Origin of the sequence: Streptomyces sp. CB01580 (assembly GCF_001905795.1) — a bacterium.
Taxonomy (GTDB): Bacteria; Actinomycetota; Actinomycetes; order Streptomycetales; family Streptomycetaceae; genus Streptomyces.
Genome location: NZ_LIXJ01000004.1, coordinates 173,015 through 288,357 on the forward strand (window position 1 = coordinate 173,015; position 115,343 = coordinate 288,357).

88 protein-coding genes and 1 pseudogene (2 of these 89 running past the window's edge) are annotated in these 115,343 nt (G+C 71.4%); 45 read left to right on the forward strand and 44 right to left on the reverse strand.

Going from position 1 to position 115,343, the window contains the following annotated elements; all coding sequences use genetic code 11:
* From AMK22_RS08850 to AMK22_RS08865, 4 genes are all read right to left on the reverse strand, one after another.
* On the reverse strand, nucleotides 1-990 hold the 5' portion of the coding sequence (locus AMK22_RS08850; RefSeq protein WP_073783107.1) for an FG-GAP-like repeat-containing protein. Its footprint begins 516 nt before the window's first position; only the first 990 of its 1,506 coding nucleotides appear in the window; the start codon lies at nucleotides 988-990; its stop codon lies beyond the left edge, outside the window.
* A gap of 193 nt (nucleotides 991-1,183) precedes the next feature.
* Nucleotides 1,184-1,657 carry a DUF1772 domain-containing protein gene (locus tag AMK22_RS08855; RefSeq protein ID WP_073783545.1) on the reverse strand — a complete coding sequence of 158 codons (474 nt, stop codon included), beginning with the start codon at nucleotides 1,655-1,657 and terminating at the stop codon, nucleotides 1,184-1,186.
* Between the two features lie 167 nt (nucleotides 1,658-1,824).
* Entirely contained in the window at nucleotides 1,825-2,784 is a 960-nt protein-coding gene (locus AMK22_RS08860) for an ABC transporter permease (protein WP_079185995.1), read from the reverse strand.
* A complete protein-coding gene (locus AMK22_RS08865) occupies nucleotides 2,781-5,507 on the reverse strand; it encodes an alpha/beta fold hydrolase (RefSeq protein WP_073783109.1) in 2,727 nt (908 codons plus the stop codon). The genes AMK22_RS08860 and AMK22_RS08865 overlap by 4 nt, the downstream gene beginning before the upstream one ends.
* A 230-nt stretch (nucleotides 5,508-5,737) precedes the next feature.
* Here AMK22_RS08865 and AMK22_RS08870 point away from each other — a divergent pair, with 230 nt between their 5' ends.
* Complete coding sequence (locus AMK22_RS08870; RefSeq protein WP_073783549.1) at nucleotides 5,738-6,274, forward strand: hypothetical protein; 537 nt, start codon at nucleotides 5,738-5,740, stop codon at nucleotides 6,272-6,274.
* A gap of 31 nt (nucleotides 6,275-6,305) precedes the next feature.
* Here AMK22_RS08870 and AMK22_RS08875 read toward each other — a convergent pair whose 3' ends face one another.
* The 3 genes from AMK22_RS08875 to AMK22_RS08885 all read right to left on the reverse strand — a co-directional run bounded on the left by AMK22_RS08875 (nucleotide 6,306) and on the right by AMK22_RS08885 (nucleotide 8,320).
* Nucleotides 6,306-7,028: a DUF981 domain-containing protein gene (locus AMK22_RS08875; RefSeq protein ID WP_073783111.1), complete on the reverse strand. Its 723-nt coding sequence runs from the start codon at nucleotides 7,026-7,028 to the stop codon at nucleotides 6,306-6,308.
* A 28-nt stretch (nucleotides 7,029-7,056) separates the two neighbouring features.
* On the reverse strand, nucleotides 7,057-7,698 hold the full coding sequence (locus AMK22_RS08880) for a DUF4291 domain-containing protein (RefSeq protein ID WP_073783112.1): 642 nt from the start codon (nucleotides 7,696-7,698) through the stop codon (nucleotides 7,057-7,059).
* Nucleotides 7,699-7,828: 130 nt separating this feature from the next.
* Nucleotides 7,829-8,320, reverse strand: a complete 492-nt coding sequence (locus tag AMK22_RS08885) for a transglycosylase SLT domain-containing protein (RefSeq protein ID WP_079185996.1) — start codon at nucleotides 8,318-8,320, stop codon at nucleotides 7,829-7,831.
* Nucleotides 8,321-8,765: 445 nt separating this feature from the next.
* Between AMK22_RS08885 and AMK22_RS08890 the strand changes: the two genes are divergently transcribed.
* Nucleotides 8,766-9,212, forward strand: coding sequence for a hypothetical protein (locus tag AMK22_RS08890; protein ID WP_242433886.1), 447 nt, complete (start codon nucleotides 8,766-8,768; stop codon nucleotides 9,210-9,212).
* A gap of 176 nt (nucleotides 9,213-9,388) precedes the next feature.
* On the opposite strand, the gene mmsA is transcribed toward AMK22_RS08890, so the two are convergent.
* The 4 genes from mmsA to iolC all read right to left on the reverse strand — a co-directional run bounded on the left by mmsA (nucleotide 9,389) and on the right by iolC (nucleotide 15,013).
* Nucleotides 9,389-10,888, reverse strand: coding sequence for a CoA-acylating methylmalonate-semialdehyde dehydrogenase (mmsA, locus tag AMK22_RS08895; RefSeq protein WP_073783114.1), 1,500 nt, complete (start codon nucleotides 10,886-10,888; stop codon nucleotides 9,389-9,391).
* A 108-nt stretch (nucleotides 10,889-10,996) separates the two neighbouring features.
* Nucleotides 10,997-12,886: a 3D-(3,5/4)-trihydroxycyclohexane-1,2-dione acylhydrolase (decyclizing) gene (gene iolD / locus AMK22_RS08900; RefSeq protein WP_073783116.1), complete on the reverse strand. Its 1,890-nt coding sequence runs from the start codon at nucleotides 12,884-12,886 to the stop codon at nucleotides 10,997-10,999.
* On the reverse strand, nucleotides 12,883-13,767 hold the full coding sequence (gene iolB / locus AMK22_RS08905) for a 5-deoxy-glucuronate isomerase (protein ID WP_073783118.1): 885 nt from the start codon (nucleotides 13,765-13,767) through the stop codon (nucleotides 12,883-12,885). The genes iolD and iolB overlap by 4 nt, the downstream gene beginning before the upstream one ends.
* Nucleotides 13,768-13,876: 109 nt before the next feature.
* Complete coding sequence (iolC, locus tag AMK22_RS08910; RefSeq protein WP_073783120.1) at nucleotides 13,877-15,013, reverse strand: 5-dehydro-2-deoxygluconokinase; 1,137 nt, start codon at nucleotides 15,011-15,013, stop codon at nucleotides 13,877-13,879.
* A gap of 137 nt (nucleotides 15,014-15,150) precedes the next feature.
* Between iolC and AMK22_RS08915 the strand changes: the two genes are divergently transcribed.
* From AMK22_RS08915 to AMK22_RS08930, 4 genes are all read left to right on the forward strand, one after another.
* The gene (locus tag AMK22_RS08915) at nucleotides 15,151-16,164 is read left to right on the forward strand and encodes a sugar phosphate isomerase/epimerase family protein (RefSeq protein ID WP_242433887.1); all 1,014 of its coding nucleotides are present in this window, start codon (nucleotides 15,151-15,153) and stop codon (nucleotides 16,162-16,164) included.
* A 119-nt stretch (nucleotides 16,165-16,283) separates the two neighbouring features.
* On the forward strand, nucleotides 16,284-16,763 hold the full coding sequence (locus tag AMK22_RS08920) for a peptidoglycan-binding domain-containing protein (protein ID WP_079185997.1): 480 nt from the start codon (nucleotides 16,284-16,286) through the stop codon (nucleotides 16,761-16,763).
* Between the two features lie 205 nt (nucleotides 16,764-16,968).
* Complete coding sequence (locus AMK22_RS08925) at nucleotides 16,969-17,280, forward strand: heavy-metal-associated domain-containing protein (protein ID WP_073783122.1); 312 nt, start codon at nucleotides 16,969-16,971, stop codon at nucleotides 17,278-17,280.
* Between the two features lie 123 nt (nucleotides 17,281-17,403).
* Nucleotides 17,404-19,818 carry a heavy metal translocating P-type ATPase gene (locus AMK22_RS08930; RefSeq protein WP_073783124.1) on the forward strand — a complete coding sequence of 805 codons (2,415 nt, stop codon included), beginning with the start codon at nucleotides 17,404-17,406 and terminating at the stop codon, nucleotides 19,816-19,818.
* Nucleotides 19,819-20,397: 579 nt separating this feature from the next.
* Here the strand turns inward: AMK22_RS08930 and AMK22_RS08935 are convergent.
* Together AMK22_RS08935 and recD2 are read right to left on the reverse strand one after the other, a co-directional pair.
* Nucleotides 20,398-21,696, reverse strand: a complete 1,299-nt coding sequence (locus tag AMK22_RS08935) for a citrate synthase (RefSeq protein WP_073783126.1) — start codon at nucleotides 21,694-21,696, stop codon at nucleotides 20,398-20,400.
* A gap of 129 nt (nucleotides 21,697-21,825) precedes the next feature.
* Nucleotides 21,826-24,126, reverse strand: coding sequence for an SF1B family DNA helicase RecD2 (recD2, locus tag AMK22_RS08940; RefSeq protein WP_073783128.1), 2,301 nt, complete (start codon nucleotides 24,124-24,126; stop codon nucleotides 21,826-21,828).
* A gap of 270 nt (nucleotides 24,127-24,396) precedes the next feature.
* Between recD2 and AMK22_RS08945 the strand changes: the two genes are divergently transcribed.
* Both AMK22_RS08945 and AMK22_RS08950 read left to right on the forward strand, forming a co-directional pair.
* Complete coding sequence (locus AMK22_RS08945) at nucleotides 24,397-24,915, forward strand: SRPBCC family protein (protein ID WP_242433888.1); 519 nt, start codon at nucleotides 24,397-24,399, stop codon at nucleotides 24,913-24,915.
* A gap of 626 nt (nucleotides 24,916-25,541) precedes the next feature.
* A complete protein-coding gene (locus AMK22_RS08950; RefSeq protein ID WP_073783132.1) occupies nucleotides 25,542-25,943 on the forward strand; it encodes a hypothetical protein in 402 nt (133 codons plus the stop codon).
* Nucleotides 25,944-25,955: 12 nt separating this feature from the next.
* Here the strand turns inward: AMK22_RS08950 and AMK22_RS08955 are convergent, their stop codons facing one another.
* Together AMK22_RS08955 and AMK22_RS39450 are read right to left on the reverse strand one after the other, a co-directional pair.
* The gene (locus AMK22_RS08955) at nucleotides 25,956-26,279 is read right to left on the reverse strand and encodes a hypothetical protein (RefSeq protein ID WP_199883166.1); all 324 of its coding nucleotides are present in this window, start codon (nucleotides 26,277-26,279) and stop codon (nucleotides 25,956-25,958) included.
* Entirely contained in the window at nucleotides 26,276-26,413 is a 138-nt protein-coding gene (locus AMK22_RS39450; RefSeq protein WP_158072033.1) for a hypothetical protein, read from the reverse strand. The genes AMK22_RS08955 and AMK22_RS39450 overlap by 4 nt, the downstream gene beginning before the upstream one ends.
* 138 nt (nucleotides 26,414-26,551) lie before the next feature.
* Here AMK22_RS39450 and AMK22_RS08960 point away from each other — a divergent pair, with 138 nt between their 5' ends.
* Nucleotides 26,552-27,388: a helix-turn-helix domain-containing protein gene (locus tag AMK22_RS08960; protein WP_073783134.1), complete on the forward strand. Its 837-nt coding sequence runs from the start codon at nucleotides 26,552-26,554 to the stop codon at nucleotides 27,386-27,388.
* Nucleotides 27,363-27,584, forward strand: coding sequence for a DUF397 domain-containing protein (locus tag AMK22_RS08965; protein ID WP_073783135.1), 222 nt, complete (start codon nucleotides 27,363-27,365; stop codon nucleotides 27,582-27,584). The genes AMK22_RS08960 and AMK22_RS08965 overlap by 26 nt, the downstream gene beginning before the upstream one ends.
* A gap of 1,364 nt (nucleotides 27,585-28,948) precedes the next feature.
* Here the strand turns inward: AMK22_RS08965 and AMK22_RS08975 are convergent.
* From AMK22_RS08975 to AMK22_RS08995, 4 genes are read right to left on the reverse strand one after another with little or no spacing between them, the layout of a single operon-like run.
* A complete protein-coding gene (locus AMK22_RS08975; protein ID WP_242433889.1) occupies nucleotides 28,949-29,395 on the reverse strand; it encodes a contact-dependent growth inhibition system immunity protein in 447 nt (148 codons plus the stop codon).
* Nucleotides 29,396-29,419: 24 nt separating this feature from the next.
* Nucleotides 29,420-34,075 (reverse strand): putative T7SS-secreted protein, encoded by a 4,656-nt coding sequence (locus AMK22_RS08985; protein ID WP_079185998.1) that lies wholly within the window; start codon nucleotides 34,073-34,075, stop codon nucleotides 29,420-29,422.
* 3 nt (nucleotides 34,076-34,078) lie between these two features.
* Entirely contained in the window at nucleotides 34,079-34,723 is a 645-nt protein-coding gene (locus AMK22_RS08990) for a hypothetical protein (RefSeq protein ID WP_073783139.1), read from the reverse strand.
* Nucleotides 34,720-35,226 (reverse strand): SseB family protein, encoded by a 507-nt coding sequence (locus tag AMK22_RS08995; RefSeq protein ID WP_199883167.1) that lies wholly within the window; start codon nucleotides 35,224-35,226, stop codon nucleotides 34,720-34,722. The genes AMK22_RS08990 and AMK22_RS08995 overlap by 4 nt, the downstream gene beginning before the upstream one ends.
* Nucleotides 35,227-35,645: 419 nt before the next feature.
* Here AMK22_RS08995 and AMK22_RS09000 point away from each other — a divergent pair, with 419 nt between their 5' ends.
* Entirely contained in the window at nucleotides 35,646-36,809 is a 1,164-nt protein-coding gene (locus tag AMK22_RS09000; RefSeq protein WP_073783143.1) for a serine hydrolase domain-containing protein, read from the forward strand.
* Between the two features lie 346 nt (nucleotides 36,810-37,155).
* On the opposite strand, the gene AMK22_RS09005 is transcribed toward AMK22_RS09000, so the two are convergent.
* From AMK22_RS09005 to AMK22_RS09015, 3 genes are all read right to left on the reverse strand, one after another.
* Nucleotides 37,156-37,983 carry a sugar phosphate isomerase/epimerase family protein gene (locus AMK22_RS09005; RefSeq protein WP_073783145.1) on the reverse strand — a complete coding sequence of 276 codons (828 nt, stop codon included), beginning with the start codon at nucleotides 37,981-37,983 and terminating at the stop codon, nucleotides 37,156-37,158.
* A complete protein-coding gene (locus AMK22_RS09010; RefSeq protein WP_073783147.1) occupies nucleotides 37,980-39,161 on the reverse strand; it encodes a dihydrodipicolinate synthase family protein in 1,182 nt (393 codons plus the stop codon). Before AMK22_RS09010 ends, AMK22_RS09005 begins: the two co-directional genes overlap by 4 nt.
* 80 nt (nucleotides 39,162-39,241) lie before the next feature.
* A complete protein-coding gene (locus AMK22_RS09015; RefSeq protein WP_073783149.1) occupies nucleotides 39,242-40,393 on the reverse strand; it encodes a Gfo/Idh/MocA family protein in 1,152 nt (383 codons plus the stop codon).
* Nucleotides 40,394-40,601: 208 nt separating this feature from the next.
* Here AMK22_RS09015 and AMK22_RS09020 point away from each other — a divergent pair, with 208 nt between their 5' ends.
* The 5 genes from AMK22_RS09020 (at nucleotide 40,602) to AMK22_RS37355 (ending at nucleotide 51,263) form a co-directional block, all read left to right on the forward strand.
* Complete coding sequence (locus tag AMK22_RS09020; RefSeq protein WP_073783151.1) at nucleotides 40,602-41,867, forward strand: LacI family DNA-binding transcriptional regulator; 1,266 nt, start codon at nucleotides 40,602-40,604, stop codon at nucleotides 41,865-41,867.
* 267 nt (nucleotides 41,868-42,134) lie between these two features.
* A complete protein-coding gene (locus tag AMK22_RS09025; protein WP_073783153.1) occupies nucleotides 42,135-45,212 on the forward strand; it encodes a type 2 lanthipeptide synthetase LanM family protein in 3,078 nt (1,025 codons plus the stop codon).
* Between the two features lie 219 nt (nucleotides 45,213-45,431).
* Nucleotides 45,432-45,623: a hypothetical protein gene (locus tag AMK22_RS09030; protein ID WP_073783155.1), complete on the forward strand. Its 192-nt coding sequence runs from the start codon at nucleotides 45,432-45,434 to the stop codon at nucleotides 45,621-45,623.
* Between the two features lie 76 nt (nucleotides 45,624-45,699).
* Entirely contained in the window at nucleotides 45,700-48,705 is a 3,006-nt protein-coding gene (locus AMK22_RS09035; RefSeq protein WP_073783157.1) for a helix-turn-helix transcriptional regulator, read from the forward strand.
* 452 nt (nucleotides 48,706-49,157) lie between these two features.
* Nucleotides 49,158-51,263 (forward strand): AfsR/SARP family transcriptional regulator, encoded by a 2,106-nt coding sequence (locus AMK22_RS37355; protein ID WP_079186000.1) that lies wholly within the window; start codon nucleotides 49,158-49,160, stop codon nucleotides 51,261-51,263.
* Nucleotides 51,264-51,381: 118 nt separating this feature from the next.
* On the opposite strand, the gene lanKC is transcribed toward AMK22_RS37355, so the two are convergent.
* From lanKC to AMK22_RS39975, 3 genes are all read right to left on the reverse strand, one after another.
* Nucleotides 51,382-53,988, reverse strand: a complete 2,607-nt coding sequence (gene lanKC, locus AMK22_RS09050; protein WP_073783159.1) for a class III lanthionine synthetase LanKC — start codon at nucleotides 53,986-53,988, stop codon at nucleotides 51,382-51,384.
* 35 nt (nucleotides 53,989-54,023) lie between these two features.
* Nucleotides 54,024-55,487 carry an MFS transporter gene (locus AMK22_RS09055; protein ID WP_079186001.1) on the reverse strand — a complete coding sequence of 488 codons (1,464 nt, stop codon included), beginning with the start codon at nucleotides 55,485-55,487 and terminating at the stop codon, nucleotides 54,024-54,026.
* 219 nt (nucleotides 55,488-55,706) lie between these two features.
* Complete coding sequence (locus tag AMK22_RS39975; RefSeq protein ID WP_199883168.1) at nucleotides 55,707-55,865, reverse strand: hypothetical protein; 159 nt, start codon at nucleotides 55,863-55,865, stop codon at nucleotides 55,707-55,709.
* A 454-nt stretch (nucleotides 55,866-56,319) separates the two neighbouring features.
* Here AMK22_RS39975 and AMK22_RS09060 point away from each other — a divergent pair, with 454 nt between their 5' ends.
* The 8 genes and pseudogenes from AMK22_RS09060 (at nucleotide 56,320) to AMK22_RS09095 (ending at nucleotide 65,984) form a co-directional block, all read left to right on the forward strand.
* The gene (locus AMK22_RS09060) at nucleotides 56,320-57,492 is read left to right on the forward strand and encodes a radical SAM/SPASM domain-containing protein (RefSeq protein WP_073783160.1); all 1,173 of its coding nucleotides are present in this window, start codon (nucleotides 56,320-56,322) and stop codon (nucleotides 57,490-57,492) included.
* Nucleotides 57,489-58,286, forward strand: a complete 798-nt coding sequence (locus tag AMK22_RS09065) for an iron-containing redox enzyme family protein (RefSeq protein ID WP_079186002.1) — start codon at nucleotides 57,489-57,491, stop codon at nucleotides 58,284-58,286. The genes AMK22_RS09060 and AMK22_RS09065 overlap by 4 nt, the downstream gene beginning before the upstream one ends.
* A complete protein-coding gene (locus tag AMK22_RS09070; protein ID WP_073783162.1) occupies nucleotides 58,283-58,483 on the forward strand; it encodes an aroma-sacti cluster domain-containing protein in 201 nt (66 codons plus the stop codon). Before AMK22_RS09065 ends, AMK22_RS09070 begins: the two co-directional genes overlap by 4 nt.
* Nucleotides 58,484-58,725: 242 nt before the next feature.
* Nucleotides 58,726-62,175 (forward strand): adenylate/guanylate cyclase domain-containing protein, encoded by a 3,450-nt coding sequence (locus AMK22_RS09075; RefSeq protein WP_073783164.1) that lies wholly within the window; start codon nucleotides 58,726-58,728, stop codon nucleotides 62,173-62,175.
* A 2-nt stretch (nucleotides 62,176-62,177) separates the two neighbouring features.
* Nucleotides 62,178-63,138 (forward strand): annotated as a pseudogene (locus AMK22_RS09080) (S8 family peptidase); the annotation flags it as partial.
* Nucleotides 63,125-63,754 carry a GAF domain-containing protein gene (locus AMK22_RS09085; RefSeq protein ID WP_073783166.1) on the forward strand — a complete coding sequence of 210 codons (630 nt, stop codon included), beginning with the start codon at nucleotides 63,125-63,127 and terminating at the stop codon, nucleotides 63,752-63,754. The pseudogene AMK22_RS09080 and the gene AMK22_RS09085, both read left to right, overlap by 14 nt.
* A gap of 71 nt (nucleotides 63,755-63,825) precedes the next feature.
* The gene (locus AMK22_RS09090) at nucleotides 63,826-64,623 is read left to right on the forward strand and encodes a sugar phosphate isomerase/epimerase family protein (protein ID WP_073783565.1); all 798 of its coding nucleotides are present in this window, start codon (nucleotides 63,826-63,828) and stop codon (nucleotides 64,621-64,623) included.
* Between the two features lie 608 nt (nucleotides 64,624-65,231).
* Nucleotides 65,232-65,984: an MIP/aquaporin family protein gene (locus AMK22_RS09095; protein ID WP_073783168.1), complete on the forward strand. Its 753-nt coding sequence runs from the start codon at nucleotides 65,232-65,234 to the stop codon at nucleotides 65,982-65,984.
* A gap of 21 nt (nucleotides 65,985-66,005) precedes the next feature.
* Here AMK22_RS09095 and AMK22_RS09100 read toward each other — a convergent pair whose 3' ends face one another.
* On the reverse strand, nucleotides 66,006-66,479 hold the full coding sequence (locus tag AMK22_RS09100) for a hypothetical protein (RefSeq protein ID WP_199883169.1): 474 nt from the start codon (nucleotides 66,477-66,479) through the stop codon (nucleotides 66,006-66,008).
* A 631-nt stretch (nucleotides 66,480-67,110) separates the two neighbouring features.
* On the opposite strand from AMK22_RS09100, the gene AMK22_RS09105 reads away from it, so the two are divergent.
* Nucleotides 67,111-67,398: a DUF6415 family natural product biosynthesis protein gene (locus AMK22_RS09105; protein ID WP_143203531.1), complete on the forward strand. Its 288-nt coding sequence runs from the start codon at nucleotides 67,111-67,113 to the stop codon at nucleotides 67,396-67,398.
* Between the two features lie 320 nt (nucleotides 67,399-67,718).
* On the opposite strand, the gene AMK22_RS09110 is transcribed toward AMK22_RS09105, so the two are convergent.
* Nucleotides 67,719-67,913, reverse strand: coding sequence for a hypothetical protein (locus tag AMK22_RS09110; protein WP_073783172.1), 195 nt, complete (start codon nucleotides 67,911-67,913; stop codon nucleotides 67,719-67,721).
* 272 nt (nucleotides 67,914-68,185) lie between these two features.
* On the opposite strand from AMK22_RS09110, the gene AMK22_RS09115 reads away from it, so the two are divergent.
* Both AMK22_RS09115 and AMK22_RS09120 read left to right on the forward strand, forming a co-directional pair.
* Nucleotides 68,186-69,412 (forward strand): helix-turn-helix domain-containing protein, encoded by a 1,227-nt coding sequence (locus AMK22_RS09115; RefSeq protein WP_073783569.1) that lies wholly within the window; start codon nucleotides 68,186-68,188, stop codon nucleotides 69,410-69,412.
* Nucleotides 69,409-69,954, forward strand: a complete 546-nt coding sequence (locus tag AMK22_RS09120; protein WP_073783174.1) for a flavoprotein — start codon at nucleotides 69,409-69,411, stop codon at nucleotides 69,952-69,954. Before AMK22_RS09115 ends, AMK22_RS09120 begins: the two co-directional genes overlap by 4 nt.
* A gap of 267 nt (nucleotides 69,955-70,221) precedes the next feature.
* Here the strand turns inward: AMK22_RS09120 and AMK22_RS09125 are convergent, their stop codons facing one another.
* Complete coding sequence (locus AMK22_RS09125) at nucleotides 70,222-71,223, reverse strand: EamA family transporter (RefSeq protein WP_079186004.1); 1,002 nt, start codon at nucleotides 71,221-71,223, stop codon at nucleotides 70,222-70,224.
* Nucleotides 71,224-71,373: 150 nt separating this feature from the next.
* On the opposite strand from AMK22_RS09125, the gene AMK22_RS09130 reads away from it, so the two are divergent.
* Nucleotides 71,374-72,282, forward strand: coding sequence for a LysR family transcriptional regulator (locus AMK22_RS09130; RefSeq protein ID WP_073783571.1), 909 nt, complete (start codon nucleotides 71,374-71,376; stop codon nucleotides 72,280-72,282).
* 98 nt (nucleotides 72,283-72,380) lie between these two features.
* On the opposite strand, the gene AMK22_RS09135 is transcribed toward AMK22_RS09130, so the two are convergent.
* Nucleotides 72,381-72,749, reverse strand: a complete 369-nt coding sequence (locus AMK22_RS09135; protein ID WP_073783176.1) for a hypothetical protein — start codon at nucleotides 72,747-72,749, stop codon at nucleotides 72,381-72,383.
* A 788-nt stretch (nucleotides 72,750-73,537) separates the two neighbouring features.
* Between AMK22_RS09135 and AMK22_RS09145 the strand changes: the two genes are divergently transcribed.
* Nucleotides 73,538-75,418, forward strand: a complete 1,881-nt coding sequence (locus AMK22_RS09145; RefSeq protein WP_073783180.1) for a glycoside hydrolase family 3 protein — start codon at nucleotides 73,538-73,540, stop codon at nucleotides 75,416-75,418.
* A gap of 170 nt (nucleotides 75,419-75,588) precedes the next feature.
* On the opposite strand, the gene AMK22_RS09150 is transcribed toward AMK22_RS09145, so the two are convergent.
* From AMK22_RS09150 to AMK22_RS09160, 3 genes are all read right to left on the reverse strand, one after another.
* The gene (locus AMK22_RS09150) at nucleotides 75,589-77,070 is read right to left on the reverse strand and encodes a S28 family serine protease (protein ID WP_073783182.1); all 1,482 of its coding nucleotides are present in this window, start codon (nucleotides 77,068-77,070) and stop codon (nucleotides 75,589-75,591) included.
* Between the two features lie 98 nt (nucleotides 77,071-77,168).
* Nucleotides 77,169-77,540 (reverse strand): hypothetical protein, encoded by a 372-nt coding sequence (locus AMK22_RS09155; protein WP_073783184.1) that lies wholly within the window; start codon nucleotides 77,538-77,540, stop codon nucleotides 77,169-77,171.
* 288 nt (nucleotides 77,541-77,828) lie between these two features.
* A complete protein-coding gene (locus AMK22_RS09160) occupies nucleotides 77,829-81,662 on the reverse strand; it encodes an ABC transporter ATP-binding protein (RefSeq protein WP_073783573.1) in 3,834 nt (1,277 codons plus the stop codon).
* A gap of 396 nt (nucleotides 81,663-82,058) precedes the next feature.
* Between AMK22_RS09160 and AMK22_RS09165 the strand changes: the two genes are divergently transcribed.
* Complete coding sequence (locus AMK22_RS09165) at nucleotides 82,059-82,427, forward strand: type II toxin-antitoxin system RelE/ParE family toxin (RefSeq protein WP_073783186.1); 369 nt, start codon at nucleotides 82,059-82,061, stop codon at nucleotides 82,425-82,427.
* A gap of 28 nt (nucleotides 82,428-82,455) precedes the next feature.
* Entirely contained in the window at nucleotides 82,456-82,872 is a 417-nt protein-coding gene (locus AMK22_RS09170) for a helix-turn-helix domain-containing protein (protein ID WP_073783188.1), read from the forward strand.
* A gap of 41 nt (nucleotides 82,873-82,913) precedes the next feature.
* Here AMK22_RS09170 and AMK22_RS09175 read toward each other — a convergent pair whose 3' ends face one another.
* Nucleotides 82,914-83,885, reverse strand: coding sequence for a serine hydrolase (locus AMK22_RS09175; RefSeq protein WP_443333283.1), 972 nt, complete (start codon nucleotides 83,883-83,885; stop codon nucleotides 82,914-82,916).
* Nucleotides 83,886-84,037: 152 nt separating this feature from the next.
* Here AMK22_RS09175 and AMK22_RS09180 point away from each other — a divergent pair, with 152 nt between their 5' ends.
* Nucleotides 84,038-84,418 carry a hypothetical protein gene (locus AMK22_RS09180; protein WP_073783190.1) on the forward strand — a complete coding sequence of 127 codons (381 nt, stop codon included), beginning with the start codon at nucleotides 84,038-84,040 and terminating at the stop codon, nucleotides 84,416-84,418.
* 101 nt (nucleotides 84,419-84,519) lie between these two features.
* Here AMK22_RS09180 and AMK22_RS09185 read toward each other — a convergent pair whose 3' ends face one another.
* Together AMK22_RS09185 and speB are read right to left on the reverse strand one after the other, a co-directional pair.
* Entirely contained in the window at nucleotides 84,520-86,205 is a 1,686-nt protein-coding gene (locus tag AMK22_RS09185; RefSeq protein ID WP_073783192.1) for a thiamine pyrophosphate-binding protein, read from the reverse strand.
* Nucleotides 86,202-87,170 carry an agmatinase gene (gene speB / locus AMK22_RS09190; RefSeq protein ID WP_073783194.1) on the reverse strand — a complete coding sequence of 323 codons (969 nt, stop codon included), beginning with the start codon at nucleotides 87,168-87,170 and terminating at the stop codon, nucleotides 86,202-86,204. Before speB ends, AMK22_RS09185 begins: the two co-directional genes overlap by 4 nt.
* Before the next feature lie 339 nt (nucleotides 87,171-87,509).
* Between speB and AMK22_RS09195 the strand changes: the two genes are divergently transcribed.
* Entirely contained in the window at nucleotides 87,510-88,976 is a 1,467-nt protein-coding gene (locus tag AMK22_RS09195; RefSeq protein ID WP_073783577.1) for a PucR family transcriptional regulator, read from the forward strand.
* A gap of 118 nt (nucleotides 88,977-89,094) precedes the next feature.
* Here AMK22_RS09195 and AMK22_RS09200 read toward each other — a convergent pair whose 3' ends face one another.
* Entirely contained in the window at nucleotides 89,095-90,456 is a 1,362-nt protein-coding gene (locus tag AMK22_RS09200; RefSeq protein WP_079186005.1) for a lanthionine synthetase LanC family protein, read from the reverse strand.
* Nucleotides 90,457-90,992: 536 nt separating this feature from the next.
* On the opposite strand from AMK22_RS09200, the gene AMK22_RS09205 reads away from it, so the two are divergent.
* From AMK22_RS09205 to AMK22_RS09215, 3 genes are all read left to right on the forward strand, one after another.
* On the forward strand, nucleotides 90,993-91,388 hold the full coding sequence (locus AMK22_RS09205; protein WP_073783196.1) for a peptidase inhibitor family I36 protein: 396 nt from the start codon (nucleotides 90,993-90,995) through the stop codon (nucleotides 91,386-91,388).
* Between the two features lie 433 nt (nucleotides 91,389-91,821).
* Nucleotides 91,822-92,979 (forward strand): acyl-CoA dehydrogenase family protein, encoded by a 1,158-nt coding sequence (locus AMK22_RS09210; protein ID WP_073783198.1) that lies wholly within the window; start codon nucleotides 91,822-91,824, stop codon nucleotides 92,977-92,979.
* A gap of 19 nt (nucleotides 92,980-92,998) precedes the next feature.
* Nucleotides 92,999-93,916, forward strand: a complete 918-nt coding sequence (locus AMK22_RS09215; RefSeq protein WP_073783200.1) for an acyl-CoA thioesterase — start codon at nucleotides 92,999-93,001, stop codon at nucleotides 93,914-93,916.
* A gap of 43 nt (nucleotides 93,917-93,959) precedes the next feature.
* Here the strand turns inward: AMK22_RS09215 and AMK22_RS09220 are convergent, their stop codons facing one another.
* The 4 genes from AMK22_RS09220 to AMK22_RS09235 form a co-directional block, all read right to left on the reverse strand.
* Entirely contained in the window at nucleotides 93,960-94,739 is a 780-nt protein-coding gene (locus AMK22_RS09220) for a phosphatase (protein ID WP_073783202.1), read from the reverse strand.
* Between the two features lie 152 nt (nucleotides 94,740-94,891).
* The gene (locus AMK22_RS09225) at nucleotides 94,892-96,589 is read right to left on the reverse strand and encodes a DUF6056 family protein (protein WP_107430500.1); all 1,698 of its coding nucleotides are present in this window, start codon (nucleotides 96,587-96,589) and stop codon (nucleotides 94,892-94,894) included.
* Between the two features lie 112 nt (nucleotides 96,590-96,701).
* Complete coding sequence (locus AMK22_RS09230; RefSeq protein WP_073783204.1) at nucleotides 96,702-98,183, reverse strand: glycosyltransferase; 1,482 nt, start codon at nucleotides 98,181-98,183, stop codon at nucleotides 96,702-96,704.
* Nucleotides 98,184-98,519: 336 nt separating this feature from the next.
* Complete coding sequence (locus tag AMK22_RS09235; protein ID WP_073783206.1) at nucleotides 98,520-99,137, reverse strand: SACE_7040 family transcriptional regulator; 618 nt, start codon at nucleotides 99,135-99,137, stop codon at nucleotides 98,520-98,522.
* 175 nt (nucleotides 99,138-99,312) lie between these two features.
* Here AMK22_RS09235 and AMK22_RS09240 point away from each other — a divergent pair, with 175 nt between their 5' ends.
* The 4 genes from AMK22_RS09240 to AMK22_RS09255 all read left to right on the forward strand — a co-directional run bounded on the left by AMK22_RS09240 (nucleotide 99,313) and on the right by AMK22_RS09255 (nucleotide 105,469).
* Nucleotides 99,313-100,935 (forward strand): carboxyl transferase domain-containing protein, encoded by a 1,623-nt coding sequence (locus AMK22_RS09240; RefSeq protein ID WP_073783208.1) that lies wholly within the window; start codon nucleotides 99,313-99,315, stop codon nucleotides 100,933-100,935.
* 168 nt (nucleotides 100,936-101,103) lie between these two features.
* Nucleotides 101,104-103,275: an acetyl-CoA carboxylase biotin carboxylase subunit gene (locus tag AMK22_RS09245; protein ID WP_073783581.1), complete on the forward strand. Its 2,172-nt coding sequence runs from the start codon at nucleotides 101,104-101,106 to the stop codon at nucleotides 103,273-103,275.
* A gap of 23 nt (nucleotides 103,276-103,298) precedes the next feature.
* Nucleotides 103,299-104,237: a hydroxymethylglutaryl-CoA lyase gene (locus AMK22_RS09250; RefSeq protein ID WP_073783583.1), complete on the forward strand. Its 939-nt coding sequence runs from the start codon at nucleotides 103,299-103,301 to the stop codon at nucleotides 104,235-104,237.
* 65 nt (nucleotides 104,238-104,302) lie between these two features.
* Nucleotides 104,303-105,469 (forward strand): acyl-CoA dehydrogenase family protein, encoded by a 1,167-nt coding sequence (locus AMK22_RS09255; RefSeq protein WP_073783210.1) that lies wholly within the window; start codon nucleotides 104,303-104,305, stop codon nucleotides 105,467-105,469.
* 237 nt (nucleotides 105,470-105,706) lie between these two features.
* Here AMK22_RS09255 and AMK22_RS09260 read toward each other — a convergent pair whose 3' ends face one another.
* The 3 genes from AMK22_RS09260 to AMK22_RS09270 all read right to left on the reverse strand — a co-directional run bounded on the left by AMK22_RS09260 (nucleotide 105,707) and on the right by AMK22_RS09270 (nucleotide 108,330).
* A complete protein-coding gene (locus AMK22_RS09260; RefSeq protein ID WP_073783212.1) occupies nucleotides 105,707-106,258 on the reverse strand; it encodes a GNAT family N-acetyltransferase in 552 nt (183 codons plus the stop codon).
* A 93-nt stretch (nucleotides 106,259-106,351) separates the two neighbouring features.
* Nucleotides 106,352-106,645, reverse strand: coding sequence for an imine reductase family protein (locus tag AMK22_RS42000; protein ID WP_338014145.1), 294 nt, complete (start codon nucleotides 106,643-106,645; stop codon nucleotides 106,352-106,354).
* Between the two features lie 23 nt (nucleotides 106,646-106,668).
* Nucleotides 106,669-108,330: a beta-N-acetylhexosaminidase gene (locus AMK22_RS09270; RefSeq protein WP_443333284.1), complete on the reverse strand. Its 1,662-nt coding sequence runs from the start codon at nucleotides 108,328-108,330 to the stop codon at nucleotides 106,669-106,671.
* A gap of 131 nt (nucleotides 108,331-108,461) precedes the next feature.
* On the opposite strand from AMK22_RS09270, the gene AMK22_RS09275 reads away from it, so the two are divergent.
* From AMK22_RS09275 to glmS, 3 genes are all read left to right on the forward strand, one after another.
* A complete protein-coding gene (locus tag AMK22_RS09275) occupies nucleotides 108,462-109,529 on the forward strand; it encodes a DUF4429 domain-containing protein (protein ID WP_079186006.1) in 1,068 nt (355 codons plus the stop codon).
* 109 nt (nucleotides 109,530-109,638) lie between these two features.
* Complete coding sequence (locus AMK22_RS09285) at nucleotides 109,639-109,914, forward strand: hypothetical protein (protein ID WP_073783215.1); 276 nt, start codon at nucleotides 109,639-109,641, stop codon at nucleotides 109,912-109,914.
* 110 nt (nucleotides 109,915-110,024) lie between these two features.
* The gene (glmS, locus tag AMK22_RS09290; protein ID WP_073783217.1) at nucleotides 110,025-111,854 is read left to right on the forward strand and encodes a glutamine--fructose-6-phosphate transaminase (isomerizing); all 1,830 of its coding nucleotides are present in this window, start codon (nucleotides 110,025-110,027) and stop codon (nucleotides 111,852-111,854) included.
* A gap of 684 nt (nucleotides 111,855-112,538) precedes the next feature.
* Here the strand turns inward: glmS and AMK22_RS09295 are convergent.
* On the reverse strand, nucleotides 112,539-113,060 hold the full coding sequence (locus tag AMK22_RS09295) for a universal stress protein (RefSeq protein WP_073783219.1): 522 nt from the start codon (nucleotides 113,058-113,060) through the stop codon (nucleotides 112,539-112,541).
* 993 nt (nucleotides 113,061-114,053) lie between these two features.
* On the opposite strand from AMK22_RS09295, the gene AMK22_RS09300 reads away from it, so the two are divergent.
* Together AMK22_RS09300 and orn are read left to right on the forward strand one after the other, a co-directional pair.
* Nucleotides 114,054-115,283 (forward strand): helix-turn-helix domain-containing protein, encoded by a 1,230-nt coding sequence (locus AMK22_RS09300; RefSeq protein WP_073783221.1) that lies wholly within the window; start codon nucleotides 114,054-114,056, stop codon nucleotides 115,281-115,283.
* 9 nt (nucleotides 115,284-115,292) lie between these two features.
* Nucleotides 115,293-115,343: the 5' end (the start) of an oligoribonuclease gene (gene orn, locus AMK22_RS09305; RefSeq protein WP_073783223.1), read on the forward strand. Its footprint extends 552 nt past the window's final position; 51 of the gene's 603 nt are visible here — the first part of the coding sequence; it begins with the start codon at nucleotides 115,293-115,295; the stop codon falls past the right edge of the window.

A 115,343-nucleotide genomic window follows, 5' to 3' on the forward strand; every position in this document is an offset into this window, starting at 1 on the left:
CACGTAGGTGATCATGCCGCCCTTGGCGAGCGGGAGGTCCACGTCGCTGTCGTAGCCGTCGACCGGGCGGCCCACGACGAGGTCGGCGTACGTGTCGCCGTTCACGTGGCCCGCAGCGATGGTCTCGCCGCCCTGGAGACGGGAACCGTCCGCGCGGTTGACGACGGTGTACTTCTCGCTCGGGCCGGTGGCACCGCCCTTGCGGATCAGGATGCGCCGGGCGTCGTACTCGTCGCCGTCGTGGACCACGGCGGCCAGGTCGTCGCGGCCGTCGCCGTCGAAGTCGCCCGCGGTGATGTCGAGGTAGCGCAGGTCGTCCATGTCGCGGATCACCCTGACGGGGGCCGCCGGACTGCCGTCGCGCCCGAACGGGCCGGACAGGACGTGCGTGTCGCCGCGTCCGCGTCCGAGGGCGACGATGTCGACGGCCCCGTCGCCGTCGAAGTCGCCCACGGCGGTCCTGGTGCCGATCCCCCAATACTGCTCGTCACCGGTCAGCAGCGTGGCACCGCCGGACAGACCCTGCGGGCCGCCCCAGATCACGGTGAGCGAGCCGGCCTTCTCGGTGGTGCCGGCCGACTCCCCCGGCGCGCCGATCACGAGGTCGTCGTACCCGTCCCGGTCCAGGTCGGCGGAGACCAGCGAGCTGCCGAACGCGTCACCGGCCTCGGCCCCGTCCGGGACGCCGGGCGAGTTCTGGGTGAGGACCTGCTTGGTGGAGGTCCTCGGACCGCTCGCGGATCCGTACACGACGCCCACGTAACCGGCCCCGGCCTTGCCGTCGACGGTGGCACCGGGCGCGGTGAACGCCACGTCCGGGTAGCCGTCCCCGTTGAAGTCGTTCCGCCCCGGCGGCTGGGCGGGGGCGGACGCGCCGGGCGGGGATGCGACGGTCTCGACGGGCACGGCGGATGCGGCGGTCGCGGCCGTGACGGCGAGGACGACAGTGGTTCCGAGAACGGCAGCGGTTCCGAGGACGCGGGATGTCACGTGGATTCCTTTGTTCGGGCGTGAATATCGGATGTGAATACCGGCACTCCACTGACTCGGACCGGCGGCCGGACGCGTTGGTTGCGCGCCCTCCGTGACCGTCACAGCTCCTCCACGCGGACGCCCCTCCGTCCTGCGGGGCACCACATCCGACGCCGCGCGCCGATCCGCCACGGATCACGGGGCGGCGCCCTCAGACGACGGCCATCGCGGTCAGCAGGACGAACGCCACGAGGGAGAGCGCGGTCCGGATGCGGTGGAGGCCGTTCCAGCGGGCCTCGAACGCCGCGCGGGCCGCCCCGTCGTCGCCGTCGTCCTCGGATTCCGCGAGCGCCTTGTTCAGCGGGATGTTCCCGGCGATCGTGACGAGGTGGCTGCCGAGTGCGCAGGCCAGGGCCGCCACCGCGCACGCCCGTTCCGCGTGGCCGGTCCCGGCGCCGCTCCCGAAGGCGGTGACGACCACGGCCGCCGGGAGGACGACCACCCCGACGAAAAGGACCAGGAAGAGTGGGCCGGGCACCTTCTCGTTGAAGCGGCGCATCGCGTCCGCGAACCGCTCGTCCGGCAGCAGCGCGATGCCCGGCATGATCGCGACCAGGAACGTCAGCAGGAATCCGGCGTAGATACCGGTCGTGATCACCGCGAGTATCAGGAAGAGGGAGGGCATGGCCTCCATCATGGCCACGGCGGGCGGCGCGCACAGCCGGTTTCCGCGGGAGCGGCCCGCGCAGCCGGCTCCCGTACGAACGGCCCGCACCGCCGGTTCCCGGCTCCCGATCGCGAGTTCCGGCTTCCGGTCCGGCTACCGAACCCGGCCGCGGTGCGGGCGAGGGCTCAGGACACCACGTCCTTGCGGCCGAACCCCCTGAACGCGAGCGCGAACAGGACCAGCGCGTACGCCACCGAGACCGACGCCCCCTTCAGCATGCCGCCCCATTCGAGTTCGGGCTGGAGCGCGTCCGCCCACGCGAACTGCCAGTGCGCGGGCAGGAATTCGCGCCAGGAACCGAGCGCGGTGACGGCGTCCAGCACATTGCCGACGATCGTCAGCCCGACCGCCCCGCCGACGGCGCCCAGCGGGGCGTCGGTCCTCGTCGACAGCCAGAACGCCAGCCCGGCGGTGACCAGTTGGGACACGAAGACGAACGCGACGGCGAGCGCCAGCCGCGACATCGCCGTCGTGGCGTCGAGCGCGCCGCCGGTGGGGAGCTGGAGCGGTCCCCACCCGTACGCGACGGTCCCCGCGGCCAGGGCGACGAGCGGCAGCAGCAGCATCGCGGCCAGGCTGAAGCCGAGGGCCACGACGAGCTTGCTCCACAGCAGCCTGGCCCGGGGCACGGGCGCCGCCAGCAGGTAGCGCAGCGAGGACCAACTGGCCTCGGACGCCACCGTGTCGCCGCAGAACAGTGCCACCGGGATCACGAGCAGGAACCCCGCGGACACGAACAGGCAGGTCGCGGCGAAATTCGCGCCGGACGCGGTCGCGGTGTCCATCAGGGTGATCCGTCCGCCACCGCCGCCCCGCGAGGACGGCGTGCCGCCGATCGCGAACGCGGCGATCAGGACGAACGGCAGCAGGGCCAGCACCGCGCCCATGAACAGCGTGCGGCGTCTGCGCAGTTGGCGCACCGCCTCGACACGCAGCGGCAGGGTGCGCCGGGCGCGGTAGCCGGGCGCACCCGCCCCGTCCCCGGCATCGCGCGCACCGGACACACCGGATGCACCGGACGCTTCGGATGCGTCCGGCACGTCGATCGTCGCGCCGGTCTCTGTGGCATCGCCTGTGGCACTCATGCGGAGCCTCCGGAAATCAGGGTCAGGAACGCGTCCTCCAGGCGGCGGTGCGGCCCGACGCCGGTCAACGGCACGTCGAGCCGGACCAGTTCGGCGATCAGATCGGACGTCGTGGTGCTGGTCCCGTCGAGGCGTACCAGCAGTCCCCGCCCGTCGTCCGTACGCGTGGCCGAGCCGATCCCCGGCAGCGCGGCGACCTTCTCCACGAGGGGGTCGGGCAGTTCGCGTGCGGCGGTGACCAGCAGCACGTCGCCGGAGCCGGTGATCTCGGCGACCGGGCCCGCCTGGACGAGCCGGCCCCGGTCCATGACCACGAGATGGGTGCAGGACTGTTCGACCTCGGAGAGGAGATGGCTGGAGACGATGACGGTACGGCCCCCGGCCGCGTACCGGATCATCACGTCGCGCATCTCGCGGATCTGGGGCGGGTCGAGCCCGTTCGTCGGTTCGTCGAGGATGAGCAGGTCCGGCATTCCGAGCATGGCCTGGGCGATGGCCAGCCGCTGCCGCATGCCCTGCGAGTACGTGCGGACGGCGCGGGCGAGGGCGTCACCGAGCCCGGCGATCTCCAGGGCCTCGTCGATGCGGGAGTCCTCGGCGGGGCGGCCGGTGGCCGCCCAGTACAGCTCCAGATTGGCGCGGCCGGACAGGTGCGGCAGGAATCCGGCTCCCTCGACGAACGCCCCGACGCGCGACAGCACGGGCGCGCCCGGCCGGACGGTCTGCCCGAACACGCGGATCTCGCCGTCGTCCGGTGTGATCAGGCCCATGAGCATGCGCAGGGTGGTGGTCTTGCCCGCGCCGTTGGGGCCGAGGAGTCCGAGCACCTGCCCCTTCTCGACCTGGAAGGACAGGTCCTTCACCGCATACCTGGCGGCCGACTTGGCGTACCTCTTCGACAGGCCGGTGATGCGGAGGGGGACGGCGGCGAGTGCCGGGTCGGGTGCGGTGCCGGGCGCCGGGCGCGTGGTGCGCCGGGTGCCGGAGCCAGGGGTGCGGCGGGCGATGGACAGCAGCAGGGCGGCGATCACCGCGGCGGCTGCCGGGAGCCCCCAGGTCCACCGGGGCAGCGCGGCCGCCGCCGTCCTCAGGGCGGGGGTGGTGGGGACGGTGAGCGGTCCGGTGGCGGTCGCGGTGTACGTCGCAGGTTCGGCCGGTGAGGCGTAGCCGAGATCGGTCGCGGAGAGGACCAGCCGGAGCCGGTGCCCCGCGTCGAACCGGTGGTCGATGGCGGGGAGGGTCAGCTCCACGTCCCGGCCCTGCCGGTCCGGGGTGATGCGGAAGGGGGCGACGAGCTGCGCGGGCAGCACCTGCTGCCTGCCGTCCGGCGATACGTCGTACACCTTGCCGAACAGCACGGCGTCGCCGTGGTCCGCCCTCACGTTCATCCGCACGGTCGGGGAGCCGGTGACGCGCACGGGCCCGTCCAGCGGCGCGGAGTCGAAGCGCGCGTACTGTCCGGGGAAGTCCATGGAGAGGCCGACACCGAGCGAGGACAGCCGGGTCAGCCCGCCGCCGACGCCCGGTACGACGGAGATGCCGGGCGGGTTGGCCCCGGCCGGGTTGCGGAATGTCTGCGTCCGCCGTTCGAGGCCGATCGTCCTCGCCCCGTCGCCGGCCAGTCCCGGGTACGTGGCACTGCTCGCCCCGCGCGTGCGGGCGGCGCCGTCGGTGGAGTCGACGCCTCCGGTCCTGGTGACGCGGAAGGCGGGGCCGGTGTCGGCGTTCGTGTCGTTCTTGAGGTAGCGGTCGAACCAGTCGGTGATCCGGCCGTGGATCCGGTCGGCCTCCAGGTCGCCGCCGTCGTGCCCGCCCGCGATCCAGTCGACGGCGACCGGTGCGCCGTTGGCGCGGATCGCACGGGCCATGGCGTCCGCCTGGCCGAGCGGGAAGAGGGAGTCGGACTGGCCCTGCACGATGAGCGCGGGCACTGCGATCCGGTCGGCGACGGCGCTCGGGGACCGTTCGGTGAGCAGTGCGCGCGCGGCGGCGTCGGGTTTCCCGGTGACGGCGACCCGTTCGTACATCGCGCAGATCCGCTCCTCGAACTTCTGGCAGCCGCCGCCCGTGGTGACGAAGATCCCGGCCCACAGCCTCTTGAAGACCCCGTCGGGGAAGAGCGCGTCGGCCAGGTTCCAGTACGTGATCTGCGGAGCGACGGCGTCGACGCGCCGGTCGTACCCGGCGGCGAGCAGCGAGACGGCACCGCCGTAGGAGGCGCCGGTGACGCCGACACGCGGGTCGCCCTCGGCGTCGAGCCGCACCTCGGGCCGGTCCGCGAGCCAGTCGATCAGCCGGGAGACGTCCTTGACCTCGCGGTCGGGGGCGTTGAGCGAGATCTCCCCGCCGGACTTCCCGAACCCCCGGGCGGACCAGGTCAGCACGGCGTACCCGGCACCGGCCAGCCGCTCGGCCTGCGCCCGTACATCGTCCTTGCTGCCGCCGAACCCGTGCCCGATCAGTACGGCCGGGCGGCGTTCCGTGCCGCCCGTGGTGAAGTACGAGGTGTCCAGGGACACCCCGTCGACACGCATCGTCCGGTCCTGGCGGTGCACGGCGGGGGTGCCGTCGTCGGCCACGGCGTTCCACGTCCCGGCGGCGGCCAGTACGGCGAGCGCCGCGAGGCCCGCGGCCCACCGGCCGCGCACGCCCCCGCGCCCTCGCCGGCGGGCCCGGGACAGCAGAAGCCGCCATCGTGACGTACGCGCTTGAGGGGTCTCCATGCTTCCCGACCCTAAGCGGACGGCCGCCGTGCGCGGGCAGCCGTCAGGGGGAAGTCTCCGGCCGCCGCCCGGTGTACGGCCGCCGCCCGGCGTACTCCGTAGGCGGTACGCCGGGGCGATACGCGGTGCGCGCCGGGAATGCGCGGCAGGTGCCGGTGCGAGGAATCGAAGGGACGCCCGACACGGGCGGGCGTCTGGCGGCGGCCTTCGCGGGCTGGCACCCTGCCGACATGAATCAGGCGGAGGTATTGCTCATCGGCGGGCGCGCGGGCGTGGGGAAGTCGACCGTGGCCTGGGAGGTGTCGGCGCTGTTGCGGGCGGCGGAGGTGGCGCACGCGGTGCTGGAGGGCGATCTGATGGGGCAGGTCCATCCGGCTCCGCCCGGCGATCCGCACCGGGCGGGGATCACCGAGCGCAATCTGGCGGCGGTCTGGTCGAACTTCGCGGAACTCGGGTACCGGCGGCTCGTCTACACCAACACGGTGAGCGTGCTGCCGGAGTCGGCGGCGATGTTCGAGCACGCGATGGGCTCGCACGTACGGATCGTCCGCGTTCTGCTCACCGCCACCGACACCACGACGTACGGCCGGCTCCTGGGCCGGGAGATCGGCTCGGAACTGGACCGCGAGGTGGCGAACAGCATGCGCCGGGCCCGTTTCCTGGACGAACACGCACCGACGGACACGGTGCGTGTGGCGACGGACGGCCGGAAGGTCACGGATCTCGCGCGCGAGGTGGTGGCCGTGACGGGATGGGGGCCCCAGTAGCCCCGGACCGGTTCCACCGTGTACCCGGTGATCACATGGTGTTGACGATGAGTCCGATGTGGGTGAAGTAGTTCAGACCGCCGAAGAGCAGGAAGGCGATTCCGGCCAGTCCCCAGACGACTCCGACGACCGGGCTCATCCATCCCCTGGGGCGCCGCAGTGCGAACGGGAAGAGGACCGCGCCGATGCCGACCAGTACGTACAGCCCGGACATGAAGCTCGCCTCCAGGATCGGCCACTGCGCGAACTCCCCGGAGATGGGCTCCTCGGGCGGGGCGGCAAAAAGGGTGTACGTCCAGCCCGCGGCGGCGATTCCGAAACAGGCGAGCCCCATGCCGAAGACGAATACGGAGATGGGTGACGCCACGCGGGCCGTACGGACGACGCCGTCGTCACCGAGGAGTTCGGCACCGCGCTTCCAGAGGTAGAAGGCGGCGGCGAGCAGGAACACGCCGAAGGCCAGCGCGGGTTCGCCGAAGATCACGTTGTCGAACGGAAAGCCCTGTCCGGCGAGCGGCCAGGTCAGGGTCATGTGGAGGCCGGTGGTGACGAGGGTGAAGCCGAGGGCGCCGAACGCCAGTGCCCAGCCGTCGGGCGTGATGGTGCGCCGGGAGGTGAGCAACTGACGCCCCAGCGCCACCACGAGCAACAGTCCGGCGCCGGCCGCCACCGACATGATCGTGTTGTACGTCGGCATTCTGGTCCAGTCGATCTTCAGACCGGTCGCGGCGAGGGGCATGGCGTGCTGGATCATTCACACAGCATAACCACCCCTATGTACCCTATGGGCGTTTTGCACTTTCTTGCTCCAGGGGCGCCCGGTCCGCCGGAAGCGGCACCCCGCCCAGCGGATACGGCACCTCCCGCGGCAGGAGGCCGGCCGCCTCGTCGAGCCGCCCCGCCGTCACGTGTTCGTGGATGCGCCGGGCCAGCGGCGTGACGTCACGGATCGCGACGGTCCACTCGTCCGCGTACCGTCGCGACGCCTCGCCGGACAGGCCGAGTTGCAGCGAACGGTACGGGAGCCGGTCCAGGCGCAGATCGCGTTCCGGGTCCCACTGGACGCGGGCCGGGCTCCGGCGCAGGCTGTCCTGCCAGGCGGCACGGTCGGCGTGAACTCCGCGCACGTAGTGGGAGAGTTCGGAGCGGGCCAGCGCCCAGTCGAATCCCTCGCGGGCGATCTCGACGGCCAGAACGGTCTCCTGGCCCTCCTTCACGGCCCAGCCGCAGCGGTACATCATCCACAGGAAGCTCGGCTTGATCCATGTCATGCGGTCGCGCTTCCACGCCTCCGGGAACCGCCCGTCGCGCGCCGCCGGCTGCCCGATGAACGGGGCGTACGCCTGATAGACGGTGATCGTCGTGTCCGTGTACAGGGCGCGGATCTCGTGCTGCGGCCTGACCGGAGCGGTCGCGGTGTTCATGGCCCCATCACAGCATCGGCGAGGCGTACGCCGCGAGCGAATTGCACCGCGCCGACGGCGTCGACGCCGAAAACCGGGGCAGGGGAGCCATGACGGCTCCCCTGCCCCGGTCGTTCTTCGGCTTCCCCGCTCAGTAGGCGGAGTTGACGTTGTCGATGGAGCCGTAGCGGTGGGCGGCGTAGTTCGCGGCGGCGGTGATGTTGGCCACCGGGTCGTAGACGTTCTTGGCCGTCCCGCTGACGTGGTAGGCGTTGAACGTCGGGTCGATGACCTGCAGCAGCCCCTTGGACGGAATGCCCTTGGCGGCGTTGGAGTCCCAGTTGTTGATGGCGTTCGGATTGCCGCCGGACTCACGCATCAGGTTGCGGTGGATCCCGTCGTACGAGCCCGGGATGCCCTTCGCCCGCATGACCTCCAGCGCCTGCTTGATCCAGGCGTCGACGTTGCCGCCACTCGCCCGGGTGGGGGCGGCGGGAGCCTGGGCCGGGGTGGCGGCCGAGGCGGCCGGGGCTCCGGCGACGGCACCGGCGACAACCGCCGCGCCTGCCGCGAGCATGCCCAGAGAAGTCTTCTTGGTGCGGGTCATACGAGCGAAATTCTTGGGCATCGCAGTGATCTGCATTCAGCAATTCCTCTTCGATCGGGGGGTGATGTCAAAAATTGTTATGCGAGGAGGAAATCCAAGTCAACGAGGGCCTTTTACTAAAACGAACCGTAGGTGCCCGAGGAAATGATCCGAGATTTCCGCGCAGAGCGGCGAAACGCAGGGAAGACGGGTCCGGAGCCGGCCTACTATCCGCCCTCATAGTGACCGCCGCCACATGACCCACCCCACACGCCAAACGCCCCAAATCGGGATAAGAGTGGCACATATCACGTGGCCTGCGTCACACGAGAAGCCTTCTTTTCACTCGCGGTCATAAGAGAAATGCGCGGCGCGTTCACGCGCATGACCTCCGAGGTAATTGAGCGGGTGCCGCGTGCGTCCGTACCTTCCTCATGTGGCACGTGCCTTCGCCGAAGGCCCGACACGACAGACCGCGTGACAACGACAGGAGGACCCAGTGATGGCGTACCGAAACGCGAGTACGGCCCCAACACCGGGCACGAAGGACACGGTGGGCACGACGGGCGCCGCCCGCACCGACGGACTGCTCCGGACGGCCCTCATGGCGGACGTGGTCCTCACCGGCGCCAACGGCATCGGCTATCTCGCGCTCGCCACGGTCCTGGACTCGTTCCTCGGCGTGCCGCGTCCGGTGGAGTACGCGGTGGGCGTGTTCCTCACGGTGTACGCGGCGTGGCTGCTGTCCGTCTCCCGCCGGGCCGAGCTCCACCGGGGCGCGGTCGCCGTCGTCATCGCCCTGAACACCGCCTGGGCCGTGGCGAGTGTCGTCACCGTGCTCGTGGACGCGCTGACGGCGACGGGGATCGGCAATGGCTGGATCGTGTTCCAGGGGCTGACCGTGGCGGGCATGGGGGCGCTGCAGTACCTGGGGCTGCGGCGCATGTGAGCCGCTGGGACGCACACGCGGTCCGCCCGGAGCACGTGGCCCGCCCGACCGCGGAACAGAACGACGGCCCGCCCGGCCCCCGGAACGCGGCGACGGCCCGCCCGGACACGGAGGGGGTGTGTCCGGGCGGGCCGTCGGGTCGGGGGGATCGGGGCCCGCGGTCGGGGCAGTGGGGATCAGTGGTTGCGGGGGAAGCCCAGGTCCACACCGGCCGGTGCGTCGGCCGGGTCCGGCCAGCGGGTGGTGACGACCTTGCCGCGGGTGTAGAAGTGCACGCCGTCGTTGCCGTAGATGTGGTGGTCGCCGAAGAGGGAGTCCTTCCAGCCACCGAAGGAGTGGTAGCCCACCGGAACCGGGATCGGCACGTTGACGCCGACCATGCCGGCCTCGACCTCCAGCTGGAAGCGGCGGGCGGCACCGCCGTCACGGGTGAAGATCGCGGTGCCGTTGCCGAACGGCGAGGCGTTCATGAGGGCCACGCCCTCCTCGTACGTCTCCGCGCGCAGCACGCACAGCACCGGGCCGAAGATCTCGTCCTTGTACGCGTCCGAGTCGGTGGACACGTGGTCGAGGAGGGAGAGGCCGATCCAGTGGCCGTTCTCGAAGCCCTCGACGGTGAAGCCGCTGCCGTCCAGGACGACCTCGGCGCCCTGGGCCGCCGCGCCCGTGACGTAGGAGGCGACCTTGTCGCGGTGGGCGGCGGTGATCAGCGGGCCCATCTCGGAGGACGGGTCGTTGCCCGGGCCGATCTTGATCTTCTCAGCGCGCTCCTTGATCTTGGCGACGAGTTCGTCGCCGATGGAGCCGACCGCGACGACCGCGGAGATCGCCATGCAGCGCTCACCGGCGGAGCCGTAGGCGGCGGAGACGGCGGCGTCGGCGGCGGCGTCGAGGTCCGCGTCCGGCAGCACCAGCATGTGGTTCTTCGCCCCGCCGAGCGCCTGGACGCGCTTGCCGTTGGCGGAGGCGGTGGCGTGGATGTAGCGGGCGATCGGGGTGGAGCCCACGAAGGAGACCGCGGCCACGTCCGGGTGGTTCAGCAGACCGTCGACGGCGACCTTGTCACCGTGCAGGACGTTCAGCACACCGTCCGGCAGACCGGCCTCGGCGGCCAGCTCGGCCAGCAGCATGGCGGCCGACGGGTCCTTCTCGCTGGGCTTGAGCACGAACGTGTTGCCGCACGCGACGGCGAGCGGGAACATCCACATCGGCACCATGGCCGGGAAGTTGAACGGGGTGATTCCGGCGACGACGCCGAGCGACTGGCGGATCGCGGCGACGTCGACCCGGCTGGACACCTGGGTGGACAGCTCGCCCTTGAGCTGGGTGGTGATGCCGCAGGCCAGCTCGACGATCTCCAGACCGCGGGCCACCTCGCCCAGGGCGTCCGAGTGCACCTTGCCGTGCTCGGCGGTGATCAGGCGGGCGATGTCCTCGCGGTGGGCGTCGAGCAGCGCGCGGTAACGGAAGAGGATCGCGGTGCGGGTCGCCAGCGAGGAGGTGCCCCAGGTGGCGTAGGCCTCCTTCGCGGCGGCGACCGCGGCGTCCACCTCGTCGGGGGAGGCGAGGGCGACCCGGGTGGTGACCTCGCCCGTGGCCGGGTCGGTGACCGGGCCGTAGTTGCCCGACGCACCCTCGACGGTCTTGCCACCGATCCAGTGGTTGACGGTCTTCATGACAGAGCTCCTTCGATGGCATTCGGTGGGGGTTCGGTGGCGTCTTCGGATGGCTGGACGGGGCCGGCGGGAAGGGCGGGCTCCGGGCACCCCGCGGCGGTCGTCGCTTCAGAGGTGATGGCGTCGGTCGGCGGCATTCCGGTCGTACGTCTCGCGGGCTTTCACGGCCGACGGCCGGGTGGCCGTCTCAGCCACGGGAACATCCCACCACGCCTGTGCCGGAGGAGGGCCCGACACTGTGTCTGCCGTTTCGGTCTCGACGTAGACACAAGTGGGAACGTCCGAGGCCCGTGCCTCGGCGAGGGCTTCGCGCAGGTCGCGCACGGTCCTGGCGCGCAGCACCCGCATGCCGAGCGAGCCCGCGTTGGCCGCGAGGTCGACGGGCAGCGGCGGGCCGGTGAAGGTGCCGTCGGTGGCGCGGTGACGGTAGGCGGTGCCGAAGCGCTCGGCGCCGACCGTCTCGGAGAGGCCGCCGATGGACGCGTAGCCGTGGTTCTGGAGCACGACGAGCTTCACGGGCAGCTCCTGCTGCACGGCGGTGACGATCTCGGTGGGGTTCATCAGGTACGTGCCGTCGCCGACGAGCGCCCAGACGGGGCGGTCGGGGGCGGCCAGCCGGACCCCGATCGCGGCCGGGATCTCGTAGCCCATGCAGGAGTAGCCGTACTCGACGTGGTACTGGTGCGGGGAACGGGCCCGCCAGAGCTTGTGCAGGTCGCCGGGGAGCGAACCGGCCGCGTTGATCAGTACGTCGTCCTCGGTGACGAGCGCGTCGAGGAGGCCGAGGACCTGGGCCTGGGTGGGGCGGGCGTGCGGGTCGTCGGCGGTGAACGCGGCCGTCACCCGCCGTTCCCACTCCTTCTTGGCCTCGGTGTACTCGGTCTCGTAGGCCGGGTCGACGCGATGGTGGTGCGCGGCGAGCTCCGCGTCGAGCGCCTTCAGCGCGGTACGGGCGTCGGCGACGAGCGTGAGGGCGCCGAGCTTGTGCGCGTCGAAGCCGGTGATGTTGACGTTGAGGAAGCGGACCGCCGGGTTCTGGAACAGGGTGGCGGAGGCGGTGGTGAAGTCGGAGTAGCGGGTTCCGACGCCGATCACCAGGTCCGCGTGCCGGGCCAGCGCGTCGGCGGTCGCGGTGCCGGTGTGGCCGATGCCGCCGACGTCGGCGGGGTGGTCGTGGCGCAGGGAGCCCTTGCCCGCCTGGGTGGAGGCGACGGGGATGCGGGTGGCGGCGGCGAACGCGGCGAGGGCCTCCCCGGCCCCGCTGTGGCGCACACCGCCGCCCGCCACGATCAGCGGCCTGCGGGCGACGCGCACGGCCCGTACCGCCCGCTGGAGTTCGTACGGGTCGGGGGCGGGGCGGCGCACGTACCAGACGCGCTCGGCGAAGAACTCCTCCGGCCAGTCGTGCGCCTGGGCCTGCACGTCCTGCGGCAGCGCCAGCGTGACCGCGCCGGTCTCCGCCGGGTCGGCGAGGGTCCGCATGGCCTGGAGGGCGGCCGGGATCAGGGCCTCGGGGCGGGTGATCCGGTCGAAGTAGCGGGAGACGGGGCGCAGGCAGTCGTTGACGGAGACATCGCCCGCGTACGGGACCTCGAGCTGCTGGAGCACGGGGTCGGCGGGCCGGGTCGCGAAGATGTCGCCGGGCAGGAGCAGGACGGGGAGGTGGTTGACGGTGGCGAGGGCGGCTCCGGTGACGAGGTTGGTGGCGCCGGGGCCGATGGACGTGGTGACGGCATGCGCGGAGAGCCGGTCGGACTGGCGGGCGTAACCGACGGCGGCATGCACCATGGCCTGTTCGTTGCGGCCCTGGAAGTACGGCATGGACCGGCCGGACTCGACGAGCGCCTGACCGATCCCGGCGACGTTGCCGTGGCCGAAGATGCCCCAGGTGGCACTGATCAGCCGCTGCCGGCGGCCGTCGCGCTCGGTGTACTGACGGGTCAGGAAGGTCACCAGGGCCTGGGCGGTGGTGAGCCGTCGGGTGGCTGACGCGCTCACGAGACTGCCTCCGGTCCGTACAACGGAAGTCTCGGGTCCACGGGTTGTGAGGACCAGGTGTCGCGGATCCACGCGTGGTCGGGGTGGTCGGTGATGAGCCACTCCCGCTCCCCCGGGCCCGCCATGACGTTGAGGTAGTACAGCGTGCGGCCGGGCGGGGCGATGGACGGGCCGTGCCAGCCGTCGGGGATCAGGACCGCGTCGCCGCTGCGGACCTCGGCGAGGACGTCCGTACCGCCGGGACGGGACGGCGACACCCGGTGGTAGCCGAGGCCGTCGCGCTCCACCTCGAAGTAGTAGATCTCCTCCAGCACGGACTCGGCGCCGGGGCGGTGCTCGTCGTGCTTGTGCGGCGGGTACGACGACCAGTTGCCGCCGGGCGTGAGGACCTCGACGGCGATCAGCCGGTCGCACTCGAACGTGTCGGCGGCGGCGAAGTTGTTGACCTGCCGGGAGCAGTTCCCGGAGCCGCGCAGCTCCACGGGGACCTCCGGCGCGGGGCCGTAGCGAGCGGGGAGTCGTCGCTCGCACTTCGCTCCTGCCAGGGCGAAGCGGCCTCCTGCGCCGGAGGCGATCTGTGCGTGGGCGTCGCGCGGTAGGTAGGCGAAGTCGGATACCCCGCTGAACACGCTTTCCCGGCCCAGCAGTTCAAAGATCTCACCTGAGGTATGCACCGTACAGCCACCGGTCAGCGGCAGGACGATCCACTCGCTCTCCCCGGTGACGAGCGTGTGAATTCCACCCGGCTCCAATGCGAGCACGCGCAGGCGGGACCGGTCCCAGCCGGCGCGTTCCGGGGAGATGTCGAGGGTGTAGGAGCCGCTCGCCGTGCTGCCCGCGCCGAGGTGGCGGCGCGGTTCGTCGTCGTCATCCGTCGTCATGTCTCTTCCCTGCTCGTCCCTGCCCGTCGCTCGCCGACGTGCTGCCCGATGCCCGGGCCGGTGCGCGACCCGATGCCTGGCCCGACGCACGGGGTGGTGCGTGGCCGCGTCATGGTGCGGCTCCGGTGCGGTGGGCGGTGACGGCCCCCTCGGTCAGGACCGCCTCGACCTCGTGCGGGAACGGCATGGCGGACGAGCAGGAGAGCCGGGAGGCGACGATGGCCCCGGCCGCGTTGGCGTACCGCATGATGCGTGCGGTCTCCCAGCCCTTGAGCAGCCCGTGGCAGAGCGCCCCGCCGAACGCGTCGCCCGCGCCGAGGCCGTTGACCACCTCGACGGGCAACGGGGGCACGTCGGTGACCGTGCCGTCGCGGTGGACGGCGAGCACGCCCGCGGGGCCCCGTTTGACGACGGCCAGTTCGACACCGGCGGCGATCAGGGCGCGGGCGGCGGCGTACGGTTCGCTCTCCCCGGTCGCGATCGCGCACTCGTCGGGGTTGCCGACGGCGACGGTGGCGAGTGCGAGGGCCTCGCGGTAGCGGGTGGCGGCATGCGCCACCCGGCCGGAGGTGTCCGGCACCCGAGCGGAGGCGCCCGGCACCTGGTCGGAGGCATCCGACAACCGACCGTGAGGGTCCGGCGCCCGGCCGATTCCGTTCGGCGCGACGGCCGCGCCCGGTGGAGTGGCCGCGTCCGCCGTGGCCTCGCCCCAGAACATCGGGCGCCAGTCGAGGTCGAAGACGGTGATGCCGGACCGGCCGCGGGCGCGCAGCGCGGCAAGGGTCGAGGTGCGGCTCGGCTCGGCGCACAGACCGGTGCCCGTCGCCCAGAAGACCCGCGCGGACCGGATCGCGTCGAGATCCAGTTCCTCGGTCCGGATCTCCAGGTCCGGGGCCTTGGGGTGGCGGTAGAAGTAGAGGGGGAAGTCGTCGGGCGGGAAGACCTCGCAGAACGTGATCGGCGTCGGGTACGCGTCGACGGGCGTCGCCCACCGGTCGTCCACCCCGAACTCCCGCAACTGGTGGCGCAGATAGTCCCCGAAGGCGTCCCGCCCGGTGCGCGTCACCACCGCGGTCCGCCGGCCGAGCCGTGCCGCCGCGACGGCGACGTTGGAGGGCGAGCCGCCGAGGAACTTGCCGAACGTCTCGACCCGGGCCAGCGGCACACCGATCTGCAGGGGGTAGAGATCGACACCGATCCGGCCCATGGTGATCACGTCGTACGGCTCGGGCTTCGGCTCGGGCATGGGCGTGCACATCCCTTCGACCGGCGGCGCTGACGGCTGTTCAAGGTCTAACGGCCCTCCGACCCCCTGTCAACGCTATGTCCGGACATAAGGACGAATGATTGACAGAGGTTCCGGGGCCCGGAAGCCTGGACCGCATGGTCTCTCCCTCCCGAGCACCTGCTCCGTCGCGCATCCGCATCGGTTCGGCACCCGACTCGTGGGGGGTCTGGTTCCCCGACGATCCGCGGCAAGTGCCCTGGCAGCGCTTCCTCGACGAGGTCTCCGAGGCGGGTTACGAGTGGATCGAGCTGGGCCCGTACGGCTATCTCCCGACCGATCCGGCCCGGCTCGCCGACGAGACCGGCCGCCGGGGGCTCAGGGTGTCGGCCGGGACGGTCTTCACCGGATTGCACCACGGGCCGGGCGTCTGGGACCGGACCTGGTCGCATGTCGCCGGCATCGCGGCACTCACGCGGGCGATGGGCGCCGGGCATCTGGTGGTCATCCCGGCGTTCTGGCGCGACGACCGGACGGGCGAGGTCCTGGAGGACCGGGACCTGACCGCGGAGCAGTGGCGCGATCTCACCACCCAGACGGAACGGCTGGCCCGGGAGGTACGGGACCGGTACGGGCTGCGCGTCGTCGTCCACCCGCACGCCGACACCCACATCGACGGGGCGGAGAACGTCGGCCGCTTCCTCGACGCCACCGATCCCGACCTGGTCTCGCTCTGCCTCGACACCGGTCATTACGCGTACTGCGGCGGCGACAGCGTCGAACTGATCAAGACCTACGGCGAGCGGATCGGCTATCTGCACCTCAAGCAGGTCGATCCGGAGGTCCTGGCCCGGGTGGTGGCGGACGAGGTGCCGTTCGGGCCCGCCGTGGCGCGGGGCGTGATGTGCGAACCGCCGGGCGGGGTGCCCGCGCTGGAACCCGTGCTCGCCGCGGCCCGCGCCCTGAACGTCGACCTCTTCGCCATCGTCGAGCAGGACATGTACCCGTGCCCGCCCGACAAGCCGTTCCCCATTGCCCGCCGCACCCGGGACTACCTCCGCTCCTGCGGCGGCCCGCGGGGGAACGACGCACCGGCCGACCCGTCCGGGAACGACGCACCGGCCGACCCGTCCGGGAACGACGCGCCGACCGGACCGCACCGGGCCGGCTGACACGCCGAACGGTTCCGGGAAGTGACATCGTGGTGCTACGCGGTGTTGTCCTCGACAAGAGGGCGGTGCGCGGCCCCGGTCGCGCACCCCACCGCACCGTACGAGGAGCACGACCGACCATGACCCGGAAGACGCTGCTGTCCCGCAGGACCCACTGGACACACAGGCCGGACAGGACACGCGGGACGGACAGGACGCGCAGGGCGGCGGGGGCCGTCACCCTGGCCGTGGCCGCGCTGACCGCATCCCTGGCCGCTTCCCTCACGATCGCCCCGGCCGCATCGGCCCACCCGCAGAACCCGGTGCCGCCGCCCGGTTCCAGCCCGGTCTGTGCCTTCTACGACGGCGACGCGCCGACCGTGTACGGAGAACGGGGCGACCGGGTCTCCCAGGTCCAGTGCATGCTCGCCAACCGTCACTATCTGCCGTGGTCCGCTCTCGACGGACGGTTCGGGCCGCAGACCTTCCTGGCCGTGCAGCGCTTCCAGGCGGACCATCCGCCGCTCGCGCCGAACGGCCTGGTCACCGAGGCCACCTGGTCGGCGCTCTGGCACGCGGGACCGAGCCGTACGAACCCGCTCCCCCACCCCCCGATGTGAGACGACACGTCCACCGTGGAACTCGCCCGTCGACGGGGGCACTCGCATTCATACCCCCTAGGGGTATAGAGTGCGAGTATCGGAGCCCACCGGACCCGCCGGGTTCCCGATGCCATGCCGTTTCGCGCCCGCCGCGACCGGGAGGCCGTGGCCGGAGCGTCGCGGCTGACGAGTGGCAGTCGAAGAGTCGAAGAGGAGAACACCCATGACCGCCGAGACCCAGCTTCCCCAGGCCACCGGCTCCTGCTGCTCGCCGAGCGGCTCCTGCCACGACAGCGCTGGCGGCGACTCCGCGGCGGGCGCGGTGACCACCGTCTACCAGGTGTCCGGCATGACCTGCGGACACTGCGAGGGGGCGGTCTCCGAGGAGATCTCCGGCATCAAGGGCGTCACCTCGGTGAAGGCGGTGGCCTCCACCGGCCAGGTGACCGTCGTCTCCGACGCCCCGCTGTCAGAGGAGGACGTGCGCGCCGCGGTCGACGAGGCGGGCTACGAGCTCGTCGGCGCCACGGCCTGACCCACGGGCCCGGGACGAAGCCGCTCCCCGGGCCGACCCGCATCACCCGCGTTGTCGCCGGGCCGGACCTGCCAGCAGATACTGGTGGGGTACGGCCCGGTCGGCGTTTCAGGAGTTTCGGACATGCACAGCGCGACGGAAGCCGGGGCACCGGCGACCGAGAACTTCCGGGCCGAACTCGCGATCGGCGGGATGACCTGCGCCTCCTGCGCGGCCCGGGTCGAGAAGAAGCTCAACCGCATGAACGGCGTCACCGCCACGGTCAACTACGCGACCGAGAAGGCCCGGGTGTCGTTCGGTCCGGGCACCGGGATCGCCGATCTGATCGCCACGGTCGAGAAGACCGGTTACACGGCACGACCCGTACCCTCCCCCGCCCCGGCACGGGCCCCCGCACCACCTCCCACGCCCCGGACCGGCACCGAAGCCGACCGGTCCGCCGACGTCACCGGGCGGCCCCATGTCCCGGAACGGGCCGCTGTCCCCCCTGGCCGGCCCACCGCCACCGCCGTCCGATCGGCCGACATCGCCGAGCGGCCCGCCGACGCCGCCGAACGGGAAGCCGCCGCCGCGCTCGCCGCGCTGCGGCAGCGCCTGACCGTGTCGGCGGTCCTCGCCGCCCCCGTCGTCCTGCTCTCGATGATCCCGGCCTTCCAGTTCGACAACTGGCAGTGGCTCTCCCTCGCTCTCGCCGCGCCCGTCGTCGTCTGGGGCGGGCTGCCCTTCCACCGCGCCACCTGGACCAATCTGCGGCACGGCGTGGCCACCATGGACACCCTGGTCTCGGTCGGCACCCTCGCCGCCTTCGGCTGGTCCCTGTGGGCCCTGTTCCTCGGTGACGCGGGCGTGACCGGGATGCGGCACGGCTTCGACCTCATCGCCTCGCGCCACGGGGCCTCCTCCACCATCTATCTGGAGGTCGCGGCGGGCGTCATCACCTTCATCCTGCTCGGCCGGTACCTGGAGGCCCGCTCCAAGCGGAAGGCCGGTTCCGCCCTGCGTGCGCTGATGCACCTGGGTGCGAAGGACGTCTCCCTCCTTCGCGACGGTACGGAGGTGCGCGTTCCCGTGAGCCGTCTCGTCGTCGGCGACCGCTTCGTCGTACGGCCCGGCGAGAAGATCGCCACCGACGGCACGGTCGTCGAGGGTGCGTCGGCCGTGGACGCCTCCATGCTCACCGGGGAGTCCGCCCCGGTCGACGTGGGCGTCGGCGACTCCGTCACCGGGGCCACCGTGAACGCCTCCGGCCGGCTGGTCGTCGAGGCGACCCGGATCGGCGCCGACACGCAGCTGGCCCGGATGGCCAGGCTCGTCGAGGACGCACAGAACGGCAAGGCGGCGGCACAGCGCCTCGCGGACCGGATCTCGGCCGTCTTCGTCCCGGTCGTCATCGCGCTCGCCCTGGCCACACTGCTCGCGTGGCTGCTCGTCGCGGACGACGTGACGGCGGCGTTCACGGCCGCCGTGGCCGTACTGATCATCGCCTGCCCGTGCGCCCTGGGCCTGGCCACCCCGACCGCCCTCATGGTCGGCACCGGCCGCGGCGCCCAGCTCGGCATCCTGATCAAGGGCCCCGAAGTCCTGGAGACCACCCGCCGCGTCGACACCATCGTCCTCGACAAGACCGGCACCGTCACCACCGGCCGCATGACCCTCCTCGACGTCCACACCACCACGGACACCACCGAGACCGAAGTCCTGCGCCTCGCCGGCGCCCTGGAACACTCCTCCGAACACCCCATCGCCCAGGCCGTCGCCACCGGCGCCACCGAACGCACCGGCACCCCCCTCCCCACCCCCGAGGACTTCACCAACGTCCCCGGACTCGGCGTCCAGGGCATCGTCGACGGCCACGCCGTCCTCGTCGGCCGCGAACAACTGCTCACGAAGGCGGGCATCGGGATCCCCGCCGATCCGGCGGGCGCCGTGGCGCACGCGGCGGGCTGGGGCCGTACCGCGATCGTGGTCGCCTGGGACGGTGAGGCGCGCGCGGTCCTGGAGGTCGCCGACGCCGTCAAGAGCTCAAGTGCGCAGGCCGTCACCGAACTGCGCGCGCTCGGCCTGACCCCGATCCTGCTGACGGGCGACAACCGGGCGGTGGCCGAGGCCGTCGCGGCCGAGGTCGGGATCGACACGGTGTACGCGGAGGTCATGCCCGAGGACAAGGTCGACGTCGTCAAGGAACTCCAGTCCCAGGGGCGCTCCGTCGCCATGGTCGGCGACGGCGTGAACGACGCGGCGGCGCTCGCCCAGGCCGACCTGGGCCTGGCGATGGGTACCGGCACGGACGCCGCGATCGAGGCGAGCGATCTCACGCTCGTTCGTGGAGATCTCAAGGTGGCGGCCGATGCGATCAGGCTCTCCCGGCGCACCCTGACCACCATCAGGGGCAACCTGCTCTGGGCATTCGGTTATAACGTCGCCGCCCTGCCCCTTGCGGCATTTGGGCTGCTCAACCCTATGATTGCCGGAGCGGCGATGGCGCTCTCATCGGTCTTCGTCGTAACGAACAGCCTGCGGTTGCGTGCCTTCACGTAACTTCCACAAAGAGACTTAGATCACATCGATTTAAGGGTAACCATCTGATGGGTTCGCGAGTCTAAGAGTGCGATGCCAAGGATGTCTTGGGGGACGTCCGGCGAAGCGTCTTGGGGGACGCTTCGGGCAAGCGTTGGCCGGGGCACGTGCACCGGGGAGCTTTGAGCGGCCCTCCCGTGCGTACGTACCCCGGCAGATCGCACCGGAAGTACAAGTGAAGAACGCAGTTCGCAGTGGGCGAGGGTACGCCCAGGAGCCTCGGCTCCCGCAGACACCCGGCCGGATCCCGTGGGGGGAATCCGCTCCGGGATATGGGAAGCGCCTCGTTGTCGGCCCGTGGGGGGATCGACGGCGGGGCGCTTCTCCCTGTCCGCCGCCCTTCCCGCAACGCGCACCCCGCAACACGCACTGCCCCGGAACGCGAATCGCCCCGTGCTCCGCGCTCTGTGCGACAGCGCGGTACACGGGGCGAAGACCACCGGCCGACCGGCGGCCGGAATGGTGCGAGGTGCCACGAGCCTCAATGGCTCGGGACCTGCCCGCCCGGGCTCGATCGGCCCGGGCTCTGTCCGCTCGGACTCAGCGGCTCTCGACCGGGACGAAGTCGCGCAGGACCTCGCCGGTGTAGATCTGGCGCGGGCGGCCGATGCGGGAACCCGGCTCCTTGATCATCTCGTGCCACTGGGCGATCCAGCCCGGGAGGCGGCCGAGCGCGAACAGCACGGTGAACATCTCGGTCGGGAAGCCCATGGCCCGGTAGATGAGACCGGTGTAGAAGTCCACGTTGGGGTAGAGGTTGCGCGCGACGAAGTACTCGTCGGAGAGCGCGTGCTCCTCCAGCTTCAGCGCGATGTCGAGCAGCTCGTCGGACTTGCCGAGCGCGGACAGCACGTCGTGGGCGGCGGCCTTGATGATCTTGGCGCGCGGGTCGAAGGACTTGTAGACGCGGTGGCCGAAGCCCATCAGCCGGACGCCGTCCTCCTTGTTCTTCACCTTGGTGATGAAGGAGTCGACGTCGCCGCCGTTGGCCTGGATGCCCTCCAGCATCTCCAGCACCGACTGGTTGGCGCCGCCGTGCAGCGGGCCCCACAGCGCCGAGATGCCGGCGGAGATCGAGGCGAACATGTTCGCCTGCGAGGAGCCGACCAGACGCACGGTGGAGGTCGAACAGTTCTGCTCGTGGTCCGCGTGCAGGATGAGCAGCTTGTCGAGCGCGGAGACGACGACCGGGTCCAGCTCGTACTCCTGGGCGGGGACCGAGAAGGTCATGCGCAGGAAGTTCTCGACGTACCCGAGGTCGTTGCGCGGGTAGACGAAGGGGTGGCCGATCGACTTCTTGTACGCGTACGCGGCGATCGTCGGCAGCTTGGCCAACAGCCGGATCGTCGAGAGGTGGCGCTGCTCCTCGTCGAACGGGTTGTGGCTGTCCTGGTAGAACGTGGACAGCGCGCTGACCACCGAGGACAGCATGGCCATTGGGTGGGCGTCGCGCGGGAATCCGTCGAAGAACCGCTTGACGTCCTCGTGCAGCAGCGTGTGCTGGGTGATCTCGTTCTTGAAGGCCGACAGCTCGTCGACCTTGGGAAGCTCACCGTTGATGAGGGTGTACGCGACCTCGAGGAACGTCGAGCGCTCGGCGAGCTGCTCGATGGGGTAGCCGCGGTAGCGCAGAATGCCCTGCTCGCCATCGAGGTAGGTGATGGCGGATTTATAGGCCGCGGTGTTGCCGTACCCGCTGTCCAGCGTCACCAGACCGGTGTTGGCGCGGAGCTTCCCGATGTCGAAGCCCTTGTCCCCGACGGTGCTCTCGATCAGCGGGTAGGTGTACTCGCCGTCGCCGTACCGCAGTACTACAGCGTTGTTGGTGTGCTCGCTCACGTCATCCCTCACCGACGTAGTGCCTCTTCTTCGAGGTTCCCTGACTATCTCCACCCTCCCCCATTCGGCCCAGGAGAGTGCACTCGAGGTCGTCCATTGGACCTACTCGCGGCACTGAGTGCCGCGAGCCTACTCATCCTGCCCCGTCCGTTCCGGTTCCGGAAGGGCTGCGTGATGTTTCCCACCGATTTGATCGATCATTTTTCCCGAGGACCCTCCGCCGGAAGCTCCCGCCAGCCGGAAATCCAGCGCCGTACAGCGTCTGCCCGCGGAAACCGTGCGGACCGCCTGGCCGATCGCCTGCCGTGAGCCGACCAGGACGACGAGCTTCTTGGCCCTGGTCACGGCGGTGTAGAGCAGGTTCCTCTGGAGCATCATCCAGGCGCTCCTGGTGACGGGGATGACGACGGCGGGGTACTCGCTGCCCTGGGAGCGATGGATCGTCATGGCGTAGGCGTGGGCCAGCTCGTCCAGCTCGTCGAAGTCGTAGTCGATCTTCTCGTCCTCGTCTGTGAGGACCGTCAGCTTCTGTTCGTCCTGGTCGAGGGCGGTGACGACACCGACCGTGCCGTTGAAGACGCCGTTCTCGCCCTTGTCGTAGTTGTTGCGGATCTGCGTGACCTTGTCGCCGACCCGGAAGACCCGGCCGCCGAAGCGCTTCTCGGGCAGGTCGGGCCGGCCCGGCGTGATGGCCTGCTGGAGCAGCCCGTTGAGCACGCCCGCGCCGGCCGGTCCCCGGTGCATCGGGGCGAGGACCTGCACGTCGCGCCGCGCGTCCAGGCCGAACCTGGCCGGGATGCGGCGGGCCGCCACGTCCACCGCGAGCCTGCCCGCGTCCTCGGTCTCGTCCTCCACGAAGAGGAAGAAGTCCTTGAGGCCCTGGGTGAGGGGCGGCACCCCGGAGTTGATCCGGTGTGCGTTGGTGACCACCCCGGACTGCTGGGCCTGGCGGAAGATCGTGGTCAGCCGGACCGCCGGAACGGGGCCGCCGTCGGCGAGGAGGTCGCGCAGCACCTCCCCCGCGCCGACCGACGGGAGCTGGTCGACGTCCCCGACGAGCAGCAGATGGGCACCGGGTGCCACCGCCTTCAGCAACTTGTTGGCGAGCAGCAGATCGAGCATCGACGCCTCGTCGACGACGACGAGATCGGCGTCCAGCGGCCGGTCCCGGTCGTAGGCGGCATCGCCGCCCGGCTTGAGCTCCAGGAGCCGGTGCACGGTCGACGCCTCGGCCCCGGTCAGCTCGGAGAGCCGTTTGGCCGCCCGCCCGGTGGGCGCGGCCAGCACCACCTTGGCCCGCTTGACCCGGGCCAGCTCCACGATGGACCGGACGGTGAACGACTTCCCGCAGCCGGGGCCTCCGGTCAGCACGGCGACCTTGCGGCTGAGCGCGAGCCGTACCGCTGCCTCCTGCTCCGGCGCCAGCGACGCCCCCGTGCGCGTCGCGAGCCAGGCCAGGGCCTTGTCCCAGTCGACGTCCTCGAAGGCCGGCAACCGCTCCTCGGGCGTCCGCAGCAGCCGCCGCACCTGCGCGGCGAGCGAGACCTCGGCCCGGTGGAACGGCACGAGATAGACGGCGGTGACCATCTCGCCGCCCTCGGGCGACGGCACCTTCTCCCGTACGACGCCCTCCGGGTCCTCGGCCAGTTCGGCGAGGCAGTCGATGACCAGGCCGGTGTCGACCTGGAGCAGCTTCACCCCGTCCGCGATCAGCCGTTCCTCGGGAAGGAAGCAGTGCCCCTGGTCGGTGGACTGCGACAGCGCGTACTGCAGTCCCGCCTTGACCCGCTCCGGGCTGTCGTGCGGGATGCCGACGGCCTGGGCGATCTTGTCGGCGGTGAGGAAGCCGATGCCCCAGACGTCGGCGGCCAGCCGGTAGGGCTGGTTCTTCACGACGGAGATCGAGGCGTCCTCGTACTTCTTGTAGATGCGTACCGCGATGGAGGTGGAGACGCCGACGCCCTGGAGGAAGACCATGACCTCCTTGATCGCCTTCTGCTCCTCCCAGGCCGCCGCGATCATCTTCGTCCGCTTCGGTCCGAGTCCTGGCACCTCGACCAGGCGCTTCGGCTCGTTCTCGATGATGTCGAGGGTGTCGACGCCGAAATGCGTGGTGATCCGGTCCGCCATGACCGGGCCGATGCCCTTGATCAGGCCGGAGCCGAGATAGCGGCGTATGCCCTGGATGGTGGCGGGCAGCACGGTCGTGTAGTTCTCGACCGTGAACTGCTTGCCGTACTGGGAGTGCGAGCTCCAGCGCCCCTCCATCCGCAGGGACTCACCGACCTGGGCGCCGAGCAGCGAGCCGACCACGGTCAGCAGATCACCCGCGCCGCGACCCGTGTCGACGCGGGCGACGGTGTACCCGTTCTCCTCGTTGGCGTACGTGATGCGCTCCAGCACACCTTCGAGGACGGCCATGTTGGACATGCTCCGACGGTATCGGGCGGCACCGACATCGCGGGACGGGGGCTTCGCCGGACGTAGGGGCGCGGCTCGGAATGCCACTCCCCGGGTACTTCGGGGCCCCTCCGGGGGATCGGGCCCGGACCGTTGCGCACGGGGAGCGCGATCGGAATGATCAATGGGCGCGACGAGGAGGGCGCCTCCGAAGGAAAGAAGGGGAGCGCCTTCGAAGAGCGAGAAGATGAAAGGAAGATCAAAGAGGGAGATGCTTTGAGATACGCCGATGGTCCGAGCATGCAGTGCGCCGTCCATGTCGAGGCGGCCGTGCCGCGGGTGTGGGACATGGTGACGGACATCCACCTGCCGACCCGGTTCAGCCCGGAGTTGAAGCGCGTCGTCTGGCTCGACGGGGCGGACGGTCCCGTGGTGGGTGCGCGCTTCGAGGGCTTCAACCACAACGACAGGCTCGGCGATTGGCAGACCGTCTCCCAGGTGACCGAGGTGGCGGAACGGCGCGCGTTCACCTGGGCCGTCCTGGACGTGAACGGGCGGTACGGCGAGGCGACGCTGGACCCGGAGCGATGCCTGGCGTCCTGGCGCTACGAGATCGAGGCCGAGGGCACGGGCACCCTGTTGCGGCAGACGGTCCGCCTCGGGCCGGGTCGCAGCGGGCTCACCGTGGCCATCGAGAAGATGCCGGACCGGGAAGAGGAGATCATCGCCTTCCGGCTGAAGGATCTGCGTGCCGGAATGGAGACCACCCTCGACGGCATCAGGACGCTCGCCGAGAAGGACGGTCGAGGCGGCGACTGACCCGGAAGGCCGACGCCCGGCCGGAACGACCGAGCCGAGGCGGGACCGGTGGCCGACCGGCGCCGAAGCCGGAAGGACCGACGCCGAAGCCGCACCGAATCGGTACGGCTTCAGCGGGCTTCGGTGGGCTCCGGCGGGCTTCGGCGGGCTTCCGGCGGGCTTCCGGCGAGCTTCCGGCGGGCTTCGGCGGAGCCTCGTTGGGCCTCAGTGGGGCTTCACGTACTCCACCTTCACCACGTCCGGCACGTCGGCCGGCTTCTCCCGACCGGTCAGGAGCGGCTGCGTCGACATGTCGCCCGTGAGGTAACGACGGAAGAAGGCGACGGTGTAGCTCGTGGCGATCCGGCGCTGGGTGACCTCGTCGAGCCCCTGGTGCCGTCCACGACGCGCGGCTCCTTCCTCTCAGGCGTCGCTCCCAGGAGCCCGTGCCACCGCTTCCGGGAACACGTGTCACCGCTTCCGGGAACACGCGTCGCCGTTACCGGGAACACTCCTGGTAACTTCCGTGCGGCACGGAACTGGCCACCAGACGCACCCGAACCAGCGCCAACTCCCTTGTCGGACCGTACGCTTGAGACGTCTGCGCGTTTCCCTCCGAAACGTTCGGCCCCAGGGGGAGGTCGTACATGCAGGCTTCGGAACTGGCCGCGCGTGCAGTGCGGGTGCTGAGCGGGGACGCGCCGTTCCCGCCCTCCGCGCCGACCTCCGCATCACCGCGACCGGCCGCCGCCCCGTTCCCCGCCGTCCCCGATGCGGCCGACGTCAGGAAGGTGTGGCTGCTGGGCTTCCCGCAGCTGCTGCTGGCCTACGTCGTCATCGTCCTTTTCACACGGCTGAACGGGCCGGGATGGCTGACGGCCCTTCTCCTGCTCGCCTCGACCGGCCTGGCGGCCTACGGAGCCTGGTGCGGTATCCGCCTCCTCCTGCGCCGCACGAGCAGCGTGCCGCTCATCGCCGGAACCGTGGTCGACGCGCTCGTTCTGATCAGGCTGGTCATCTGGCTGACCTCAGGAGCAGCGGCGTTGTGACCTCCGGCCACTTCACCGGGGCCCTGTCGGACCCAACTGCACGAGCCGGACTCCCCGGCTCTCCGCGATCCGCTTGACGTCCCGCAGGGACTCCGTCAACCGCGATGCCAGGAAGTGCAGTTCGCTGCCGGTCACCCGCCCGTCCGCCAACAGGGCGTCGGCATGACCGAGCAGGTCGTCCGCCATGCCGAGCTGAATGCTCTCGATGCCGTCGGCCATCCGCGACACATGACCGGTTCCGTCCCCGATGGCGTAACACGGCCCGCCGTCCGCCCTGGTCCAGGGCAACAACCGCACGGTGCCGCAGCCATCCGCCCCTCCCTCCTGCCCGGTCACGCGGCGGCCTCCGCCGCTCGGTGAACGGTGACGGGACCTGCCACGTACACACAGGAGTACGGCCGGGCAACAGCCGGGGCCGGGCGCACCAAGCTCACCAACGACTTGGTGAGTCGGCGGACGAGATACTTCATGACGACGTGCTCTCCTTACGCAATTGCCCACGAACGGATGCGTTCTGTGGCGACCTCATCACAGAGTGGGGTCGCGCCTGCGTACGCTCAAGGAGTTCGGGCTTGACACCGCGCTGGTCAGAAGAAGGAGTTGTGCCGATGGCGATGGAACGGAGGCCGCGCACGCCGAGGGAGAAGTACGGGGAAGAGCTGAGACTGAGGCGGGTCGCGGCCGGGCTGACCCAGGAAGCCTTGGGCGACCAGGTGGTGTGCTCGCCGACGTTGATCAGCCACTACGAGGCGGGGCGACGACTGCCGAAGCCGGATGACGCGCAACGGATCGACCTGGCGCTGAATACTGACGGGTTCTTTGTCAGGTGGCTGCGGGATCTGGACTCCCGGTTCGCCCTCTACTTCTCGGCGGTGGCGGAGCTGGAGCGCGAGGCTTCAGAGATCCGCCAGTACGGGGCAGCACTCATCCCCGGAATGCTCCAGACCGCCGACTACTCCCGAGCGGTGTTCCAGGCCTATCGCCCCAACTACCGCAAGGAACAGCTTGACGAGTTCGTCGTCAGCCGCGCGGAGCGTGGTCGGATCCTCACCGAGTCACGAACACCGGTCGCCTGGACACTGCTCGACGAAGCGGCGCTCCGGCGTCAGATCGGCGGCCCGGCCGTGATGGCGGAACAGCTGCGCAAGATCGCGGACATGGCGGATGCCGGCCGTCTGCGGCTGCATGTGCTGACCCTGGCGGCTGGAGCACACGCCCTACTGGAGAGCATGGTCTACCTTCTAGACTTCCTGGACGCCGCGCCGGTCGCCTACGTCGAGGGTCTTCTCACCGGAAACCTCATGGATGAACCGGCGTTGGTCGAATCGTGCCGAACGGCCTACTCTCTCGCCCTGAGTGATGCGGCCTCGCATCGAGAGTCCGTAGACCTCGTCAGGACCATCGCGGAGGAGCACCAGCATGCACACCAATCTCAGCGCCACTGACTCGACGGTCTACAGCGGCTGGTACAAGTCCAGCCACAGCGGAGGAGCGAACGGCGAGTGCCTTGAGGTCGCACGCGGCCACGCCACCGTCCCCGTCCGCGACAGCAAGACCCCGAACGGCCCCGCGCTCGTCTTCTCGACCGACGGCTGGACGACATTCGTCGCGGCGGTCAAGGGTGACAGCCTCGGAGCCTGAACCGCCCTACGTCGAGCCGCGCAACCGCACGCCGCACCAACCTGATTGCGGTTGGGCCATTCATGGCAATGGCATCCCTCGCTCCTGGCGAGACATACAGGGCTGCCGCAAGGCCGCAGACGGCCCGAACCGCAGGCATACATCCGTAGTCAGTCACGGCCTCCCCGACGGGGCTGCTTCACGCAGGGCGGAACCCCAGCGTCCTGCTTGCTTCGATGGAGATCTTCAGGAGTGCCTCGTGACCGCTGGGAGGAGTACGGAAGCCGTGGCTTCGCGCAGCGTCAAGAAACTCCTGCGGCAGGTCGATAACGTATCGCTCGACGTGTGGCGCCAAGTCCTCACGCCAAACAAAATGACCGTCGGTGAGCAACGGTGATCCACCTGGCACATGGAAGGCCCCTTCAATGACATCCGCTGTCATTTCCATAACATCGAAGATGGGGTAACCCGACTTCAGGTATTTGACTACGTCGCGAACCGGATACTTCCCTGCTCCTGATTGAGGAGGAGGGATAGGTTCTCCCCAGGAAGATTCATATCCTGGATCCATCTCTCAGTAAAAGCCGATGAGCTTCATGTCAACCTCCTGTGATAGGAAGGCATGTTCGCCAATATCCACCATTAAGGTAGGGCAAATTGGCGAGTGCGTTATCAGTCACGCGGAACGCAGTCGGCTTCTCACCGAGTCAAGGACACCGGCTGCCTGGACTCTGCTCGACGAAGGGGCTCTCCGGCGCCATATGCGGCTCAGCGGTCTCGACCGACCTCCAGCCGGAAGGTCCCGTACCTCGTCCGCGCGGAGTCCGCCCGCGCGCTGCGGGCAGGAAGGGAACGCGGGCGGAGTCCTCAGTGGAAGCGAACTTCCCCGGCAGTTCGAATTCGGCACCGGCCAGTTCCCGGCTCTCCGGGTCGAATCGGAGGACGTCGGGCGTGTCCCACAGCCATTCCTGGCTGCCGAAGGTGGCCAGGAGGAACCACTCACGTTCCTTCACATCCGTGTAGTACGCGACACGCACGGAGTTACCCGAGAACCGGGGCATGATGGGCAGCGGTGCGCCCGTCACCGTTTCCAGTCGTTGTCGAAGGTCATTCCCATGGTCACGGACCTCGCACTCAGAGCCCTTTTTGGCGTGATGTGAATATGCGCCCCTTTGGTCGCCCAGTCGGAATCTACCGCGGATGCCCGAGGCTTGCATGGCTTCAGCCCCAGAGGATCGGGCCAGGTATGAGGGATTGCCACACAGGCCGCCTGGCCCCGGCCTACCACTCACCACTTCAATAACCAGGATCAGTCGTTAAATTCACACATCCATTGAGCAGTGGGAACGGTCCGCACGTCCGACATTGGAGAGCCTGATCGATTTTCAAGTGGTGTTCGGGAAATTGGAAAGGAACCCTTCGACCTCTGATTCGATATATGGAGACAGGTCTCGAAGAGCCGTCAAGATTTCCCTGAGATCTTGGGCCAGACGTGGCATGGCCTGCCATGTTTCCGGGCTCCGGGTCAGGACGGCAGACAGTAGATCATCATCGTAGAAACCCCCTTCCGCCTGAGAATGCGCAGTATCTCGTAGCGTCTTCAAAGCCATCGGGATTAGCCACGGCAATCCCACGTCTTGGCCAATCAGTCGTCGCATGTCCTCGATGGTCAAACTTTTGATGGGACGCTTGCGCAAGGCGTGAATGCTCTTGACGAGACCTGTCACGTTCGGCGAAGGCTCGGGCCATTGATGACCGTCAAGTTCTTCCAATGAGAGTTCTTGATTGATGGGTTCGCTCACTGTGACCTTTCCTTTGATCTGGCTTGCCATTTCATCGAGGGACTCATTGGTTGCTCATCGATGCCCAATGGAGTGCAGGAATCCGTTCAGATCATTCAGTAGCCTGTTGACCTCGCCTTGTTTACTCATTAGAACCTCCAGTCCACGCTCGGTGAGTGACTCCGGAAGTTGCCTGAGTTCCAATTCGATCACTTTTCGAACCTTGTCGAGTCCATTTCGGGCCTGCTTCAGATCGGCTATGTGGTCGAAGGGAGTCCCGTCCGGCTTGCGGGCCACGACTTCACCATTGGCCTCCCTCCGTGCGGCATCATAGTGGTTATGATTGGGGGTCGAATTTATTTCCCCCAGGGGGTCCTGCTTGATGTTCTCAAGTTTTTCCAGGGCCCTTTGTGCAGCGGTACTCAACCCTAATTCGCGACAGGGCCCGAGACCCAATGGGTCGAACCAGATGTGAGGGTTTTTTACATACGTTGCCGGGTTTGGGGCAGGTTTCAGGCCCAAGGGGTCCGCGCTGAGGTACCGGGCCGTCTCCGGGTCGTAGTGCCGGAAGTAGTTGTAGTGGAGGCCGGTTTCCGGGTCGAAGTATTGGCCGGGGAAGCGGAGTGGTGTGTAGGCGGTGCTGGCAGCGGCCCAGGTTGTGGTTCCCCATAGTGTGCTGCGGGTGTGCCAGGCGAGGGTGCCCGACTCGTCGATGAGTTCGGTCGGGGTGCCGATGAGGTCGGTGACGATGGCGAAGAAGCGTTCGTCGACCGTGGTCTGCGAGGTGTCCGCTGAGAGGATGCGCTCCGTCTGGGTCAGTGGCTGGAAGCCCTGGTGGTCCCAGGTCAGGGCGATCGGGTTGGGCAGGCTGTCCGTGCGGGTGAGCTGTTCGCACAAGGTTGTGCCGTCCCAGGTGAAGGAGACTTCTTCCGTCACCGATTCATTGTCGGTGGCGGACAGACGCTGTTTTGCGATGCGGCGGCCGAGTGGGTCGTAGAGGTAGCGCCAGCGGGTGCCGTCGGGTGTGGTGACGGAGGTCAGGCGGTCCTCGGCGTCCCATTCATAGCGCCAGGTGTCCGGCTTGCGGGAGAGGCGGGTCTTCTGGCGTAGGACGATGCGGCCCTGAGCGTCGTGCTCGTAGCGGACGTGGCCGGCGTCGGTGATGCGGGTGCCAGTGTAGGCGCGCGGTCCTGTCGCTTCCTGGCCGGGGTGAGTGGTGGGCCAGGAGGCGTGGGTCTGGTTGCCTGCTTCGTCGTACGCGTATGTCTCCGACCAGCCTGCCGCGTGGACGGCCGTGACGCGCCCCGCCGCATCCAGGTCGAAGCGGCGGTGGCCCGAGAGTTGGTCTTCGATGCCGATCAGGTTGCCGTCGGCGCGGTAGGTGAAGGTGCGGTGCTGCACGCTGTGGTCGTGGGCCGTTGTCTGCTGGCCGGTGAGGCGGCCCATGGTGTCGAACTCATGGGTCAGGTTGATCGTCCCGCCGACGTGGCGGGTGATCTCCCGTCCGACGGCGTCGTGGGCGAACGAAAGCGTGCGGCCCGCGGTGGTGAGTGTGGCGCGTTGACCGGCCGCGTTGTATTGCCATTCGCTCACCGCTCCGGACGGCGTCGTACGGGAGACCTGGCGGCCGATAACGTCGTGGGTGTAGATGAGTGCGCGGCCGTTCACGGTCTCGGACCTGAGGCGCCCGTACCGGTCGCGCAGCCGGGTCAGGGTTGCGTCGGGGCCGGTGGCCACGGCGAGCTGATCGAAGATGTCGTACTCGAAGGTGCTGATCGCGCCGTCCGCGTCCTTGCGGAGGAGTCGGCCCAGTTCATTGTGCTCGTACCGGATGGTCTGGCCGAGGCCGTTGGTGCGGGCAGTCAGCCGCCCGGCGCTGTCGTGCGTGTAGGTAAGCGTGCGGTTGTCGAAGTCTGTCTCGGAGGTGAGGCGGCCTGCTGCGTCGTATATGTAATTCCAGCTCAACCCCAGCGGGTTGGTGACCCGGGTCAACTGCAGGTTGGCGTCGTGAGTGAACTCGTGACGCACACCGTCCGGCCCCGTGCGTGCGGTCAGCAGGTCGAAGTCCATGTACTCGAAGCGGCTGACCCTGCCCATGGCGTCCGTATGGGACAGGCAGTTGCCTTCGCCGTCGTAGGACCAGGACTGTTCGGTGCCGTCCGGGGCGATACGCCGGGCGAGTCGGCCCTCGACCGTCCATTCCAGCCGGGTGGTCGCTCCAAGAGCGTCGACGAGGGCTGTCGGGCGGCCGAACGCGTCACGCTCCGAGCGTGTTGCCGCGCCGAACGGGTCGGTGATCTCCATCGGGAGTCCGGCCCGGTCGCTGTGTATGCGCGTGGTGTGGCCAAGGGGGTCGGTCACCGAGGTGAGGTGGCCCGCTTCGTTGTACGTGAACTGTGTGGTGGCATGCGACGCGTCGGTGACCGACGTGCGGTTGCCGCGTTCGTCGTAGGTCTGTCGGGTGACTGTCCCGTCCGTTCCCTTGACGCGCACCGCTAGGCCGAGGGCGTTGTATTCGGCGGTCAGTTCCCGCCCGTCCGGACGGGTCACCGAGGTCAGGTGGCCGTGCTCGTCATACGTGGACCGGGTGACGTGTCCCAGGGGATCCGTGACGGACAGAGGCCGGTGGAACCGGTCGTGCTCGAAGCGGGTGGCGGCTCCCAGCGGATCGATCTCGGCCACCACTTGCGAGCGTTCGTTGATCACGTATCGCGTGGTGTGGCCGAGGCCGTCCGTCATCGATGTCATGCGCAGCCCAGTATCGGGGTCGGTGTCGTCCCAGGTGAAGCGGGCTTCGAGGTGACCGCTGGTGCCGGTCTGGTACACGCATCGGTCATGCTCGTCGTAGACGTAGTCGTACCGGCTGCCGTTGGTGTCCGTCCACGACGTGATGCGGCCGAGCCCGTCGTAGCCGAAGCACAGGGGGCGGCCGGAGGAGTTGACAACTTCGGTGAGGTGGCCATCGGTGTAGCCGTAGCGGAGGATTTCCTGGTCGGTGCCGTCGGGGGCGGCGCCTGCCAGGTGGAGGGCGGTGATCCTGCCGTCGTTCGTGGTGAGCTTCAGGTGGTAGCCGCCGTGGTGGACGATCGAAGTCGGGGCACCGGTCTCGTCGTGTTCGAAGGTGATCCAGCGGCCGTTGCGGTCGTCGATCCGGTCCAGGAGTGCCGGCTCGCCGTTGGGTTGGTCGACGAAGTGCCGGACGCGGCCGGTTTCGGGGTCGGTGACGGTGTAGCCGCCGTCCACCCGGTCCAGGGGCCAGCGGCGGCCGTGCGTGGGCATGACGGGAACCCCCGGCGCGGGGTGCGGATAGGCGAGCAGGCTGCCTTCGTCACAGCTGAACACCACGCCTTCCGCGTCGATCTCCAGGCGCTGGTCGACCGTGCTCGACCAGCCGGTTCCGAACCAGCGGCCGGCCCGGTACGAGGAGTCGAAGACTCGCTCAAAGACGAGCGGCAGCGAGCCGGGCAGCGCGATGTCCGTCTGTGGGAGCAGCATGCGTCCGGTGGCGATGTCGACGGGGTCTCCGGCGCACTTGACCTCGCTGCATTTCTTGGCGCTGGAGTCGGGGTTCTTCTCGTGTCCGTGCCGGTTCTTGCCTGTGGGGTGTTTGAGGGCGTTCTTCGTGGCCGCCCTCAGGCCGCCGCGTGCGAGTCCGCCGCCCTTGGTACCGATCAGTTCCGGGACGAGACGGCCGGTGAATTCGGACGGGTCTTCCTTGGCCGAGTCCCAGGCGTTCTTCAGTGCCCGGTCGGGACGGGCGCCGGTGGAGACGAGGCCGGCGAGCGTGGTGTGGACGCCCTTGTAGTAGTCGGCCGGGTGGGTCAGGTTGTACGGGTCCGTCGGGGAGAGCGAGCGGACGAAGTTGACGAGCCCGGCACCGCCCTTGACGACTCCGCCGCCGAAGTGGGCGAGCTCGATGCCCTGCCCGACCACGTGGTCGTAGGCCTCGTTCTTGAGCCGGTTCAGGCCGGTGGGTTCCTTCGGCGCGTGCGCCATGGCGGTGGTGATCGCGCTCTTGGCCGTTGCGGCGGCCTCGTCGCGCGCCTGCCGGGCATGCCGCAGTATCTCCTGCGCATGCTGTCGCTTGGCCTGCCCCGGGTCGGAGAACTCGCCCGGGTGCGGCAGCGGATGGTCCGTGCTGCGGGCGGCGTTGTACGCCTCGGCCTTCTCCCGGAACGCGGCAGCGGCCCTCTCGTAGTCCTGCTTGCCCTCCTTGTACAGGGCGATCGCCTCGCGGGCCTTGCCCTGTGCGCTGGTCACCGTCTGCGCGTACGTCTCCAGCGCCTTGGCGGCATCCTCGAACGCGTCCGACGCACGCAGCCAGTCCGTCGGCAGGGTCTCGAACCTCCGCCGGAAGGCGTCGGCCGCCTCGCCCTTCCAGTGGCCGGAATCGAGCCGTTTCATCCCGCTGCCGACCAGACCGAACGCGCGCTGGAAGTCGCGGAGGTTCTTCACCGTCGCGGCGACCTTCTCCGGCTTGCCGTGGATCAGCTCATCGGCTTCCTCGCTCTGCCCGAGCTGACGCTCCGCGACCTCCGCTCCCAGTGAGGACGCGGTCGCGTCCCCCCAGTCCTCGACCTCGTCCGCCCAGTCGTGCGCACCGACCTTGTCCAGTCCCGCGCCCACCACGTCGGTGCCGACGTCGATCGCCTTCCCGGCGAGTTCCTTGCCCTGGTCGACCACACGGCCGGCCCCGTCGATCAGCCCGTCGCTGAGCTTTTCCCAGTCCACGCCTCAGTCCCCCTGCCCCGACCCTCGCGGTGTCTGCGCGGTCGTCTCCGGCGACGTACCCGAGTGGCCCCCGAGCCGCTCGGCCGCCCGGTCCAGCACCTCCGGATCCATCACCCCGGAATCCTCGGCGGGGTCCGGCGGTCCGACCCCCAGATCACGGCCCGTGTCCCGCCAGGCCTGCTCCACCTCTCCATACGCCTTCAGCGCCGACTCACGGCTGAAGTCCGGGTTGTCGTAAGCAGTCTGGCCGCTGATCGTGTCCCAGCTCATGTTCCTGACCTCGTCCTCGGACAGGTGCGGATTGCCGTTCAGGGAGTTCACACCGATCTTGAACGAGTCCTTGACGTACTGTTCCTGCTCCGCGAAGGCTCCTGCCGACAACCCGACCCCGAGGGCGAAGTTGTTGCCCTTCTGCGTCAGAGCCCGCACGCCCCACTCCCAACGGTCACAGAACGTCCGGAACTCCGACGCCAGCCCGCCATGCCCCAACTCCAGCCCCGACAGGCCGAGATCCGAGAAGCCACGCCCCGCCGACGCCTCACCGACCATCCCGAGATCCTTCAACTCGGCATGCGCCAGATCGATCCCCTTCGCGATAGCGGCCAGCGCCTCGGGCGGCACATGCAGATCGGCACCGTCCTCGCTCACACCACACCTCCGAGATCCACCGCCACCGCATCCGGCACGATCCCCACCACCGGCGGGAACAGCATCCCGTCCTCGCTGCCCGCGTCCAGAGCCACCCCCGCCGGTCCCGGCAGCATCGGCACCATCACATCCAGCAACCGTGCCCCCAGAACGGTCCGATAGATCCACTCCCGCTCACCGTCACCACGAGCCTCAGCGAACCTGGCGAGTGCCTCTTCGTCCGAGAACGCACAGATCCACCGCACCCCGTTCTGCTCCGCGGACCACGGATCCCCGCCCGCATCCAACGGCACCAGCACCGCCGTACGCCGAAATTCGCCCAGCAACACAGCAAATTCGCGCCGAGCCACCGCCTCCGGATCGCCCTCCGGCGTCATGACAGAAGCCGGTCCGGGTGCCTCACGTGGCGCCGAAGGCTCTTCAGAAGCAGACCAGTCGACCAACTCAGCAATCCTTGACCGGCGTGCGGGCGGTTCTGATGTGACATCACCGTTGTCGAACACGTGCCGAATGCTGTCACGACGCTCTTCCCAGAAGCAACGAACAAAAACAGCCAGCCGGACAGGTCGCGCTTGTCGTTCCCCGTACGAATCCGATGAGAACAAGCACTGCCTCACGAGCCCGTGGTGGCAGCGAGCGACATGACTCAAGACAACTGACGACGGGGCAGCTTCGCAGCGCTGCGGTACCGGTCCCCCACGGCCGAGAAAACGCCCGGGATCCGCTGGGCCGCCTGTTGCGCACCGAGCGCGCCGTTCCTCGCCTCTCCTGCCCCGTTCCTCGTCAATCGAGTGCGCTCGGGGGTTGGCCCTACCCGCAGCCGGCCGGTTGGCCGGATCGTCCCGGGTGATCACATCGGAGAAGCTGGGGCCCGGTACACACCACCACCGGTCTCCCAACGATCTCCATAAGGGGCTTACTCGTGCATGAGCAGACAGGGCAGAGGCTGCGTTCGTCCGGGCGCCGGCGGAATGCCCTCAGAGCCGCAACGGCCGTGGCCGTGGTGGTCGGCGGCATCATGGCGATGAGTGCCCCGGCGCCGTCCACGGCATCGGCCGCGCCCAGGCCGGACACGGTTCAGCAGGGCTTGAACACACTGGTGAGCTCCGATGGCGTGCCTGGTGCGCTGGCGAGCGTCATGGGCCGTGACGGTCGCACCCGCACGTACACCGCGGGTGTCGGTGACCTGGCCACCGGCGCCAAGGTGCCCAGCAACGGACAGGTGCGGATCGGCAGCAACACCAAGACGTTCACCGCGGTGGTCGTGCTGCAACTGGTCGCTGAAGGCAAGATCGGCCTCGACGCCTCGGTCGACACCTACCTCCCCGGCCTCCTGCGCGGCGACGAAATCGACGGACGCCGCATCACCGTACGTCAGCTCCTCCAGCACACGAGCGGGCTTCCCAACTACACCAAGTACCTCAGCGACGACATCCGCTACTACGAACCCCGCGAGCTCCTCGACCTCGCTCTGCAGCACAAGGCCGACTTCGCCCCCGGCGCGCGGTGGGAGTACAACAACACCAACTACCTGGTGGCTGGTCTCATCGTTCAGAAGGTCACCGGCCGCCCGCTCGCCGAGGAGATGGACCGACGCGTCATCAAGCCCCTCGGGCTGCGTCACACCTACTTCCCCGCTCCGGGCGAGGTGACCATCCAGGAGCGCCACCCCAAGGGCTATTACCAGGACTCTCCGGGCGCGCCCCTGGTCGACGCGACGCAATGGGACCCCTCCTGGGCCTGGGCGGCCGGCCAGTTGGTCTCCACCAACGCCGACCTGAACCGCTTCTTCTCCGAGCTCCTGTCCGGCCGCCTCCTGCCGAAGGCCCAGCTCGACCAGATGCGCACCACCATCCCCGCCGGCTACCCCTTTGCCGCCGGTGCCCGCTACGGGCTGGGACTCGTGAGCACCCCGCTCTCGTGCGACAGCGTCTACTGGGGCCACGGCGGCAGCATCACCGGATACGAGACCCGGGGCGGCGTCACCGAGGACGGGCGCGCCGTCAATGTCGCAGTCACGATGCAGCCGGGCCAGGCCGCCAAGGAACGCATGGACAGCATCGTGGACACAGCCTTGTGCCGCTGATCCCCGTCACCAACCTGATCGAACCTTGCACCTGGTGTCGTGCCCGGTGCGGGGTTCGGCTCCCGGCGGTCCGGTGGCCGGGGTGTCCGCCCACGGCTGCCGCTCCGGGAAACGGCGCCCCGGAGAGCGGAGGCGGCCCCCGGGAAAACGGTCGACACAACGAAACGGGGTCCGGTCGTAGCGACCGGACCCCCCTCGCTTTCCCCCTCCGTCAGTGCTTCCCGATCCCCCCAGATCCCCTCCCCGGAAGCACCCGACGCCAGATACGACTCGGCGGTCGCCGAAACGGTTGCACACCTTGACGATCTCTTTACCTTAGAGGCAAATGGAGTGTCAGAAATGCTTCTCAGCAGGCGTGTTCGGCGTAGCGGGCGGCGACCTCCGCGAGGACTTCGGCGCCGTCGCGGGCCCAGAGGGCCTCGTTGAAGATCTCCACCTCGATCGGGCCGTCGAAGCCGGTGGCCTCGACGAGCGAGCGGAACGCGCGGAAGTCCACGGATCCGTCGCCGAGTTGGCCGCGGCCGAGCAGGACACCGGCCGGGAGCGGGGTGATCCAGTCGGCCAGCTGGAAGGAGTGGATGCGGCCGGTCGCGCCCGCGCGGGCGATCTGTGCGGCCGCCTGGTCGTCCCACCAGATGTGGTACGTGTCGACGACCACGCCGACCTGATCGGCGGGGAAGCGTTCCGCGATGTCCAGGGCCTGGGAGAGCGTGGAGACGACGCAACGGTCCGAGGCGAACATCGGGTGCAGGGGCTCGATCGCGAGACGTACCCCGCGTTCCGCCGCGTACGGGGCCAGTTGCCCCAAGGCGTCGGCGACGCGTTCGCGGGCGCTGTGCAGGTCCTTGTCCCCGGCGGGCAGCCCCCCGGAGACGAGTACCAGGGTGTCGGTGGACAGAGCCGCCGCCTCGCCGATCGCCGCGCGGTTGTCGTCCAGGGCGCGGGCCCGCTCCACCGGGTCGACGGCGGTGAAGAATCCGCCGCGGCAGAGACTGGTGACGGTCAGTCCGTTGTCGGCGAGGAGGGCGGCCGTGCGCTCCACGCCGTACTCCTGGACGGGCCCGCGCCACAGGCCCACCTTGTCGATGCCCGCCTTGGCGCAGCCCTCGGCCAGTTCGGGCAGCGACCACTGTTTGATGGTCTCCTGGTTGATGGAGAGACGTCCGTCGCTCATCGGGTGCCTCCGTCACCGCTGTTGCCGCCCTTGCCGCGGTCGCCTCCATTGACCGCGAGCAGGGCGCGCATCCGGGACTCGGCCAGCTCCGGGTCCGGGAACAGGCCCAGCCGGTCGGCGAGTTCGTACGCCTTCGCCAGGTGCGGCAGCGAACGCGCGGACTGGAGGCCGCCGACCATGGTGAAGTGGTCCTGGTGGCCGGCCAGCCAGGCGAGGAACACCACACCCGTCTTGTAGAAGCGGGTGGGGGCCTGGAAGAGGTGGCGGGACAACTCGACCGTAGGGTCCAGGAGTTCGCGGAATCCCTGGACGTCTCCGGTGTCGAGCACCCGTACCGCGTGCGCTGCCAGCGGACCCAGCGGGTCGAAGATGCCGAGCAGGGCGTGGCTGAAGCCCTGGTCGTCGCCCGCGATCAGCTCGGGGTAGTTGAAGTCGTCGCCGGTGTAGCAACGGACCCCGCCGGGGAGGCGGCGCCGCACGTCGATCTCGCGTTCGGCGTCCAGCAGCGAGATCTTGATGCCGTCGACCTTGTCCGGGTGCTCGGCGATGACCTTCAGGAACGTGTCGGTGGCGGCGTCGAGGTCCGTGGAGCCCCAGTAGCCGTCCAGCGCGGGGTCGAACATCGGGCCCAGCCAGTGCAGGACGACCGGTTCGGACGCCTGGCGCAGCAGGTGCGCGTACGTCTCCAGGTAGTCCTCGGGCCCCTTTGCGGCGGCGGCGAGGGCGCGGGAGGCCATCAGGATGGCCTGGGCGCCGCTCTCCTCGACGACGGCGAGCTGCTCCTCGTACGCGGCGCGCACCTCCGAGAGGGTCGCCGGGCCGGCGGGGAGCTGGTCGGTGCCGACGCCGCAGGCGATCCGGCCGCCGACCGCCTTGGCCTCGGCGCCGGAGCGGCGGATCAGCTCGGCCGCGCCCGCCCAGTCCAGGCCCATGCCTCGCTGGGCGGTGTCCATGACCTCGGCGACGCCCAGGCCGTGCGACCAGAGGTGGCGGCGGAAGGCGAGGGTGGCGTCCCAGTCGATGGCGGCGGGGTCGTCGGGGCTGATGTCCGCGTACGGGTCGGCGACCACATGGGCGGCCGAGAACACCGTGCGGGAGGCCAGCGGTGCACGACCGGGCGCGAGGTCGAGCGGGGTGGTGCGGGGCTCGTAGGGGCCCTGCGGGAGGTGGATGGTCACTCAGATCAGCTCCGATGCGGCGCGAGGGCCGTTCGTGGCGTCGTGTGTGGTGCCGTGCGCGGGGGCGGCGGTCACGGCGGTCACAGGGTCAGCTCCGGTACGTCGAGGCGGCGGCCCTCGGCGGCGGACTTCAGGCCCAGCTCGGCGAGCTGGACGCCGCGCGCCCCGGCCATCAGGTCCCAGGTGTACGGCTCGTCGAGCACGATGTGGCGCAGGAACAGCTCCCACTGGGCCTTGAAGCCGTTGTCGAAGACGGCGTTGTCGGGGACCTCCTGCCACTGGTCGCGGAACGACTCGGTGACCGGGAGGTCCGGGTTCCAGACCGGCTTGGGCGTGGCCGAGCGGTGCTGGACACGGCAGTTGCGCAGCCCCGCGACGGCGGAGCCGTGCGTGCCGTCGACCTGGAACTCGACGAGCTCGTCGCGGTTGACGCGGACCGCCCAGGAGGAGTTGATCTGCGCGACGGCACCGCTCGCCAGCTGGAAGATGCCGTACGCGGCGTCGTCGGCGGTGGCGGTGTACGGCTTGCCCTGCTCGTCCCAGCGCTTCGGGATGTGCGTCCGGACGTGCGCCTGGACGGTGCTGACCGGGCCGAACAGCTCGTGGAGCACGTACTCCCAGTGCGGGAACATGTCGACGACGATGCCGCCGCCGTCCTCGGCGCGGTAGTTCCACGACGGACGCTGGGCCTCCTGCCAGTCGCCCTCGAAGACCCAGTAGCCGAACTCGCCGCGCACGGACAGGATCTCGCCGAAGAAGCCGCCGTCGATCAGGCGCTTCAGCTTCAGCAGACCCGGCAGGAAGATCTTGTCCTGGACGACGCCGTGCTTGATGCCGGCGTCACGGGCCTGGCGGGCCAGCTCCAGGGCGCCCTCGACGTCCGTGGCGGTGGGCTTCTCGGTGTAGATGTGCTTGCCCGCCGCGATCGCCTTCTGGAGCGCGTCGACGCGGGCCGAGGTGACCTGGGCGTCGAAGTAGATGTCGACGGTGTCGTCCGCGAGGACCGCGTCGAGGTCGGTCGACCACTCGGTCAGACCGTGCCGCTGGGCGAGCTCCTCCAGCGCGTGGGCGCGACGCCCGACCAGGACCGGCTCGGGCCACAGCACCTCGCCGCCCCCGAGGTCGACACCGCCCTGCTCGCGGATCGCGAGGATCGAGCGGACCAGGTGCTGCCGGTACCCCATGCGTCCCGTCACACCGTTCATGGCGATGCGCACTGTCCTGCGTGTCACGAAATTTCCTCCATACAGCCGGGGCGAGCACCGGCGCCGTCGCCGAGGCCGGGAGTGACATCGGCGGCGGCACAGCCGCGTAGCAAGCGCTTTCTATCGAGCATGACGCTAGCCTGCCGACAGCGGCCCGGACAAGAGGGGGCACGCTGACGGCTTCTCCCACCCCTCACCTCTTGCCCCTCACCGTGTCGCTCCTCGGAGGAAAGTGATGACAGTCACCCTGGCGGACGTGGCGGCCCGCGCCCGGGTGTCCGCGGCCACCGTCTCCCGCGTGCTGAACGGCAACTACCCGGTGGCCGAGGCCACCCGGGAGCGGGTGCTGCGCGCGGTGGACGAACTGGACTACGTGCTCAACGGGCCCGCGAGTTCGCTGGCGGCGGCCACGTCGGACCTGGTCGGGATCCTGGTCAACGACATCGCCGACCCGTTCTTCGGGATCATGGCCGGCGCGGCGCAGTCGGAGATCGGCGAGTCGGGGGCGGAAGACGACACCGGGCGGGCGGGGGCCGGGAGCGGTTCCGGACGGGCGGGCTCCTCCGGACGAGTGACCTCCTCCGGGCGGACGGGATCTTCCGGGCGGGCCGGGGGCGAGAAACTCGCCGTCGTCTGCAACACCGGCGGCTCCCCCGAGCGCGAACTGACCTACCTCACGCTGCTCCAGCGTCAGCGCGCCGCGGCCGTGATCCTGACCGGGGGCGCCGTGGAGGACCCGGCCCATCAGGCGGCGATCTCCGCCAAGCTCACGAAGCTCGCGGACGCGGGGACCCGGGTGGTGCTGTGCGGGCGGCCCCCGCTGGCGGGCGGCGAGGCGGTCGTGGCCGCGCTGGCCTTCGACAACCGCGGCGGCGCGCGTCGCCTCACCGAGCACCTGCTCGCGCTCGGCCACACGCGGATCGGCTACGTCGCGGGCCCGGCGGAGCGCACGACCACCCGTCACCGGCTGGAGGGCCACCGGGACGCGATGCGGGCGGCCGGACTCGGTGGTGGGGCCGGTGGAGGAGCCGGCGACGGGCCTGGGGGCGGACTCGACGGCGGTGAACGTGCCGGTGGCGAACCCGGCGGTGCGCGGGGGGCCTACGACGAGGAACGGCTCACCGTCCACGGCCTCTACGACCGCCGTTCCGGGTACGTCGCCACCCTCGAACTCCTGCGCCGCGAACCGGAGGTGACGGCGATCGTCGCCGCCAACGACACGGTGGCACTGGGTGCCTGCGCAGCGATCCGGGAGCGCGGGCTGCGCATCCCCGAGGACGTGTCGGTGGCGGGCTTCGACGATCTGCCGTTCTCGGTGGACGCGGTTCCGGCGCTCACGACCGTGCGGCTGCCGCTGTTCGAGGCGGGCGCGCGGGCAGGGCGGCTGGCCATGGGCAAGGAGACGCCCCCGCCGGGCGGCATCGCGACGATCGGGGCGGAACTGATGGTCCGGGGGTCGACCGCCCCGCCACGCGTCGACACGGCGGTGCCAGGACGGTGAGCCGGGAACGGTGAGCCGGGGGGCCGCAACCGCGGGCCGAGCTCAGGTCCCGTACCCGTACCCGTGCCCGCACCGTCATCCGCACGCTTACAACCTCGCCCACGGCCCGCACCCGCGCCCCGTATGCGTGCCTCGCAGCCGTCATCCGCACCCCCGCGTACCGCCGGGGCAGAAAGATGGGGGCGCTGCCCCCATGTCCTCCGGGCCTCGTGTCGGGAGTATGGACGTGGCGGACCGGTGACACCGGCGCCGGACCGAGGAGGTGCGATGACGGGTGACGAAGCGATGGGCGGCGCACGGCTGTGCGTCTCCCCCGTGACACGTCCGTCGGATGCGGACCGGACCGGGGCTCCCGCGTCCGCCCTGCTGGACGGACCGTGGTGGCGGCCCGCGCTCACCGCCGGTGAACCGCTTCCCGACCACGCGCCGGACTGGGCGGTGTTCGTCCGCGAGGCGGTCCTCGCCGCTCCCGAAAAGGCGGACGTCGACGACGGGGACGGCTTCCCGGGGCTGCGCGGCTTCGCGCGCGCCCTCGCACCGCTCACGGCCCGCGCGGCGGAACGCATGCTGGAGGGGCTGCCTCAGCGGCCGTACGCGTACGCCGAACTCGCCTCCGTACAAAGCGACTTCGAGCGGCATCTGGCCAGGCGGCTGGCCCGGCTCGCCGCCCGCACCCTGGTTCTGGAACTGCATCTGGCACGCAAGGACGGACGGCTGGCCGGGGAGAGCCCCGAGGACCGGTTCGCCGACTTCGTGCGGCTGACCGGATCCCGGGACGGACTGGCCGCGCTGTTCGCCACGTACCCCGTACTCGCCCGCATCCTGGCGCGGGCCGCACTCGACGCCGCGGCGGCGCTCACCGAGATGCTGGTCCGGTTCACCGCCGACCGGCCGTTGCTGCCGAACACGGGGGGCGCTGACGGAGCGATCGACGGCCGGCCGGGCGGCAGTGGAATCTTCGATGACGGTGCGTCAGGTCCCGATGCGGCCGACGACCGCCGGGCAGGCAGGCGCGGGCTGCTGGTGGGGGTCGAGCCCGGCGCCGGGGACGGCCACCGGGGCGGGCGGACCGTGATGCTGCTCCGGTTCGAGGACGGCTCCCGGCTGGTCTACAAGCCCCGGCCGCTCGCCGCCCACCGGCACTTCAACGAACTCGTCCGCTGGTTCAACGCGCTGCCCGGCACACCGGGACTCCGTTCGCTCGCCGTGCTGGACCGGGGGGGCTACGGATGGGTGGAGTTCGCCGCGGAACGGCCCTGCCGCTCGGCCCGCCAGGTGGAGTCCTTCTACCGGCGCCAGGGCGCGCTGCTGGCCCTGTTGCATGTGCTGGACGGGACCGACCTGCACTACGAGAACCTGATCGCCGACGGGGAGCACCCGGTGCTCGTCGACATCGAGACGCTGTTCCACCCGCCGCTGCCCGCCGCGGAGTCGGACGATCCGGCGGCCCGCGCCCTGCACGACTCGGTGCACCGGGTGGGGCTGCTGCCGCAACTGCTCGTCGGGGACGAGACGGCCCTCGACATGTCCGGCATCGGCGGCGGGCAGGCCGCCCCCTCCCCCGTCAGCACCGCCGACTGGGCCGATGCGGGGACGGACCGGATGCGGCTGGTACGGCGGCCGGGCCACTTCGGCGAGTCGGCCAACCGGCCCCGGCTGACCGGGACTCCGGCCGATCCGTCCGCGTACACCCGGTCCCTCTGCGCGGGATTCCGTGCCGGATACACCGCGATCAGCCGCTCCCGCTCCGAACTCCTTCACCCGGGGGGGCTGTTGGAACAGTTCGCGCAGGACGAGGTGCGAGTGGTGGCCCGGCCGACCTGGGTCTACTCGACGCTCCTCGACGAGTCCACGCACCCGGACCTGATGAAGGAGGCGGCCGAACGGCACGAGGTGCTGTGCCTGTTGGGAACCGACGTGCTCGGCCCCGCCGTGCTGCCCGGTCTGCTGGACGAGGAACTCTCCCAGTTGTGGTCGGGGGACGTGCCACTGTTCACCACCCGGCCGGAAGGAACCGGCCTGTGGAGCGCGACGGGACGGGCGCTGCCCGGAGTCCTCACCCGGACGGGTCTGGCCCGGGTCCGGGCGAAGCTGGCCGCCATGGACACGGTGGACCGTCAGGACCAGGAACGGATCATCCGGGCCGCGATGGTGACCACCTCGCGCGAGCCCGCCCACGGCTCCGGTTCCGGGCCGCGCAGGGTCCGTACGGCGGCGACCGCCCCCGAGCCGGAGCACCTGCTCGCGGCGGCCCGGTCGATCGGCGACGAGCTGGTGTCCCAGGCGTACTCCGGGCCCACCCGGCTGAACTGGATCGGCCTGGAACTGCTCGGCGAACGCTACTGGCGGCTGGGGCCGATGGCCGCCGACCTGGCGGGCGGCTACACCGGTGCCGCGCACTTCCTCGCCCAGCTCGCCGCGCTCACCGGCGCGGACCGTTACGCCACGGCCGCCCGGGAGGCGCTGACGCCCCTCGCCGGGCTGCTGGACGCGCTGCACAACCGCCCGGACGACCTCGGCCCGGTGGGCTCGGGCGCGTTCGCCGGGCTCGGCGGCATCGCCTACGCGCTGGGACAGGTCGCGGAGACGCTGGACGATCCGCGCTTACGCGAACTGGTCGTCCCCGCACTGCGGTTGACCCGTGCCGCGGCCGTCGCGGAGACCGAGTACGGGGTGCGCGGCGGCACGGCCGGCGGACTGGTCAGCCTCATCGCCGGATACCGGGCCACCGGGCGGGCCGATGTGTGGCGCGGCGCCGAACACTGCGCCGGACTGCTGCGCGAGGCACCGCTGCCGGACAGTGCGGGGTTCGCCGACGGGGCCGCCGGGATCGGCTGGGCGCTGCTGCGGTTCGCGGAGGCGGGCGGCGGTGAACCGTACCGCGCCTCGGGGCTCGCGGCGCTGCGGTCCGCGACCGACACCGTGGACTCCGGCGCCTCCTGGTGCCGAGGCCGGACGGGCGTCGCACTGGCGGTGCTGGACAGCCCCGCCGCGCGGGCCGACCCACGGCTGGCGGCCTGGGCGGACGAGGCGCTGGCGGACATCGCGCACGCGGGCCCGCCGCTCGACGACAGCCTGTGCCACGGCGAGCTGGGGGTGCTCGAACTCCTGCGGCTGGGCACGACGGCGGGCGCCCGTGCCCGCTGGGTGGAACGGGCGGGGGCCCTGCTTGCGGCGGCCGACCAGGCCGGGCCACGCTGTGGAACCCCTGGTCAGGCGCCGCATCCGGGACTGCTGACCGGGCTCGCGGGGATCGGGCACGGACTGCTGCGGGCCGGCTTCCCCGACCGGGTGCCGTCACTGCTGCTGCTCGCCGAACCCGCCGCGCCGGCCTCCCCGGGGTGACCGCGCGTCGCCTGTGGCAGCGCGTTCGCGGCGATGCACCCGACACGGCGTACCCGTCGTTGGACTCGCCGTATGCCGCCGGTCACGATCCATCGCTCCACGCACTCGCGCTCGCACTCGATCGGAACCGCTCCTGAACCATCCGGGCGCCGTCTCGGAGCCCGCACGGAACCACACCGGGCACCACTTCGGAACCACTCACGAGAAGAGGCAGGAATCATGCAGACGAACGACGTGTCGGCCCTCCACACCATCGAACTCCTCAACGACGGCGCCACCGAGCACCCCGCGGGCGGGATCGCGCTCGGCGGGCATGGTGGTCTCGGGCTGCGCAGCAGACTGCTCAGAGTCTCGGAGGGCGATTCCGGCTACACCAACGACCTGCCGTTCACCACGATGACCATTATCTGACCGAACACCAAGTGCCGGACGGGTCAACATGTTTGGCATACTCCCCCGACGGATTCGGCTCAAGTAGCCTGCGTCCATGCGTGCCACTTCGTCGGTGATTGTCGGGAGAGTCGCAGAGACCTGCCTGTTGGGCAACGCCCTGGACGACGCGTCGCGACGTTCGGGGCGTGCGGTTTTTTTTGTCGGGGACGCGGGCATCGGCAAGTCCCGGCTGGTCGGTGAGTGCGCGTACCGGGCGTACGCGCGGGACATGCCGGTGCTGCGCGGCAGGGCCACGTCGACCGGGCTCGTCGTGCCGTTCCGGCCGTTGATCGAGGCGCTGTCCTCGCGGTTCCGGGCGGCCGGACCGCCCACCGACCCGGAGCTGGACCCGTACCGTCCGGCGCTGGCCCGGCTGGTGCCCGAGTGGCGCCAGGGCTCCTCGCCCGGCTACCCGGAGACGGTGGTCGAACTGGCGGAGGCGCTGCTGCGGCTGCTGTCGGTGCTCGGGAAGGAGCACGGGTGCGTGATCCTGCTGGAGGATCTGCACGACTCCGACACCGAGACGATCGCGGTGGTCGAATACGTCATCGACAACGTGGCGGAGCTGCCGGTGCTGCTGCTGGGCACACTGCGCCCGGAGCCCGGCGCCGCCCTCGACCTGGTGCGTTCCGCCGAGCAGCGGCAGGTCGCCACCGTGCGGGAGCTGACACCGCTCGGTGAGGCGGAGGTGCTGGAGATGACCGCCTCCTGCCTGGAGACCACCCCGAAGGAGGTGCCGCAGGCCACGCACGAGCGGCTGGCCGGGCGGGCCGGTGGCAATCCGTATCTGGTCGAGGTGCTGCTGGCCGATCTGCTCGACTCCGGGCAGCTGCGGCGCTCCGGGGACCGGTGGCAGGCGTACTGCAGCCCGGACGCGGCGGTGCCGACCGGGGTGGTGCGCAGCTGGGCGCGGCGGCTGGACCGGTTCGACGCACCGGTGCGCGAAGTGCTGTTGTGCGCGGCCACGCTGGGCAGTCAGTTCTCCGTCACCGTGCTCCAGGCCGTCACCGGGCTGGACGACCGCACGCTCTTCAGCCATCTGCGCTCCGCCGTCGAGGCGAGCATCATCGCCCCCGACGGGGCGGACCCCGACCGCTACACCTTCCGGCACGCGCTGACCGCCGAGGCGCTGGTGGCCTCCCTGGCCCCGGCCGAACGGGCCGCGATGGCCCGCGGCGCGGCGCACTCCCTGGAGGCGGTCGCGCACGAACTCGGCGACGAACAACTCCAGTTGATGGCTTCCTTACAGATGGCCGGGGGCGACAGGCACGGTGCGGCCCGGCAGTTCGCGGCCGTCGGACGGCGGATGCTCGCGGCGGGCGCGTCGGGTTCCGCCGTCATCCTGCTGGACCGGGCCCGTTCACTGGCCCACGCGTCCGACGTACGGGCCGTCACCGAGGCACTGGCGGTCGCCCATGCCGAGGCGGGCGAGCTGGACACGGCCCTGGCGCTGGCCGCGGAACTGCCCCCGGTGCCGGCCCGTTCGCAGGCCGCCGAGCAGCGCGGCGAGACCCATGTCCGGATCGCGTGGGCGGCCGTGATGGCGGAGCGTACGGAGGAGGCGGCCGGTCAGATCAGGGCCGCGCGGAGCCTGCTGGGCGCGGCGCCCCCGCCCGAGAGGGAGGCGGCGCTCGACGTGGTGGAGGGGCATCTGGCGCTGCTGCCCGGCCAGTCCCGACCCGAGCAGCCCCGACCCGGGCAGACCCCTCCTGACCAGTCCCTGCCCGAGCAGTCCCAGTCCGGGCAGGAGAGCCGGGAGAAGGCTGCCCGGGAGGGTGAGGCCGTGCGGGACGCGGCGCGGCGGGCCGCCGCCGTGGCGGAGGAGCGGAACCTTCCCGTGGTCGCCTGCCAGGCATGGCAGTTGCTTGCGCTGCTGTCCCGGGAGCACGGCTTCGACGAGGCCGATTCCTGTCTGGAGCGGATGCTGTCCGTGGCCGAGCAGCACGCCCTCCCGGTGTGGCGGGTGGAGGCGCTGGTCCGGCTGGGAGCCAACACGTTCATGCGGACCGGTGACCCGGCCCGGCTGGAGACGGCCCGGACCGCCGCGGAGTCGCTCGGCGCGCTGGTGCCGACCCAGACCGTGGACGGGCTGCTCGCCATGAACGCGGTGATGCGCGGTGAGTGGGACGGGGCGCAGGAGATCATCGAGCGGTCGGTGGCCGCCAGCGCCCGGATCCGCAACCTGGGGGCGCACCGCTACCTGCTGCTGGCCTCGGCGACGCTCGCGGCGCACCGGGGCCGAAGACGGGACCTGGACCGGGCGCTGGTCCGGTTCCGCCGAGCGGGCGGTGAGGAATCGCTGCTCGTCCCTCTGCAATTGGGGCTGTGCCGTGCTTTCGCCGCGCTGCTGGAGGAGGATCGCGGCCAGGCGCTGGCCGATCTCGATGCCTCGCTGGCCTGGGAGAGCGAGCACCCCAGTTTCTTCTATCTGAGCGGGCGACACGGGCTGCGCCCGCTGCTGCGGACCATCGAGGGGCTGGACGGGCGGGCGGAACTTGCCGCCGTACTGGGGAGTCCGGGCGCCGACCTGGCCTGGAACCAGTTGTTCCTGCGGCTGGCCGATGCCGTCCTGTGGGGCAGGGAGGGCGATACGGAACGGGCCGCGCGGGTGGTCCGTTCGGCCGTCGCGGACGCGACCGCGTTTCCCCTCGCCCGTCATCTGGGGCTGCGGCTGGCAGCAGGTGCGGCGCTCGCCGAGAAATGGGGCGAGCCGGTCGCCTGGCTGCGGGCGGCGGAGGAGTACTTCTACGCGGCGGGAATCCAGCCGGTCGCCGCCGCCTGCCGTGCCGGGCTGCGGCAGGCGGGGGTCAGCGTCGGGCAGCACCGGGGCGGCTGGGACCGCATACCGGCCCGGCTGCGGACGAGCGGGGTGACGCCGCGCGAGTACGAGGTCTTCGTGCTGCTTGCGGAACGGCCGGGGAACCAACAGATCGCCCGGCGGCTGTCGATATCGCCGCGCACGGTGGAGAAGCACATGGCGAGCCTGCTGAGCAAGACGGGGCGGTCGGACCGGGCGGCGCTCTGCGAGTTCTCCGCCGAGTGCGCGGCGGAACACGACTGACACGTACGGCGTGCGGACGTCTCGGGCACGTGCCGACGCGTGCCGGGCCACGCCCGTCGCGTACGGACGCACGCACGCACGTACGCACGTACGCACCAGCCGACCCACCCACCCATGAATCGCCCGCACGGATCCGCGGGCGAGGGCCGGACGGGCGGGGTCGGGGGCGAGTGAGGACCGGCCCGGCCCGGGGCGGCATGGGGGGCGGACCTGGGACGGACCTGCGGGGCCCGTACGGGGTCGAAGGACGGGCCGGCGTGGCCCGTACGGGCCCGGCGGGCGGATCGTAGGGGTCCGGGTGTCCAACATGGGGGCACGGGGCGGGTTTGGTCGGGCTCCGGTACGGAACATGCGGGAACGGCACCGATGTGGTGGCGGTCACTCCCGGCGGACCATCCAGGTGTGCGACCCGCAGACAGCCGTCCGTCCCCCGGTTCTTCGGAGGCCCGTCCATGATCCCACCCCCCACCCGCACATCGCCGCCCGGCGCGCTCAGCCTCTCGCTCCTCGGCCCGCTCTCCGGAAGCGTGGGCGGGCGACCGTTGCCACTCGGCCCCCGCAAACAACGGCTCGTCCTGGCCATGCTGCTCAGCCGGCCCAACACCCCGGTGCCGGTGGACGTCCTGACCGACGCGGTGTGGCCGGACGCGCCGCCCCGGACGGCACGCAAGAACCTTCAGGTGTACGTCAGTTCGGCCCGGGCGCTGCTGGGCGCGCGATGTTCCGGAGGGCCGGACGGCGACGGCCGGGAACGGCTGGTGCACTCCTGCGGCGGCTATGTGCTGCGGGTCGGCGAGGAGGAGTTGGACAGCCTGCGCTTCCGGTCACTGGCCGCGGCGGGGCGGCGTGCGGCCGACGAGGGCGACCCCTCGGCCGCCGCCGGACTGCTGCGCCAGGCACTGGATCTGTGGCAGGGGCCGCCGCTGCACGGGCTGTGCGACTCCCCGGAGGTCGCCGCCGAGGCGGAACGGCTGGAGGCCCGATGCCTGACCGTGCACGAGGACTGGGCCGAGACGGAGATATCCCTGGGACGGGCGTCCGCCGTGGTGGACGGACTGCGGGACCTCGCCGAGCGGCATCCGCTGCGCGAGCGGATCCGTACCGCGTGGATGGACGCGCTGCACCGGACCGGGCGCCGGGCCGAGGCACTGGCCGTGTACGACGACTATCGCCAGTTGCTGGCACGGGAGTTGGGGCTGGAGCCGGGGGCCGCCATCGCCGCCAGGCACCGCGCGATACTCACCGGACGGGGCGGCGGCGACCGCCCCGGGTCGGCGTCCGGGGCGGGCTCGCGGCCACCTGCGGCATCGGGCCATGCCTCGACACCGATGCCGGTACCGGGGCAGGGGAAGGGGAAGGGAGCGACACCGGCACCGGCGACGGTGCCCGTACCGGTGTCGCGGACCGCACTGCCCGCACTTCCCGCCGTCCTCCCCGACTTCACCGGGCGGGGCGAGCAACTGCGTGAACTGCTGGACGTCCTGGACGGGGAGAGCGGCCGGGTGGTCGTGGTCACCGGGGCCGCGGGAACCGGGAAGACGGCCCTCGCGGTCCGGGCGGCGCGCCTGCTGGCGGAGCGGTATCCGGACGGTCTGATCCACCTACGGGTCCGCGACGAACGGGGGATGGTGCGCCCGCCCTCGGAGCTGATCGGGGAACTGGTCCGGCGGACGACCGGTGCCGTGCACCCGGCGGAGCCGGTGCCGGACGCGGAGCAGTGGCGGCATTGGTCGGCCGGGCATCGCTCGCTGGTCGTGCTCGACGACGTACCGGACGAGGGAACGGTGCGCGAACTGCTGCCGGGCACCGGCCGCGGCTCGTTCGTGCTGACCGCGCGGGGCCAGCTGGCCGGACTGGCCCCGGTGCACCGGATGGCGCTGCCCCCACTGGCCCCGGCCGAGGCGCTGGAACTGCTCGGCCGGCTGATCGGGCCGGGACGAGTGGGCCTGGACCGGGCCGCGGCGCTGCGGATCGCCGAGTCCTGCGGGTATCTGCCGCTGGCGGTGCGGGTGAGCGGGATGCGGCTGGCGGTGATGCGCCATCTGCCGCTCGCGGAGTACGCGCAGCGGCTGACCGATCCGGACGGGGCCCTGGACGAACTGGTGGCCGGTGACGTGTCCGTGCGGGCTCGACTGGCCTCCGGCTGGCAGGACCTGTCGCCCGGGAGCCGCCCCGCACTGGCCCGGCTGGCCCGGACGGTCCGCGAGGGGCCGTTCACGCTGCCGGAGGCGACGGCGGCGTTCGGCTGCGACGAGCGCCGGGCGCTGCGGACGGTGGAGTCGCTGATCGCCGCCGGGGCGGTGACGTGTCCCAGCGGCGAGGTCACCGCGCACGCGGTGCTGTACGAGCTGCCGCGCCTGACCGCGCTGTACGCCCGCGAGCGGTCGGCCACCCCGGTAGGAACCGAAGTCCCCGGGGCGCCCGGCGTAACCGGCATGGCTGGGGTCCCCGGTGTGCCCGAGGGATTCGAGGTGCCCGGAGTTGCCGGGGATTCCGGGGGCCCCGGGCTCGCCGATCCCGCGGCCACGGTCCCGCGTACCGCGCTGCCGGTGGGTTGAGTCCGCGTCAGCACGACGCGGCAGGCCGCCCGGCCTCGCCCCGGGGAGGGGAGGAACAAGGCGAGCACGCCGCGGCGGGCCGCCCCGGGAAGAACGGGGCGGCCCGCCGCGGCGCTCATCACCCCAGTGTCAGCACGTCCAGCAGGTCGGGCCGTTCGTCGGGGGTGGCGAACATCGTGTGCAGGGCGAGCAGCACCCCCGCCGCGCCGGTCGCCAGGTCGGCGGAGAACCGGCGCAGTCGCGCTCCCGGCACCAGCAGCCGGTCCTGTTCGGCGACCAGATGCCAGGAGAGGTTCCGCACCGACTCCAGCAGTTCGGGGCGCCACGCCTCGATTCCGCCGTTCCCATGGCGTGCCGACCGGTGGCCGGGACGTGCCAGCTGATGGGCGGTGGCCGCCAGTCCGCTGCGGCCGGTGACGAGCCCCGGCTCGCGGACGAACTCCAGGACGCACCCCTCCTCGATGCCGGGCAGCAGCGCGGCGAGCGCCGGGTCCTGCCGGTGGGCCAGGTAGCGCTGGGCGACCAGCGCGATGCCGCCGCTGCCCTGGTCCAGGTAGAGGAGATGGCGCTTCCCGTCCTTCACCTGCACGCTGCCACCGGGCATGTCCACGCAGTGCCCGGCCTCCCGGGTGAGGGCCGCCCCGGCGGCCCGCAGCAGCCAGTCCTCGCCGGTGAGCGCGTACAGCTCCAGCTGGAGCAGCGCGGCTCCGGAGAGCCCGCGCAGCAGGCCCGCCGAGGGCGGTGCGGGCGGGCCGTCGGTGGCCTCGCCACGGACCAGCGAATCGAGTTCCCAGGCGGTTCGCAGGGCCCGATCGAGCAGTTCCGCGTCGAGGAGTTCCGCGTCGGGCGCGGCGAGCCGCAGGGCGGCCAGCGCAGTCCCCGCCGTGCCCGTGCGCAGATCGGCGGAGGTGGCGGCAGGCGCCCGCAGGGCCCGGTCGAGCAGTTCACGGCCCTCCTCGCGGCGGCCGAGCCGGGCCAGCACCACGGCGATGCCGGGCAGCCCGTCGTACAGCCCGCCCGGAGCGTCCGGGTCGCGCCGCAGGGCCGCCCGCGCCAGCCAGTCGACGTGCTCGTCGGGAACCGGGGCGCCGACGCGGTGCAGCGCGTACAGCACCCCGGCGGCACCATGGGCGGCGCAGGCACCACCGGTGGCGAAGCCCGCCAGGTCGCCGGGGTAGAGCCGGTCGGTGCGCTCGGGGGTGGCCCCGGCGCGGATGCCGGCGAGCAGCCGTTCACGGATGCCGGGCCAGTCGGGTACCGGCCCGCGCAGCAACGCGTCCACCGTCGTCTCGCCGCTGTCCGCCGGCAGGCCGTGGGCGAGGGCGGCCGGTCGCGACGGCCCCGCGTCGGGCCCCAGCCGGTACCGGGCACGGGCCCAGCGTTCGATGGTGAGGGCCTTGCCCCGGTCGTGGTCGGTCACCTCCATCAGCGGCATCAGGGTGTGCAGCCAGATCGCCCAGAGCGCGTAGGCGTCCGCCTCGGCTCCCCTCTTGACGCCGAGCGGCGCCTGGAGTCCGGGGGCGCCGGCGAGCGGCGTGTCCTGGTCGTCGAGATCGGTGGCGTACTCGAAGTCGATCAGGACGACGCGGCCGTCGGGGCGGAGGATGACGTTGGCGGGGTGCACGTCCGCGAACCGCAGCCCGCGGGCGTGGATCCGGTCGAGGGCCTCGGCGAGCCCGGTCGTCACGGATTCGGCCCAGCGGGAGTAGGCGTCGAGTTCGGCGGGCGTGCGTTCGCCGCGTACCAGCGGGAAACGCTCGACGATCTCGTCGAACAGGGTGGTGCCCTCGATGTACTCCTCGATCAGGAAGTGGTGTTCCCAGACCGTGCGGACGCCGTACACCTCGGGCACGCAGTCGAGTCCGGCGAGCCGGGTCAGGGCCCGGTGCTCACGGTGCAGCCGGGTGACGGCGTCGTCCCCCGCTGGGTCGAGACCGCAGTGCGGCCGGGCCTCGCGCAGCACCACCTGCTGCCCGGTGGTGCGATGCTCGGCCAGGTAGATGCCGCCCGCGTTGGAGAACTGGAGTGCCTTGGTGACCTTGTAAGGGAAGTCGTCGTCGCGGGCGGCGGCACGAGCGGCGAGATGGGGGCGCAGCGGCTCGGGGACGGTCACCCACTCGGGTATCCGGAAGACCACGCCCCGGGTGTCGGGGACGAGTTCGCCGGACGGGTGGCGCATCGCGCGGACCCGGTTCCCGTCGACGTCCCGGCACCAGTGTTCGACGAACGCGCCGTAGCGGACGTGGACGGGAGAGCTCCCGATCCGCAGATCGCTGAGGATGTACGGCCCGCTGCGCCCGTCCAGGACCCGGGTCAGGGCGTCCAGCACCCGCAGGAACGCGGCTTCGCCGTCGGGGTAGAGGGTGAGGAACTTGCCGGCGCCGGACCGGTTCATGTACTTGGCCGACATCAGCCGCAGGGCGCGTGCGCTGCGCAGGAACTTGAACGGCACCCCCTGTTCCAGGCAGATCCGGGCGGTGTCGGCGAGAGTGCGTTCGGCCTCGTCGGGGAGGGTGGAGATGTGGATCTTCCAGCCCTGCTCGGGCAGTTGGGCGGAGGCGGGGTGCAACGCGGTCCACAGGCCGGTGGTGCCGCGCCGCCAGCCCTCGGGCGGTTCGGCGCGGTCGAGCGGGTAGCGGGTGTCCTCGTCGGGCAGCCGGGCCGGGGTCTCGTAGTAACGGCGGTCGGCGAGGCAGTACAGCTGGGTCTCCTGGATGCCGGGCACGGCATACCTCCTGGGCTGGTCTCCTGTGAGCGTGGTCAGGGGCGGGGGCTGCCGGCACCGGTGCGGTCCGCGCCGGTCTCGTGCGCGAGGGCCCCGTTCACGGGAGTCCGGTTCGCCGGGGTTCCGCCGTCGGCGATCGCGTCCGCGTGGGTCTCCTCCTCGTACGGCGCGGAGGGTGCCGGGCTCCCGTCCTCGGCCGGGCCGGAGGGTTCGGTGGCCGCGGAGGACTCGGTGGCCCTGGAGGACTCGGTGGGCCCCGGGGAGGCACCCGACCTGGAAGAGGCTGCCGCCGCGACCACTGCCGGGCCCGGCCGGGCGGACGGGGCGAACGTGACGACGGCGGCGGACACGGCGAGGACCGTGGCGATCGCCCCGAACGTCGCGCGGCTGCCGAAGGCGGTGAGAAGCGCGCCCCCGGCCAGCGGCCCGAACGGCTGGACCAGTGAGGAGAGGAACCCGGCGGCGCTCTGCACCCTGCCCACCCGGTCACCGGGGGTGACGGCCAGCAGGGTGGAGAGGAAGCCGATGCTGGCCACGGTGGACAGGCACATGGAGGCGGCGCAGAGCAGACCGGCGAACAACGGGACCCGGACCCAGGCCATGGCGAGGGCACTCGCCACGCAGAACCAGCAGGTGGCGGCGATCAGCACCCAGGTATGACGTTCGGGGCGCAGCCGGGGGGCGAGGAGCGCGCCGGTGAGCGCCCCGACCGAGATGAAGGTGACGACGGTACCGCCGCCGAGCCCGGACCTCCCGCCGCCCGAGAAGACGGTCAGCGCGGTGAACGTCAGGGCACCGAAGGCGAAGTTCATGCCGAGCCCGAAGACGAGGAGCACGGTCCGCAGATAGGGCAACCGCCACAGGAACGAGAGCCCGGCGGTCAACTCGGCCTTGCTGAAGGCCGATCCGGCCCTGGTCTCGGACCTGGACCGGGTGCGTACCAGGGCCACGCAGATCGTGGACAGCAGCAGCCCGATGGCCTCGGCGAGGAACGGCAGGACCGGGTGCAGTCCGAACAGGGCGCCCCCGACCATCGGCCCCACCAGCCGCGCGGTGGCGGTACGGGCCTGGAGGCGGGCGGTCGCGGTCCCCATGTCCTCGGGGGGTACGACGCTCCGCATCAGCCCGAAGGCGGCGGGCCCGTAGAGGCTGCCGATGACGGCGCCCGCGCCCGCGACCAGGAGCACCAGCGGCAGCGGGACGTGCCCGGTCCACACGGCCACGACGAGGGCGCCGACGGCGCAGAAGCTGCCCACGTCGCACAGGCGCATCAGCCTGCGGCGCTCCACCCGGTCGGCCATCACCCCGCCGGGGAGCATGGTGATCAGGACCGCGGTGACGGACACCGTGCTGATCGCACCGGCCTGCACGGCCGATCCGGTCTCGCGGAGCACGAGGAGAGGCAGGGCCAGTGCGGTCATCTGGGTGCCGAGAACGGCGAACAGGCCGCTCATCCACAGCAGTCGGAAGTCCCGGTTGGTTCGTAGCGTGGCGGCCATCGTCGGCTCCCGGTCGGTGATTCGGGGACAGGCTCGGCCGGTGGCCCGGCGAAGGCGACGGCCTGGCTGGGGGGCGGGGACCCGGTGAACGCGGGGCCGGCCCGGGAAATCGAGGCGGGGCGGTCTCCGTGACACGGAGCCGCCCCGATTCGGCCGGCCGGGCGCCACGGGGGAAGACGTTCCTTCCCCGGGGTGGCGCCGCGGCCCGGTCATCAGCCCTTACTGCTCCGACAGAACGAGGCTCACGGTGCTGACGCAGCTGCCGTCGATCTCGCGCTCGTGGTTGACGGCGGTCTCCTGGAGGTCCAGCACGGAGTGCGCCTCGACCTCGGGGGTCTCGTTGTTGTCGTCGGCGACGGGCTTGGTGTTCTCGGACATGGTGGTCTCCGTCCACTCATCTATCGCGGTCAACTCAGGTCGGTCCGGGCGGGGCCCGGTCCTTCCGGTGCGGCCGGCGGGTGCCTGCCGCTGACCAGAAAGTTAGGAAGCCGGGCCTGGCAAATGGCTCGGTGACGGTATGGACGCGGTATCGCGCCTGTTCACCGGGGCTTGGCGAAGGCCGCAGCAGACGCGAGCACGGACACCGGGTCAGGGTGACGTGCCGTCATGCGGCGCCCTGCCTGCGGGCATACCGGTTTCGAGCCGGCCCCGAACCGGTGCCGAACCGTCCGGCCGGACGGTGGGTACGCGCACGGCGTCCGCGCGCCGTGTCCCCGTACTTCCTGTCCTCCCGTACTTCCTGCACTTCCTGTACCTCCTGCGTTCTGCGGAGTTCCCGCACTCACGCTTGCCACGCCCCACGCCCCGCCTACGCCCGAATGGAGACGGCCGGATGGAACTCGCCGAACTCATCGGACTGCGGCCGGTCCCGGCCGGTGGAGTACTGGTCACCCTGACCCGGCGCTGCCCGTTGCGCTGCGCCCACTGCTCCACCGGCTCCGCGCCGGAGGTGCGGGAGGAACCGCCGGCGGAGGAGCTGGAACGGTTCGTCTCCTCGTTCAGCGCCGCGGACCGGCCCGAGGTGATGATGCTGACCGGTGGTGAACCGCTGCTCCGACCACGCCTGGTGGCCGCACTCGCCCGTTCCGCGCGGGCCGCCGGGACCCGGACCGCGCTGCTCAGCGGGATGTTCTTCGCCCGGTCGGGCGGGCTCCCGGAACCGGTGCGGCGGGCGGTCCGCACGCTCGACCACTTCTCCGCCAGTCTCGACCTGCATCACGAACGGGAGGTGCCCCGGGCCGCGGTGTTCCGGGCGGTACGCGAGATCCGCAGGCTGGGGGTCGCGGTCAGTTTCCACCTCACCGGGACTGGCGAGGACGACCCCTATCTCGCGGACGTGACCGCGGACATAGAGCGGACGTTCGGCGGTGCGGTGCCGTCCCTGGTCAACGAGGTACGGCCGTTCGGCCGTGCGGCGTCCTGGGCCCGCCCGGCGCGTACCGCTGCCGCCCGTGACGAGCCGGGCGGCGGGGGCGCGCTGCCGTGCGCGATGGCCGCCTGGCCGGTGGTCGCCTTCGACGGGACGGTCCTGGCCTGCTGCAACCAGGACACCGTGGACCGCCGCCCCGCCCCGCCCCATCTGCGGCTCGGTCATGTCGCGGAGGACGACTGGGCCTCCGTACGGGCGCGGACGCTGCGGTCCCCGCTGCTGCGGCTCGTCCGCACGGTCGGCCCTGCCCACCTGCGACAACGGTGGGCGCCGGGCGTCCCGGCCGGTTCCTACTGCGGGGACTGCCGGGCGCTGGGCGACCGGTCGGAGGTGGTCGCGGCGGCCGGTGCCCTGGCAGCGGGCGCCGCGGGCGCGCTGCTGGACCTGACCGCGGCCCGGCAGCAGCACGCCCAGGGGCCGGTGGCCCTGGTGAGGCGCCACGGCTGCGCCGCGTACGCCGACCTGGTGGCGGCCCCGGGCGGCGGCGAGCAGACCCCCGACCAGACTCCGTCACCGAGTCCGTCACCGGCCGCGTACCCGGCTCCGTACCAGGTGACGGGAGGCACCCGGACATGAGCGCCGTCGAACCGACCACCCCGTCCGTCTCCGAGCGACCGTCCGCCTCCGAGGGCCCATCGGCGGCCGACCGGCTGTCGGCCTCCGAGCGGCTGCGCGTCAAGCTGTCCTTCGCCGAACCGGCCTTGCGGACGGCCCTGGCCGGACTGTGGCGTACCGAGGGCCTGTTGCCCCGCTACCAGGCGTACCTGAGCACGATGCACGCGGTGATCCGCGCCTCCGTACCGCTGATGGAACGTGCCGCCGAACGGGCCGCGCTGCTGGAGCGGTACGGCGATCCGCTGAGCACCTCGCTCGTCCCCTATCTGGACGGTCACGTCCGGGAGGAGGCGGAGCACGACGCCTGGCTGCTGGAGGACCTGGCGGCGGCCGGCGCCGACCCCCGGGACGCGGTGGACCGGATGCCCGATCCGCTCGTCGCCTCGCTGGCGGGCGCCCAGTACTACTGGATCGAACATCACCACCCGGTGGCGCTGCTCGGCTACATCGCCGTCCTGGAAGGCCACGCCCCGGCCGCCGGTCTCGCCCCCCGGCTGGCCCGGCTGACCGGGCTGCCCGCACCGGCCTTCCGTACCGTGCACGAACACGCGCACCTCGACGACGGCCATACCGCCGAGCTGCACGCACTGCTCGACCGGATGCCGCTGTCACGAGGGCAGGAGACGGCCGTCGCCGTCAGCGCCCTGCACACCACCGACGCGCTCACCCAGTTGTTCGTCCGGCTCGGGCGCACCGCATCGGACCGTCCGGTGCGGGGGGCCGGACGGTCCGTCTCGATGGGAGGCCCGTCATGACCGAACCACCGGACCGGCTCGCCGTGCTGTACGGCGCCGGGTTCGCCGTCGATCTGCTCACCGATGAACAGCGCCGGGTGCTGAACGACCTCGCGCCGGAGGAACTCACCGTGCTGCTCGACATCAAGTCCCGGCTGGACGCCGTCGGACCAGAAGTGGAGGCGCACGGCGAGATCGCGGGCGGCGCCCTGTTCTAGTGCCGGGAGCGGCACTAGGGGCCGTCGTCGAACTGCCGCCATTCGGCCGGAGGCGGGGCCGGGCTGCGCCCTGTTCCAGGGCCTCTCGGCGCCGGCGCCGTGCCCGGTGCCAGTAACAAGCCCTACCGGCACCGGGCCCACCGGTTCCAGCGGAAGCCGACGAAGACAAGCGAAGACGAGCGAAGGCAAGAAGAGAAGCGGACAAGCAGATGCGAGCAGCGACGAGCAGAGAGGAAGCGCCGATGAACTGCACTTCGTGCCAGCACCAACTGCCCGCCGATGCACGGTTCTGCCCGTCCTGCGGCACCCCGTGCCCAGCAGCCGCCGCGACCACGCCTCCGGGGGACGAGCGCAAGCTGGTCACCGCGGTCTTCTGCGATCTGGTGGGCTCGACGGCCCTGTCCGGACAGCTCGACCCGGAGACCCTGCGCACCGTGACCCTGCGCTATTTCGCCGTCATGAGCGAACGGATCGAGGCGCACGGCGGCACCCCGGAGAAGTTCATCGGCGACGCCGTGATGGCCGTCTTCGGAGTGCCCGTGATGCGCGAGGACGACGCGCGGCGGGCGCTGGCCGCGGCGCTCGGGATGCGCGAGGCACTGGCCGATCTCAACACCGAGCTGGAGGCCTCGCTGGGCATCCGGCTCAGCGTCCGGATCGGCGTCAACACCGGTACGGTCGTAGCGGGTTCCGATGCCGGCGCCCGGCAGGCACTGGTCTCGGGCGAGACCGTGAACGTGGCCGCCCGGCTGGAGCAGAACGCCGCCACCGACGAGATCCTCATCGGCCCGCAGACCCTGGAGGCCGCCGGGCCGACCGTGGTCGTCGAGGAGGTCGGCCCGCTGCGGCTCAAGGGCAAGAGCGACCGGGTGACCGCGTACCGCCTGATCGCGCTCGGCGCCGACGACCCCGAACTCCTGCGCCGCTTCGACGTGCCGTTCATCGGCCGGGCGGAGGAACGGGCGGTGCTGGACGAGGCCCTGGGCCGGACGGCCCGCGAGGCGGGTCCGGGGCTGGTCCGCCTGGTCGGCGACGCCGGGATCGGCAAGACCAGGCTGGCGCGCGAATGGCTCGCCGGGCTCGCCGGACCGGGCCGACCGGTCATCGGTACCGGGCGCTGCCGGAGCTACGGCGACCACGGCACCCTGACCCCGCTGGCCGACGCGGTACGCGAGGCGCTGGCCTCCCCCGACGCCCGGGAGGCCCTCGGCGCGGCGGCCGGGCGGGCGAGGGCGGCGGTGGCGGACGCGCGGGCGGTGCTGCGGGGCGGCCTGCTGCACGACGGCACGCCCAACGCCCCGTTCGAGGACATGTGCGCGGCCCTGATCAGCGTGCTGGGCAGGGCAGCGGCCCGGCTCCCGGTGGTGCTGGTCATCGACGACTGGCACTGGGCCGAGCCGCTGCTGGTGCGGACGGTGGACCGGCTGGCCGGGCCGCTCGGCCGGGTGGGCGTGCTCATGGTGTGCCCGGGCCGCCCGGACGGCCCCCCGCCCGCCACCGATCCCCCCGCACACCCGGCCCAGGTCCTGCCGCTCGCCGGTCTGTCCCGCGCGGAGGCGGCCCTCCTGGTCCGCGCACTGACCGGAACGGCGGACGCGACCGCGACCGCGGGGGACGGCCACGGACACGAAACGCACAGGCACGAAACGCACGGCACCGGACCCCACGGCCACGAACACGAGAAGCACGAACACGAGACGCGCGGGCAGGAGACGCACGCGCACGGCGCGCACGGGCATGAAGCGCACGGGCACGATCTCCACGGCCATGACCTGTACGACCGCGCCGAGGGCAACCCGCTGTATCTGGAACAACTACTGGTCCCCGCCGGGCCGGACCGGCCGGCCCCGCCCCCGGGCCCCCGTACCACCGGCGAACCGGCGCTTCCGCCGACCCTGCAGGCGCTGCTCGGTGCCCGGATCGGCGCGCTGGAGCGCACCGAACGCGCCACCCTCGACCTGGCCGCGGTCCTCGGCCGGGACTTCACCGCGCCGGAACTCGTCCGGCTGACCCGGGCCGCGCGCGCGGCGGAGACCGTGGACCGGTACGGCCTGTGCGACCCGTACGAGCACCCCGACCATGTCTCCGGCACCCCCGAAGCCTCCCCCGCCTCCCTCTTCTCCCGCCCCCCGCTGGAGGAAGGGCCATCGGCTCCGGAGGACGACGACCGGATCCGGGTGACTCGGGCGCTGGCCCGGCTGCGGCGGCGCCGTCTCGTGGAGACCGCGCCGGGCGGCGATCCGGACGCGGGACGGCACCGGTTCAGCAGTGGCCTGGTCCAGGAGGTCGCGTACGCCTCGATGTCCAAGCGTGCCAAGGCGGAACGGCACGCCTGGGCGGCCGAACTGCCCAGTGTGACGGCTGCGGGCCAGGCGGCGGTCGGCGGTCACCTGGAGCGGGCGTACCGGTACCGCACCGAACTCGGTCTGGCCGACGGCCGGGCCGATGCCCTGCGGATCCGGGCCGCGTCCGCGCTCGCGTCGGCGGGGGCGCAGGCGCTGGCCCGTTCCGATCTGCACTGGGCGCAGGGACTGCTGGAGCGGGCCGTGGGCCTGCATCCGCAGGGCGACCCCGCCGCGGCACCGGCGCTGCGCCGGCTCGGCGAGGTACGGCTGGCCCTCGGTCACCCGGAGGAGGGCGAGCGCCTGTTGAGGCGCGTCCTGACCGTCGAGGCGGCTCCGGTGGAGGCCGCGCACGCCCGGCTCGCGCTGGCGTCGCTGGACCCCGGCGCGGTGAGCGTGTCCTCGGCCGCCCGCGCGGTGCTGCCGCTCTTCGAGTCCGCGGGCGACTCCGTCGGCCAGGCGCGGGCCCGGCTGCGGCTGGCACAGCAGTTGCAGCGGGCCGGACGGCACGAGGAGGCCGACCGCGATCTGACGCTGGCCCTGGACCACGCGGTGCGGGCCGAGGCCGAACCGGAACGGGCGGCGGCGCTCGGCGCCATCGGGATCTCGTTGTGGCGGGGCCCGGAGCCGGTACCGGTCGCGGTGGCGCGCTGCCGGGACCTGCTCGCCGCGCACGGGGCCGGACGGCCCGCCGTACGCACCACGCTGAACTGTCCGCTGGCCGTGCTCCACGCGCTGCACGGCCGGGCGGACCGGGCCGGGGAGTGCCTGGCCGAGGCGGAACAACTGGCCGAGGACCTGGGCTACGCGGAGGCGGAGGTCTTCATCCCGGTGTTCCGGGCGACGGTCGAGGCGCTGCTCGGGCACACCGATCCGGCCCTGGGCCTGCTCGTACGGGCGGACCGCGCGGCGGCGCGCGCCGGGGCCCGGTCCATGCGGCCGGCCATCGCGCTGGAAGCGGCGCGGCTGCTGCTCGACGACGGCCGGCCGGACGCCGCCGGACCGTGGCTCGAAGAGGTCGGGGCGCCCCGGACGCTGCCGCACGCGGACCGGGTGGACCTCGCCGGGCTGCGCGCCCGGCTGGCGGCGGAGGCCGGGGAGCGGGAAGCGGCCCTGCGCCGCGCGGACCGCGCCGTACAGGACGCCCTGCTGACCGACTCGCCGCTGGTACGGGCCACCGCTTCGCTGGACCGGGCGCGGACGCTGGCGCTGTTGGACGATCCGGACGGGGCAGCGGCGGCGGCGAGGGAGGCCCGGGAACGGTTCGCGGAGAAGGGACATCTGCCGGGCGAGCGGTGGGCGGCGCGGCTCGCCGCGGGACCGGCGGCGGCCACGACGGAGAAGAGCTGAGGATGACGACCACGGAAACGGCCCCCGGACCGGGACCGGGACAGGCACCCGCACCCGCACCCGCATCCCGGCCGGCCCCGGCACACGCCCCCGCGCCCGACGCGGGGCTGACGTGGAGTCTGCGGGGGCGCGGCCCCGACGACGTGGTGGTACGGGCCGACCCCGGTCCCCGACCCGGCGACGGCGGTGGCGACGGCGGCCCCGTGCCGGGCACCGGGCGGGGTGTGCGGGTCTGCGTGGTGGACTCCGGGGTCGAGCGCGACCATCCGGGGGTCGGGCCGGTGGCCGGTTCCTGGGTGGTGGTCAAGGACCCGGAGACCGGCGACACCGAGGTCAGGGAGACCGACACCGGGGACACCTGCGGGCACGGCACCGCGTGCGCGGGGATCATCCGCCGGACCGCCCCGGAGTGCGAGCTGTACAGCGTCCGGGTCCTGGGGGAACGGTTCTCCGGCACCGGGGACGTCCTGCTCGCCGGGCTGCGGTGGGCGGTCGAGCAGGGCTTCGACGTGGTGAACCTGTCGTTGTCCACCACCCGCGCCCGGTTCGCCCAGGAGCTGCACGCGCTGGCCGACCACGCCTACTTCAGCCGCACGGTCGTCGTCGCCTCGGCGCACAACAGCCCGGTGGAGAGCTATCCGTGGCGGTTCGCGTCGGTGATCTCTGTGGGCAGCCACCAGGAGGACGACCCGGATCTGCACCTCTACAACCCCGAACCGCCGGTGGAGTTCTTCGCCCCCGGCCAGAACGTGTCGGTGCCCTGGCTGGGCGGCACGTCGATCCGTACCACTGGCAACAGCTTCGCGACCCCGTACATCAGCGGGCTGTGCGCGCGTCTCCTGTCGGCACACCCCAGGATGACGGCCTTCCAGCTCAAGAACGCTCTTTATCTCTCCGCGGCGAACGTGCGGTTCGGCCCGCGGTCCTCCGATCCGGCAGGAGAGGTCTGATGACTCCGAGAACCGAATCAGCGTCAGTGACGTCAGCGACTCCGGGAACGGCCCAGGAGACGCTCCCGGCGGTGGCCGCGGCCCGCCGCGAACTTCTCCAGTCCGTCGTCGACGTGGCGCGGGCGATCTTCGGCGCGGCGGCGAGCTCGGTCTTCCTGCTGGACGAGGAGGCCGACGAGCTGGTGTTCCAGGCGGTCTCCGGACAGGGCGAGGAGTTCCTGGTGGGCCGCCGTTTCCCGGCCGGGCGTGGGATCGCGGGCTGGGTGGCGACCTCGGGCGAGCCGATGGTGGTGGACGACCTCAATGCCGCCCCGTCCTTCGACCGGTCGCTCGCCGAGTCCACCGAGTACGTGCCGAGCGCGCTGATGGCGGCCCCGCTGATCAGCGACGGCCGGGTGCTCGGCGTGCTGGAGGTGCTCGACCCGTCGCCGTGCGCCCGCACGGACCTGCGGGAACTGGACCTGCTCGCGATGTTCGCCCGGCAGGCCGCCGCGGCACTGCGGGTGGTGGCGTACGCGCCGGCCGATACCGGGATGCCGGGCGCGGGCGGTCGGCTGGACCCACGTCAGCGGGCGGACGCGCTGCGGCTGCTGGGTAGTCTGGAGCAGCTGCTCCGAGAGCCGTGCTGAACGACGGGGAGCCGTGACGTGCGTCCGGAAGCCGAGCAGTGGCGAACGGCGACGACGGAAGGACCACGCACGTGAAGCTCGCTTTTTCGACCCTCGGGGTGCCGGGCATGCCGATGGCGGATGTCGTCCGGCTCGCCACCGAACACGGCTATCAGGGCGTGGAGCTGCGCGCCCATCCGGAGGAGCCGGTGCACCCGGGCCTCTCGGCCTCCGAACGGGCCGCCGTTGCCGAGGAGTTCGAGAAGCACGGCGTCGAAATCCTGACCGTGGCCGGATACGCCCGGGTCGCGGCCGAGGGCGACGACGGGCCCGTGCTGGACGAGATCGCCGCCCTGGTGGAGCTGGCCCACGACCTGGGCGCGCAGAACGTACGGGTCTTCCCGGGCGGCGGCGGCCAGGACCCCGCGACGGCCGACGAGACGGCCGCCCGGAGGCTGGCCGCCGCCGCGCCGCACGCCGAGGACCTGGGCGTGCGCGTCCTGCTCGAAACCCATGACTCGCACCGGGCGGGCGCCGACGTGGCCCGGGTCGTCGGAGCGGTCGGGCACCGGCGGATCGGCGCGCTGTGGGACGTCATGCACACCTGGCTCGCGGGCGAGGACCCGGCCTCCGGCCACGCGGTGCTGGCCCCGCACCTGGGCTACGTACAGGTCAAGGACATCGCCTCGGCGGACGACCCGACGCCGCTGCCGCTCGGGGCCGGGGTACTGCCGCTGGCCGCCTGTCTGGACGCGCTCGGCGGGGACACCTGGGACGGCTGGGTCTGCTGGGAGTACGAGAAGCGGTGGCACCCGGCTGCGGCGGAACTGCCGGACCTGCTGGCCGCCGGGCGGGACCACCTGCTGCGGTTGGGGGCGGCAGGGCGGTAGGGCGCCTGTCGGCTCCCCGCACGGCAGGACGGCGGACGGAAGGACGGTTGGACGCCCAAACGGCACTATGGGCGTGCCGGGCGGACGAGCGGTGGGCAGTGAGACCGCAAAGCTTCCCTGAAACCGCAGCTCAGGAAGAGTGGAGTGGTCCCCGCGCAGGCGAGCGACCACGTGGTCGAAAGGACAACAGCTTGCAAGGAGACACCTCCACAGCTGCGTCGTACGCTTGAAGGGAGCGCCTGCCGACCAAAGGGGCGAACTCCCGCGTCGGGTCCCCATCCATTGCGGCGACATCGGCGAGCGGTCGACCGACACCTCTGACGACTCCGACGAGCGACACCGTTTTCCCGACACCGTTTTCCGCAGCCTGGAGATGCGGGTGAAGAACGGGGAGGTCGACACGCCGTCTGTGCGCCCTTCCTCGGCGCGACCGCGGCCGTCAGGGCGCCTTTCTTCGGCACGACGGACATTCCTTCGGCGCGACGGACATTCCTTCAGGGCTCAGCACCAGCCGTGCGTTTCAGCTAAGGAAGTGAAACATGTCTGTGCAGGTCAAAGAGCGTAGTCGAGTTCCCACCAGAAGCTCTGGGGCGCCATACTCCGACGGCGTGGCCGGCGCATACCTCGCTGAGTTGATCGGGACCTTCATCCTGGTCTTCGCGATAACCGCCACCGCCACCTCCGCCGGCCTGGCGAGCACCATCGTCGGACCGGCCTACGGCTCGCTGGCCGTCGTCCTGGCCAACGGACTGACGCTGGCCGCACTGGTCGGCGGCCTTGCCCACGTATCCAGCGCGCACTTCAACCCGGCCGTCACCGTCGCGATGGCTGTCATCCGCAAGTTCTCGTGGCGGCATGTCCCCGGATACGTCGCCGTCCAGATGATCGGCGGGATCCTCGGTGCCCTCGCCACCTGGGCCATTCACGGCAACGCCGCGCGGGCCACCACGCACCTCGGTGCCACCAACCCTGCGCCTGGGGTGGGCGATGGCCGTGCTCTGGTCGTCGAGATCCTGATCACCTTCGTGCTGGTCCTCGTGGTGACCGCCGCGGTCACCGACAAGCGGTTCCCGGCCCCCGTTGCCTCGGTCGTGGTCGGCTTCGCCCTCGCCGCGGCGGTCTTCATCGGCGGCCCCAGCGACGGAGCCGCGGTCAACCCGGCCCGCGGTCTTGGCCCGATGATCGCCGCCGGCTCGTTCAACGGCTGGTGGGCGAGCCTGGTAGGCCCTGTGATCGGTGGTGTCCTCGCCGCGGTACTTTACGACCGATTCGTCCGCAGGGGCCGGCCCTCAGCAGTTGAGCAGGTATCAAAGGCCCGCGCCGTCGGCAGCGGACGAGTACGCAGTCGGCGCGTGTTGTAGGCCCGGGCGACCTCGTCTTCTCTACCGTGAGGCCCCGTCCGGCCAGATGATGGTGATGGGCACGCCTGCTTCGCGTGCGTAGCTGACAACATCCGCTGTCCCTCCGAAGCCACGGGCGGGCTTGCCGTCCCATACGGCCAGGAGGTGGTCGGACAGATCCACGAGGATTTCGCTACCAGCCTGGTGAGCTTCCGATGTCGACTCGATAAGCCCGGTACGGTGAACGTCCGAAGCCTTGCTGAGCAGGTGGTCGTAGTCGGGGTGGTGCCAGTCGGGCAGTCCGGCCCGGTATTCGGTTGCCGGGATGACGACTTCGAGCTTGGCGCCCGCGTCGAGCGCGGTCTGTGCCCACCATGCGTCAGGACCGTCGGCGATGCAGCTGATGGCGACGAGGTCGGTGGTGTCCAACGTCTCGATCTGAGCGGCGAGGCCGGCACGAACCTGTTCGGCCACGTTCTCAGGGAGGCCGCGGTGGCCGGTGATACCGATACGCATGTGGCCGTCTCTCTACAGATAGGTCGCGTGTAGCTGAGCATCGAACTCGCGCACCATAGCGGTGCGTCCGGGATCCGTGTAGTTGGAGCGGAGACGTCGCGCCCGTTCGACGATCCTTCCCGAGCGGAGCCGGATGCCTTCTCCAAGGGCGCTTGATGCCAGGGCGAATGCGGCATCCGCGTCACCGGATCTGAGATGGCTGGTGGCGGCGTCAATGGTCAGCAGCGCCCTCTGTTTGTCGTTGCCGTTGCTGAGCGCGACGCCAATGTCCTTTTCCGATACCCGAATCGGTAGCGGGGAGGCGAGGCGAGCCGTGCAAGTGATGCGGCAAGAGGCGATCTTCCGGGGCGCGGGCCGAACCGCGCCTCCCCGGAGACGACCAGGAGGGAGGCCGCGACCTGCTCCTGGTCGGTGCACTCGCCGACGAGTGGGGAGTCGGCGAGGACAATTGCATCACCTGGTGCCTGATCGACGCAGGTTCCGGAGCGGGCCAATGATGCTTGCCACCATCCCGGCGAGGACGGCACTCCACGGCGAGGCGCATCCCGTTCTCGGTGCTGTCGACAACAGCACGGAAGCCGTGGAGCGGGTGCTACCTGGGCTGCGCAGGTGACCTCTGTCCGAAACGGTGTTGAGCGGCATCTTCAAGGATCTGGAGCAGGTTCTCGGAGAGCAGTTCCTCCCTGGCAAGGCCGAGGTCGACGTACTCCTGTGCCGAACCCGTGGCGCGCTCATGCAACTCGTCGCGGCAGTGCCCGATTTCATCGTGCGGTCGGGCCCGATCGATGACGTGATCGAGAGAGCACGGCACCTGGTCTCCACCGCACCGGCAGACGACCTCATTGGGCCGCGAGTACTCCTGAGGCGCATGGCCTTGACAGTCGTCGACCTGCTCGACGAGATGCGGCCGATCCCCTGACCACCGCACCCGCCCGTTGTCCACCCTCGTCGCGGGCCGACGCGGTTCCTACCCCGTTTCGGCTGTTCGGTGTGCCAGCCGGAACGGACGCCCCCACGCCGCGCCGGGCCGGCCGCACCTGGGACCCAGTAGGCACCCCGTTCCCTCTCGGCAGTGTCATCCGACGCGGTGGCAGGGGCATGCGCACCACCGCGTCTCAATGGGCACCTCCCACTCCGGAGCCCCCGTCCGACGGGTGACACCCAGCCACGGACACTCCCCGTGCTCGCCGATCCGGCACGCAGGCACGAGCCCTTCCCGGGTGGCCGGTGCGGGCGCAATCACGGCTGCTCGCCGTATGGGCGAATGCGGCGCTGTTCCCGGCACGGGGCACACGCGTACAGGCCGATCCCGGGGCCGGAGCCCTGCTCGATGACGTCGACCAGAACCGCGGTCCCGGACGGACCCTTGTGCCAGTGGCACCAGCCGAAGCCGGGCCGCACGGGCGGCTTCGACTGCGCGGGCCGCGTGGTCATCGCGCCCCCTTGCACCGGTTGCACCGGCACGGCGGGAGCGTGGTCGACAGGGCCACAGTCCTGGCCGGACCGACTTCGGCCTTCGGACGGATCACGCGCGTCCGGCCGTGCCGGTCCACCTCGTACACCTTGATCGTCATCACCACGTCGACCCCTGGTTCCTCTCGATACTCATTGGACGCAGACTTCTGCGGATCACCTCTGCCCGCACCGTAGGGCGCGGTACAACCGTGATGGGCACGCAAAGTGCGTGCCCCGTTCGGGAGACCTTGATGAACGCTGGTCGCATCGGTCGCCGCATCGCCTACTGGCGAGAGCGTCGTGGCCTCACACAAACCGACTTCGGGCGGCTGATGGGACAAACCCGTAGATGGGTGCAAGATCTGGAGGGCGGTCAACGGCAGCAGGATCCGCGCCTGTCGGTGGTCGTGAAGGCTGCCGAAGTACTGCGGATCCCCCTGGAACAACTCTTGACCGACACTCCTTCATCGGCCGCGACTCCCGGCCAGCCGCCGGCAGAAGCCGCGGCTGTCATCGACGTGCTGTACAGCGGTGCGGAGGACGACACTCCTCCGCTGCCGCTCGACGAGTTGCGCCAGCGTCTCGTCTACTGCTGTGAAGCGTTCCAGGCTTGCCATTACCTGGCGCTCGGCCGCGAGCTTCCCGCCCTCGTCGTCGGCTCTGGCCGTACGGCCGCCCGCGCAGGCGACGAGGCAGCGGAAGCACACGCCCTCCACTCCCGAGTACTGCAACTGACAACGAGCTTCCTCCACAAGTACGGACCGGCGACAGCCGTGCAGGCTGCGGTCGTCGCAGACCGGGCCCTGGCTGCGGCAGAACAGTCCGGGGATGCGGTGACCATCGGTGCCGCATCCCGCCGGGTCGCCAAGTCCCTTGCCTCCCAGGGGCAGTCCGCAGCAGCCATCAGCTTCGCCGTAGCGGCGGCGCGGCGCCTCCAGGACGATCTGTCAACGGCCGGACCGCTCGGTCTGTCGACCCTCGGCATGCTGTATCTGTCGGCCGCGGTCAGCGCGTCCGCCCAGGAACGAACGGCATCCAGGGTCCGGGCCGCCATCGAGCACGTCGATCAGGCCGGCGAACTGGCCGGCGAACTGGCCGACCAGCAGGGCGCGGACTTGAACATGGACTGGACGAACTTCGGCCCGACGAACGTCGCGCTGCACCGGGTGGACGTCCTGGCCCGTTTCGAGGACGGCTGGTCGGCATTGGACGCCGCGGAGGCCGTGACCGATGCGGATGTACGAAAGCTGAGGAATGAACGTCGGGCCGGGCACCTCATCACTCTGGCCCGCGCTCAACTCTTGACACGGAAGAAAGAGGCTGCTGCGGCCTCTCTCGTTCAGGCTGCCAGGCTTGCCCCTGAAGAGTTCCGGGGGAGGCCCAGCACCATGGCGCTGGTGAAGGACGTTCTTGCCGCAACGCCCCTCCCAAGCGGCGAGTTGCGTGCGCTGGCCGCTCGATGTGGACTCCAAGCATGACGAGAGTGCTGTATCTCATTGCCTGTGCGGCCGGCCCCACCGAATACGTCGACAAGGGAGTGGGCCTGGCGCAGGCACGGGGGTGGGACACCTGCCTGATCCTGACGCCGTCGGCTGCCCGCTGGTGGGAACCGCGCCTCGGTGAGCTGGAAGCGCTGACGGGGCATCGAGTGCGGTCGCAGTACAAATTGCCTGGGGAGCGGGACGCGCTACCGAAGGCGGACGCCATGCTCGTGGCCCCGTTGTCCTGCACGAGCCTGAACAAGTGGGGTGCCGGAATCGCGGACACCCTGGCGTTGGGGCTGGTCTCCGAGGGCGTGCACCTGGGGGTTCCGGTGGTGGCCATGCCTTACTTCAACCAGGCGCAGGGAAGCCAGCCGGCGGTGGCCCGCAGCATTGCGGACCTGCGGGCGCAAGGCGTGGTCCTCCTCGACGGGCCGGATGGGTACGAGTCGCACCCTCCGAAGCGTGGTGAGCCCGCAAGCTTCCCTTGGCACCTCGCTCTGGATTCGGTCGGCTGCCTTGTGGGTCCCCCTGTGTAGATGGCCTCCGCGCATACGTGGGTGGCCAGACCGGCGCGCGGGACGGGCTGGCCGTGCTGTGCGTTTCCGCGCAGGCGGGGGCGTTCCGGTACCGGAGGCGGGGTCCGAGCTCCCGCCCGACGGCAGCGTGTTGCCCCGTCGGCTGAGCAACTCGTGCTGCTCGCCGCACAGGGCGAACGGTCGAGGGGGTGTCATGCGCGAGAACACGACGGCCACAAGGCGAAGTGACGATGTCCGCCTCGGCGAAGACGACCGCACCTGGCGAAGTCAGACGACACGAGACGCCGGAGATTCCCGGCCCGGCCCCGTGTCCGCTTCCACACCCTCCACCGCCGCCATCAGCCCCTGCTCCGGCGCCGGAGCCGGAGCCGGAGCCGACCTCGGCTCGGGCTCCGGCGCCGTCGTACGCCCCCGCCGCGTCCCCGCGAGGGAGGTGAGGGCCACTCCGCCCACCAGCAGCGCAGCCGCGCACCACCGCAGCGGGCTCACCGACTCGCCCAGCAGCAGTGCGGCCGAGGACATCCCGAAGACGGGCACCAGCAGGGTGAACGGGGCCACCGACGACGCCGGATGCTGGCGCAGCAGGTAGCCCCAGACGCCGAAGCCGAAGACGGTGGTGATCCACGCGACGTAGACGATGATCCCGGCACCGCTCCAGTCGAGCGCGGCCAGCGCGGCGGCGTCGCGGTCCCAGCCCTCGAAGACGAGGGAGAGGCCGAGCAGCGGCAGGACCGGCACGGTGGAGACCCAGACCATGAAGTTCAGGGAGTCGGCCGGAGCGGCCTTGCGGGTCAGCACGTTGGACACGCCCCAGCAGGCGGCCGCCGCGATCACCAGGACGAAGGCGAACACCGGCCCGCCTGTCCCCTCGTCGACCGCGGCCACCCCGATGCCCGCGAGCGCCACGACCATGCCGAGCACGCGCACCCTTCCCGGCCGTTCGCCCAGCGCCACGGCCGCGAAGAGGGCCGTGAACACCGCCTGGACCTGGAGCACGAGCGAGGAGAGACCGGCCGGCATGCCGCGGTCCATGCCGATGAAGAGGAGCCCGAACTTGGCCACGCCGAGCGTCAGGCCGACGCCCACGATCCACTTCCAGGCGACCTTGGGCCGGCCGACGAAGAAGACCGCGGGCAGCGCGGCGACCAGGAAGCGCAGGGCGGAGAACAGCAGCGGCGGGAAGTGCCCGAGGCCGACTTCGATGACCACGAAGTTCACACCCCAGACGGCGGCGACCAGGGCCGCCAGGGCTATGTGGAGGGGACGCATTCACCGAGGATCACCCGCGCCGACCATGTAGCACCAGCGCTGATTCCTTCATGGTGGAATTGAGGAACGCTAATGAATGCGGTACCGACCACCGGACGCGGTACCGATCAGCCCCACACCGCTGAATCGGCGAGAACCCCGGAGGCCACGGTGCTCGATCTTTCCCGGCTGCGCGCGCTGCACGCGGTCTCCGTCCACGGCTCCGTCGCGGGCGCCGCCGCCGCGCTCGGATACACCCCGTCGGCGGTCTCGCAGCAGATCACCAAGCTGGAGCGGGAGACCCGTACCACCCTCCTCGAACGCCGCGGGCGCGGCGTCGCGCTGACCGAGGAGGCGCTCCACCTCGCCGCGACGGGCCAGCGGCTGCTGGCGATCGTGGAACAGGCGGAGACCACGCTGGAGGAGCGCCGGGGGCTGCCGACGGGACGGCTGTCGATCGGCGCGTTCGCGTCGGCGGCGCGCGGGCTGCTGCCCGGTGTGCTGGCCGGGCTGGAACGGGACCATCCGGCACTGGAGGTCCGGCTGACCGAGGTCGATCCGCATCTCTCGGTCGACCTGGTGGCCAAGGGCGTGATCGATCTGGCGGTGGCGCACGACTGGGACATCGCCCCGCTGCCCGCCCCGGAGGGCGTGGCACAGGCGGTGATCGGCGGCGACCGGTGCGATCTGCTGGTGCCCGAGGGCCACCGGCTCGCGGGGCGGGACGCGGTGCGGCGCGAGGAGCTGGCGAAGGAGCGGTGGATCTGCCAGCCGCCGGGGAGGGTGTGCCACGACTGGCTCGTACGGACGCTGCGGACGGCGGGTTACGAGCCGGACATCCGGCACCAGGCGGAGGAGAACCACACCCAGCTCGCCCTGCTCGCCGCCGGTCTCGGGGTGGCGATGATCCCGCGGCTGGGGCGCGGGCCACTGCCCGCGGGCGTGGTGGCGGTGCCGCTGGATCCCGTACCGGTACGGCGGCTGTACGCGCTGTGGCGTACGGAGGCGGCCCGACGGCCCGCGATCACGGCGGCGGTCTCCTCGCTGCAGGCGCACGGAACCGCACTCGGCCTGGCGTGAGGCGGAGGGCGCGGCTCCCGCCCCCGGTATGGGGTGGTGAGTCGCTCGGTCCACGTCCTGCGTGGTGAGGCTTTCGACGGGCGTCGCGGACTCCTGGCTCAGCCGGTGCTGAACATCTGAACGGCGCCCCAGATCATGAACGCGAGAATGAGGGCGAAGAGGACGAAGACGAAGACCAGGGCGATCCGGGGAATGCCCTTGGCGCGGACGTCGGCCCCGGTCGTGAGGTTCTCCACCTCGGTCATGCGGAAGGTACCGGATTTCATCCTGCCGGTCCCCCGCACCCAGTCGCCGTCGCTGATGGAGCCCTCCACCCGGTAACCGCGCATCTCCACCGGGATGAGCTGGATGCGGTTCCCGGAGTCGTCGTACCGCTCGACGCGGAAGGTACACACCGCCTCGGAGGTGTCCCGCTGCTGTTCGGTCCGGAACCGGGCGCCGTGCACCTGCCCTTCGACGACGCTCACGGTGCCGGCGGGCGGCGGCGGGGACTCCGGTGCGCCGTGCCGCCCCGGCGCCTCGGCACGCGGACGGTCGCCGCCGCCCGGACGGGGGCCGGGGCGGCCCTCCGGCGGGGGCGGCGGACGGTCCGGCCGGGGGCTCCAACTGCCGTCGCGGTTGCCGGAGCCCTCGTCGAACCGGTCGCTCCTGGGTCGGCCACAGCGCCCGCAGGTCCGGACATCCGTCGGCACCTCGGCACCGCAGCCTGGGCACGAAGTCACGGGATCACCCCGGTCGTCGCTGGGCGGTGTATCCGCTCAGCAGTGCGTCTGATCGAGGCGGACGGCCGCGATTGCGCTGAATGACACCGCAGCGCCTTCCGCCACGTGCATCTCTCCGACCTGCCGCATCGTCGCCACCCTCCGGAATTCGGCGGGGCTCCTGCGCGGCGCGGTCACGTGGTCACGCCGGTTCCATCGATCGGCCGCCGACCACGCGTCGCCCGGTTCCGCGGTCCTCGATGAACACGACCATTGTTACCCGCGCGACGACGGGCCGCGCGCCGAGCACTCGCCGCGGGACCGGACCGGCCAGTCCTTCGAGGCGTCCGGGCCCGTCCGCGCCCCGCCGGGCCTCGGCACCGCCCCTGGTACCGCCGCCCCCGGCGCCACGCATTTCCGCCCACACCTCCACGTGTCATCGCCCGTATCGGACCGGACCCTTGACCGGAAGTTATTTTCTGGATATCCGTGCTCCTTGGAAGTTTCTTTCACCACCTCGTTCCCGATCCCCGAGCAAGGCCGAAGGAGCTCACGTGCCCCACCGCACCTCCAGACGCACGCTTCTCACCGTCACCGCCGCCACCGCCGCGGTCGCCGTCACGGGCGGGGTCGCCGCCCCCGCCGGCGTGGCCTCCCCCGCCGCGGGCGCCCAGGGGGCCGCGCGCGGCGAACGCCCCGCCGGGCACCACAGGTCGGCCGCCACCACCAAGCGCCTCAAGCGGCTCATCTCCCGCATGAGCCTGGAGGAGAAGGTCGGGCAGCTCTTCGTGATGCGGGTGTACGGGCACTCCGCCACCGCGCCCGACCAGGCCGACATCGACGCCAACCTGGCCCAGATCGGGGTCCGCACCGCCGCCGAGCTGATCGCCAAGTACCACGTCGGCGGGATCATCTACTTCGTCTGGGCCCACAACACCCGCGACCCGCACCAGATCGCCGACCTCTCCAACGGCATCCAGCGCGCCGGGCTCGCCGGGCCCACTCCCCTGCCGCTCATCGTCTCCACCGACCAGGAGCACGGCATCGTGTGCCGGGTGGGCGAGCCCGCCACGCTGATGCCGGGCGCGATGGCGCTGGGCGCGGGCGGTTCGCGCTCCGACGCGCGCCGGGCCGGGCAGATCGCCGGTGCCGAACTGGCCGCGCTCGGCATCAACCAGAACTACGCTCCGGACGCCGACGTCAACGTCAACCCGGCCAACCCGGTGATCGGCGTGCGCTCCTTCGGCTCCGACCCGCGGTCCGTGGCCGGGATGGTCGCCGCGCAGGTGAAGGGGTATCAGACCGGCGGCGTCGCAGCGACGATCAAGCACTTCCCGGGTCACGGCGACACCAGCACCGACAGCCACACCGGTTTGCCGGCCATCACCCACACCCGTGAGGAGTGGGCGGAGCTGGACGCGCCGCCGTTCCGGGCCGCGATCGCCGCGGGCATCGACTCGATCATGACCGCCCACATCGTGGTACCGGCACTGGACCCGTCCGAGGACCCGGCGACCCTGTCCCGCCCGATCCTCACCGGCGTCCTGCGCGAGGAACTCGGCTACGACGGGGTCGTGGTGACCGACGCACTCGACATGGAGGGCGTACGGACGAAGTACGGCGACGAACGCGTACCGGTCCTCGCCCTGAAGGCGGGCGTCGACCAGTTGCTCAACCCGCCGAACCTCGCCGTCGCCTGGAACGCCGTCCTGGCGGCCGTGAAGAGCGGCGAACTCGGCGAGGACCGGATCGACGAATCGATTCTGCGCATCCTGCGGCTGAAGACGAAGCTCGGCCTGTTCGACGACCCGTTCGTCAGCCACAAGGACGTGGACCGGGTCGTCGGGACGCGCGCCCACCTCGCCGCCGCCGACCGGATCGCCGAGCGCACCACCACCCTGCTCGCCAACGACGGCGCGGTGCTGCCGCTCTCCCGCCGCTCCCACAAGAAGCTGCTCGTGGTCGGCGCCGACCCGGCCTCCCCGTCCGGCACCACCGGGCCGCCGACCACCACCCTCGCCACCGCGTTCACCGAACTCGGCTTCACCGCAACGGCGTTGTCCACGGGCACCACGCCCACCCGGGCGAAGATCGACGAGGCGGTGGCCGCCGCCCGGGACAAGGACGCGGTGGTCGTGGGGACGTACAACGTGTCCGCGACCAGCTCCCAGCGCACCCTGGTGAGCGCCCTCGCGGCGACCGGGATCCCGGTGATCACGATCGCGATCCGCAACCCGTACGACATCGCGCAGCTGGCGGACACCGGGTTCGCGGCGAGCCTGGCCGCGTACTCCTGGACCGACGTCGAACTGCGCGCCGCCGCCCGGGTCGTCGCCGGGCACGCCCGCCCGCGCGGCACCCTGCCGGTGCCGGTGCAGCGCGCGGACGATCCGGCGCGGGTGCTGTACCCGGTCGGCCACGGGCTGCGGTACTGACAACCGGCCCCTCGCCGGTGCGCGTGGGCGGTGCACGGGGCCGGACCCCGCGCACCGCCCACGGTGTGCGGTAGAGCCGGTCACCGGGCCGCTCGGTCCCACCGGCCCCGGAAAGCCCGGGGGGAGGGGGCGCGCACCACGCGCGGCCCCTCCCCCCGTACGCGAACCGGTTACGGGCGCACCCCGTGCTCGTTCACCACGTCCCGGCCGTCCTGCCGGACGTCGAGCCGCGCGTCGAACTTCGCGAGCGGCTTCGCCTGCGCCGGGTCCTGCTGCACGGCGGCCGGGGCGACACCCGCCCAGCGCAGGATGGCCGCGGTGGCCTTCGCCCGGTCGTTCTCGGGGAGCTGCGCCACGTTGGAACCGTGATTGCCGCCGGGCACCGTCATCACGTAGCTGTCCCGCGCGCCCGCGCCCAGCCGGAAGCGCTCGGCGCCCCACGGGTCGTTCTCGCCGTAGACGTAGAGCATGTGGTTGGCGCGGTGCTTCACCCAGGTGTCGATGTCGCGCATCGCCCACGGCTGGAACTTCATCGGGATGTCGCGCGGCACGAAGTTGCGCGGCGGCTGGTACCCGTAACGGCTGAGCCCGCCGAGCCACGGCTGCTCGATGTCGGGCGAGCCGAGCTGGGTGCCCGCCTGGTAGTAGTACGGGGTGTACCGCTCCAGGCCCTGGTCGGTGTAGGCGGAGAAGCCGGAGATCGCGTCGACCGAGTCCCAGATCGCCTGGTCGGGGGCGGACTTGGCGTCGGCCGGGACGGTGTCGCAGTCGGCCAGCAGACTGTACTGCCAGAAGGCCCAGATGTAGTCCATGACGACGGCCTCGTAGGCCCGGTCGAGCGAGCCGAGGGTGCTGAAGGTGTAGCCGTTCGCCTCGGCGTACTCCCGGAACCTCTCCTCCAGCGGCTCCCGGCGGACCAGCGCCTCGCGCTGCACCCCGTTCAGCCGGTCGCGGCACTCCTTGGTGCCCACGTTCGCGAAAAACCGGTCGTACGCCGAATCCTCCTTGTTCACCACGTCGTTGGGCGCGACGTACGCGACGACGCCGTCCATGTCGTCCGGGTGGAAGCGCTCGTAGTACGTCGCGGTCATGCCGCCCTTGGAGCCGCCGGTGGTCAGCCAGTTCTTGGTGTAGATCCGCTTGAGCGCGGTGAAGATGCGGTGCTGGTCGTCGGCGGCCTGCCGGATGTCGAGCTTGGACCAGTCGGCGGGCGACGGGCGCGACGGGGTGAAGAACCGGTACTCCAGAGAGACCTGGTTGCCGTCGACGATCCGGGTCGGCTCGGAACGGCCCGGGTTCGTCGAGACGTTGTAGCCGCTGGTGTAGAAGACGGTCGGGCGGGACGTGTCCTTGTGCAGCAGGGTGAGGCGCTGCTGGAACGTGCCCTTGGACGGGCGCCGGTGGTCGACCGGCTGGGTGTATTCGAGGACGAAGTAGCGGTAGCCCGCGTAAGGCTTCTCCTCGATGAGACTCATTCCCGGGATGGCCAGAATGCGGTCCTTGATGTCCGCGTTCGTACCGTTCTCGCCGCTGGTCGCGGCCCGGGACGTGGTCGGCTGTGCGGCGGTGGCCGCCCCTGCCGTGGCCCCGGTGGCGCTCACCGTGCCGACGAGCACCGCGAGCGACAGGACACCTCTGAGCGCCTTGCGCATGCACCCTCCCCAGGATTCACAACATTCATCGCGAACCTAGCGGGGGCAACACCCGGGCCGCCAGACCCAGTTGGCGACCGAAAAAAGAGTCCGGGACGTCAGCAGAGGATCCAGCCCGTGGAACCGGACGTCCCCGCGACGAGGGCCGAGGCCCGGACGCACCGGTTCAGCGCGTGGACCGTCACCGGACCCGCCTGTCTGGCGTACTGGCCGCTGTCCACGACCGGCCTGCCGCCGCGCGGCTGGATCATCACGGACATCACGCGCTTCGGGCCGGGCTTCTTGGCGATCACGACGGCGCAGGCGTAGGCGCGGCTCTTGTAGACGCGCAGCTCGCCGGTCTTGAACGGGACCGTCTTCGCCAGGCGCCCGGCACAGGACGTCGCGGCGTCGGCCCTGCCGGTGACGGTGCCGGTGAGCATCAGCGCGAGGGCGGTCACGAGCGACAGGACCGTAAGGCGCACCAGCACGCCCCCACCCGCCCGTCCGGCCCCACCCGCCCATCCGGCGTGTCCGGCTCCACGCGTCCGCCCGGCCTCACCCGTGCCCGCGCTCATCGGCGACCCACACCCCCGATCCATCCCCCTGGCCCGCCCCCCGATCGAACACGCGCGCCCTTGCTCGACACCTGTACATACATGCGTACGACGCAGCAGGCCGTCCGGAGGTTGCATCCGGCGTGCTCTTCCCTCCGCGCAACCGAATCGCCGCAGCATGGCGGCCACAAGGCGGAGTCACAGGAAAGGCACGAGTCCCGCTCACACTCCCGCGGGCTCGTCCTCTCCCACGCCCTCCCCCATGTCTTCCCCTATGAAGGTGCGCCACAGTCCGGCGTAGTGACCGTCCCCGGCGAGGAGTTCGTCGTGCGTGCCGTCCTCGACGACCCGGCCGTGGTCCATCACCACGACCCGGTCGGCACGGGCGGCCGTGGTCAGCCGGTGGGCGACGACCAGGGTGGTGCGCCGGCCGGCGAGGCGGTCGGTCGCCTGGTTGACCAGAGCCTCGCTGGCCAGGTCCAGGGAGGCGGTCGCCTCGTCGAGCAGCAGGACGTCCGGGTCGACGAGCTCGGCGCGGGCGAGCGCGATCAGCTGACGCTGCCCGGCGGACAGGTTGCGGCCCCGCTCGGCGACCTCGTGGAGGTAGCCGCCGTCCAGGGTGGCGATCATGTCGTGGGCACCGACCGCCCGCGCCGCCGCCTCCACCTCCGCGTCGGTGGCCTCCGGCCGCCCGTACGCGATGGCGTCCCGGACCGTGCCGGCGAAGAGGTACGCCTCCTGCGGCACGACCCCGAGCCGGTGCCGGTACGCGGTGAGGTCGAGGCGGCGCAGGTCGGTGCCGTCCGCCGTGACCCGGCCGCCCGTCGGGTCGTAGAACCGGGCCACGAGCTTGACCAGGGTGGACTTGCCGGCCCCGGTCTCGCCCACGAACGCGACCGTCTGACCGGCCGGGATCCGCAGATCTATGCCGGACAGCGCCGCCTCGACGCCCTCGACGCCCTCGGCGTCCTCGGCGTCCTCGGCGTCCCGGACGGCCCCGGCGCCCTCGGAGCCACCGGCTCCGGCGTGGCCGTCATCGGCGCCGTCGCCGCTCCCGTACGCGAAGGACACGTTCTCGAAGGCGATCTCGCCGCGCAGCGACGGCACGTCCAGCGGTTCGTCCGGGGCCCCGGTGGAGGCCGGCTCCCGCAGCAACTCCTGGATGCGGCGGAGCGAGACGCTGGCCTGCTGGTAGCCGTCGAAGACCTGGGAGAGCTGCTGCACCGGCGCGAAGAAGAGATCGATGTACAGCAGGTACGCGACCAGGGCACCCGCGGTGAGGGTGCCGTTGTCGACCCGGCCCGCGCCGACGATCAGCACGGCCGCGGCGGCCACCGACGACAGCAGCTGCACGAACGGGAAGTAGACCGATATCAGCCACTGCCCCCGGACCCGGGCCTCGCGGTAGTGGGCGCTGCGCTCCGCGAACCGGCGCGCGCCGTCGTGCTCGCGGCGGAACGCCTGCACGATCCGCAGCCCGGAGACGGACTCCTGAAGGTCGGCGTTGACCACGCTGATGCGTTCCCGGGCCAGTTCGTACGCCTGGACGCTCTTGCGGCGGAAGAAGTACGTGCCGATCACCAGCACCGGCAGGGTCGTGAAGACGACGAGGGCCAGCTGCACGTCCAGCACGAGCAGGGCGACCATGATGCCGAAGAAGGTGACGACGGAGACGAAGGCCGTGACCAGACCGGTCTGGAGGAACGTGGACAGCGCGTCCACATCGGTCGTCATCCGGGTCATGATGCGGCCGGTCAGCTCGCGCTCGTAGTAGTCCAGACCGAGCCGCTGGAGCTGCGCGAAGATCTTCAGCCGGAGCGAGTAGAGCACCCGCTCGCCGGTGCGGCCGGTCATCCGGGTCTCGCCGATCTGGGCCGCCCACTGCACGAGCACGACGATCAGGGCCAGCGCGGACGCCGCCCAGACCGCGCCGAGCGCGAGCCGCGTGACACCCTGGTCGATACCGTGCCGGATCAGCACCGGCAGCAGCAGCCCGCCGCCCGCGTCCACCGCGACCAGCAGCAGGCTCACCAGGAGCGGCAGCCCGAAGCCGCGCAGCAGCCTGCGCAGCCCGTAGGACTCCTCGGAGCGGACGGCCCGCCGCTCGTCGATGTCGGGGGTGTCGGTGGCCGGTGGCAGCGCCTCGACCTGGGCGAGCAGTTCGGGCGTGGCGGGCATGCCGGCCGCGCCGTTGTCGCGCGGTTCGTCCTTGCGGACCCACAGGCGGGGGCTGATGCCGCGTTCCGCGTCGTACTCCGCGTCGAGTTCGGCGTCGAGCTCCTCCTGGAGCGCGCGGTCGTCCTCGGCGGTGGTGTCGGCGGGGGTGGCCGGCCGGTGTCCGGGCGAGGTGCCGCCCAGCTCGTCGGGGTCGGTGAGCAGGCGCCGGTAGAGCGCGGAACGGCTCTCCAGTTCGGCATGGGTGCCGATGTCGGCGAGCCGCCCGTTCTCCAGGACGGCGATGCGGTCGGCGAGGCCCAGGGTGGAGCGGCGGTGGGCGATCAGCAGGGTGGTGCGCCCTGCCATCACCTGCCGCAGGGCCTCGTGGATCTCGTGCTCGACCCGGGCGTCGACGGCGGAGGTGGCGTCGTCGAGGAGGAGCAGCCGGGGGTCGGTGAGGATGGCGCGGGCGAGCGCGACGCGCTGGCGCTGGCCGCCGGAGAGGGTGAGTCCGTGCTCGCCGACCTTGGTGTCGTAGCCCTCGGGCAGCTCCGCGATGAACCGGTCGGCCTGGGCCGCGCGGGCCGCCTCCTCGATCTGTTCCTGGGTGGCGCCGGGGAGTCCGTAGGCGATGTTGGCGCGGATGGTGTCGGAGAACAGGAAGCTGTCCTCCGGTACGAGGCCGATGGCGGCGCGCAGGGACTCCTGGGTCAGCTCGCGCACGTCGTGGCCGCCGACGAGGACGGCGCCGTGCGTCACGTCGTAGAAGCGGGGCAGCAGCAGTGAGACGGTGGACTTGCCGCTGCCGGACGCGCCGACGACGGCGACGGTCTCGCCCGGCTCGATGGTCAGCGAGAACCCGTCGAGGACGGGGCGGCCGTCGGCGTAGCCGAACCGTACGTCGTCGAACTCGACGCTCGCCGGGGCGTCGGCGGGCAGCTCCTTGGTGCCGTCCTTCATGGTCGGCTCGGTGTCGATCAGTTCCAGGACGCGTTCGACACCGGCGCGGGCCTGCTGGCCGACGGTGAGGACCATGGCGAGCATCCGGACCGGGCCGACGAGCTGGGCGAGGTAGGTGGAGAACGCGACGAACGTGCCGAGGGTGATCTCGCCCCGGGTGGCGAGCCAGCCGCCCAGGGCCAGCATCGCGACCTGGCCGAGCGCGGGCACGGCCTGGAGGGCGGGGGTGTAGCGGGAGTTCATCCGGATCGCCCGCAGCCGCCCGGCGAACAGCTTCCGCCCGACCTCGCGCAGCTTCCCGGTCTCCTGCTCCTCCTGTCCGAACCCCTTGACGACCCGGACCCCGGAGACGGCCCCGTCGACGACCCCCGCGACGGCCGCGGCCTGCCCCTGGGCGTACCAGGTGGCCGGGAAGAGCCGGGCGCGGGAGCGGCGGGCTATGTACCAGAGGGCGGGGGCGACGGCGAGCGCGACCAGGGTCAGCAGCGGCGAGAGCCACGCCATGATCACCAGGGAGATGATGAACAGCAGCACGTTCCCGATGGTCATCGGGAGCATGAACAGCAGCCCCTGGATCAGCTGGAGGTCGCTGGTCGCACGCCCCACGACCTGCCCGGTGGACAGCTCGTCCTGCCGCTTCCCGTCGAGCCGGGTGATCGTCCCGTACATCTCGGTGCGCAGGTCGTGCTGGACGTCCAGGGCGAGGCGTCCGCCGTAGTAGCGCCGGATGTACGTGGCCACGTACACCAGGACGGCCGCGACCAGCAGGAGCCCGGTCCAGACGGCGAGCGACCCGGTGCGGTCGCCGACCACGTCGTCGATGATCACCTTGGTGATCAGCGGGACGACGGCCATGACCGCCATGCCGGCGAGCGACGACCCGAGCGCCAGCAGTACGTTGCGCCGGTAGCGCCATGCGTAGCCGCTCAGCCGCCGCACCCAGCCCGGGGCCCGCGCCGCGCCCGTCGCGCCGCCTCCCGAGCGCTTCGTGCCCTCCGCGTCCCCTGCGTCCGTCACCGGTGCCCTCCCGATCGACCTGCTCTACCGGAAAGCACCAACGCCGTGGGCAGCGGATTTCATCCCGTCTTAACAAACACGGGGGCGGTTCGGGGCCTTGGTCTCAGGTCGGCCCGGACTTCGGCCGGAGGCGGTCCGGCTCCACGGCGCGGGGCGGCCCGCCCCGCAGGCCCGCGACCGGCTCCGACAGCCCGGCAGGCCGCTTCCCCGGGGCCAACGACCACTTCCGTCAACCGGGCGGGAGCACGGGCACTCGTCCTGCTGACTTCACCGTCGAACCAAGAAGTTATACACTGCCGCATATATACCGTGCTTTGTATGGATGACCTTTTCGTCATCGAGATCGAGCCGGAGGTCCGACTGTGGCTGACGAATCTCTCTGCCGTCGACTACGAACGAGCTGAGCACGCCGCGGGTCGCCTGGCACGCAACGCGACCACGCTGGGCGAACCGCACTCACGGCATCTGGGTGAGGGCCTGCGGGAGCTGAGATTCGACCTCGGGCGCAGCCGCGAAGCCGTGCGGATCTCGTACTGGCTCGCCCCCGAACGCCGCATCGTGCTGCTGACCGTCTTCCGCAAGACACGGCAGCGCGAGAATGCCGAGGTCGAGCGCGCTCGGCGGGCGAAGGCCGTCTGCGAAAGGGAGCACGAGCCGGCGCACGGCGTATTCAGCCGCGACATCTAGCGACATCCAGGCAGGAAGGAAGAGCAACGTGGTCAGTCACGCGGAATGGAAGCTCGCCCGGGACCGAAAGGTCGCGGAGAGCATCTCGGAAGGAAAGGACGGCGCCGAGAGCGCCGAACGTGCGAGGCGGCGCCAGGAGCTCGACCTGGCCTGGGACCTCGGCCAGGCCGTCTACGACCGCCGCACCGAGCTCGGCATCGCGCAGACCGAGCTGGCGCGGCGCGCCAGAATGACGCAGCCGCAGGTCTCCAAGCTGGAGCTCGGCGGCACCATGCCCACGGTGCCGCTGCTGGTCCGCCTGGCACGGGCCATGGACTCCACGTTCAGCATGCAGTCCGACGGCGAGACCCTGCGGGTGGCGTTCACCGCCCACGCGGGTGCGGAGCCGGGGCCGGAGTCAGGCGACGCGGAGGCGGAGGCCGGCGCCCGGGCGGTCGGCGGCTGACCACCCGGGCGGAGCGACCGGCAGGCCGGTCGGCGGATCGGCTATGAACGCGGCGCCGCGGTGAGCATCCGCACCGCCGGAGCCTCCGGCACCGCGGGAACGGCTTCCTGCGGGGCGGCCGGCGGGGCGATGGTGGTGGTCTGCTTCGCGGCGACGGCCGGGTCCAGGTCCTTGTGGACGGCGCGGGCGACGGCCTGGATGGTGTTGATGCCGTCGTTCATCGTCTTGTTGTCATGGGTGAGCACGGTGATCGCGTAGTCGTGCCCCTTGCCGGTGAAGGCGCCGACGCTGTGCACCCGCCAGCCGTGGGTGGCGCGCGGCAGCCAGCCGTTCTTGAGCTGGACGGTCACCCCGGACGGGGCACCGGCGGGCGTGCCCCAGCGCTGCGAGGAGACGACCTTTCGCATCAGCCCCAGCTCGTACGTCCGGGAGTTGTCGCTCAGCACGGAGTTCTTGGCGGTCAGCAGGGTCAGCAGCCGCAGCTCGTCCTGGGCGGTGATCTGGGTGAGACCCCAGTACCTGCCCGAGCCCGGCACGGTGTGCGTCATCCCGGCCGCCTTGAGGAACGCCTTGACCCTGGTCGCCCCGAGCTGCTTCCACAGGGCGGTGGTCGCGTCGTTGTCGGACTTGGTGATCATGGCGGTGGCGAGCTTGGCCTCGCGGTCGGTGAGGTAGCGGTTGTGCTTCTTGTTGTCCCACAGGAGCGTCGCCAGCACGGTCGCCTTCACGACACTGGCCGAGTCGTACTTCGTCGTCGCCCGCAGGGTGCAGTTCGTCTTGGTGGTCCGGTCGTAGAGCGCCACCGCCGTCGTCGACTTGCGCTCCTTGAGCCCGGCGGTGATGTCCTTCGACAACTTGGCGGCCAGCCCCGCCTTGCCGGACGTGCAGGCAACCGTCGGCGTGGCCGCGGCGGCGGGCGACGCGGCGCCGAGCGCCACGGACGCGAGCACGCCCGTGACGAGCGCGACGGCGAGCGCCCGACGCGGTATTCGGGTCGTACCGGGCTGATTCACGTGACGTTCCCCCCTGGGTTGTTGAGTCCGGCGCGCCCCCGCGCGCCTGTCACCGATGACTGCCGATGGGCGGAAAAGTTGTACACAACACGCCTCTGTTGCCCGCGCGGCGGGCCGGGGTAGGAATGTGCTTGACGGAACGGGGAGAGAGCATGTCGGACGACCGGCCCACCGACGCCCATCTGTGCGGACAGTTGTACGCCGCCCTGGAGGTGCTCCAGCGACTGGGCGACATCGACTTCCGTGCGCTGGGCCGCGAGAACACCAGGCTCAGGGCCTCGAAGAGGCCCCGCACGGAGATGACCACGCCGCTGCACACGGTCGGCAAGTCGCTGCACTGGGCCCGGATGCGGGGCAAGGGCGCCGCGGCCGGCGCCGTCTTCCGGACGGTCCCGGACCTGATGCCCTCCACCAAGGATCTGCCGGGCGCCCTGAACCCGGACCAGCAGCAGGAGTTCCTCCGCGGCCGGGAGGCGGGGCTCGAAGCCATCCGGAAGATCACGGGCGCCGCCGGAGCAGCCGTCGTCCCGTGAACGGCGACCGGGCCGCGCCGGGCCACCGAGCCATCCGATCACCGAGCCGCACCGCCCCTTCGGACACCGGGCCGCACCGGCCCTCCCGGCCGCCCGGCCCTTCACAGGTGCGTCGGCTCGAACATGCTCAGCCGGGCGGGCAGCACGACCACCGAAGGGCCCGGCTCCGCGAGGGACTTCGCCAGGTCGGCGGCCAGCGTCTCGGGGTTCGTACGGATCGCCGGGACGCCGAAGGACTCGGCGAGGGCGACGAAGTCCGGGCGGGAGAGTTCGGTCGCCGCGGCCTCGCCGAAGGCGTCCGTCATGTACTCGCGCAGGATGCCGTAGCCGCCGTCGTCGACGATCAGCCAGGTGACCGGGAGGTCGTGCTGGCGGGCCGTGGCCAGTTCCGCGATCGAGTACATCGCACCGCCGTCGCCGGACACCGCCAGGACCGGCTTGGTGGGGTCGGCGACCGCCGCGCCGAGGGCGGCCGGGAATCCGTAGCCGAGACCGCCCGCGCCCTGCGCCGAGTGCATCGTGTTCGGGTGGCGGGCATCGAACGCCGACCACGCCCAGTAGGCGAGGATCGTCATGTCCCAGAAACTGGGGGACGTGTCGGGCAGGGCCTGCCGGACGGCGGCCAGGAGCCGCTGTTCCAGGGCGAGTTCCTGTCCGGCGAGCCGGTCCCGTACCGCTTCGAGCACCGTGCGGACGCGGTCCGCAGCCGACGGGTCCTCGCGGCGGTCGACCGACTCCAGCAGGTCGGACAGGGCCTCGCGGGCATCCGCGTGGATACCGAGCGCGGGATGGTTGGCCTCCAGTTTCCCGGCGTCGGCCTCGATCTGGATCACCCGGCCGCGCGGGCCGAACGTGTGGTAGTTCGACGAGAGTTCACCGAGCCCGGAGCCGACGACCAGCAGCACGTCGGCGGATTCCAGGAAGTCGGTCGTGTGCCGGTCCTCCAGCCAGGACTGGAGGGAAAGCGGGTGCTCCCAGGGGAAGGCGCCCTTGCCGCCGAAGGTGGTGACGACGGGCGCGTCGAGCCGTTCCGCCAGCGCGAGCAGCTTGCCGGAGGCGTCCGAGCGCACGACTCCGCCGCCCGCGACGACCGCCGGACGTTCGGCCTTCGACAGCAACTCTGCTGCCACGGCTATCAGTTCGGGGCGGGCGTGCGGCGTACGCGGAGTGGCGTCCATCGCCGTGACGACGGGCAGGGCGGTCTCGGCGAGGAGCACGTCCTGCGGGATCTCCACCCAGACCGGCCCGTGCGGGGCGGTCAGCGCGGACTCCCAGGCCGCTGCGATCGCCGACGGGATCTGCGAGGCCGTACGCGCGATGTGGACCGACTTCACGATGTCACGGAACGACGCCTGCTGGTCCCGCAGTTCGTGAAGATAGCCATGACGCCCGCCGCCCAGGCCCGCGACCGGGACCTGGGCGGAGATCGCCAGCACGGGCGCGGAGGCCGCCGCCGCCTCCTGGAGCGCGGCCAGCGAGGTGAGGGCCCCCGGCCCGGTGGAGAGCAGCAGGGGCGCCGCCTCGCCGGTGATCCGGCCGTACGCGTCGGCGGCGAAGCCCGCGTTGTTCTCGACGCGCAGCCCGACGTACGTCAGGGACGAGCGGCGCAGCGCGTCGAACAGGCCCAGCGCATGCTGTCCGGGCAGGCCGAAAACGGTGGTGGCACCGAGACCCTGGAGGGTCTCGACGACGAGGTCGCCCCCGTTGCGCCCGGGCGGAGGGGCCAGGGCGGCCGCGATCTGCTCGGGGCCGAGCCGCGGCCGCTCGTCGTGGTGGTCGTGGCTCACTTCACGCGGGCTTCCGCGATCTGGCGGGACATGACCGTGGTCAGTTCGTACGCCGTGTGGGAGGCGGCGACGGACGTGATCTCGGCGTGGTCGTACGCGGGGGCGACTTCGACCAGGTCGGCGGAGACCAGGTTGCAGGAGGCCAGTCCCCGGACGATTTCGAGGAGTTCGCGCGAGGTGAGGCCACCGGCCTCGGGGGTGCCGGTGCCGGGGGCGTGCGCCGGGTCCAGTACGTCGATGTCGATGGAGATGTACAGCGGCCGGTCGCCGATGCGTTGACGGAGCTGGTCGGTGACCTCGTCGACGCCCCTCCGCATCACATCGGCGGAGGTCACGATGCCGAAGCCCATCTTCGCGTCGTCGTCCAGGTCCTGCTTGCCGTAGAGCGGGCCGCGCGTGCCGACGTGGGACAGCGCGGAGGTGTCGAGGATGCCCTCCTCGACGGCCCGGCGGAACGGGGTGCCGTGGGTGTACTCGGCGCCGAAGTAGGTGTCCCACGTGTCGAGGTGGGCATCGAAGTGCAGCAGCGCGACCGGGCCGTGCTTCTTCGCGACGGAACGCAGCAGCGGCAGCGCGATGGTGTGGTCGCCGCCGAGCGTCATCAGCCGGGCGCCGGTGGAGAGGAGGTCGTCGGCGGCGGACTCGATCGTCTCGACGGCCTCGTTGATGTCGAACGGGTTCACGGCGATGTCACCGGCGTCGGCGACCTGCGCGAGCGCGAACGGCGAGGCGTCCTGCGCCGGGTTGTACGGGCGCAGGAGGCGCGACGCCTCACGGATCGCGTTGCCGCCGAAGCGGGCACCCGGGCGGTAGGAGACCCCCGTGTCGAAGGGCACGCCGACGACGGCGACATCGGCGGCGCGGACCTCGTCGAGGCGGGGCAGCCGGGCGAACGTCGCGGGGCCGGCGTATCGGGGGACGCGGGAGGAGTCGACGGGACCGCGCGGCGTTTCGTTGCTGCTCATGGCGGGGGCCTCTCTGTGGCTCGGGTCTCGTATCTCGGGTCTCGTGTTCGCACTCGCTGCCCGGTGGCGGGGCGGGTGGCGGCACACGGCGTACGCGGTGGCGCGCCCCGTCATGCGTCACCGCGTACGCCCTGTCCGCCGAGGGCGGGCGTACGCGCTGGTGCCGCCTCCGGGCAGACGTCGCCGGTCGCACCACCGGTACGCGGTCGTGCGTGCAGTACGCAGGCGTGCGTGCGAACGACGGTAGGTGGTCCGCGCGCTGCGGTGAAGTGTACGTTTTATCCTTCCTCACCGTATTCGATGGATGGTTCGTCCATGTCGCAGGCCATGCCGCAGACCATGTCGCAGACCCCGGCCGGGGCCACTGCGCCGCCCACTCCCCCGATTCCGCTCACGGAGCTGCTGGCCCGTACGGAACTCGGGCTGCGCCGGATCGCGGGGCCGGCCGAGGCGGAGCTGTTGTGGGTGCACACCTCGGAGATGGCCGATCCGTACCCGTATCTGCTCGGCGGCGAGCTGCTGCTGAGCGCCGGGGTGCTGCTCAAGGACCCGGACGCGTACGTGTCCCGGCTGGTGGAGGCGGGAGCGGCGGCGCTGGGATTCGGGGTGACGCCGGTGTTCGACACGGTTCCGGGGGCGCTGATCGAGGCGTGCGACCGGCACGGGCTGCCGCTGGTGGAGGTGCCGCCCCGGACCCGGTTCACTGCGATCGCGCGGGCGGTGTGGCGGCTGATGGCCGAGGCCCGGCACCGTGAACTGCGCCGGGTGACCCGTGCCCAGCAGGCGCTGGCCTCGGCGGCGGCCCGCCCGGACCCGGTTCCGGCGGTACTGCATCAGCTGGCGGCGCAGCTGGAGGGCCGGGCGGTGCTGCTCTCCGCGGACGGCGAGGAGCTGCACGCGGCGGGCCGCCCGCCGGCCCCCGACGTCGGCGCGGCCCTGACCCGGCTCACCCGGGTGGTGTCCACCACCACGCGCCCCGCGCCCGCGTCCGCCACCGACACCGTGCGCGGGTCGCACCTGTCCGCGTACGCGCTGGGCGGAGGCCAGGGCCTGGTCCTGGCGCTGGCGCTGGCGACGGAGCGGCGCGCGGCGGGAGATCACACCGTGGCCGGGGTCGCGGTCGTGCTGTTGTCATTGCTGGCCGCCCCGCACCAGGGCGCCGACGCGGCGGGCCGGTCCGCCGCCCTGGTGCGGCTGCTGCTGGGCGCGGCTCCGAAGGACGTGGCACCACTTCTCGGCGGCGCCGAGGAGTGGACGGTGGTGCACGCCCGCCGCGCCGACGACGGTCCCGTCGACCCGCTCGCGGCGGGAGCGCTGGGCGCCGCGCTCGGCTCGGCCCTGGTCGACGCGGGCCGGGGCCGCGACGTCGTGCGGGTGCTGGTCCCCGGCGACGAGCGGATCGTTCCGCAGCCGGGCTGGACGCTCGGCGCCTCCGCCCCCGCCGCGATCACCGCTCTCGAAACCGCCGACGGCCAGGCGTCCCGCGCCCTGGGCCGTGCGGCGGCGACCCGCGCCCCGCTGGCCCGTCACCGCGCCGACACCGGTTCCGGCCTGGCCGCACTGGTCCCGCCGGACCGGGCCGAGGCACACGCCCGCGCGCTCCTCGCCCCGCTCACCGAACCACTGGCCGAGACCCTGCGCTGCTGGCTGAGCCTGCACGGCAGCTGGGACCGCACCGCGACGGCCCTCCGGGTCCACCGCAACACCGTCCGCCAGCGCATCGCCCGTTGCGCGGCGCTGCTGGACGCGGACCTGGACGACATGGACGTACGGACGGAGCTGTGGTTCGCCCTGAGGACGCGCTGAACGGCCGCGCACGGGAACCCGTACGAGCGCGGGCCCCGTGGACCCCGTACGCGAGCGGGCCCCGTGCACACCGTACGCGACGGGCCCCGTGGACCCCGTACACGAACCGCCCGTTCCGTCACCGCAGGCCGAGGCAGGGCAACCAGTCGCGCGGGGCACCGTGGACGACGGTGAGCAGGGCGCTCAGGGCTCCCGGGACACCGACGAGCAAGGAGGTCCGTGATGCGCCAGAGGTCCGGGGTTCACCGGAGGTTGAGGCGGGCACGGGGGCGGAAGCGACCACAGAGGTCGGGGCGGGCGAGGCGAAGGCGGCGGGAAGCCGCCGCACCAGGTACTCCGCCATCCGGGAGCCCAGAGCGGCGGCGGCCGGGAGGCGGGCGTGCCGGTGGAACGCGTCGGCCACCACGAGCACGCCCGCCGCGCCGTGGCACAGCCAGAGCCGGTCGGCCAGGGGGGCGCCGCCGAGGTGGACGTCCTCGTTGTACCGTTCTGCGAGGGTGGTGAACGCGTCCGCCGCCCAGTCGGCCAGGCTTCGGTCGCCCAGGGCGTCCGCCGCGTCCCAGAGGGCCCAGGTGACGCCGGGATTGCCGCAGCACCACGCCTGACGGGCCCGGACACCCGCGGGCGGCGGGCCGTCGAGTCCGGCGCCGTCCCAGCTCCGGACGGACCGGGCGTCGTCGAACGACTGCCGCACCAGCCAACGAGTGGCGCCGCGCAGGGCGTCCAGCAGCTCCGGCCACGGGCCCACGTGACGGACGGCGGCGGCGAGCGCGGTGACGAGCCCGGCGACACCGTGGCCCATCCCCGTGTTGACCCGGCCCTGCAACCAGCCCAGGCGCGGATGGCCGGAGTACTGCCCGACACGCAGCCGGTACAGGTCGCCGCTGTCGCACAGCTCCGTCAAGTGTGCGGTGAACGGCATGAGTTGGCTGCGTTTCGGCTGCGGTGTGCCGACGCACAACGCCAGCAGGGTGCCGGACGGTCCGCCGACGAGGTCGTAGTCGGGCAGCCCGACGTCCACGGTCCGCCATGGGCGTCTCCATGCCTGGTCCAGCAGGTGGTCGCGGAGTCTGTCGGCGGCCCGGTGCAGGGACGGGTGGATACGGGCGCCGAGCCTCAGCCCGACCAGCGTCCCGGCCAGCCCTCCGTCGTACAGGCCGCAATGACCGGGCCCGTGACCGATGGACCGCGCCCACGCCTCCACCGCGCGCTCGGCACTCGCCCCCGCCGCACGGCCGGCGCCCAGCCCCGCCGCACAGTCGGCGCCCGTCCCGGCGCCCGGCCCCGCCGGACCGCGCGTCTGCGCCACGAGGCGGGCCAGTACGGGAATGCCGGGATCGGGGGTCGCGCGCCCGGCCCCGGAGAAGTCGTCGAGAAGTCGGACGGCGATGTCGAGTACGACGCTGTCGAGCGGGGCGATGTCGGATACGGCGGTGTCGGACGCCGCACGGTGCTGCGGGGCCTGGCTGCCTGGGTGCATCGGAACTCCTCGTCGAGGAGCCACCCGGAACGGGTCGGGTCCGGTGACTCCGTTCAACCCAACAGTGGACAGCTGATGTCCGGATGCTGATGTCCGGATGCGGAGCCGTCGGCGCAGGACTCCGTGTCTCATGGATCGGTCACGGCAGGGCGACGTTGTCGTCCAGCCAGTTTCCCGCTTCGGTACCGACTGAAAGAGATATTGCAATTATTCGTATTTTGGACGGTTGTGCGCGAGGCGCAACTCACAAGCAGCACACAGCCGTTCACGCCGCCGGCCCTGGCGACGCTCCCGCGCTTCCCCGTGGCCGAGACGCTCGTCCGCCCGCGTCCGTCCATGCCCGTCCGCACCTGCCCCCGCCCACGTTTCACGCCGGTGCGCGGCGGAGTGCCACCGTCGCCCAGCGCGCTTCGAGCGCCCTGTATCCGCGCCTGTCTGCACAGATCACGACCGTGCCACGCTGCCGGTGATCAGGAACGGAGCCCTGATCACCGGCAGGGGAAGCCCTGGTCACCGTCAGCAGGAAGGCATCCACGATGAACCGCTTCACCGCGCTCGCCGTCACCTCCATCGCCATGGCCCTCGGCCTCGCCACCGGCCCCGCCGTCGCCTCGCCCGGCGAGGCCGCCTCCGCCGGGGCCCCGAGGACGGCCGCCGCGTACAACTGCACCTCCGGGTACTTCTGCATCTACAGCGACTGGAACGGAGGCGGCACGCGCTGTCAGTGGTCGGACAAGAAGCGTGCGAACACCGCCGACAACTGCTCCTTCATCCAGCGCGGCCAGAACGTCCGCTCCGTGTGGAACTCGACGGGCCATCGCGTGCAGTACTACACGGGCACCAACTACAACAACCGCGTCGGTTCCACCCCCTCCGGCAAGGGCGGCAACCTCCAGGGCAACTACCAGATCCGCTCCTTCCAGCCGCAGTGACCGGAGGAACGGGAACGCGCGTATGAGACGCACCGCAGAGGTGCGCCGTTCGCCCCCTCCCCGGTCACCGACCGGGGAGGGGGCGAGGGATGGGGAAAACAGCACTGCTCGTCGACATCGAACCCGGCGGACTTCAAGGAGTCCGCCGGGTTCGATGTCGACGAGCAGCCGCGAGAGATCGACGGCTCGGACCGCTCGCCGTGCGACGGACACCTACGACGCGGTCCGCTCGATCCGCGGGGCCGCCCGGCTCACGGATCCGGGCGCCGACCACCGGCCCCGGACGGGCGGCTCTGGACAGCGACAGTGACCGCCGGGTAACTTCTGATTATCTGAGCAAGCGCTTAGCCAGTCCGGCAGGAGCCCGGCTCACAGCGGACCGAAGCCAACCGCGGCCGGCCGAACCCGCCCGCAGCTGATCAAGGAGGCACCCGTGCGCCGTACGGTATTCGACGAGGACCACGAGGCGTTCCGGGAGACCATACGCGCCTTCATCGAGGCCGAGGTCGTCCCCCACTACGACGAGTGGTTCCAGCAGGGCATCGTGCCGCGCGAGCTCTACGGCAAGCTCGCCGAGCTGGGCCTGTTCGGCATCAACGTGCCGGAGGAGTTCGGCGGCGCCGGTCTGGAGACGCACAAGTTCGAGGCCATCCAGTACGAGGAGACCGCCCGCGCGGGCGTCAACTTCGGCGGTTCCGGTGTGCACGTGCTGCTCGCCCTGCCGTACATCAAGATGCTGGCCACCGAGGACCAAAAGAAGCGCTACCTGCCGAATTTCGTCTCCGGTGAGGAGATGTGGGCCCTCGCGATGACCGAGCCGGGCACCGGCTCCGACCTCGCGGGCATGAAGACCACCGCCAAGCTCTCGGACGACGGCACGCACTACGTGCTCAACGGGTCCAAGACGTTCATCACGGGCGGTGTCCACGCCGACCGCGTGATCGTCTGCGCCCGGACCTCCGCGCCGACCGCCGAGGACCGCCGCTTCGGCATCTCCCTGTTCGCCGTCGACACCAAGTCCGAGGGCTACTCCCTCGGCCGCAAGCTCGACAAGCTCGGTCTGCGCACGTCCGACACCGCCGAGCTGGCGTTCGTCGATGTGAAGGTGCCCACCGAGGACCTCCTCGGCGAGGAGAACAAGGGCTTCTACTACCTCGGCCAGAACCTGCCGTCCGAGCGCTGGGGCATCGCCTACGGCGCGTACGCGCAGGCCAAGGCCGCCGTCGTGTTCGCCAAGCAGTACGTGCAGGAGCGCACGGTCTTCGGCAAGACGGTCGCGTCCTTCCAGAACACCAAGTTCGAGCTGGCCGCCTGCCAGGCCGAGGTGGACGCCGCCGAGGCCGTCGCCGACCGCGCGCTGGAGGCCCTGGACGCCGGTGAGCTGACCGCCGCCGAGGCCGCGTCCGCCAAGCTGTTCTGCACCGAGGTCGCGCACCGCGTCATCGACCGCTGCCTCCAGCTCCACGGCGGCTACGGCTACATGAACGAGTACCCGATCGCCCGCCTCTACGCGGACAACCGCGTCAACCGCATCTACGGCGGCACCAACGAGGTCATGAAGTCGATCATCGCCAAGTCCATGGGCCTGTAGGACGGGCGCGTTCCTTTCGATGAGCACGGCACTCGACTCCCTGCTCGATCTGCTCGACCTGGAGCAGATCGAGCGGGACATCTTCCGGGGCACGAGCCGCTCGGCGGTCATCCCCCGGGTCTTCGGCGGCCAGGTCGCGGCCCAGGCCCTGGTCGCCGCGGGCCGTACCGTCCCCGGCGACGGAACGACCGGTTCCGACCCGTCCTCCGGTCAGGGGCTCGCGGTCCCGGCCGCCCACTCCCTGCACGCGTACTTCCTGCGGCCGGGCGATCCGGGCGCGCCGATCGTCTACGACGTCGACCGCATCCGGGACGGGCGTTCCTTCACCACCCGCCGAGTCGTCGCCGTCCAGCACGGGCAACCGATCTTCCACCTCTCGGCGTCGTTCCAGAGGTACGAGGAGGGGCTGGAGCACCAGGCTCCGATGCTGCCCGCCCCGGACCCGGAGACGCTGCCGACGGCCGAGGAGATGCTGCCCCGGTACGCGGACCGCTTCAGCGATCCGGGGGTGGTGGACCGGCTGATCGAGGCGCGCGCCGCGGTCGATCTCCGGTACGTGGACGAGCCGCCGTTCGCCACGGTCGGGCAGCCCCGCGAGCCCCGCTCGCAGGTGTGGTTCCGCACCAACGGCAAGCTCGACGACGACCCGCTGCTGCACGTCTGCATGGCGACGTACGTCTCCGACATGACGCTGCTGGACTCGGTCCTGCTCGCGCACGGGCGCGGGGGCTGGGCGGTCGGCGACGTGGTCGGGGCGAGCCTGGACCACGCCATGTGGTTCCACCGGCCGTTCCGGGCCGACGAGTGGCTGCTGTACGACCAGGAGTCGCCGTCCGCGTCCGGCGGGCGCGGCCTCGGCCAGGCCCGTATCTACACGCGGGACGGCCGGCTGGCGATCACGGTGATCCAGGAGGGCGTGGTCCGCGTACCCCGGTGACCGGGGCCCGGGCCCGGGCCGCCCCCGGGCGCCGGCGCCCGGTTCAGAGCAGTCCTGCCGCGTCCAGGAGGTAGTCCGTGAGCGGGTCGTAGAAGCGGGGATCCAGCACGTGGTCGTCCAGCGGCACGACCACCTGGAGCGTCCCCTCCGCCTCTCCGAGGAACAGTGCCGGGTCGTTGCAGTCCGCGTACCCCACCGCGTCCAGCCCCCGCTGCCCCGCGCACCCCGCCCAGCCGTGGTCGGCCACCACCAGGTCGGGCAGCGGGCGGCCCTCCCGTTCCAGACCGTCCAGGATCGCGGCCATCGGGGCGGGCGAATGGGTGTGCCAGAGCGTCGCGCCCCGCTCCTGCACCGCCACGTCCGCGAACTGGAACACCATGCCCTCGTCGGCCACCAGCCCCGACGGAATCCGTACGATCTCGCATCCGGCGGCCCGCAGCGCCTGCGCGGTCTGCCGGTGCACGTCGAGGAGACCGCCCGGGTGCCCGGTCGCGAACAGCACCCGTTCCGAAGCCTCCGCCGCCTTCCGCAGCCGCGCCGCCATCCGCTCCAGGGCACCGACGGTCAGCTCCGGGTCGATGGTGTCCTGCCCGAACCGGTGCTCCGGGTCGTCACTGACGCCGCAGCGCTCGGCCATCACGGCCAGCACGTCCTGCTCGTCGCACCACCGGTCGCCGAGTTCCAGTCCCAGCCAGTAGTGACGGTCGCCGTTGGCGAGCTTGCGGTAGTGGGAGAGATTGTTGTCGCGGGGTGTGGCGACGTCTCCGGCGATGCGCGTACGGACGAGATGTTCGACGAGGGCGGCACGTCTGGGTATCGGCATGAACCCATTGTGCCGTCAGGTGTGCGCAGCGTGCCGGGCTCTTGCTGTGACAGGGCCGGTCCTCCCCCGCTCTCCTCCGTCGTCCCTTGCCGCGCGCTGCGCACCCGCCGGACCGGGCGTCGGCCGGGCTCCCGGGCTCGGGGAAGGCGCGCTCAGGGAAGCCGCGTCGAGTACGTGATCCTCTCCAGGTGGTAGTACCGGGCGACGCACTGCCCCGGCCACAGCCTCTTCCCGTTGCCGCCGAACGGCTCCCCCATCCCGCTGACCGACACCGGCGTGTACGGCAGTACTCGGGCCCCGCGCGCCGCTCCCTCCCGCAATGAACGGTCCTGGCGGTCCCAGCGCTGGGCACGTACGTCCATCCGCTGTTCCAGCCGGAACAGCGGGACGGCGAGCCCGACGCAGGTCAGCGCGCACAGGGCCGCCGCGACCGCCGCCGTCACCGTGCGCGCGCCCCTCGCGCGTCGGCCCGAGCGCCGCGCACGCCGCAACAGCGCCCGCCCCAGCAGAGCTCCGGCGCACACCAGGAGCAGCACGTACAGCAGCAGGAAGTCGCCCCAGACGCGGGGCGCGAGCGCCACGCTCGTCCCGAAGGCGGGGCGGGCGACGATGGTGCAGAGGTATCCGGCGACCAGGAAGGCGAGGAAGCCGACGAGCAGGGGGACGAGAGGGCGACGTCCCAGGGGTCCTCCCGGCCACGGCCCGCCCGGCCCCTCCGTCCGTCGCCCGTCCGTCCCCGGCCCCTCCGTCCGTCGCCCGTCCGTCCCCGGCCCCTCCGTCCCGCGTCCGTCCCTCTCCCGTCCGTCGTGGCGTACCAGCAGTCCCAGCAGCACACCGACCGCGACCGCCCCCAGGTACTGCCACGTCGTGAGGACCGTTCCCAGGATGTCGGCGAAGGATCGCAGCGCGTCGCCCAGCGCCCGCGGGCCGAGCATGGTGGTGGAGTCGGCGCCGAACCGTTCGCGGCGGGTGCGCGCGCCCGGTGACAGGTACAGAATGGCCGCCCCGATCACGACCCCGGCGACGGCGACCCCGCACCAGACGCGGGTACGGGTACGGGTGGGCCCCGGAACCGCCCGGAGACTGAACAGCAGGACGGCCGCGAGGAGAACGAGGACGACGACCGCGGTCTCCTCCGACAACGTGCCGATGAAGACCCCGGCCACGAGCGCGACGCCCAGCGCGAGGCCCCACCCCCGGCGGGTCCGCGCCCGCAGCAGCGGAATCACGGCGGCGCAGGCCAGGACCGGTGAGACGGTGTGCGAGACGGAGGACGCGGGCCAGTAGAACACCTTGTACGTGTTCGACGTGGACAGGAGGAAGACGGCCGTGGCCGTCGCCGCCACCAGCAGGGCGAGGCCGCGGGGCGCGGTCAGCCGGGCCCGGCCGAGCGCGGAGGCGACCAGCGCCCAGAGGACGCCCAGCATGATCACCCCGCTGACCAGGGCGAACCACTGGTGTCCGGCGACGCCGAAGGCTCCGTACGCGACGACGAGGAGCGCGTTGGCGACTCGTCCGTTGTCCTGGAGGTAGAACTTCGCGATCATTCCGGTGGCGCCCTCGTCGCGTACGACCGGGAGGAAGCACCAGTCGTCCGCGCCCGGACGGACCAGGCGGCCAATCCAGAAGGCCGCGCCGAGCAGGGCGAGCGGCAGGAGGGTGAGCAGCGGCAGCGCCCGGACCGGGATCCGGTTCGTCACGCACCGGCCCGTACGGTCGGAGTCCGGGGCACTCCCGGCGTCGGAGGCGGTCCCGGCGTCCGGGGCGGCCTCCGCGTCGTCGTCCGGGCGGATCGGGCCCCCGCCCCTCCGTCGCTCGTCGTCGGCGGTCTTCGGCGTTTCCGCGGTCATGTGCGCTGGGACCTTCCGTACGGGGCTCGCGCCATGCGTGTCCGTGTCGCCACGCGTGTCCGTGTCGCGATGCGTGTGTCTGTGTGTCGTGGGCCTCGGGCGGCGCGGAGGCTCAGGGCGCAGTGCGTCCGGCGCGGCTCCCGGCCGGTGCGGTACGTCGACGGGCCAGGTCCGCGCCGCTGTCGATGGCCCAGCGGGCGAGGAGGAACGAGAAGGGCGTGGCGAGGATTCCCGCGGCGAGGGCGGCGACGTTCTTGCCCAGGCCCAGATGGCTCACGCCGATGTAGAGCAGCGTCCCGGTGAGCACGAGATTGACGACGCTCGACAGCGGATACCGGAAGAGGGCCTGCCAGGTCGGCTTCGTCCGGCAGGTGATGTACGAGTTGAGCAGGAACGAGCCCAGAACGCTGATCACGTATCCGACGACGTGCGCGGCCAGATAGGGAATCCAATTGTTCAGCGAGACGTACACCGCCAGATATACCGCCGTATTGATGAAACCGATCGCCGCGAATGCGATGAACTGGCGCATTGTATGGAATCTGGATGCGCCGATCGCGGTCGCCCCGGACGGCCGCGCACGTGACCGTTCGACCGCAGGGCCCGGCGGCCCCGGGCGGGCCTCCGTCCGCCTTCCGTCGACCGGCGGGAGTGCCCTCGCCTTCGCCGTATCGTTCGTTTCACGCACCACGTAGTGCGGACGGCGTTTCGTCTCGCAGTAAATGCGCCCCACGTATTCACCGATGACGCCGAGCGTTACGAGCTGGATTCCGCCGAGGGCGACGACGGTGGTCAGCAGGGTGGTGTAGCCGGGCACGACGACGCCGTGCAGGGCCACCTCGGCGATGATCCACAGGGCGTATCCGAGTGCCGTGAGCGCGAGCGCGAGACCGGCGTGGATGGCCAGGCGCAGCGGGCGGCTGTTGAACGAGATCAGCCCGTCGATCCCGTAGTTGAACAGCCGTCTGCCGCCCCACTTCGAGCGTCCCGCCGCACGTTGCATGTTCTGGTAGGTGAAGCTGACCGTGTCGAAGCCGATCCAGGAGAAGATCCCTTTGGAGAACCGGTTCGTCTCGGGCATCGCGAGCACGGCGTCCACGGCGTCGCGCGACAGCAGCCTGAAATCGCCTTCCCCGTCCACGACCTCGACGTCCATGCACCGGCCCATGGCCTTGTAGTAGGCGGAGCTGAGGAAGGTGCGCAGGGCACCCTCCCCCGTACGGTCCCGTCGTGCGACGACCTGGTCGTAGCCGCAGCGCCGCAGTTCCAGCATGCGGGGCAGCAGTTCGGGCGGGTGCTGGAGGTCGGCGTCCATGAGGACGACGCAGTCGCCGCGGGACATGCGCAGCCCCGCGAGCATGGCCGCCTCCTTGCCGAAATTACGGCTGAAGGAGGTGTAGCGGACCCGCCGGTCGGCGGTGGCGAGCGAGCCGATCCTGAGTCTGGTGCGATCGCTGCTGCCGTCGTCGACATAACAGATCTCGAAGGTTCGACGGGTCGAGCCGAGGGCGCAGATCAGCGCGCGATGAAATGCGTCGATCACCTCGTCCTCATTGAAACAGGGGACAACGACCGAAACCTGACATGTTTTCATTCACATTCCCCATCAGGCGTGGCGGGACAGCTCAAACCATATGCCTGAGGATCACCGCGACACCTGAGCGACGGAGCCCGCGAAGAAAAAAGGAAAGGGAATTCGAGGAATGACCTCCGCACCGCCGCAATAATTCATATATTCAGGGCGATCCCGGAGCCGGGAGCGCGGCCTAAGGACTGTCCCGCAATCCCCGGTGGACCAGCGCGCGGCGTCGGATGCGGTGCATCAAAAGGCGGAGGGGCGCCCGCATGCCGGATGCATTCGGGCGTTTCGACAACGCGGCGAGGTGCCGTAACCGTCGTCGTGCGCCCGCCAGGGATTGCGGGACAGCCCTCAGCGGCAGGCCGCCGCCTCGAACGCACCGCGCGCCAGTCGCTGCAGCAGCGCAGCCGTGTCCGCGCGATCCGGCTGCGCGTCGGGGCGACCCAGGTGCGGGGTCGAGTTCAGCAGACCGAAGACGGCATGGACGGCGGCGCGCGCCTCGTGCTCGGGCAGGTCCGGGTACAGCTCGCGGACGACGTCCACCCACACCTCGACGTACTGCCGCTGGAGCTGGCGGACCCGCTTGCGGTCGGCGTCCCGGAGGCGGTCCAGCTCACGGTCGTGCAGGGTGATGAGGGGGCGGTCGTCGAGGGCGAAGTCGATGTGCCCCTCGATGAGCGCGTCCAGCAGGGCCCTCGGGGAGCCGTCCACGCGGGCCGCGTCCTCCGACACCCTCAGCCGCCCGCCGGCCAGCAGTCGCTCGCTGATGCCGACCAGCAGTTCGGCGAGCATCGCGTCCTTGCCGGGGAAGTGCCGGTAGAGGCCCGGACCGCTGATGCCGACGGCGGCCCCTATCTCGTCGACGCCGACGCCGTGGAAGCCGCGCTCGGCGAAGAGGCGGGCGGCCTCCTTGAGGATCTGCTCGCGGCGGGTGGGGGCCGCGACGCGGGCGGCGGCGTTGGTGCTCATGACCATTCATTCTAGACAACCCTGTTAGCGCTCGTTAACCTGAAGGCGAGAGACGTTAACGGTCATTAACAACTCGACCTCGCGACGGCAGTGGCCGGCCGTAGGACAGCAGTGGACAGCGGTACGTGGACAGCGGTACGGACAGCGAGCGGTACGGGCAAGGGGGCTCGACACGATGCAGCAGGCACCGGTGCTGGTGAGCGCGGCGGATCCCGCCTCCGAGACCTGGCAGGCCAACGAGGCGGCGCATCTCGCGCTCACCGACGAGCTGCGCGCGCGGCTCGCCACGGCCAGGCTGGGCGGGGGCGAGCGGGCCCGTGCGCGGCACGTGTCGCGCGGCAAGCTGCTGCCCCGCGACCGGGTGGACACCCTACTCGATCCGGGCTCCCCGTTCCTGGAGCTGGCCCCGCTGGCGGCCGAGGGGTTGTACGGGGGCGCCGCCCCGGCGGCCGGGGTGATCGCGGGGATCGGCCGGGTCAGCGGCCGGGAGTGCGTGATCGTCGCCAACGACGCGACCGTCAAGGGCGGCACGTACTACCCGATGACGGTGAAGAAGCACCTGCGCGCCCAGGAGGTCGCGCTGGAGAACCGTCTCCCCTGCCTGTACCTCGTCGACTCCGGCGGCGCCTTCCTGCCGATGCAGGACGAGGTCTTCCCGGACCGGGAGCACTTCGGCCGGATCTTCTACAACCAGGCCCGGATGTCGGGGGCGGGCATTCCGCAGATCGCCGCCGTCATGGGCTCGTGCACGGCGGGCGGGGCGTACGTCCCCGCGATGAGCGACGAGGCCGTGATCGTACGGAACCAGGGCACGATCTTCCTGGGCGGCCCGCCGCTGGTGAAGGCGGCGACCGGCGAGGTCGTGACCGCGGAGGAGCTGGGCGGCGGCGAGGTGCACTCCCGTACGTCCGGCGTGACCGACCACCTCGCCGAGGACGACGCGCACGCGCTGCGGATCGTGCGGAACATCGTCTCCACGCTGCCGCGGCGCGGGGCGCTGCCGTGGTCGGTGCGGCCGGCCGAGGAGCCGAAGGCGGATCCCGCCGGGCTGTACGGGGCCGTCCCCGTCGATTCGCGCACGCCGTACGACGTGCGCGAGGTGATCGCCCGGGTGGTGGACGGCTCACGGTTCGCCGAGTTCAAGGCGGAGTACGGCACGACGCTGGTCACCGGCTTCGCCCACATCCACGGCCACCCGGTCGGGATCGTCGCCAACAACGGCATCCTGTTCTCCGAGTCCGCCCAGAAGGGCGCCCACTTCATCGAGCTGTGCGACCAGCGCGGCATCCCGCTGGTCTTCCTCCAGAACATCTCGGGCTTCATGGTGGGGCGCGACTACGAGGCCGGCGGCATCGCCAAACACGGCGCGAAGATGGTGACGGCGGTCGCCTGCACCCGCGTACCGAAGCTGACGGTGGTGGTCGGCGGCTCGTACGGGGCGGGCAACTACTCCATGTGCGGCCGGGCCTACTCCCCGCGCTTCCTGTGGATGTGGCCCAACGCGAAGATCTCCGTCATGGGCGGCGAGCAGGCCGCCTCCGTCCTCGCCACGGTCAAGCGCGACCAGCTGGGCGACGACTGGAGCGCGGCGGACGAGGAGGCGTTCAAGGCCCCGATCCGCGAACAGTACGAGACCCAGGGCAACGCCTACTACGCCACGGCCCGGCTCTGGGACGACGGTGTGATCGACCCGACGGAGACCCGGCAGGTGCTGGGGCTCGCCCTGACCGCGTGCGCAAACGCTCCGCTTCCCCAAAGGGACCCCGCGGCGCCCGGCTTCGGCGTCTTCCGGATGTGAGGAAGGGATGCCTTCCATGCGTGAGGAACGGATGACCTCCGGAAGCGATCGGGAGCGGATGCCCTGCGGACGCGAGGTGCGGATGACTCCCGGGTCCGATGTGCGGACGACCCCCAGGTGCGATGTGCAGCAGATGACCTCCGGATGCGATGTGAGGAACAGATGACGATGTTCGACGCCGTTCTCGTCGCCAACCGCGGCGAGATCGCGGTACGGGTCATCCGTACGCTGCGCGCCCTCGGCGTCCGCTCGGTCGCCGTGTTCAGCGACGCGGACGCGGACGCCCGCCATGTGCGGGAGGCCGACACGGCGGTACGGATCGGCCCCGCGCCCGCCGCCATGAGCTACCTGAGCGTGCCCGCGCTGCTGGACGCCGCCCGCCGCACCGGCGCCCAGGCCGTCCACCCCGGGTACGGGTTCCTCGCCGAGAACGCGGGCTTCGCGCGGTCCTGCGCCGAGGCGGGGCTGGTCTTCATCGGCCCGCCCGCCGACGCCATCTCGCTGATGGGCGACAAGATCCGGGCCAAGGAGACGGTCGCGGCGGCCGGGGTTCCGGTGGTGCCGGGCTCCTCCGGCAGCGGACTGACCGACGCCCAACTGGTCGACGCGGCAAGGGAGATCGGCACGCCCGTGCTGCTGAAGCCCTCGGCGGGCGGCGGCGGCAAGGGCATGCGGCTGGTGCGTGACGAGGCGCTGCTCGCGGACGAGATCGCCGCCGCCCGGCGTGAGGCCCGCGCCTCGTTCGGCGACGACACCCTGCTCGTGGAGCGGTGGATCGACCGGCCCCGCCACATCGAGATCCAGGTGCTGGCCGACACCCACGGCAACGTGGTCCACCTCGGCGAGCGCGAGTGCTCCCTCCAGCGCCGCCACCAGAAGATCATCGAGGAGGCGCCGTCCGTCCTGCTCGACGAGGAGACCCGGGCGGCGATGGGCGAGGCGGCCGTCCAGGCGGCCCGTTCCTGCGGCTACGTCGGCGCGGGCACGGTCGAGTTCATCGTCCCGGGCGACGACCCGGCCGCGTACTGCTTCATGGAGATGAACACCCGCCTCCAGGTCGAGCACCCCGTCACCGAGCTGATCACCGGCCTGGACCTGGTGGAGTGGCAGCTGCGGGTCGCCGCGGGCGAGCAACTGCCGTACGAGCAGCGGGACATCACGCTCACCGGTCACGCGATCGAGGCCCGGATCTGTGCCGAGGACCCGTCCCGCGGCTTCCTGCCGTCCGGTGGCACGGTCCTCGCGCTGCACGAGCCGCAGGGCGACGGCGTGCGCACGGACTCCGGGCTGCGCGCGGGCGGCGAGGTCGGCAGCCTGTACGACCCGATGCTGTCGAAGGTCATCGCGTACGGGCCCGACCGGGCCGCCGCGCTGCGCCGGCTGCGCGCCGCGCTCGCGGACACGGTGATCCTCGGCGTCCCGACGAACGCCGGCTTCCTGCGCCGTCTGCTCGCCCACCCGGCGGTGGCGGCGGGCGAACTGGACACCGGCCTGGTGGAACGCGAGGTCGACGATCTTGTGCCGGAGGGCGTGCCGGAGGAGGTGTACGCGGCGGCGGCGCTGCTGCGGCAGTCCCCCGGCCCCGACGCCCCGAAGGACTCCTCCGGCGGGACGGGCCCGTTCTCGGTGCCGAACGGCTGGGTGGACCCGTCCTCGTCGCCGAACGGCTGGGTGGACCCGTTCTCGGTGCCGAACGGCTGGCGGCTGGGCGGCACCCCGGCCCGTACCGTGTACGACTTCCGGCTGCCGGGCCGCGACCCCGTGCAGGTCTCGCTGCGCACCCGCGCGACGGGCACCGAGCTGGCGTTCGGCCATGTCGGGGAGGGCGCGGAGCCGCCGGAGCCCGCGACGGGCGCGTGCGGCCCGCTCGCCCCGATGCCCGGCTGCCGGGAGACGGCCCGGGCGGCCGAGCTCTCCGAGCACCGCATCGTCGTCGAACTCGCCGGTGTCACCCACGCGTTCACCTACGCGGCCGCCCCGGACGGGGTCTGGCTGGGCCGGGACGGCGACAGCTGGCACGTACAGGACCACGACCCGGTGGCGGCGTCGCTGGCCGGGGCCGCCCGTTCCGGCGCCGACACCCTCGCCGCCCCCATGCCGGGCACCGTCACCGTCGTGAAGGTGGCGGTCGGGGACGAGGTCGTGGCCGGTCAGAGCCTGCTCGTCGTCGAGGCGATGAAGATGGAGCACGTCATCTCCGCCCCGCACGCCGGGACCGTGATCGAACTGGACGTCACCGCCGGCGCCACGGTCGCCATGGACCAGGTCCTGGCCGTCGTGGCCCCCGCCGGAACCGGTCCCGGCGACGCGTCCGCCACGTCTCCCGGGGAGGACGCATGACCACGACTTCCGGGGAGGACCGCATGACCCCCCGCACCCTGCCCATGACCGTGCCCACCCAGGACCTGCCGCCCCGGGTGCGCATCCACGAGGTCGGCGCCCGCGACGGGCTCCAGAACGAGAAGACCGTCGTACCGATCGAGGTGAAGGCGGAGTTCATCCACCGCCTCGCCGCGGCCGGCCTGACCACCATCGAGGCCACCAGCTTCGTGCACCCCAAGTGGGTGCCCCAACTGGCCGACGCGGAGGACCTGTTCCCCCGGCTCCGCGACATCGCGGGCGTGGCCCTGCCGGTCCTCGTGCCGAACGAGCGCGGGCTGGACCGGGCGCTGGCGCTCGGTGCCCGCCGCATCGCCGTGTTCGGCTCGGCGACCGAGACGTTCGCCTCCCGCAACCTCAACCGCACGATCGCCGAGTCGCTCGCCATGTTCGAGCCCGTCGTGTCCCGCGCCAAGGACGACAAGGTGCACGTCCGGGGCTATCTGTCGATGTGCTTCGGCGACCCGTGGGAGGGGCCCGTCCCCGTCCACCAGGTCGTCCGGGTCGCGAAGTCGCTGATGGACCTGGGCTGCGACGAGCTGTCCCTGGGCGACACCATCGGCGTGGCCACGCCCGGTCACGTACTGGACCTGCTGTCCGAGCTGAACGAGGAGGGCGTGCGCACCGACACCATCGGGGTGCACTTCCACGACACGTACGGCCAGGCCCTCTCCAACACCCTCGCCGCGCTCCAGCACGGGGTGACGACCGTGGACGCCTCGGCGGGCGGCCTCGGCGGCTGCCCGTACGCGAAGAGCGCGACCGGCAACCTCGCCACCGAGGACCTCGTGTGGATGCTCGACGGCCTCGGCATCGAGACCGGGGTCGACCTCGACGCGCTCACCGCCACCAGCGTGTGGCTCGCCGAGCGACTGGGCCGCCCCAGCCCGTCCCGTACCGTCCGGGCGCTGTCGGCGCGGTGACCACCGCCATGCGACGCCCCCTGTCCCCCCGCACCGTCCCAGTCGCCCACAAGGAGTGACCTGCCATGCCCCTGGACCACCGGCTGACCGCCGAGCACGAGGAACTGCGGCGCACCGTCGAGGAGTTCGCGCACGATGTGGTCGCCCCGAAGATCGGGGACTTCTACGAGCGTCATGAGTTCCCGTACGAAATCGTGCGGGAGATGGGACGGATGGGTCTGTTCGGGCTGCCGTTCCCGGAGGAGTACGGCGGCATGGGCGGGGACTACCTCGCCCTCGGGATCGCCCTGGAGGAGCTGGCCCGGGTCGACTCGTCCGTGGCGATCACGCTGGAGGCCGGGGTGTCGCTCGGCGCCATGCCGGTCTACCGCTTCGGCACGGAGGAGCAGAAGCGGAAGTGGCTGCCGAGGCTGTGCGCGGGCGAGGCGCTCGGCGCGTTCGGCCTGACCGAGCCGGAGGCCGGATCGGACGCGGGCGGCACGCGCACGACGGCGGTGCGCGACGAGGCCACCGGCGAGTGGGTGATCAACGGTTCGAAGTGCTTCATCACCAACTCCGGTACGGACATCACGGACCTGGTCACGGTCACGGCGGTGACCGGCCGCAAGGAGAACGGCGCCCCGCTCATCTCCTCGATCATCGTCCCGTCCGGCACTCCCGGCTTCACCGTCGCCGCCCCGTACTCCAAGGTCGGCTGGAACGCCTCGGACACCCGTGAACTGTCCTTCACCGACGTCCGCGTCCCGCTGGACAACCTGCTGGGCGAGGAGGGCCGGGGCTACGCGCAGTTCCTGCGCATCCTCGACGAGGGCCGGATCGCCATCGCCGCCCTGGCCACGGGCCTGGCGCAGGGCTGCGTGGACGAGTCGGTGAAGTACGCGCACGAGCGCCACGCCTTCGGCCGGCCGATCGGCACCAACCAGGCCATCCAGTTCAAGATCGCCGACATGGAGGCCCGCGCCCACATGGCCCGCATCGGCTGGCGCGACGCGGCGTCCCGCCTGCTGGCGGGCGAGCCCTTCAAGAAGGAGGCGGCGATCGCGAAGCTGTACTCCTCGACGGTCGCGGTGGACAACGCCCGCGAGGCCACCCAGATCCACGGCGGCTACGGCTTCATGAACGAGTACCCGGTGGCCCGGATGTGGCGCGACTCCAAGATCCTGGAGATCGGCGAGGGCACGAGCGAGGTCCAGCGCATGCTGATCGCAAGGGAGTTGGGCCTCCCTGCCTGACCCTGCCCCCTGCCACGGGGCCTGCGCGCCGCCGCTTCCGGGAACGCCCGGGAAGCGGCGGCGCGCGGGCGTCAGGCCGCCGACCCCGTCCCCGACGACGCGGTGGCGGCGTACGAGCGACTGTGCCGGGCCGGGTTCACGAGCCGGCCCGTGGCGGACGGTGCGAAGGGCACGGACGGTGCGGACGGCACGGACGGTGCCGAGGGCACGGAGGCCGGCTGACACCGCCTGATCCCATCAGCCCGGCGCGCCGGGCCACTCCTCACGGAGCATCCCGAACAACACCGTGTCGTACCGCCTGCCCGCCACCAGCACGGTTTCCCGACGGCGGCCCTCCTCGCAGAAGCCCGCCCGGGTGAAGGCGCGGACGGCCCGCTCGTTGCCGCTCCAGGTGTCGAGCTCGATCCGATGCAGCCCGTAGGCCCCGAACAGGTGCCCCACCAGCAGGCGCAGCGCGTCCGAGCCGTGGCCGCGGCCCCAGCGGTCCCGCTCGCCGATGGTGATGCCGACCGTGGCACACCCGGCGAACGGGTCCAGGTCCCGGTAGTCCGCCATGCCGATCACCGTGCCGTCGGCGAGGTCCTCCACGGTGAATACGGCCGACTCCCTCGGGCTCAGCCGCAGCATGGTTTCGAAGGCGAGCCCGACGGCCTCCGCCGTGACCGGGCCGAAGCACGGGTCGCCGGCCGTGGCCCAGTGCACCACCTCCGGATCGTTGCGCCACCGGACGTGGTGCTCCGCGTCCTCCGCGCGCAGCGCGCGAAGCCTGACCAATTCACCCTCGAACATACGGTGATCATATTCCGATGGATCCCGATGGCGATCTTGATCCGGTCACGTCATCGATTCCCGAGACCGGGCCGGAGTCGGCACATCGGCAGGTCAGCGCACCAGCAGGTCGATCACGCCCGTCAGGCCCTCGTCGCCGATGCCCTCGGCCAGACGGCGGCGCATCAACGCGAAGTAGGGGCTGAGCAGTTCCGGGCTGACACCCTGCTGTTCGGCGGTGCTCAGGAAGGTCGGCGTACCGGCCACCTGCATGGCGAGGTTGGAGACGACCGACGGCTTCCTCCCTTGCTCGACCGCGGAACGGATGCTGGCGGTCGGGACCCCCGGGGCCCGGAACGGGCCCGGACACCCCGGGGCGAGCCTCGCCGGGGCGCGGGCGTACACCACGCTCCGCGCCCCGGAGGATCACCTCACTCCGCCGCCCAAGGCACCTCCGGCGCCCGGTAGTAGTCGATGCCGAGCGCCGAGAGCCGCGGCCCCTGCGCGCCGAGCCGCGCCTTGTACGCGTCCCAGTCGTGCGTGGACGCGGGCGACCAGCCCAGCTCCGCGATCCCCGGCAGCCGGGGGAACGCCATCTGCTCGATCTCCGCGCTGTTCGTCAGCGTCTCCGACCAGAGCGGTGCCTCGACGCCGAGGACCGAACCGGGCCGGGCCCCGTCCAGGTAGGCCGCCGGGTCCCAGTCGTAGGAGCGCCGGACGGAGACGTAGCCGGCCCAGGACAGGCCCAGCTCGGTGTCCTTGTCGTACTTCATGTCCAGGTAGCCGCGGTCCGCCGGGGACAGCACCAGCTTCGTGCCCCTCGCGGTGGCGTCCGCCACCTGCTTCCGTTCGTCCGCGCCCGTCCGGTCGTAGCCCCAGTACTGGGCGACCGTGCCCCCGACCGGAGTGGCGCCGGTCAGCTGGTGCCAGCCGATCACGGTCTTGCCGTACCGGCCGACGACGGCCTGCGCCTTGTTCATGAACGCCACGTAGTCGTCATGGGCGGTGGAGTGCGCCTCGTCGCCGCCGATGTGGAGGTACGTGCCGGGGGTGAGCGCGGCCAGCTCGCGGATCACGTCGTCCACGAAGTCGTACGTGACGGCCTTCGGGACGCAGAGCGAGCTGAAGCCGACGTTCGTGCCGGTGTAGAGCGGGGGCGCGACGCCGTCGCAGTTCAGTTCCGCGTACGAGGCGAGCGCCGCGTTGGTGTGGCCGGGCAGGTCGATCTCCGGAACGACCTCCAGATAGCGGGAGGCCGCGTACCGCACGATCTCCCGGTAGTCCGCCTTCGTGTAGTAGCCGCCCGGGCCGCCGCCGACCTCCGTCCGCCCGCCGTACGTGGCGAGTCTCGGCCAGGAGTCGATGGCGATGCGCCACCCCTGGTCGTCCGAGAGGTGCAGATGGAGCTTGTTGAGTTTGTACAGGGCGAGCTGGTCGATGTAGCGCTTCACCTCGGCGACGGAGAAGAAGTGCCGCGAGACGTCCAGCATGGCCCCTCGGTACGCGTAGCGCGGGGCGTCCCGCACCGTGCCGCCCGCGACCGTCCACGGGCCCTCCTGACGGCTGTTCCGCTCCACCCGGGCCGGGAACAGCTGGCGCAGGGTCTGGACGCCGTGGAAGAGCCCGGCGGGCTCGCGCGCGGTGATGGTGACGGAACCGGGGTTCGACCTCAGGGTGTAGCCCTCGGCGCCGGACGCGTCGTCGTGGGGGTCGAGCCTGAGCCGGATGCCGTCGCTGCCCCGGCCGGTGACCGGCAGGGCGTAGCCGGTCGACGGGCGCAGCACGCCCGCGAGCTGGTCGGCGATCCGCCGGGCCTCCCGGGATTCGCTCTCGACGCGGATCCTGGTGCCGGCGGTGATGGCGTACGGGGAGCCGCCCGGCTTCGCCTCGACGGGAGCGGGGACCACCTGCCCGAGGGGGCGCGGCGCGGGAGCGGCGGCGGCCGGGCCGCTGCCCGCCGCGGCACCGGCCGCCGTGACGAGCAGCAGCGAGCCGAGGAGGCGGGGAAGGGTGATGCGCCGGGCCCTGCGCGGTGTCCGTACCGATCGCGGTGGCGGTACGGAGGAACTCTGTCGTGTCCTGTGCAGTCTCACAAGCCGGGTCCCTTCGACGGGTTCACACCTGTGGATGTCCTGACCGAACCATCACCATGCGTATCGCCGGTCCCACGCACAGTCAATGCACGGACCGTCTCCCCCTGAGCACGCCTGAGAGAATCCGTCCCATGGCGGAGATAACCCAGCACGACGGGACATGGACCTTCGACGGCGAGACGGTACGGATCGTGCCCGGGCAGGGAAGGGGGGTGCACCCCGTCCGGCGGGAACTGGGCGAGCTCGCCGTCCCGCTGCGGGCGGTGGCGGGCATCTCCTTCGAACCCCACCGCAAGGGCGGCCGGCTGCGACTGCGGCTGCGCGACGGGGCCTGCCCGGTCCTGCGCGCCGCGGACGGCCGGCTCAAGGACGCCGCGGATCCGTATCAGCTGGCCGTGGAGAAGGACCGCGGCGGCGTGGCGGAGTACTTCGTCGAGGAGGTACGCAACGCCCTGCTGCTCGAACAGGTGCCGTCCGGGCCCGCCGACGGCTTCCTGCTGCCGGGCCCCTCGGTGCCGGTCGCCGGGGGCGGCGGGGACGGCACGGCCTCGTTCGACGGGGAGACCGTCCGGCTCACCTGGAACTGGAAGGCCGAGGAGGTCAAGAGCTCCGGCGGCCCGGTCGCCTTCCCGGTGTCGGAGGTGACCGGGGTCCACTGGATGCCGTCCATCGGTCTGGCGAACGGGCATCTGCGCTTCGTCCGGGGCGTGGCCGGACTGAGTTCCGCACCGGCCCCGGCGGCCGAGTACGACCCGTACGCGCTGGACCTGTGGGGGCTGTCCAAGAAGGAGTACACGGCGGTGCTGGTCGCGGCGGCGGTCCTGGTCAGACTCCCGAACGCGATGGCCCCCGACACCGACGGACCGGGCACGACGGCGATTCCGGGCGCGACGGCAGCGGCATCCGGCACGGCGATCGGGGCGACGACGACGGCGGGGGCCGTCGGGGCGGGTCCGGACGGGGGCGGCGCGACCGAGGGGGCGCGGCTCTCGAAGGCCCCCGCGACTCCCCCGGCCACGGCCCCCGGCCCGACCGCGGCGGCCCCGGCCCCGGCTCCCGCCCCGGACGCGCCACCGGCCGCCGACGATCACGACGTGCTGTTGCGGCGGCTCCGGGAGCTCGGCGAGCTGCACCGGAGCGGGGTGCTCACCGAGGACGAGTTCACCGCGGCCAAGCAGGCCGTACTGAAACGCCTCTGACCGCCTCCCCATCGGCTTCCAGCCCGTTCGAGAGCGTAATCACACTCACCACTGCCCGATATCGGGCAGGATTGTTGCGTCAGCGCCCCTTCCACCGCAATATCAACGAGTGCTCGAACGCCGCCCGTCGCATGACGACCTCATCGACCACCTGGTGCGCAGCACCGCGCTCCAGCGCGGTGAGGCCGCCCGGGTGGTACTCGACGTGCTGGCGTACTTCGACGAGACGACCGACGACTTCGTGCGCCGCCGTCACCGGGAACTGCAGTCCGGTGGCCTGGTGAACGCGGAGATCTTCGAGCGGATCGCGGCCGAGCTGCCGCACCGCGCGGTCGCGCCACCGGAGCTCTCGCTCCGTCAGCTGCGCCGCATCGTCTACGGCTGAGCCGAAGCGGCCGAAGGACCGGCAGGACCGGCCCGGCTGCGAGGACCGGCCCGGCTGCGAGGGCCCGGCGTCGGGCACGACAAGTACATCGATGGAGGGGCAGAGACTCTATGTGCGGAATCGTCGGATATATCGGGAAGCGTGATGTGGCCCCGCTGCTGCTGGAAGGGCTGCAGCGACTGGAGTACCGGGGGTACGACTCCGCGGGCATCGTCATCACCGGCAAGGCGTCGGCCGGGAAGCCCGCCGCCCTGAAAATGGTGAAGGCGAAGGGCCGGGTCCGTGAGCTGGAGGCCCGTGTCCCCAAGCGCTTCAGCGGCACCACCGGCATAGCCCACACCCGCTGGGCCACCCACGGCGTCCCGAGCGACGAGAACGCGCACCCGCACCTGGACGCCGACAACAAGGTCGCCGTCGTCCACAACGGCATCATCGACAACGCCGCCGAGCTCCGTGCGAAGCTCGTCGCCGACGGTGTCGAGTTCCTCTCCGAGACCGACACCGAGGTGCTGGTCCACCTGATCGCCCGCGCCCAGGCGGACAGCCTGGAGGAGAAGGTCCGCGAGGCACTGCGCTCGGTCGAGGGCACGTACGGCATCGCCGTGCTGCACGCCGACTTCAACGACCGGATCGTGGTCGCCCGCAACGGCTCCCCGGTCGTCCTCGGCATCGGCGAGAAGGAGATGTTCGTCGCCTCCGACGTCGCCGCGCTCGTCGCCCACACCCGCCAGGTCGTCACCCTCGACGACGGCGAGATGGCCACCCTGAAGGCCGACGACTTCCGTACGTACACGACGGAGGGCTCGTCCACGACGGCCACGCCCACCACCGTGGAGTGGGAGGCCGAGTCGTACGACATGGGCGGCCACGACACGTACATGCACAAGGAGATCTCCGAGCAGGCCGACGCCGTCGACCGGGTGCTGCGCGGCCGGATCGACGACCGGTTCGCCACCGTGCACCTGGGCGGTCTCAACCTGGACGCCCGCGAGGCGCGCGGGGTGCGCCGGATCAAGATCCTGGGCTGCGGCACCTCGTACCACGCCGGTCAGATCGGCGCGCAGCTGATCGAGGAACTGGCCCGGATCCCCTCGGACGCCGAGCCGGCCTCCGAGTTCCGCTACCGCAACCCGGTCGTCGACCCGGACACCCTGTACATCGCGGTCTCCCAGTCCGGTGAGACGTACGACGTGCTGGCCGCCGTCCAGGAGCTCAAGCGCAAGGGCGCCCGGGTGCTCGGTGTCGTCAACGTGGTGGGCTCCGCCATTGCCCGCGAGGCCGACGGCGGCACGTACGTCCACGCCGGGCCCGAGGTCTGCGTCGTGTCCACCAAGTGCTTCACCAACACGGTCGTCGCGTTCGCGCTGCTCGCCCTGCACCTGGGCCGGATCCGGGACCTGTCGGTGGCCGACGGCAAGCGGATCATCGACGGGCTGCGCAGGCTGCCCGCCCAGATCGACGAGATCCTGGCGAACGAGGACGAGATCAAGCGACTGGCGGCCGAATACGCGGACGCCAAGTCGATGATGTTCATCGGCCGGGTGCGCGGCTACCCGGTGGCCCGCGAGGCGTCCCTGAAGCTCAAGGAGGTCTCGTACATCCACGCGGAGGCCTACCCCGCCTCCGAGCTGAAGCACGGCCCGCTGGCGCTGATCGAGCCCGCCATGCCGACGGTCGCGATCGTGCCGGACGACGACCTGCTGGAGAAGAACCGCGCCGCGATGGAGGAGATCAAGGCCCGCAGCGGCCGTATCCTCGCCGTCGCCCACCAGCCGCAGGACAAGGCCGACCACACCATCGTCGTGCCGAAGAACGAGAACGAGCTGGACCCGATCCTGATGGGCATCCCGCTCCAGCTCTTCGCGTACCACACGGCGCTGGCCATGGGCCGGGACATCGACAAGCCGCGCAACCTGGCGAAGTCCGTCACCGTCGAGTAGACCCGCCGCGGTCGCGGCGGTCCCGTCCTCCCCGCGCCGGCCGCGCACCCGGCCGAACGGCCCCGCACCCGCTGTCGCGGTGGGTGCGGGGCCGTTCCCGTACCGGCTCCCGTCGGCCTCTCGGGCACGTTCGTGAGTGACCGATACCGAACGCCAGGGAACCGGCAACGGCACGGCACGACCGGGGCCGACGGCACCAACGGCCCGTGCCCGGGCGGCCGTCGCCCTCGGCGGACGCCCGTCGCAAGCGCCCACCCTGCAACCTATTGAGCGCTATACACCTTTCGCACGCCGGTACTTGACCACCATCACCCGGCGGATCGCCGGTTTCCGACAGGCGACTTGACGCCACGTCGGGCGAGTGGATCACACCTCACGGCCGGGACGGCCCCCTACAACGGGGGGTGGCGACCAGGACGACCGCGGCGACGTACCACGGAACGACGGACCGGTCCGGGACGCCGGCACGGGCAATACGGGCGAAGACGCCGGAAGGGGTGGAGTCAGCGAGAACGACGGAACAACGGGAGCGGCACCGGCGGAGGCGACGGATCGCCGTCCACGACGGGCCGAGGCGCACCGGCAGGACCGATGCGCACCGGGCCGGGCCGCTCGGCGGCGGCCGCCGCCCGGACGGGGCCGTCCAACGGCCCGAGGCGTCCTACGGCCCCGCCGCTCTCCCGCTCAGGGGATGACGACGACCGGGCGCTGGGCGCGCCGCGCGAGGCGCCCCGCCACCGAGCCGAAGATGCGGCCGACGACGCCGTGCGTGGAACCGACGACGATGGCGTCGGCCGAGTACTCCCGGCCGACCTCCTCCAGCTCGTGGCAGATGTCCCCGCCACGCTCGACGAGCACCCAGGGAACCTCGGAGAGGTAGTCCGCGCAGGCGAGCTCCAGGCCGAGCACCTCGGTGCGGTGGTCGGGCACGTCGACGAAGACGGGCGGCTCGCAGCCTGCCCAGACGGTGGTCGGCAGCCGGTTGGCGACGTGGACGATGATCAGGCCGGAACCCGATCGACGGGCCATGCCGATGGCGTACGCGAGCGCACGTTCGCTGGAGGTCGAGCCGTCGAAGCCGACGACGACCCCGTGTTGGAAGGCAGGGTCGCAGGAATGACGTGTTTCTTCGGCCGCCTGCGGGCCCGACATGGGGTCGGCCACCTGCTTGCGGTCGGCGGGTTCGGGGATTTCGTGACCGGCCATCGGTGTCTCGGCGAAGAGAGTCCTCGTGAGGAGAGCGACGTGGGCAAGAGTGTCAGCGGGCGGTGTAGCGGTGTCCGGGAATCATCTTCCCAACCCCTTACCCCCAAGGGTACGGCGCCATTCCTCCACTGCCCAGACCCGCGCAAAGCGCGCGCGACGTTTCACGGAGCATGCCCGAGGCGGACCCGTATGGCAATGCCGGTTGCGCCGTACACCGACGGGAGCGACTCCGGTAAGCCCCCGGACGGTTCCGCTCCGTGACTCCGCGGCGCCCCCGGAGCCCCGTCCATCATGCCGCCACCCGCCCCCGCTCGACCCCGCCCCGCCCCGGAATCGCGGCCTCCGCACGGAGCGGATCACCGCCCCGCGCGGGGTCGGCGCGACGGCGGCCCGCCTCGCCGACACCCGCCCTCCCCATCCGCCCCCACCGCCCCACCCCGGCCCCCGCCACCCGGCGACAGACCGATACCGGCCCACATGCCGGAATCCGTTCGCCCGTCGACACCACCCCGACATACGGGACGATCGGTCGCCCGACCTGCCCAGGGGGGCGCAAAGAAGCAGTCGGGCAACGGGGTTGTGCGCCGGTCTACTGACTGAATCACGTATGCACAACCATCTATTTTCAGCCAACTTCTCACCCCCATAGGTCCCTTGCCGAAATGGCCGATCAACCCCCTTGCCACCAGGAAGGAAGAGACCGCGCGGTACGATTCTGCCCGCCGAAGACGGGACGGGGACGGGCCATCAAGGCCAGGCGCCCTTCCATGGAGGGCTGACGAGTGAAACGCTTCGTGATCGAATGCTTCCCGCCAAGTTGCCTTGTCGACATAACGCCGGTTGGTGAACTTGTCACGACTGCAGCACGGGACGCAGTAGATTCGATCTTGGGTATCGAGGACCGGGGACTCGTGCAGGACCGAGGGGAAAAGTGCAGGAGCGACAGGCCCGCAAGGACCAGGAAGACGCGAACACCGAGGGGGGCTTAGCGTCATGAGCCAGGACTCCGCCACCGCAACGGAGGCCGTACGGAAGCTCGGCGGCCGACGACGACGAGAAGTCGTCGCCGTGCTGCTGTTCAGCGGCGGCCCCATCTTCGAGAGCTCGATCCCGCTCTCCGTGTTCGGAATCGACCGACAGGACGCGGGGGTCCCGCGTTACCGACTGCTCGTCTGCGGCGGGGAAGACGGACCGCTGCGAACCACCGGGGGGCTCGAACTCACCGCGCCCTACGGGCTGGAGGCGATCGGCAGGGCCGGCACCGTCGTGGTGCCCGCCTGGCGTTCGATCACCTCGCCGCCGCCCGCGGAGGCGCTGGACGCGCTGCGCCGCGCCCACGAGGAGGGGGCCCGCATCGTCGGGCTGTGCACCGGCGCGTTCGTGCTCGCGGCGGCCGGCCTGCTGGACGGCCGCCCGGCGACCACGCACTGGATGTACGCGCCGACGCTGGCCAAGCGCTATCCGTCGGTCCACGTCGATCCGCGTGAACTCTTCGTCGACGACGGCGATGTGCTCACGTCGGCCGGGACCGCCGCCGGGATCGATCTCTGCCTCCACATAGTCCGCACCGACCACGGCACGGAGGCCGCCGGGGCGCTGGCCCGTCGGCTGGTCGTACCGCCGCGGCGCAGTGGCGGTCAGGAGCGCTACCTCGACAGGTCTTTACCTGAGGAGATCGGCTCCGACCCGCTCGCCGAGGTCGTGGCCTGGGCGCTGGAGCACCTCCACGAGCAGTTCGACGTGGAGACGCTGGCCGCGCGCGCCTACATGAGCCGACGGACCTTCGACCGCAGGTTCCGCTCGCTCACCGGAAGCGCACCGCTCCAGTGGCTGATCACCCAGCGGGTGCTGCAGGCGCAGCGGCTGCTGGAGACGTCCGAGTACTCGGTCGACGAGGTCGCGGGCCGTTGCGGCTTCCGCTCGCCGGTCGCGCTGCGCGGGCACTTCCGGCGCCAGCTGGGCTCCTCCCCCGCCGCGTACCGGGCCGCCTACCGGGCCCGTCGTCCGCAGGGCGGAGGCGTCGAAGGGGTCGGCGACGTGCTGGAGACGATCGTGCCCGCCCAGGCGGGTGCGGCGGGCCGGCGCGGTGCGGCCATGGCGCCGGGGCCTCATGTCGTGACGCCGTCGGCGGTCGCGGCGGGAGTGCCGGAGCTCGGGAAGCCGGGCCCCGACGCATACGTCACCGGACGCCCGGCCCTGCCGGGGCAGAGGAGCGCCCCGTAGGGTGGGGCCATGAACGACCGCATGGTGTGGATCGACTGCGAGATGACCGGGCTCTCGCTG

What these genes read in the sequence shown, in the direction of transcription:
- AMK22_RS08855 (WP_073783545.1), bottom strand. Translation starts at nt 1,657, where the DNA reads ATGCCCTCCCTCTTCCTGATACTCGCGGTGATCACGACCGGTATCTAC.
- AMK22_RS08860 (WP_079185995.1), bottom strand. Translation starts at nt 2,784, where the DNA reads ATGAGTGCCACAGGCGATGCCACAGAGACCGGCGCGACGATCGACGTG.
- AMK22_RS08865 (WP_073783109.1), bottom strand. Translation starts at nt 5,507, where the DNA reads ATGGAGACCCCTCAAGCGCGTACGTCACGATGGCGGCTTCTGCTGTCC.
- AMK22_RS08870 (WP_073783549.1), top strand. Translation starts at nt 5,738, where the DNA reads ATGAATCAGGCGGAGGTATTGCTCATCGGCGGGCGCGCGGGCGTGGGG.
- AMK22_RS08875 (WP_073783111.1), bottom strand. Translation starts at nt 7,028, where the DNA reads ATGATCCAGCACGCCATGCCCCTCGCCGCGACCGGTCTGAAGATCGAC.
- AMK22_RS08880 (WP_073783112.1), bottom strand. Translation starts at nt 7,698, where the DNA reads ATGAACACCGCGACCGCTCCGGTCAGGCCGCAGCACGAGATCCGCGCC.
- AMK22_RS08885 (WP_079185996.1), bottom strand. Translation starts at nt 8,320, where the DNA reads ATGCAGATCACTGCGATGCCCAAGAATTTCGCTCGTATGACCCGCACC.
- AMK22_RS08890 (WP_242433886.1), top strand. Translation starts at nt 8,766, where the DNA reads ATGGCGTACCGAAACGCGAGTACGGCCCCAACACCGGGCACGAAGGAC.
- mmsA (WP_073783114.1), bottom strand. Translation starts at nt 10,888, where the DNA reads ATGAAGACCGTCAACCACTGGATCGGTGGCAAGACCGTCGAGGGTGCG.
- iolB (WP_073783118.1), bottom strand. Translation starts at nt 13,767, where the DNA reads ATGACGACGGATGACGACGACGAACCGCGCCGCCACCTCGGCGCGGGC.
- iolC (WP_073783120.1), bottom strand. Translation starts at nt 15,013, where the DNA reads ATGCCCGAGCCGAAGCCCGAGCCGTACGACGTGATCACCATGGGCCGG.
- AMK22_RS08915 (WP_242433887.1), top strand. Translation starts at nt 15,151, where the DNA reads ATGGTCTCTCCCTCCCGAGCACCTGCTCCGTCGCGCATCCGCATCGGT.
- AMK22_RS08920 (WP_079185997.1), top strand. Translation starts at nt 16,284, where the DNA reads ATGACCCGGAAGACGCTGCTGTCCCGCAGGACCCACTGGACACACAGG.
- AMK22_RS08925 (WP_073783122.1), top strand. Translation starts at nt 16,969, where the DNA reads ATGACCGCCGAGACCCAGCTTCCCCAGGCCACCGGCTCCTGCTGCTCG.
- AMK22_RS08930 (WP_073783124.1), top strand. Translation starts at nt 17,404, where the DNA reads ATGCACAGCGCGACGGAAGCCGGGGCACCGGCGACCGAGAACTTCCGG.
- recD2 (WP_073783128.1), bottom strand. Translation starts at nt 24,126, where the DNA reads ATGTCCAACATGGCCGTCCTCGAAGGTGTGCTGGAGCGCATCACGTAC.
- AMK22_RS08945 (WP_242433888.1), top strand. Translation starts at nt 24,397, where the DNA reads ATGCAGTGCGCCGTCCATGTCGAGGCGGCCGTGCCGCGGGTGTGGGAC.
- AMK22_RS08950 (WP_073783132.1), top strand. Translation starts at nt 25,542, where the DNA reads ATGCAGGCTTCGGAACTGGCCGCGCGTGCAGTGCGGGTGCTGAGCGGG.
- AMK22_RS39450 (WP_158072033.1), bottom strand. Translation starts at nt 26,413, where the DNA reads ATGAAGTATCTCGTCCGCCGACTCACCAAGTCGTTGGTGAGCTTGGTG.
- AMK22_RS08960 (WP_073783134.1), top strand. Translation starts at nt 26,552, where the DNA reads ATGGCGATGGAACGGAGGCCGCGCACGCCGAGGGAGAAGTACGGGGAA.
- AMK22_RS08965 (WP_073783135.1), top strand. Translation starts at nt 27,363, where the DNA reads ATGCACACCAATCTCAGCGCCACTGACTCGACGGTCTACAGCGGCTGG.
- AMK22_RS08975 (WP_242433889.1), bottom strand. Translation starts at nt 29,395, where the DNA reads ATGGCAAGCCAGATCAAAGGAAAGGTCACAGTGAGCGAACCCATCAAT.
- AMK22_RS09005 (WP_073783145.1), bottom strand. Translation starts at nt 37,983, where the DNA reads ATGAGCGACGGACGTCTCTCCATCAACCAGGAGACCATCAAACAGTGG.
- AMK22_RS09020 (WP_073783151.1), top strand. Translation starts at nt 40,602, where the DNA reads ATGACAGTCACCCTGGCGGACGTGGCGGCCCGCGCCCGGGTGTCCGCG.
- AMK22_RS09025 (WP_073783153.1), top strand. Translation starts at nt 42,135, where the DNA reads ATGACGGGTGACGAAGCGATGGGCGGCGCACGGCTGTGCGTCTCCCCC.
- AMK22_RS09030 (WP_073783155.1), top strand. Translation starts at nt 45,432, where the DNA reads ATGCAGACGAACGACGTGTCGGCCCTCCACACCATCGAACTCCTCAAC.
- AMK22_RS09035 (WP_073783157.1), top strand. Translation starts at nt 45,700, where the DNA reads ATGCGTGCCACTTCGTCGGTGATTGTCGGGAGAGTCGCAGAGACCTGC.
- AMK22_RS37355 (WP_079186000.1), top strand. Translation starts at nt 49,158, where the DNA reads ATGATCCCACCCCCCACCCGCACATCGCCGCCCGGCGCGCTCAGCCTC.
- AMK22_RS09055 (WP_079186001.1), bottom strand. Translation starts at nt 55,487, where the DNA reads ATGGCCGCCACGCTACGAACCAACCGGGACTTCCGACTGCTGTGGATG.
- AMK22_RS39975 (WP_199883168.1), bottom strand. Translation starts at nt 55,865, where the DNA reads ATGTCCGAGAACACCAAGCCCGTCGCCGACGACAACAACGAGACCCCC.
- AMK22_RS09060 (WP_073783160.1), top strand. Translation starts at nt 56,320, where the DNA reads ATGGAACTCGCCGAACTCATCGGACTGCGGCCGGTCCCGGCCGGTGGA.
- AMK22_RS09065 (WP_079186002.1), top strand. Translation starts at nt 57,489, where the DNA reads ATGAGCGCCGTCGAACCGACCACCCCGTCCGTCTCCGAGCGACCGTCC.
- AMK22_RS09070 (WP_073783162.1), top strand. Translation starts at nt 58,283, where the DNA reads ATGACCGAACCACCGGACCGGCTCGCCGTGCTGTACGGCGCCGGGTTC.
- AMK22_RS09075 (WP_073783164.1), top strand. Translation starts at nt 58,726, where the DNA reads ATGAACTGCACTTCGTGCCAGCACCAACTGCCCGCCGATGCACGGTTC.
- AMK22_RS09085 (WP_073783166.1), top strand. Translation starts at nt 63,125, where the DNA reads ATGACTCCGAGAACCGAATCAGCGTCAGTGACGTCAGCGACTCCGGGA.
- AMK22_RS09100 (WP_199883169.1), bottom strand. Translation starts at nt 66,479, where the DNA reads ATGCGTATCGGTATCACCGGCCACCGCGGCCTCCCTGAGAACGTGGCC.
- AMK22_RS09110 (WP_073783172.1), bottom strand. Translation starts at nt 67,913, where the DNA reads ATGACCACGCGGCCCGCGCAGTCGAAGCCGCCCGTGCGGCCCGGCTTC.
- AMK22_RS09115 (WP_073783569.1), top strand. Translation starts at nt 68,186, where the DNA reads ATGAACGCTGGTCGCATCGGTCGCCGCATCGCCTACTGGCGAGAGCGT.
- AMK22_RS09120 (WP_073783174.1), top strand. Translation starts at nt 69,409, where the DNA reads ATGACGAGAGTGCTGTATCTCATTGCCTGTGCGGCCGGCCCCACCGAA.
- AMK22_RS09125 (WP_079186004.1), bottom strand. Translation starts at nt 71,223, where the DNA reads ATGCGTCCCCTCCACATAGCCCTGGCGGCCCTGGTCGCCGCCGTCTGG.
- AMK22_RS09150 (WP_073783182.1), bottom strand. Translation starts at nt 77,070, where the DNA reads ATGCGCAAGGCGCTCAGAGGTGTCCTGTCGCTCGCGGTGCTCGTCGGC.
- AMK22_RS09165 (WP_073783186.1), top strand. Translation starts at nt 82,059, where the DNA reads ATGGATGACCTTTTCGTCATCGAGATCGAGCCGGAGGTCCGACTGTGG.
- AMK22_RS09180 (WP_073783190.1), top strand. Translation starts at nt 84,038, where the DNA reads ATGTCGGACGACCGGCCCACCGACGCCCATCTGTGCGGACAGTTGTAC.
- speB (WP_073783194.1), bottom strand. Translation starts at nt 87,170, where the DNA reads ATGAGCAGCAACGAAACGCCGCGCGGTCCCGTCGACTCCTCCCGCGTC.
- AMK22_RS09195 (WP_073783577.1), top strand. Translation starts at nt 87,510, where the DNA reads ATGTCGCAGACCCCGGCCGGGGCCACTGCGCCGCCCACTCCCCCGATT.
- AMK22_RS09200 (WP_079186005.1), bottom strand. Translation starts at nt 90,456, where the DNA reads ATGCACCCAGGCAGCCAGGCCCCGCAGCACCGTGCGGCGTCCGACACC.
- AMK22_RS09205 (WP_073783196.1), top strand. Translation starts at nt 90,993, where the DNA reads ATGAACCGCTTCACCGCGCTCGCCGTCACCTCCATCGCCATGGCCCTC.
- AMK22_RS09215 (WP_073783200.1), top strand. Translation starts at nt 92,999, where the DNA reads ATGAGCACGGCACTCGACTCCCTGCTCGATCTGCTCGACCTGGAGCAG.
- AMK22_RS09220 (WP_073783202.1), bottom strand. Translation starts at nt 94,739, where the DNA reads ATGCCGATACCCAGACGTGCCGCCCTCGTCGAACATCTCGTCCGTACG.
- AMK22_RS09225 (WP_107430500.1), bottom strand. Translation starts at nt 96,589, where the DNA reads ATGACCGCGGAAACGCCGAAGACCGCCGACGACGAGCGACGGAGGGGC.
- AMK22_RS09230 (WP_073783204.1), bottom strand. Translation starts at nt 98,183, where the DNA reads ATGAAAACATGTCAGGTTTCGGTCGTTGTCCCCTGTTTCAATGAGGAC.
- AMK22_RS09235 (WP_073783206.1), bottom strand. Translation starts at nt 99,137, where the DNA reads ATGAGCACCAACGCCGCCGCCCGCGTCGCGGCCCCCACCCGCCGCGAG.
- AMK22_RS09240 (WP_073783208.1), top strand. Translation starts at nt 99,313, where the DNA reads ATGCAGCAGGCACCGGTGCTGGTGAGCGCGGCGGATCCCGCCTCCGAG.
- AMK22_RS09245 (WP_073783581.1), top strand. Translation starts at nt 101,104, where the DNA reads ATGTTCGACGCCGTTCTCGTCGCCAACCGCGGCGAGATCGCGGTACGG.
- AMK22_RS09250 (WP_073783583.1), top strand. Translation starts at nt 103,299, where the DNA reads ATGACCCCCCGCACCCTGCCCATGACCGTGCCCACCCAGGACCTGCCG.
- AMK22_RS09255 (WP_073783210.1), top strand. Translation starts at nt 104,303, where the DNA reads ATGCCCCTGGACCACCGGCTGACCGCCGAGCACGAGGAACTGCGGCGC.
- AMK22_RS09260 (WP_073783212.1), bottom strand. Translation starts at nt 106,258, where the DNA reads ATGTTCGAGGGTGAATTGGTCAGGCTTCGCGCGCTGCGCGCGGAGGAC.
- AMK22_RS09275 (WP_079186006.1), top strand. Translation starts at nt 108,462, where the DNA reads ATGGCGGAGATAACCCAGCACGACGGGACATGGACCTTCGACGGCGAG.
- glmS (WP_073783217.1), top strand. Translation starts at nt 110,025, where the DNA reads ATGTGCGGAATCGTCGGATATATCGGGAAGCGTGATGTGGCCCCGCTG.
- AMK22_RS09295 (WP_073783219.1), bottom strand. Translation starts at nt 113,060, where the DNA reads ATGGCCGGTCACGAAATCCCCGAACCCGCCGACCGCAAGCAGGTGGCC.
- AMK22_RS09300 (WP_073783221.1), top strand. Translation starts at nt 114,054, where the DNA reads ATGAGCCAGGACTCCGCCACCGCAACGGAGGCCGTACGGAAGCTCGGC.